General features: G+C 70.7%; 102 protein-coding genes, 4 tRNA genes and 1 riboswitch (2 of these 107 cut by a window edge). Of the genes, 26 read left to right on the plus strand and 80 right to left on the minus strand.

All coding sequences use genetic code 11. The features are described 5' to 3' along the window. The 10 genes from ACFWPQ_RS13235 to ACFWPQ_RS13280 form a co-directional block, all read right to left on the minus strand. On the minus strand, positions 1-706 hold the beginning of the coding sequence (locus ACFWPQ_RS13235) for a DNA-directed RNA polymerase subunit beta' (RefSeq protein ID WP_384032779.1). It extends 3,194 nt beyond the left edge of the window; only the first 706 of its 3,900 coding nucleotides appear in the window; it begins with the start codon at positions 704-706; the stop codon falls past the left edge of the window. A 102-nt stretch (positions 707-808) separates the two neighbouring features. Then, positions 809-4,294, minus strand: coding sequence for a DNA-directed RNA polymerase subunit beta (rpoB, locus tag ACFWPQ_RS13240; protein WP_384032781.1), 3,486 nt, complete (start codon positions 4,292-4,294; stop codon positions 809-811). A 554-nt stretch (positions 4,295-4,848) separates the two neighbouring features. Continuing rightward, positions 4,849-5,232, minus strand: coding sequence for a 50S ribosomal protein L7/L12 (gene rplL, locus ACFWPQ_RS13245; protein ID WP_123974842.1), 384 nt, complete (start codon positions 5,230-5,232; stop codon positions 4,849-4,851). Between the two features lie 121 nt (positions 5,233-5,353). Further along, the gene (gene rplJ, locus ACFWPQ_RS13250) at positions 5,354-5,884 is read right to left on the minus strand and encodes a 50S ribosomal protein L10 (RefSeq protein ID WP_123974843.1); all 531 of its coding nucleotides are present in this window, start codon (positions 5,882-5,884) and stop codon (positions 5,354-5,356) included. Between the two features lie 414 nt (positions 5,885-6,298). Next, positions 6,299-7,228 carry a hypothetical protein gene (locus tag ACFWPQ_RS13255; RefSeq protein ID WP_384032783.1) on the minus strand — a complete coding sequence of 310 codons (930 nt, stop codon included), beginning with the start codon at positions 7,226-7,228 and terminating at the stop codon, positions 6,299-6,301. A gap of 165 nt (positions 7,229-7,393) precedes the next feature. After that, positions 7,394-8,119: a 50S ribosomal protein L1 gene (gene rplA / locus ACFWPQ_RS13260; protein ID WP_360239580.1), complete on the minus strand. Its 726-nt coding sequence runs from the start codon at positions 8,117-8,119 to the stop codon at positions 7,394-7,396. 81 nt (positions 8,120-8,200) lie between these two features. After that, entirely contained in the window at positions 8,201-8,635 is a 435-nt protein-coding gene (gene rplK, locus ACFWPQ_RS13265; RefSeq protein WP_055631380.1) for a 50S ribosomal protein L11, read from the minus strand. 226 nt (positions 8,636-8,861) lie between these two features. Continuing rightward, positions 8,862-9,728, minus strand: a complete 867-nt coding sequence (nusG, locus tag ACFWPQ_RS13270; protein ID WP_384032785.1) for a transcription termination/antitermination protein NusG — start codon at positions 9,726-9,728, stop codon at positions 8,862-8,864. Positions 9,729-9,808: 80 nt separating this feature from the next. After that, entirely contained in the window at positions 9,809-10,093 is a 285-nt protein-coding gene (gene secE / locus ACFWPQ_RS13275; protein WP_361282879.1) for a preprotein translocase subunit SecE, read from the minus strand. A 109-nt stretch (positions 10,094-10,202) separates the two neighbouring features. Beyond that, positions 10,203-10,275: transfer RNA gene (locus ACFWPQ_RS13280), tRNA-Trp, on the minus strand. 261 nt (positions 10,276-10,536) lie between these two features. Between ACFWPQ_RS13280 and ACFWPQ_RS13285 the strand changes: the two genes are divergently transcribed. Further along, positions 10,537-11,763, plus strand: coding sequence for a pyridoxal phosphate-dependent aminotransferase (locus ACFWPQ_RS13285; RefSeq protein ID WP_384032788.1), 1,227 nt, complete (start codon positions 10,537-10,539; stop codon positions 11,761-11,763). A 162-nt stretch (positions 11,764-11,925) separates the two neighbouring features. Next, a complete protein-coding gene (locus ACFWPQ_RS13290; RefSeq protein WP_384032790.1) occupies positions 11,926-12,966 on the plus strand; it encodes an adenosine deaminase in 1,041 nt (346 codons plus the stop codon). A 7-nt stretch (positions 12,967-12,973) separates the two neighbouring features. Here the strand turns inward: ACFWPQ_RS13290 and ACFWPQ_RS13295 are convergent, their stop codons facing one another. Continuing rightward, a complete protein-coding gene (locus ACFWPQ_RS13295; RefSeq protein WP_384032792.1) occupies positions 12,974-13,603 on the minus strand; it encodes a helix-turn-helix domain-containing protein in 630 nt (209 codons plus the stop codon). A gap of 166 nt (positions 13,604-13,769) precedes the next feature. Here ACFWPQ_RS13295 and ACFWPQ_RS13300 point away from each other — a divergent pair, with 166 nt between their 5' ends. Next, on the plus strand, positions 13,770-14,399 hold the full coding sequence (locus tag ACFWPQ_RS13300; RefSeq protein WP_384032794.1) for an NAD(P)-dependent oxidoreductase: 630 nt from the start codon (positions 13,770-13,772) through the stop codon (positions 14,397-14,399). Between the two features lie 63 nt (positions 14,400-14,462). Here the strand turns inward: ACFWPQ_RS13300 and ACFWPQ_RS13305 are convergent, their stop codons facing one another. The 8 genes from ACFWPQ_RS13305 to ACFWPQ_RS13340 form a co-directional block, all read right to left on the minus strand. Further along, on the minus strand, positions 14,463-15,518 hold the full coding sequence (locus ACFWPQ_RS13305) for a UDP-N-acetylmuramate dehydrogenase (protein ID WP_384032796.1): 1,056 nt from the start codon (positions 15,516-15,518) through the stop codon (positions 14,463-14,465). 122 nt (positions 15,519-15,640) lie between these two features. Further along, positions 15,641-17,077 carry an MFS transporter gene (locus tag ACFWPQ_RS13310; protein WP_384032798.1) on the minus strand — a complete coding sequence of 479 codons (1,437 nt, stop codon included), beginning with the start codon at positions 17,075-17,077 and terminating at the stop codon, positions 15,641-15,643. Between the two features lie 102 nt (positions 17,078-17,179). Beyond that, entirely contained in the window at positions 17,180-17,761 is a 582-nt protein-coding gene (locus ACFWPQ_RS13315) for a TetR/AcrR family transcriptional regulator (RefSeq protein ID WP_384032800.1), read from the minus strand. Positions 17,762-17,948: 187 nt separating this feature from the next. Beyond that, entirely contained in the window at positions 17,949-18,377 is a 429-nt protein-coding gene (locus tag ACFWPQ_RS13320; RefSeq protein ID WP_361282863.1) for a MaoC family dehydratase, read from the minus strand. Between the two features lie 7 nt (positions 18,378-18,384). Then, on the minus strand, positions 18,385-18,846 hold the full coding sequence (locus tag ACFWPQ_RS13325) for a MaoC family dehydratase N-terminal domain-containing protein (protein ID WP_384032802.1): 462 nt from the start codon (positions 18,844-18,846) through the stop codon (positions 18,385-18,387). A gap of 115 nt (positions 18,847-18,961) precedes the next feature. Beyond that, positions 18,962-19,126, minus strand: a complete 165-nt coding sequence (gene rpmG, locus ACFWPQ_RS13330; protein ID WP_003948671.1) for a 50S ribosomal protein L33 — start codon at positions 19,124-19,126, stop codon at positions 18,962-18,964. Positions 19,127-19,216: 90 nt separating this feature from the next. Continuing rightward, positions 19,217-19,289: transfer RNA gene (locus ACFWPQ_RS13335), tRNA-Met, on the minus strand. Positions 19,290-19,335: 46 nt separating this feature from the next. Next, positions 19,336-19,408 (minus strand) — tRNA-Thr (locus ACFWPQ_RS13340). A 266-nt stretch (positions 19,409-19,674) separates the two neighbouring features. On the opposite strand from ACFWPQ_RS13340, the gene ACFWPQ_RS13345 reads away from it, so the two are divergent. Both ACFWPQ_RS13345 and ACFWPQ_RS13350 read left to right on the plus strand, forming a co-directional pair. Further along, on the plus strand, positions 19,675-20,943 hold the full coding sequence (locus tag ACFWPQ_RS13345) for an amidohydrolase family protein (protein ID WP_384032804.1): 1,269 nt from the start codon (positions 19,675-19,677) through the stop codon (positions 20,941-20,943). Between the two features lie 143 nt (positions 20,944-21,086). Then, the gene (locus tag ACFWPQ_RS13350; RefSeq protein WP_384032806.1) at positions 21,087-21,743 is read left to right on the plus strand and encodes an SDR family oxidoreductase; all 657 of its coding nucleotides are present in this window, start codon (positions 21,087-21,089) and stop codon (positions 21,741-21,743) included. Positions 21,744-21,753: 10 nt separating this feature from the next. Here the strand turns inward: ACFWPQ_RS13350 and ACFWPQ_RS13355 are convergent, their stop codons facing one another. Both ACFWPQ_RS13355 and ACFWPQ_RS13360 read right to left on the minus strand, forming a co-directional pair. Beyond that, positions 21,754-21,966, minus strand: coding sequence for a hypothetical protein (locus tag ACFWPQ_RS13355; protein WP_361282855.1), 213 nt, complete (start codon positions 21,964-21,966; stop codon positions 21,754-21,756). Between the two features lie 215 nt (positions 21,967-22,181). Continuing rightward, positions 22,182-22,263: transfer RNA gene (locus tag ACFWPQ_RS13360), tRNA-Tyr, on the minus strand. A 226-nt stretch (positions 22,264-22,489) separates the two neighbouring features. Between ACFWPQ_RS13360 and ACFWPQ_RS13365 the strand changes: the two genes are divergently transcribed. Continuing rightward, positions 22,490-22,978 (plus strand): YajQ family cyclic di-GMP-binding protein, encoded by a 489-nt coding sequence (locus ACFWPQ_RS13365; RefSeq protein ID WP_384032808.1) that lies wholly within the window; start codon positions 22,490-22,492, stop codon positions 22,976-22,978. A 109-nt stretch (positions 22,979-23,087) separates the two neighbouring features. On the opposite strand, the gene ACFWPQ_RS13370 is transcribed toward ACFWPQ_RS13365, so the two are convergent. Beyond that, a complete protein-coding gene (locus tag ACFWPQ_RS13370) occupies positions 23,088-23,354 on the minus strand; it encodes a GlsB/YeaQ/YmgE family stress response membrane protein (protein WP_384033199.1) in 267 nt (88 codons plus the stop codon). A 202-nt stretch (positions 23,355-23,556) separates the two neighbouring features. Here ACFWPQ_RS13370 and ACFWPQ_RS13375 point away from each other — a divergent pair, with 202 nt between their 5' ends. After that, complete coding sequence (locus tag ACFWPQ_RS13375; protein WP_384032810.1) at positions 23,557-24,804, plus strand: APC family permease; 1,248 nt, start codon at positions 23,557-23,559, stop codon at positions 24,802-24,804. Positions 24,805-24,916: 112 nt separating this feature from the next. Here the strand turns inward: ACFWPQ_RS13375 and ACFWPQ_RS13380 are convergent, their stop codons facing one another. The 13 genes from ACFWPQ_RS13380 to ACFWPQ_RS13440 form a co-directional block, all read right to left on the minus strand. Further along, the gene (locus ACFWPQ_RS13380; RefSeq protein WP_384032812.1) at positions 24,917-25,483 is read right to left on the minus strand and encodes an SMI1/KNR4 family protein; all 567 of its coding nucleotides are present in this window, start codon (positions 25,481-25,483) and stop codon (positions 24,917-24,919) included. Positions 25,484-25,638: 155 nt separating this feature from the next. Beyond that, positions 25,639-26,031, minus strand: a complete 393-nt coding sequence (locus tag ACFWPQ_RS13385) for a YccF domain-containing protein (protein WP_089099495.1) — start codon at positions 26,029-26,031, stop codon at positions 25,639-25,641. Next, positions 26,028-26,891, minus strand: a complete 864-nt coding sequence (gene htpX / locus ACFWPQ_RS13390) for a zinc metalloprotease HtpX (protein WP_089099496.1) — start codon at positions 26,889-26,891, stop codon at positions 26,028-26,030. Before htpX ends, ACFWPQ_RS13385 begins: the two co-directional genes overlap by 4 nt. Positions 26,892-27,143: 252 nt before the next feature. After that, positions 27,144-28,667, minus strand: a complete 1,524-nt coding sequence (locus ACFWPQ_RS13395) for an NADH-quinone oxidoreductase subunit N (RefSeq protein ID WP_384032814.1) — start codon at positions 28,665-28,667, stop codon at positions 27,144-27,146. Then, positions 28,664-30,238, minus strand: a complete 1,575-nt coding sequence (locus ACFWPQ_RS13400; RefSeq protein WP_384032816.1) for an NADH-quinone oxidoreductase subunit M — start codon at positions 30,236-30,238, stop codon at positions 28,664-28,666. Before ACFWPQ_RS13400 ends, ACFWPQ_RS13395 begins: the two co-directional genes overlap by 4 nt. A gap of 6 nt (positions 30,239-30,244) precedes the next feature. Continuing rightward, positions 30,245-32,239, minus strand: a complete 1,995-nt coding sequence (locus ACFWPQ_RS13405) for an NADH-quinone oxidoreductase subunit L (RefSeq protein WP_384032818.1) — start codon at positions 32,237-32,239, stop codon at positions 30,245-30,247. Then, complete coding sequence (nuoK, locus tag ACFWPQ_RS13410) at positions 32,236-32,613, minus strand: NADH-quinone oxidoreductase subunit NuoK (RefSeq protein WP_361282840.1); 378 nt, start codon at positions 32,611-32,613, stop codon at positions 32,236-32,238. Before nuoK (ACFWPQ_RS13410) ends, ACFWPQ_RS13405 begins: the two co-directional genes overlap by 4 nt. Continuing rightward, positions 32,613-33,323 (minus strand): NADH-quinone oxidoreductase subunit J, encoded by a 711-nt coding sequence (locus ACFWPQ_RS13415; RefSeq protein WP_384033202.1) that lies wholly within the window; start codon positions 33,321-33,323, stop codon positions 32,613-32,615. Before ACFWPQ_RS13415 ends, nuoK (ACFWPQ_RS13410) begins: the two co-directional genes overlap by 1 nt. Beyond that, positions 33,323-33,874: a NuoI/complex I 23 kDa subunit family protein gene (locus ACFWPQ_RS13420; RefSeq protein ID WP_384032820.1), complete on the minus strand. Its 552-nt coding sequence runs from the start codon at positions 33,872-33,874 to the stop codon at positions 33,323-33,325. The genes ACFWPQ_RS13415 and ACFWPQ_RS13420 overlap by 1 nt, the downstream gene beginning before the upstream one ends. 2 nt (positions 33,875-33,876) lie before the next feature. Beyond that, a complete protein-coding gene (locus ACFWPQ_RS13425; RefSeq protein ID WP_361282836.1) occupies positions 33,877-34,845 on the minus strand; it encodes a complex I subunit 1 family protein in 969 nt (322 codons plus the stop codon). After that, positions 34,842-36,197, minus strand: coding sequence for an NADH-quinone oxidoreductase subunit C (locus tag ACFWPQ_RS13430; RefSeq protein ID WP_384032822.1), 1,356 nt, complete (start codon positions 36,195-36,197; stop codon positions 34,842-34,844). The genes ACFWPQ_RS13425 and ACFWPQ_RS13430 overlap by 4 nt, the downstream gene beginning before the upstream one ends. Next, complete coding sequence (locus tag ACFWPQ_RS13435) at positions 36,194-36,805, minus strand: NADH-quinone oxidoreductase subunit B (protein ID WP_384032823.1); 612 nt, start codon at positions 36,803-36,805, stop codon at positions 36,194-36,196. Before ACFWPQ_RS13435 ends, ACFWPQ_RS13430 begins: the two co-directional genes overlap by 4 nt. After that, a complete protein-coding gene (locus ACFWPQ_RS13440; protein WP_361282830.1) occupies positions 36,796-37,206 on the minus strand; it encodes an NADH-quinone oxidoreductase subunit A in 411 nt (136 codons plus the stop codon). The genes ACFWPQ_RS13435 and ACFWPQ_RS13440 overlap by 10 nt, the downstream gene beginning before the upstream one ends. 268 nt (positions 37,207-37,474) lie before the next feature. On the opposite strand from ACFWPQ_RS13440, the gene ACFWPQ_RS13445 reads away from it, so the two are divergent. From ACFWPQ_RS13445 to ACFWPQ_RS13465, 5 genes are all read left to right on the plus strand, one after another. Further along, on the plus strand, positions 37,475-38,665 hold the full coding sequence (locus tag ACFWPQ_RS13445) for a sensor histidine kinase (protein ID WP_384032826.1): 1,191 nt from the start codon (positions 37,475-37,477) through the stop codon (positions 38,663-38,665). A 200-nt stretch (positions 38,666-38,865) separates the two neighbouring features. After that, positions 38,866-40,221 (plus strand): sensor histidine kinase, encoded by a 1,356-nt coding sequence (locus tag ACFWPQ_RS13450; RefSeq protein ID WP_384032828.1) that lies wholly within the window; start codon positions 38,866-38,868, stop codon positions 40,219-40,221. 281 nt (positions 40,222-40,502) lie between these two features. Next, positions 40,503-41,210: a LuxR C-terminal-related transcriptional regulator gene (locus ACFWPQ_RS13455; protein ID WP_384032829.1), complete on the plus strand. Its 708-nt coding sequence runs from the start codon at positions 40,503-40,505 to the stop codon at positions 41,208-41,210. Positions 41,211-41,412: 202 nt separating this feature from the next. Continuing rightward, complete coding sequence (locus tag ACFWPQ_RS13460; protein WP_384032831.1) at positions 41,413-43,341, plus strand: 2-oxoacid:acceptor oxidoreductase subunit alpha; 1,929 nt, start codon at positions 41,413-41,415, stop codon at positions 43,339-43,341. A gap of 4 nt (positions 43,342-43,345) precedes the next feature. Then, the gene (locus tag ACFWPQ_RS13465) at positions 43,346-44,419 is read left to right on the plus strand and encodes a 2-oxoacid:ferredoxin oxidoreductase subunit beta (RefSeq protein WP_384033205.1); all 1,074 of its coding nucleotides are present in this window, start codon (positions 43,346-43,348) and stop codon (positions 44,417-44,419) included. Positions 44,420-44,459: 40 nt separating this feature from the next. On the opposite strand, the gene ACFWPQ_RS13470 is transcribed toward ACFWPQ_RS13465, so the two are convergent. Next, on the minus strand, positions 44,460-44,798 hold the full coding sequence (locus ACFWPQ_RS13470; RefSeq protein WP_361283349.1) for a helix-turn-helix domain-containing protein: 339 nt from the start codon (positions 44,796-44,798) through the stop codon (positions 44,460-44,462). A 182-nt stretch (positions 44,799-44,980) separates the two neighbouring features. Here ACFWPQ_RS13470 and ACFWPQ_RS13475 point away from each other — a divergent pair, with 182 nt between their 5' ends. The 3 genes from ACFWPQ_RS13475 (at position 44,981) to ACFWPQ_RS13485 (ending at position 47,444) form a co-directional block, all read left to right on the plus strand. Further along, positions 44,981-45,832, plus strand: coding sequence for an SDR family oxidoreductase (locus ACFWPQ_RS13475; protein WP_384032833.1), 852 nt, complete (start codon positions 44,981-44,983; stop codon positions 45,830-45,832). Between the two features lie 150 nt (positions 45,833-45,982). Continuing rightward, a complete protein-coding gene (gene rarD / locus ACFWPQ_RS13480) occupies positions 45,983-46,948 on the plus strand; it encodes an EamA family transporter RarD (RefSeq protein WP_384032835.1) in 966 nt (321 codons plus the stop codon). Positions 46,949-46,979: 31 nt separating this feature from the next. Next, entirely contained in the window at positions 46,980-47,444 is a 465-nt protein-coding gene (locus ACFWPQ_RS13485) for a VOC family protein (RefSeq protein WP_384032837.1), read from the plus strand. 36 nt (positions 47,445-47,480) lie between these two features. On the opposite strand, the gene ACFWPQ_RS13490 is transcribed toward ACFWPQ_RS13485, so the two are convergent. The 6 genes from ACFWPQ_RS13490 to ACFWPQ_RS13515 form a co-directional block, all read right to left on the minus strand. Next, a complete protein-coding gene (locus tag ACFWPQ_RS13490) occupies positions 47,481-48,683 on the minus strand; it encodes a tetratricopeptide repeat protein (RefSeq protein ID WP_384032839.1) in 1,203 nt (400 codons plus the stop codon). 201 nt (positions 48,684-48,884) lie between these two features. Then, positions 48,885-49,772 (minus strand): ABC transporter permease, encoded by an 888-nt coding sequence (locus tag ACFWPQ_RS13495; protein ID WP_384032841.1) that lies wholly within the window; start codon positions 49,770-49,772, stop codon positions 48,885-48,887. Then, positions 49,759-50,814 (minus strand): ABC transporter ATP-binding protein, encoded by a 1,056-nt coding sequence (locus tag ACFWPQ_RS13500; RefSeq protein ID WP_384032843.1) that lies wholly within the window; start codon positions 50,812-50,814, stop codon positions 49,759-49,761. The genes ACFWPQ_RS13495 and ACFWPQ_RS13500 overlap by 14 nt, the downstream gene beginning before the upstream one ends. A gap of 58 nt (positions 50,815-50,872) precedes the next feature. Next, the gene (locus ACFWPQ_RS13505; protein ID WP_384032845.1) at positions 50,873-52,126 is read right to left on the minus strand and encodes an outer membrane lipoprotein carrier protein LolA; all 1,254 of its coding nucleotides are present in this window, start codon (positions 52,124-52,126) and stop codon (positions 50,873-50,875) included. A 296-nt stretch (positions 52,127-52,422) separates the two neighbouring features. Further along, positions 52,423-53,379, minus strand: a complete 957-nt coding sequence (locus ACFWPQ_RS13510) for a CHRD domain-containing protein (protein ID WP_384032847.1) — start codon at positions 53,377-53,379, stop codon at positions 52,423-52,425. A 118-nt stretch (positions 53,380-53,497) separates the two neighbouring features. Beyond that, on the minus strand, positions 53,498-54,508 hold the full coding sequence (locus ACFWPQ_RS13515) for a polyprenyl synthetase family protein (RefSeq protein WP_361282804.1): 1,011 nt from the start codon (positions 54,506-54,508) through the stop codon (positions 53,498-53,500). Between the two features lie 947 nt (positions 54,509-55,455). Next, positions 55,456-55,652: riboswitch (cyclic di-AMP (ydaO/yuaA leader) on the plus strand. Positions 55,653-55,656: 4 nt separating this feature from the next. Here ACFWPQ_RS13515 and ACFWPQ_RS13520 point away from each other — a divergent pair. Beyond that, entirely contained in the window at positions 55,657-56,145 is a 489-nt protein-coding gene (locus ACFWPQ_RS13520; RefSeq protein ID WP_384032849.1) for a transglycosylase SLT domain-containing protein, read from the plus strand. A 20-nt stretch (positions 56,146-56,165) separates the two neighbouring features. On the opposite strand, the gene ACFWPQ_RS13525 is transcribed toward ACFWPQ_RS13520, so the two are convergent. Continuing rightward, positions 56,166-56,972, minus strand: coding sequence for an HAD family hydrolase (locus ACFWPQ_RS13525; RefSeq protein WP_384032852.1), 807 nt, complete (start codon positions 56,970-56,972; stop codon positions 56,166-56,168). A 148-nt stretch (positions 56,973-57,120) separates the two neighbouring features. Here ACFWPQ_RS13525 and ACFWPQ_RS13530 point away from each other — a divergent pair, with 148 nt between their 5' ends. Beyond that, a complete protein-coding gene (locus ACFWPQ_RS13530; RefSeq protein WP_384032854.1) occupies positions 57,121-57,474 on the plus strand; it encodes a hypothetical protein in 354 nt (117 codons plus the stop codon). Positions 57,475-57,491: 17 nt separating this feature from the next. On the opposite strand, the gene ACFWPQ_RS13535 is transcribed toward ACFWPQ_RS13530, so the two are convergent. Then, entirely contained in the window at positions 57,492-58,757 is a 1,266-nt protein-coding gene (locus ACFWPQ_RS13535) for an FAD-dependent oxidoreductase (RefSeq protein ID WP_384032856.1), read from the minus strand. 26 nt (positions 58,758-58,783) lie between these two features. Next, complete coding sequence (locus tag ACFWPQ_RS13540) at positions 58,784-60,028, minus strand: ATP-grasp domain-containing protein (protein WP_384033208.1); 1,245 nt, start codon at positions 60,026-60,028, stop codon at positions 58,784-58,786. A 277-nt stretch (positions 60,029-60,305) separates the two neighbouring features. On the opposite strand from ACFWPQ_RS13540, the gene fahA reads away from it, so the two are divergent. Together fahA and ACFWPQ_RS13550 are read left to right on the plus strand one after the other, a co-directional pair. After that, positions 60,306-61,517 carry a fumarylacetoacetase gene (gene fahA, locus ACFWPQ_RS13545; protein ID WP_384033210.1) on the plus strand — a complete coding sequence of 404 codons (1,212 nt, stop codon included), beginning with the start codon at positions 60,306-60,308 and terminating at the stop codon, positions 61,515-61,517. Positions 61,518-61,817: 300 nt separating this feature from the next. Further along, positions 61,818-62,756 carry a M56 family metallopeptidase gene (locus tag ACFWPQ_RS13550; RefSeq protein WP_384032858.1) on the plus strand — a complete coding sequence of 313 codons (939 nt, stop codon included), beginning with the start codon at positions 61,818-61,820 and terminating at the stop codon, positions 62,754-62,756. Positions 62,757-62,778: 22 nt separating this feature from the next. On the opposite strand, the gene recQ is transcribed toward ACFWPQ_RS13550, so the two are convergent. Next, the gene (gene recQ, locus ACFWPQ_RS13555) at positions 62,779-64,857 is read right to left on the minus strand and encodes a DNA helicase RecQ (protein WP_384033213.1); all 2,079 of its coding nucleotides are present in this window, start codon (positions 64,855-64,857) and stop codon (positions 62,779-62,781) included. Between the two features lie 377 nt (positions 64,858-65,234). On the opposite strand from recQ, the gene ACFWPQ_RS13560 reads away from it, so the two are divergent. Beyond that, positions 65,235-65,759, plus strand: a complete 525-nt coding sequence (locus ACFWPQ_RS13560; RefSeq protein WP_384032860.1) for a hypothetical protein — start codon at positions 65,235-65,237, stop codon at positions 65,757-65,759. A gap of 72 nt (positions 65,760-65,831) precedes the next feature. Here the strand turns inward: ACFWPQ_RS13560 and nuoN are convergent, their stop codons facing one another. From nuoN to ACFWPQ_RS13630, 14 genes are read right to left on the minus strand one after another with little or no spacing between them, the layout of a single operon-like run. Continuing rightward, a complete protein-coding gene (gene nuoN, locus ACFWPQ_RS13565) occupies positions 65,832-67,481 on the minus strand; it encodes an NADH-quinone oxidoreductase subunit NuoN (protein WP_384032862.1) in 1,650 nt (549 codons plus the stop codon). Then, positions 67,478-69,049 (minus strand): NADH-quinone oxidoreductase subunit M, encoded by a 1,572-nt coding sequence (locus ACFWPQ_RS13570; protein ID WP_384032864.1) that lies wholly within the window; start codon positions 69,047-69,049, stop codon positions 67,478-67,480. The genes nuoN and ACFWPQ_RS13570 overlap by 4 nt, the downstream gene beginning before the upstream one ends. 5 nt (positions 69,050-69,054) lie before the next feature. After that, entirely contained in the window at positions 69,055-70,950 is a 1,896-nt protein-coding gene (nuoL, locus tag ACFWPQ_RS13575) for an NADH-quinone oxidoreductase subunit L (RefSeq protein WP_384032866.1), read from the minus strand. 14 nt (positions 70,951-70,964) lie between these two features. Beyond that, positions 70,965-71,264, minus strand: a complete 300-nt coding sequence (nuoK, locus tag ACFWPQ_RS13580) for an NADH-quinone oxidoreductase subunit NuoK (protein ID WP_384032867.1) — start codon at positions 71,262-71,264, stop codon at positions 70,965-70,967. After that, the gene (locus ACFWPQ_RS13585; protein WP_384032869.1) at positions 71,261-72,103 is read right to left on the minus strand and encodes an NADH-quinone oxidoreductase subunit J; all 843 of its coding nucleotides are present in this window, start codon (positions 72,101-72,103) and stop codon (positions 71,261-71,263) included. Before ACFWPQ_RS13585 ends, nuoK (ACFWPQ_RS13580) begins: the two co-directional genes overlap by 4 nt. After that, a complete protein-coding gene (nuoI, locus tag ACFWPQ_RS13590; RefSeq protein ID WP_384032870.1) occupies positions 72,100-72,708 on the minus strand; it encodes an NADH-quinone oxidoreductase subunit NuoI in 609 nt (202 codons plus the stop codon). Before nuoI ends, ACFWPQ_RS13585 begins: the two co-directional genes overlap by 4 nt. Further along, positions 72,701-74,065, minus strand: a complete 1,365-nt coding sequence (gene nuoH, locus ACFWPQ_RS13595) for an NADH-quinone oxidoreductase subunit NuoH (RefSeq protein ID WP_384032872.1) — start codon at positions 74,063-74,065, stop codon at positions 72,701-72,703. The genes nuoI and nuoH overlap by 8 nt, the downstream gene beginning before the upstream one ends. Further along, positions 74,062-76,566 carry an NADH-quinone oxidoreductase subunit G gene (locus ACFWPQ_RS13600; protein ID WP_384032874.1) on the minus strand — a complete coding sequence of 835 codons (2,505 nt, stop codon included), beginning with the start codon at positions 76,564-76,566 and terminating at the stop codon, positions 74,062-74,064. The genes nuoH and ACFWPQ_RS13600 overlap by 4 nt, the downstream gene beginning before the upstream one ends. Next, positions 76,563-77,909, minus strand: a complete 1,347-nt coding sequence (gene nuoF, locus ACFWPQ_RS13605; protein ID WP_384032876.1) for an NADH-quinone oxidoreductase subunit NuoF — start codon at positions 77,907-77,909, stop codon at positions 76,563-76,565. The genes ACFWPQ_RS13600 and nuoF overlap by 4 nt, the downstream gene beginning before the upstream one ends. Further along, positions 77,909-78,673 (minus strand): NADH-quinone oxidoreductase subunit NuoE, encoded by a 765-nt coding sequence (nuoE, locus tag ACFWPQ_RS13610; protein ID WP_384032878.1) that lies wholly within the window; start codon positions 78,671-78,673, stop codon positions 77,909-77,911. Before nuoE ends, nuoF begins: the two co-directional genes overlap by 1 nt. Further along, positions 78,670-79,992 carry an NADH-quinone oxidoreductase subunit D gene (locus ACFWPQ_RS13615; protein ID WP_384032880.1) on the minus strand — a complete coding sequence of 441 codons (1,323 nt, stop codon included), beginning with the start codon at positions 79,990-79,992 and terminating at the stop codon, positions 78,670-78,672. Before ACFWPQ_RS13615 ends, nuoE begins: the two co-directional genes overlap by 4 nt. Then, positions 79,989-80,732 (minus strand): NADH-quinone oxidoreductase subunit C, encoded by a 744-nt coding sequence (locus ACFWPQ_RS13620; RefSeq protein ID WP_384032881.1) that lies wholly within the window; start codon positions 80,730-80,732, stop codon positions 79,989-79,991. The genes ACFWPQ_RS13615 and ACFWPQ_RS13620 overlap by 4 nt, the downstream gene beginning before the upstream one ends. Beyond that, on the minus strand, positions 80,729-81,283 hold the full coding sequence (locus ACFWPQ_RS13625; RefSeq protein ID WP_053654534.1) for an NADH-quinone oxidoreductase subunit B family protein: 555 nt from the start codon (positions 81,281-81,283) through the stop codon (positions 80,729-80,731). Before ACFWPQ_RS13625 ends, ACFWPQ_RS13620 begins: the two co-directional genes overlap by 4 nt. 13 nt (positions 81,284-81,296) lie before the next feature. Next, positions 81,297-81,656 (minus strand): NADH-quinone oxidoreductase subunit A, encoded by a 360-nt coding sequence (locus ACFWPQ_RS13630; RefSeq protein WP_007383963.1) that lies wholly within the window; start codon positions 81,654-81,656, stop codon positions 81,297-81,299. 746 nt (positions 81,657-82,402) lie between these two features. Between ACFWPQ_RS13630 and ACFWPQ_RS13635 the strand changes: the two genes are divergently transcribed. Together ACFWPQ_RS13635 and def are read left to right on the plus strand one after the other, a co-directional pair. Next, positions 82,403-83,209, plus strand: coding sequence for a C40 family peptidase (locus tag ACFWPQ_RS13635; RefSeq protein WP_384032883.1), 807 nt, complete (start codon positions 82,403-82,405; stop codon positions 83,207-83,209). 276 nt (positions 83,210-83,485) lie between these two features. Continuing rightward, complete coding sequence (gene def, locus ACFWPQ_RS13640) at positions 83,486-84,112, plus strand: peptide deformylase (RefSeq protein WP_384032885.1); 627 nt, start codon at positions 83,486-83,488, stop codon at positions 84,110-84,112. 9 nt (positions 84,113-84,121) lie between these two features. On the opposite strand, the gene ACFWPQ_RS13645 is transcribed toward def, so the two are convergent. Continuing rightward, on the minus strand, positions 84,122-85,405 hold the full coding sequence (locus tag ACFWPQ_RS13645; RefSeq protein WP_384032886.1) for a geranylgeranyl reductase family protein: 1,284 nt from the start codon (positions 85,403-85,405) through the stop codon (positions 84,122-84,124). A gap of 98 nt (positions 85,406-85,503) precedes the next feature. On the opposite strand from ACFWPQ_RS13645, the gene ACFWPQ_RS13650 reads away from it, so the two are divergent. After that, positions 85,504-86,040, plus strand: a complete 537-nt coding sequence (locus ACFWPQ_RS13650; RefSeq protein ID WP_384032888.1) for a GNAT family N-acetyltransferase — start codon at positions 85,504-85,506, stop codon at positions 86,038-86,040. Between the two features lie 137 nt (positions 86,041-86,177). Continuing rightward, a complete protein-coding gene (locus tag ACFWPQ_RS13655; protein ID WP_384033216.1) occupies positions 86,178-86,459 on the plus strand; it encodes a PASTA domain protein in 282 nt (93 codons plus the stop codon). A gap of 15 nt (positions 86,460-86,474) precedes the next feature. On the opposite strand, the gene ACFWPQ_RS13660 is transcribed toward ACFWPQ_RS13655, so the two are convergent. From ACFWPQ_RS13660 to ACFWPQ_RS13675, 4 genes are read right to left on the minus strand one after another with little or no spacing between them, the layout of a single operon-like run. Continuing rightward, positions 86,475-87,170, minus strand: coding sequence for a demethylmenaquinone methyltransferase (locus ACFWPQ_RS13660; RefSeq protein ID WP_384032890.1), 696 nt, complete (start codon positions 87,168-87,170; stop codon positions 86,475-86,477). A gap of 24 nt (positions 87,171-87,194) precedes the next feature. After that, positions 87,195-88,535: an acyltransferase gene (locus tag ACFWPQ_RS13665; RefSeq protein WP_384032892.1), complete on the minus strand. Its 1,341-nt coding sequence runs from the start codon at positions 88,533-88,535 to the stop codon at positions 87,195-87,197. Then, positions 88,535-90,970 carry a bifunctional polysaccharide deacetylase/glycosyltransferase family 2 protein gene (locus tag ACFWPQ_RS13670; protein WP_384032893.1) on the minus strand — a complete coding sequence of 812 codons (2,436 nt, stop codon included), beginning with the start codon at positions 90,968-90,970 and terminating at the stop codon, positions 88,535-88,537. Before ACFWPQ_RS13670 ends, ACFWPQ_RS13665 begins: the two co-directional genes overlap by 1 nt. Before the next feature lie 22 nt (positions 90,971-90,992). Beyond that, the gene (locus ACFWPQ_RS13675) at positions 90,993-91,370 is read right to left on the minus strand and encodes a hypothetical protein (protein ID WP_384032895.1); all 378 of its coding nucleotides are present in this window, start codon (positions 91,368-91,370) and stop codon (positions 90,993-90,995) included. A gap of 305 nt (positions 91,371-91,675) precedes the next feature. On the opposite strand from ACFWPQ_RS13675, the gene ACFWPQ_RS13680 reads away from it, so the two are divergent. Beyond that, positions 91,676-92,713 carry a chitinase gene (locus ACFWPQ_RS13680; RefSeq protein ID WP_384032897.1) on the plus strand — a complete coding sequence of 346 codons (1,038 nt, stop codon included), beginning with the start codon at positions 91,676-91,678 and terminating at the stop codon, positions 92,711-92,713. 87 nt (positions 92,714-92,800) lie between these two features. Here the strand turns inward: ACFWPQ_RS13680 and ACFWPQ_RS13685 are convergent, their stop codons facing one another. The 6 genes from ACFWPQ_RS13685 to ACFWPQ_RS13710 form a co-directional block, all read right to left on the minus strand. After that, a complete protein-coding gene (locus ACFWPQ_RS13685) occupies positions 92,801-93,253 on the minus strand; it encodes a hypothetical protein (protein WP_384032899.1) in 453 nt (150 codons plus the stop codon). A 7-nt stretch (positions 93,254-93,260) separates the two neighbouring features. Next, complete coding sequence (gene mqnC, locus ACFWPQ_RS13690; RefSeq protein WP_384032901.1) at positions 93,261-94,460, minus strand: cyclic dehypoxanthinyl futalosine synthase; 1,200 nt, start codon at positions 94,458-94,460, stop codon at positions 93,261-93,263. Between the two features lie 44 nt (positions 94,461-94,504). Continuing rightward, positions 94,505-100,297 carry a WD40 repeat domain-containing protein gene (locus ACFWPQ_RS13695; RefSeq protein WP_384032903.1) on the minus strand — a complete coding sequence of 1,931 codons (5,793 nt, stop codon included), beginning with the start codon at positions 100,295-100,297 and terminating at the stop codon, positions 94,505-94,507. Positions 100,298-100,442: 145 nt separating this feature from the next. Then, complete coding sequence (locus ACFWPQ_RS13700; RefSeq protein ID WP_384032905.1) at positions 100,443-101,309, minus strand: prepilin peptidase; 867 nt, start codon at positions 101,307-101,309, stop codon at positions 100,443-100,445. Continuing rightward, positions 101,306-104,284: a BTAD domain-containing putative transcriptional regulator gene (locus ACFWPQ_RS13705; protein WP_384032907.1), complete on the minus strand. Its 2,979-nt coding sequence runs from the start codon at positions 104,282-104,284 to the stop codon at positions 101,306-101,308. The genes ACFWPQ_RS13700 and ACFWPQ_RS13705 overlap by 4 nt, the downstream gene beginning before the upstream one ends. 286 nt (positions 104,285-104,570) lie before the next feature. After that, on the minus strand, positions 104,571-104,921 hold the full coding sequence (locus ACFWPQ_RS13710) for an SsgA family sporulation/cell division regulator (protein WP_384032909.1): 351 nt from the start codon (positions 104,919-104,921) through the stop codon (positions 104,571-104,573). Positions 104,922-105,117: 196 nt separating this feature from the next. Here ACFWPQ_RS13710 and ACFWPQ_RS13715 point away from each other — a divergent pair, with 196 nt between their 5' ends. Continuing rightward, positions 105,118-106,626 (plus strand): sigma-70 family RNA polymerase sigma factor, encoded by a 1,509-nt coding sequence (locus ACFWPQ_RS13715; protein ID WP_384032910.1) that lies wholly within the window; start codon positions 105,118-105,120, stop codon positions 106,624-106,626. A gap of 94 nt (positions 106,627-106,720) precedes the next feature. On the opposite strand, the gene ACFWPQ_RS13720 is transcribed toward ACFWPQ_RS13715, so the two are convergent. From ACFWPQ_RS13720 to ACFWPQ_RS13760, 9 genes are all read right to left on the minus strand, one after another. Then, complete coding sequence (locus tag ACFWPQ_RS13720; RefSeq protein ID WP_384032912.1) at positions 106,721-107,182, minus strand: TadE/TadG family type IV pilus assembly protein; 462 nt, start codon at positions 107,180-107,182, stop codon at positions 106,721-106,723. Further along, on the minus strand, positions 107,179-107,598 hold the full coding sequence (locus tag ACFWPQ_RS13725) for a TadE/TadG family type IV pilus assembly protein (RefSeq protein WP_384032914.1): 420 nt from the start codon (positions 107,596-107,598) through the stop codon (positions 107,179-107,181). Before ACFWPQ_RS13725 ends, ACFWPQ_RS13720 begins: the two co-directional genes overlap by 4 nt. Continuing rightward, positions 107,599-107,976 carry a TadE family protein gene (locus tag ACFWPQ_RS13730; RefSeq protein ID WP_384033218.1) on the minus strand — a complete coding sequence of 126 codons (378 nt, stop codon included), beginning with the start codon at positions 107,974-107,976 and terminating at the stop codon, positions 107,599-107,601. Positions 107,977-108,150: 174 nt separating this feature from the next. Next, on the minus strand, positions 108,151-108,402 hold the full coding sequence (locus ACFWPQ_RS13735; protein WP_384032916.1) for a hypothetical protein: 252 nt from the start codon (positions 108,400-108,402) through the stop codon (positions 108,151-108,153). Between the two features lie 69 nt (positions 108,403-108,471). After that, on the minus strand, positions 108,472-109,392 hold the full coding sequence (locus tag ACFWPQ_RS13740) for a type II secretion system F family protein (RefSeq protein ID WP_384032918.1): 921 nt from the start codon (positions 109,390-109,392) through the stop codon (positions 108,472-108,474). Beyond that, positions 109,389-110,396, minus strand: a complete 1,008-nt coding sequence (locus ACFWPQ_RS13745; RefSeq protein ID WP_384032919.1) for a type II secretion system F family protein — start codon at positions 110,394-110,396, stop codon at positions 109,389-109,391. Before ACFWPQ_RS13745 ends, ACFWPQ_RS13740 begins: the two co-directional genes overlap by 4 nt. Before the next feature lie 6 nt (positions 110,397-110,402). Beyond that, complete coding sequence (locus tag ACFWPQ_RS13750) at positions 110,403-111,710, minus strand: CpaF family protein (protein ID WP_384032921.1); 1,308 nt, start codon at positions 111,708-111,710, stop codon at positions 110,403-110,405. Beyond that, positions 111,707-112,546 carry a hypothetical protein gene (locus ACFWPQ_RS13755; RefSeq protein ID WP_384032923.1) on the minus strand — a complete coding sequence of 280 codons (840 nt, stop codon included), beginning with the start codon at positions 112,544-112,546 and terminating at the stop codon, positions 111,707-111,709. Before ACFWPQ_RS13755 ends, ACFWPQ_RS13750 begins: the two co-directional genes overlap by 4 nt. Positions 112,547-112,562: 16 nt before the next feature. Beyond that, on the minus strand, positions 112,563-113,043 hold the 3' portion of the coding sequence (locus ACFWPQ_RS13760; protein WP_384032925.1) for a hypothetical protein. 236 nt of this gene lie beyond the right edge of the window; the window shows 481 of its 717 coding nt (coding positions 237-717); its start codon lies off the right edge, out of view; it ends in the stop codon at positions 112,563-112,565.

Raw genomic sequence — 113,043 nt, forward strand, 5'->3', positions numbered from 1 at the left:
CCTCCAGGTCCTGGACCTTGAGGTTCTTGAAGCGGGTCCACACCTCGTCGAGGCGGTCGATCTCGCGCTGCGAACGGTCGCGCAGCTGCTTCATCTCGCGCTCGGCACCCTCGCGCACCTTGCGGCGCACGTCGGCCTTGGCGCCCTCGGCCTCCAGCTCGGCCAGGTCGCTTTCCAGCTTCTTGGCGCGGGCCTCCAGGTCGGCGTCCCGGCGGTTCTCGACCTGCTGGCGCTCCACGGAGACGTGCGCCTCCAGGGAGGGCAGGTCGCGGGTACGACGCTCCTCGTCGACGTACGTGATCATGTACGCCGCGAAGTAGATGACCTTCTCGAGGTCCTTGGGAGCCAGGTCGAGCAGGTAGCCCAGCCGGCTCGGGACACCCTTGAAGTACCAGATGTGCGTGACGGGAGCGGCCAGCTCGATGTGGCCCATCCGCTCACGGCGCACCTTGGCGCGGGTCACCTCGACGCCGCAGCGCTCACAGATGATGCCCTTGAAGCGGACGCGCTTGTACTTGCCGCAGTAGCACTCCCAGTCCCGGGTGGGGCCGAAGATCTTCTCGCAGAAGAGCCCGTCCTTTTCCGGCTTGAGGGTGCGGTAGTTGATGGTCTCGGGCTTCTTGACCTCGCCGTGGCTCCACTGACGGATGTCGTCAGCGGTGGCCAGGCCGATCCGGAGCTCGTCGAAGAAGTTGACGTCGAGCACTATGCGTCAATCCCTCTCAGGGTCGTGAGTCTTTGGTCTGATACGGGGGCCTGGGGGTCGGCGGGGGCCTCACACGGTGGTGAAGCCCCTACCGGACTCCCGTCAGACCTCTTCGACGCTGCTCGGCTCGCGCCGGGACAGGTCGATGCCGAGCTCCTCCGCAGCGCGGAAGACGTCCTCGTCGGTGTCACGCATCTCGATGGACATACCGTCGCTGGACAGCACCTCCACGTTCAGGCAGAGCGACTGCATCTCCTTGATGAGGACCTTGAAGGACTCGGGGATGCCGGGCTCGGGGATGTTCTCGCCCTTGACGATGGCCTCGTAGACCTTCACGCGGCCGGTGACGTCGTCGGACTTGATGGTCAGCAGCTCCTGGAGGGCGTAGGCGGCGCCGTACGCCTCCAGCGCCCACACCTCCATCTCGCCGAACCGCTGGCCACCGAACTGGGCCTTACCACCCAGCGGCTGCTGGGTGATCATCGAGTAGGGGCCGGTCGAACGCGCGTGCAGCTTGTCGTCGACCAGGTGGTGGAGCTTGAGGATGTACATGTAGCCGATGGAGATCGGGTCCGGGAACGGCTCACCGGAACGGCCGTCGAACAGCCGCGCCTTGCCGGTCGGCTGCACCAGGCGGTCGCCGTCGCGGTTCGGGATGGTGTGCTGGAGCAGACCCGCCAGCTCGTCCTCGCGGGCACCGTCGAAGACCGGGGTGGCGACGTTGGTGCGCGGGGCGACCTGGTCGGCGCCGATGGCCTGGAGCCGCTGGGCCCAGTCGTCGGCGAGGCCGGAGACGTCCCAGCCGCGGCTGGCGAGCCAGCCGAGGTGGATCTCCAGGACCTGTCCCGGGTTCATTCGGGACGGCACACCGAGCGGGTTGAGGATGATGTCGACCGGAGTTCCGTCCTCGAGGAACGGCATGTCCTCGATGGGAAGGATCTTCGAGATGACACCCTTGTTGCCGTGGCGGCCGGCGAGCTTGTCACCGTCGGTGATCTTGCGCTTCTGCGCGACGTAGACGCGGACCAGCTGGTTCACGCCCGGCGGCAGCTCGTCGCCCTCCTCGCGGTCGAAGACGCGCACACCGATGATCTTGCCGATCTCGCCGTGCGGCACCTTCAGCGAGGTGTCACGGACCTCACGGGCCTTCTCACCGAAGATCGCACGGAGCAGGCGCTCCTCCGGCGTCAGCTCGGTCTCACCCTTGGGCGTGACCTTGCCGACGAGGATGTCACCGGCGACGACCTCGGCACCGATCCGGATGATGCCGCGCTCGTCGAGGTCGGCGAGGACCTCCTCGGAGACGTTCGGGATGTCCCGGGTGATCTCCTCGGGGCCGAGCTTGGTGTCACGGGCGTCGACCTCGTGCTCCTCGATGTGGATCGAGGAGAGGACGTCGTCCTGCACGAGGCGCTGCGACAGGATGATCGCGTCCTCGTAGTTGTGACCCTCCCACGGCATGAACGCCACGAGCAGGTTCTTGCCCAGGGCCATCTCGCCGTTCTCGGTGGCCGGACCGTCGGCCAGGACCTGGCCCTCGATGATCCGGTCGCCCTCGTCGACGATGACCTTCTGGTTGACCGAGGTGCCCTGGTTGGAGCGGGCGAACTTGGCCAGGCGGTACGTGATGTACGTGCCGTCGTCGTTGGCGGTGGTGATGTAGTCCGCGGAGACCTCCTGGACCACACCCGCCTTCTCGGCCTTGACCACGTCGCCGGCGTCGACGGCGGAGCGGTACTCCATGCCGGTGCCGACGAGCGGGGACTCGCTCTTGATCAGCGGCACGGCCTGACGCATCATGTTCGCGCCCATGAGGGCACGGTTGGCGTCGTCGTGCTCGAGGAACGGGATCATGGCGGTCGCGACCGACACCATCTGGCGCGGCGAGACGTCCATGTAGTCCACGTCGTCACCGGCGACGTAGTCGACCTCGCCGCCACGGCGGCGGACCAGGACGCGGGCCTCGGAGAAGCGCATGTCGTCGTTGAGGCCGGCGTTGGCCTGCGCGATGACGAAGCGGTCCTCCTCGTCGGCGGTCAGGTAGTCCACCTCGTCGGTGACCTGGCCGTCGACGACCTTGCGGTAAGGGGTCTCGACGAAACCGAACGCGTTGACGCGACCGTAGGAGGCGAGCGAGCCGATCAGACCGATGTTCGGGCCTTCGGGGGTCTCGATCGGGCACATACGGCCGTAGTGCGACGGGTGCACGTCACGGACCTCGAAGCCGGCCCGCTCGCGGGAGAGACCACCCGGGCCAAGGGCCGACAGGCGGCGCTTGTGGGTGAGACCCGACAGCGGGTTGTTCTGGTCCATGAACTGGGACAGCTGGCTGGTGCCGAAGAACTCCTTGATGGAGGCGACGACCGGCCGGATGTTGATCAGGGTCTGCGGCGTGATCGCCTCGACGTCCTGGGTCGTCATGCGCTCACGGACGACGCGCTCCATACGGGCCAGGCCGGTACGGACCTGGTTCTGGATGAGCTCGCCGACGCTGCGCAGACGACGGTTGCCGAAGTGGTCGATGTCGTCGGTCTCGACGACGATGGTCGTGCCGCTGTCACCGACCGTCTCGGTCTCGCCGGCGTGCAGCTTCACCAGGTACTTGATCGTCGAGATGACGTCCTCGACGGTCAGGACGCCCGCGTCGAGCGGAGCCTCCGCACCCAGCTTCTTGTTGACCTTGTAGCGGCCGACCTTGGCGAGGTCGTAGCGCTTCGGGTTGAAGTACAGGTTCTCGAGCAGCGTCTGCGCGGCCTCACGCGTGGGGGGCTCGCCCGGACGCAGCTTGCGGTAGATGTCGAGCAGCGCGTCGTCCTGGCCCTGGGTGTGGTCCTTCTCCAGGGTGGCGCGCATCGACTCGTACTCGCCGAACTCCTCGAGGATCTGCTCGGTGGTCCAGCCGAGCGCCTTCAGGAGGACGGTGACGGACTGCTTGCGCTTGCGGTCGATACGGACACCGACCATGTCGCGCTTGTCGATCTCCATCTCCAGCCAGGCACCCCGGGACGGGATGATCTTGGCGGAGAAGATGTCCTTGTCGGACGTCTTGTCGATGGAGGAGTCGAAGTAGACACCGGGCGAGCGGACCAGCTGCGACACCACGACACGCTCGGTGCCGTTGATCACGAAGGTGCCCTTGTGCGTCATGAGCGGGAAGTCGCCCATGAAGACCGTCTGGGACTTGATCTCGCCGGTCTCGTTGTTGGTGAACTCGGCCGTGACGAAGAGCGGGGCGGCGTACGTGAAGTCGCGCTCCTTGCACTCGTCGATGCTGTTCTTCGGCGGCTCGAAGCGGTGGTCGCGGAACGTCAGCGACATCGACCCGGAGAAGTCCTCGATCGGGGAGATCTCCTCGAAGATCTCCTCCAGACCGGACTTGGTGGGGACGTCCTGACCGGACTCCAGAGCCTCCTCGACCCGACTCTGCCAGGCGGTGTTCCCGAGCAGCCAGTCAAAGCTCTCGGTCTGCAGCGCGAGCAGGTTGGGAACCTCGAGAGGCTCCTTGATCTTTGCAAAAGAGATGCGCAGCGGGGCAGTGCTGGCGCCGTTGTTCATATTCGCGTTCGAGGCAGTGCGCGAGGCGGCCAAGAGGGGGTCCTTCCGAGGGCTCGGACTCACTACGCGCTCCCCGGTCCCTTCCCGGACACAGAGACAGAAACCCCAGTTCAGAGGAGGTTCGGTCGTCGGCGTTCGGGTGAGGGCAGACCCCTGGTGACGGGCAGGGGAAGGCTAACAGGCAGCGCAAAGGGTCAGTGTAGCCACTTGGCACACTGATGTCCAGTCCCCATTTTCTGAGACCCTCTTCATCGTCAACGCCTGCGTCATGCCTGCCCTCAACGCACGTTGATACTGCCCTCTTCGTCGCCGATCCATGCCTCGGATTCGGACCGTTCTGGCGACGCGTCCTGAGAATTGCGCGCTGCGTGCGGTTCGTCAAGGCCCCTCTGCGCAAACCCGGTGCGCCGGAGACACGACGAAGATCACCATACCCCCCGCCGTCACAGGAGCAAGGCAACCGCGGTCGGCCTTCCGGGAACGCCGAAGAGCGACCACCCGGATGGATGATCGCTCTTCGCGGTCTGCGCGTTACAGCCCCCGAGGGGGTGTTTCAGCACACAGAGGTCTGCTCGACCTCAGAGGCCTTACTTGACCTCGACGGAGGCGCCGGCGCCCTTGAGGGACTCGGCGGCCTTCTCGGCGGCGTCCTTGGCGACCTTCTCGAGGACGGGCTTCGGAGCGCCGTCCACGAGGTCCTTGGCCTCCTTCAGGCCGAGGGAGGTCAGCTCACGCACGACCTTGATGACCTGGATCTTCTTGTCGCCGGCGCCGGTGAGGATGACGTCGAACTCGTCCTTCTCCTCGACGGCCTCGGCGGGGGCGGCCGGGCCGGCCGGGCCCGCGACGGCAACCGCGGCGGCGGCGGTGACGTCGAACTTCTCCTCGAACGCCTTCACGAACTCGGAGAGCTGGATCAGGGTCATCGTCTCGAACTCGGCGAGCAGTTCGTCCTGGGTGAGAGCCACGATGGCTTTCCTTCCACTAATTCGGCTGGTGCCGGATGTACATGTCTGGCGGGCGTACGTTCGGCCCGCTACGACCTCTGCCTCAGGCGGGACGCCTCAGGCGGCGGTCATTTCGCGAGCCGAGTTACTCGGCACCGCCCTGCTCGTCCTGCTTGGCGCGAAGCGCGTCCACGGTGCGGACGAGCTTCGACGGGAGCGCCTGGAAGAGCTGTGCAGCCTGCGTCTGCTTGCCCTTCAGGGCGCCCGCCAGCTTGGCGAGCAGAACCTCGCGGGACTCGAGGTCCGCAAGCTTCTTGATCTCGTCGGCGGAGAGCGCCTTGCCGTCAAGGACACCGCCCTTGATGACGAGGTTCGGGTTGTCCTTGGCGAAGTCACGAAGACCCTTCGCCGACGTCACCGGGTCACCGGTGATGAAGGCGACCGCCGTCGGACCGTTGAACAGGTCGTCGAGCGTCGAGATCCCGGCCTCGTTGGCCGCAATCTTGGTCAGCGTGTTCTTCACCACGGCGTACTGGGCGTCTTCACCGAGCGACCGGCGCAGCGTCTTGAGCTGCGCCACGGTGAGACCCCGGTACTCGGTCAGCACGGCGGCGTTCGAGCTACGGAACTGCTCCGTGAGCTCGGCCACCGCGGCAGCCTTGTCGGGCCTTGCCATAGAGCGTCGGCCTCCTTCCGGGTGATGAGGACCGCTCAGAAGGGGCTGAGGAAAACGAAACGCCCCGGCGCAGGCGCACGGGGCGTAGCTCGACCGAAGTCACACACGCGATGCATGCGTCTCCGGGAGCACTTCCACAGTCACCTGCGCGGGTCGTCCGCGGTTCAGCGGATCCTTCGGCCACCGCACACCCTTACGAGCACACGGCAACGACCAGCGGTCTTTGGCTTCTGTAGGAGAGTACGGGACCGGTACACCGTCGAGCAAATCGGCCCGGTGGGGGGCGCCACAGCTCCCCGAAGGGGCGCGGGGCCGTATCGATGTGCGGCTGCCGCCGCGCGGGCGCGACCGGCCCCCACCGGCCGTCAGCGGACCAGCCGCCGCTCCGCCCTCCCCGGAAGTCGGCCCGGTGGCTCAGGAGGTCAGCCCGCTCGCGCCCTGCGTCTTGAGCAGCGTCGTGAAGTCCGCGGTGTCGCCGGCCGGGGGCTTGCTCGCGCTGACCTTCACGCCGTAGTCGCTGTAGTGCGCGGTCTGGGTCATCGTGCCGTTCGCCGTGTCGGCCTTCTCGGTCCTCTTGACCAGCAGGTCCTGGGCGTTGACCCAGATGTCGACGGTCTCGGTGCTGACGCCGGCCTGGGTGAGCTGCTTCTTCAGGGCGGCCAGCTGCCCCGCCGTGAGGCTGCTGCTCTGCCCGGCCAGGTCGGCCACGTTCACCGTGCCCGCGTAGTGGGTGGTGGCCTGGCCGTCGACCTTCTCCTCGCCGACCTTCTGCACGTCGCCGGAGGCCAGCAGCATCTGCACGGACTTGTTGGGCGTGGTGTTCTGCATCTGGTCCTTGAGCAGCGCGCCCGAGCCGCCGGCGACGGAGGCCAGGTCGCCGTACCCGTACCGGATCCAGTGCTTGCCGCCGGTCTGCGCGGCGAACGTGTCGCTCATCTTCGCGTAGTAGGCGTCGGGCAGATAGCGGGCCTCCATCGACGTCGTGCCGAGCTTCCGCATCAGCTCGGCCGTGCTGCCGCCGGTGTAGGTGATGGTGACCGTGCCGGTTATGCCGTCGCCCCAGGCGAGGCTGCCGTTCGTCGTCATGGACAGCAGGGAGCCCATGGTCGTGGTGGAGCGGACCCGGGCGGAGTCGGCGCTGTCGGTGGACTTCTCCGCGGAGCGCAGTGCTGCGATGGGGCTGACCCGGGTCGCGGCGCGGGCACCGGCCTTGTCCTCCTTGCCGGAGCCTCCGGAGCCCGTGGACCCCCCGGAACCGCCCGCGGAGCTGCAGGCTGCCACCCCGGTCAGCGCGGCCACCACCGCGATCGAGACGACCGTACGACGTACCTGCCCGCTCTTCATCCCGCCCACCCCCATGAAGGTCCCGTACCCCGACGCTAACCCAGGGCACCGACAGAGCGCCGAGAGTCGCACAAACATCAGGACGGGCCCCGCAACCCTTTCGGTTGCGGGGCCCGTCCTGGTGCTGTCGCGTCCCTGACGCGGCTACCGGACCGAGCGCGGGGCTCAGACGGCGGCCGGGTCCTCCTCGACGAGGAGGTTGCGGGTGCGGTTCGGGTCGACCGGGATGCCGGGGCCCATGGTGGTGCTGACGGCGGCCTTCTTGATGTAGCGGCCCTTGGCGGCGGACGGCTTCAGACGGAGGATCTCCTCCAGCGCGGCGCCGTAGTTCTCCACCAGCTTGTCGTCCTCGAAGGACGTCTTGCCGATGATGAAGTGCAGGTTCGAGTGCTTGTCGACGCGGAACTCGATCTTGCCGCCCTTGATCTCGGTCACAGCCTTCGCGGTGTCCGGGGTCACGGTGCCGGTCTTCGGGTTCGGCATCAGACCACGCGGGCCGAGGACGCGGCCGAGGCGGCCGACCTTGCCCATGAGGTCCGGGGTGGCGACGACGGCGTCGAAGTCCAGACGGCCCTTCGCCACCTCGTCGATCAGCTCGTCGGCGCCGACGATGTCGGCGCCCGCGGCACGCGCGGCCTCGGCACGGTCACCGGTCGCGAAGACCAGGACCCGGGCGGTCTTGCCGGTGCCGTGCGGGAGGTTCACGGTGCCACGGACCATCTGGTCGGCCTTGCGCGGGTCGACACCCAGGCGGAAGGCGACCTCGACGGTGCCGTCGAACTTGGTCGTGGAGGTCTCCTTGGCGAGACGGACGGCCTCGAGCGGGGCGTACAGCTTCTCCCGGTCGATCTTCTCGTCCGCAGCGCGAAGGGCCTTGCTGCGCTTGCTCACAACTTGCTCCTGTGTGTTCTGAAGGAGTCGTGGTGTACGGGCCGAGCAGGCCCTACCACGGTGGTTCTACGAAGGTGGGGTTCAGCCCTCGACCGTGATGCCCATGGAACGGGCGGTGCCGGCGATGATCTTCGCGGCGGCGTCCAGGTCGTTGGCGTTCAGGTCGGGGAGCTTGGTCGTGGCGATCTCGCGGACCTGCGCCTCGGTGATCTTGGCGACCTTGGTCTTGTGCGGCTCGCCGGAGCCCTTCTCGACACCAGCGGCCTTGAGGATCATCTTCGCGGCCGGCGGGGTCTTGGTGACGAAGGTGAAGGAGCGGTCCTCGTAGACCGTGATCTCCACCGGGATGACCCAACCGCGCTGCGACTCGGTCGCGGCGTTGTAGGCCTTGCAGAACTCCATGATGTTGACGCCGTGCTGACCGAGCGCGGGGCCGACCGGCGGAGCCGGGTTCGCCGCACCGGCGTTGATCTGGAGCTTGATGAGCCCCGTGACCTTCTTCTTCTTGGGAGGCATAGCTCTCCGGGTCCTTTCATTTCGGGTCCTGCCTGCGCGAGGGGACCAACCCGAACGCAGGCATACCGCACAACGATAACGGGTATAGATGCGCGGCCAAAAACCGAGCAGGTCAGGGGCCTGAGAAAGGCGCCTGACCTGGCACGGACGTCCACTCGGGCGCCCCGAAAGGGGCGCGGGGAACTGCGCGACCAGCCCCCACCGGCCCGCAGCTGAGGTGCTACCTCTAGTTCTTCTGAATCTGATCGAACGAAAGCTCGACCGGCGTCTCACGCCCGAAGATCTCCACCAGACCCTTGACCTTCTTCGAGTCCGGGTTGATCTCGTTGATCGTCGCCTGCAGCGTGGCGAACGGACCGTCGGTCACCGTCACCGAGTCGCCCACCTCGAAGTCCAGCACCTGGACCTCGACCTTGCGCTGCGGCGCCGGCTTGCCCTCGGCCTCCGCCGCCTCGCGTGCCGCCTTCTCCTCGGCCTCCGGCGCGAGCATCTTGACGATCTCGTCCAGCGTCAGCGGGTAGGGGTCGTACGCGTTGCCGACGAAGCCGGTGACACCGGGGGTGTTACGGACGACGCCCCACGACTCGTTGGTCAGGTCCATACGGACGAGCACGTAACCGGGCAGCTTGTTCTGCTTGATGGTCTTGCGGTCGCCGTTCTTGATCTGGACGACCTCTTCCTGCGGCACCTCGGCCTGGAAGATGTAGTCCTCGACGTTCAGCGAGACGGCGCGCTGCTCCAGGTTGGTCTTCACGCGGTTCTCGTAGCCGGCGTACGTGTGGATGACGTACCACTCGCCGGGGAGCAGTCGCAGCTCCTCGCGCAGCGCCTGGACGGGGTCGACCGGCTCGGCGGGCTCTTCCTCGACGAGCTCGTCCGCGACGGCCTCGTCTTCCGCGTCCTCGTCCTCGGCGTCCTCGACGTCCTCGTCCTCGACGTGGACCGCGGTCTCCTCGGCCGGCTCCCCCAGTTCGGCTTCGGCAGCCTCGAACTCGTCCTGCTCGTCCGCGCCCTCGACGATGTCCAGCTCGTCTTCGACGGCCTCTTCGGGCTCGACGGCCTCGACGGCGTCGTTCAGGTTCGGGTCAGACACGATGGCTGCTTCTTCCTGGATACATAGAGGTGGAACATGCGAAAACGGGCGCCGGTACCACGGCGCCCTTCGCTCTGTGCTCAGCCGAAGACGTACTTGGCCGCGTGGTTGAGTCCATAGTCAATCACGGTCACCAGAGCGATCATGATCGTGACGAAGAAGATCACCACAGTGGTGTACGACGTCAACTGGTTACGAGTCGGCCAGACGACCTTGCGAAGTTCCGCGATGATCTGGCGGTAGAAGGTGCCGAGACGCTTCAGCGGGCCCTTCTTGGCACGCTTGCCGCCCTTACGGCCCTTCTTCTTGGACTCCTGCACCTCATCGGCATCAGGCGTGTCGATGGAGCCCACGGCGTCCGTCATTCGTCCTCACCTGGTCCCGGGTCATGGCCGTGCCGCGCCCGGTTTCTGGAGCCGCACGGCGGTGCAATGCTTGTACGTACATGCGCACACATCCTGGCGGTGTGTGTAGCAGGGCCGGAGGGACTTGAACCCCCAACCGCCGGTTTTGGAGACCGGTGCTCTACCAATTGAGCTACGACCCTTCGTGTGTCCCCCAACGTACCGCATCCGGCCGGGTGCTCGTTGTGCACCGGCCCAGGCACGGCTGTTGAAGGCCAACGAGGTGAGAGTGTACGTGGTCCGCGGCGCCGCGTCGAACAGAAAGTGGCAGTCCTGGGGGACCGTACGGAAGATCGTCCTGGCCGGGGGCCGGATCCGCACGCTTGTTCACGGTTCGGCCCGTGGTTGTTCAGTCTGTGAAACCGGCGTGCCGGGCAGGTTTCCGGTCTGAAACGATAGGCCCCATGAGCGCTGCAACCCCTCCCACCGAGCGCCGGGTCTCCGCCCGAGTCGGCGCGATCTCCGAGTCCGCCACCCTCGCCGTGGACGCCAAGGCCAAGGCCCTCAAGGCCGCCGGGCGCCCGGTGATCGGCTTCGGCGCCGGTGAGCCCGACTTCCCGACGCCGGACTACATCGTCGAGGCCGCCATCGAGGCCTGCAAGAACCCGAAGTACCACCGCTACACCCCGGCCGGCGGTCTGCCCGAGCTGAAGGCCGCGATCGCCGCGAAGACCCTGCGCGACTCCGGCTACGAGGTCGACGCCTCCCAGGTCCTCGTCACCAACGGCGGCAAGCAGGCCATCTACGAGGCCTTCGCCGCGATCCTCGACCCGGGCGACGAGGTCATCGTCCCCGCCCCGTACTGGACGACCTACCCGGAGTCCATCCGGCTGGCCGGCGGTGTCCCGGTCGAGGTCGTCGCGGACGAGACCACCGGCTACCGCGTCTCCGTGGAGCAGCTGGAGGCGGCCCGCACCGAGAAGACGAAGGTCGTGCTCTTCGTCTCCCCGTCCAACCCGACCGGCGCGGTCTACAGCGAGGCCGAGACCGAGGCGATCGGCCGCTGGGCCGTGGAGCACGGTCTGTGGGTCCTCACGGACGAGATCTACGAGCACCTGGTCTACGGCGACGCGAAGTTCACCTCCCTGCCGGCGATCCTGCCCGAGCTGCGCGACAAGTGCATCGTGGTCAACGGCGTGGCGAAGACGTACGCCATGACCGGCTGGCGGGTGGGCTGGGTCATCGGCCCCAAGGACGTCGTCAAGGCGGCCACCAACCTCCAGTCGCACGCCACCTCCAACGTCTCCAACGTGGCGCAGGTCGCCGCCCTGGCCGCCGTCTCCGGCGACCTGGCGGCCGTGGCGAAGATGCGCGAGGCCTTCGACCGGCGCCGCCAGACGATCGTGCGGATGCTGAACGAGATCGACGGCGTGCTCTGCCCGGAGCCCGAGGGCGCCTTCTACGCGTACCCGTCGGTCAAGGCGCTGCTCGGCAAGGAGATCCGCGGCCGGCGCCCGGCCTCCTCGGTGGAGCTGGCCGAGCTGATCCTGGAGGAGGCCGAGGTCGCGGTCGTCCCGGGCGAGGCCTTCGGCACGCCCGGCTACCTGCGCCTGTCGTACGCGCTGGGTGACGAGGACCTCGCCGAGGGCGTGAGCCGGATGCAGAAGCTGCTGGCGGAGGCCAGGGACTGACGTCCGCCGCGAAAACACGCTCCACGCGCGCGTGCGGGCCGTCTCCCTCCGGGGAGGCGGCCCGTTCTCGTGTCCGGTCCGCGGTGCGCTCTCGTGTGCGAGCAAGGCCACTAACGGGGAATCCGCTACCGGTACGGCAGCCGCGTACGGCAGGATCCTGGAATGGAGCACGTACGTGATGTCACTGAGCTGCCGAAAGCTCATCTGCATCTGCACTTCACCGGTTCGATGCGGCCGGAAACCGTCCTGGAACTGGCCGACAAGTACGGCGTGCGCCTCCCCGAGGCGCTGACCGAAGCTTTGACCAGCGGCGAACCGCCGAGACTGCGGGCCACCGACGAGCGGGGCTGGTTCCGCTTCCAGCGGCTGTACGACGCTGCGCGCTCCTGCCTGAGAGAGCCCGAGGACATCCGGCGGCTGGTCAGGGAGGCAGCCGAGGAGGACCTGAAGGACGGCTCGGGCTGGCTGGAGATCCAGGTGGACCCGACGTCGTACGCCCCGCGGCTCGGCGGTCTGATCCCGGCCCTGGAGATCATCCTGGACGCGGTCGAGACGACCTCCCGGGAGACCGGCCTCGGCATGCGCGTCCTGGTGGCCGCGAACCGCATGAAGCACCCCCTGGACGCGCGCACCCTGGCCCGGCTCGCCGTCCGGTACGCGGACCGGGGCGTGGTCGGCTTCGGGCTGTCGAACGACGAGCGGCGGGGCATGGCGCGGGACTTCGACCGCGCGTTCCACATCGCGCGTGAGGGCGGCCTGCTGGCGGCCCCGCACGGCGGCGAGCTGACCGGCCCGGCGTCGGTCCGGGACTGCCTGGACGACCTGCACGCCACCCGGATCGGGCACGGGGTGCGGGCGGCGGAGGACCCGAGGCTGCTCAAGCGCCTGGCGGACCGGGAGATCACCTGCGAGGTGTGCCCGGCCTCCAACGTGGCCCTGGGCGTCTACGAGAAGCCCGAGGACGTCCCGCTGCGCACGCTCTTCGAGGCGGGCGTCCCGATGGCCCTGGGCGCCGACGACCCGCTCCTGTTCGGCTCCCGGCTGGCCGCGCAGTACGACATCGCGCGCGTGCACCACGCCTTCACGGACGCGGAACTGGCGGAACTGGCCCGCCAGTCGGTCCGGGGTTCGGCGGCGCCGGAGGACGTGAAGGCCAAGCTCCTCGCGGACATCGACGCCTGGCTCGTCGCCCCGGTGTCCTGATTCCCGGTCACGCCCCGGTGGCGGGGCGGGCGCGCTCCTCGGCGACGGAGAGCCCGCCCAGCAGGGTGCGGGCGATCCGGGCGGCGAACGTGTCGACCGGCGGGCGCTCGCCGGTCGATGTCGCCTCGTAGGCGAAGACACGCTGGACACAGGCGCCGAGGAGCAGGGCGGCGGCGGCCGTGGTGTCGGCGTCCGGTCGGATCCGGCCGATCGCCTTCTCGGCGCACAGGTAGGCGTCGAGGGCTCTCATCGGCACGTGTGGTCCCGCGCCGATGGTGCGCAGCTTGTCGTCGAGCTTCCGCTTGAGCTGCTGCTCGGCGTAGAGGGAGGCGGCGATCGGGAAGCTCCCCTCGTAGAAGAGGGCGGCCTGGCGGGCGATCTGCGTGAGGTTGTCCTCCAGGCTGCCCCGGCCGGGTTCCACGGTGAGCTCGCCGAGGAGCGGGAGGAGCCGCGGCAGCCGCTCGGTGAGCACGTGCACGAACAGCTCTTCCTTGCTCGGGAAGTACTTGTAGAGGGCCGCCTCGGAGCAGCCGGCCGCCCTGGCGATCTCCTTGGTGGTGGCGCGGGCGAGCCCGACGGTGCCCATCAGCTCGTGGGCGGCGTCGAGGATGCGGACGCGGGCCGGTTTCTGCTCCATGGCATCCAAGGATCACATGCCCCTTCCTGCGGCTTCGACGGACTTCCCCGAAGGGCCTTGACGGGTGAGTGAATGCTTACCCACTCTAGGAGGAGACAGTGGTGAGTGAATACTCACCCACCAATCTTGCTGTCACCACTCTTGCTGTGCTGGAACGGGAGCAGTCATGAATCTCACTGTGTTCGGCGCGACCGGCGGGATCGGCCGGGAGCTCGTCCGTCAGGCGCTGGGGTCCGGCCACCGGGTCACGGCGGTCGTCCGCGACCCCGCCCGGCTGACCGTGACCGGCGCGGGCCTGGAGGTGGTCCGCGCGGACCTCACCGATCCCGAGGTGATCCGCCCGGCGCTGACCGGCCGGAACGCGGTCCTGTCCGGCCTGGGCCCGCGCGGCCGGGGCGACGCCGGCGTCGCCGCCCGGCTGACCCGCACGATCCTGGCCGCCATGGAGGCGGAGGCCGTACGACGGCTGGTGGTGGTCAGCGCCGCGCCGGTGGGCCCGGAACCGGACGACGGCCTCCTGGACCGCTCCATGCGCGGTCTGGTCTCCACCATCCTCAGGCCGGTCTACGACGACCTGCGCGAGATGGAGGCGGAGCTGTCCCGCAGCGGCACGGACTGGACCTCCGTGCGCCCGCCGCGCCTGCAGGACAAGCCGCTGACCGGGACCTATCGCACGGTGGTGGGCGGCTTCCCGCGCAAGGGACGCTTCATCGCGCGGGCGGACGTGGCCCACGCGATGCTCGCGATGATCGAGGACGCCGGGACGGTGAAGCAGGGGGTGGGAGTGGCGTACTGAGCCTCCGGCTCGCTACTCCTGTCTCTCCTCCTGCCTCTCCAGAGGCTCGCGACTCCTGCCTCTCTAGAGGCTCACGCCGACGGTCACCGGCTCGTTGACCAGGGTCACGCCGAAGGCCTCCCGGACCCCGGCGACGACCTCCCGCGCCAGTGCCAGCAGGTCCTCGGTCGTGGCTCCGCCCCGGTTGGTCAGCGCCAGCGTGTGCTTCGTGGAGATCCTGGCCGCGCCGCTGCCGTATCCCTTGGTGAACCCGGCCTTGTCGATCAGCCAGGCCGCCGAGGTCTTGGTACGCCCGTCCCCCGCCGGGTAGGCGGGCGGCTCGGCCGCGTCCCCCAGCCGCTCCCGCACGCGCGCGTGGAAGGCGGCGAACTGCTCGTCCGTGAGGATCGGGTTGGTGAAGAAGGACCCCGCCGACCAGGTGTCGTGGTCCTCGGGATCCAGCACCATCCCCTTCCCGGCGCGCAGCTTGAGCACCGCCTCGCGGACCTCGGCGAGCGGTACCCGGTCCCCCGGCTCCACCCCGAGCGCCCGCGCGGCCTCCGCGTACCGCACCGGCGCCGACAGCCCGCCGGCGTCCTCGAGCCCGAACCGGACGCGCAGCACGACGTACCGCTCGGGGTCGGCCTTGAACCGGCTGTGCCGGTACGAGAACGCGCACTCCTCGTTGGTCAGCGTCACCGTCTCACCGGCCCGTCGGTCGTACGCGACGACCTCCGTGACGGTCGCGGAGACCTCCTGCCCGTACGCCCCCACGTTCTGGATGGGCGTGGCCCCGGCGGAGCCCGGGATCCCGGCGAGGCACTCGATGCCCGCGAGGCCGGCTTCGACGGTGCGGGCGACCGCGTCGGTCCACACCTCGCCGGCCGCCAGCTCCAGCGTCGTACCGCGCAGTTCGAAGCCGGTGGTGGCGATGCGCAGGGCGGTGCCGTCGAAGCCCTTGTCGCCGATGACCAGGTTCGAGCCGCCGCCGATGACCAGCAACGGGGTCCCGCTGTCGTCGGCCGCGCGGACGGCGGAGATCACCTCGGCGTCGGTGGTCGCGGTGACCAGCCGGGTGGCCGGGCCGCCGAGCCGGAAGGTGGTGAGGGGGGCGAGGGGGGCGTCGTGGAGTTCCTGCACGCGCCCAAGACTACGAGACGCCACCGACAGTCCCGCCGCCACGAGCCGCACGCGCGTGTGGGGCCCCGTCCACCAGGAACGGGGCCCCACACGCGCGAACCGTCAGCCGCCGTCAGCCGTCGTCAGCCGCCGACGGTCTCCAGCGCCGGGGCCGGCTCGCCCTCGGTGACGAACCGCGCGGCGCGGCGCCGGCCGGGGATGGCCAGGGCCGCGATCCCGGCGACGACCACCACGGCCGAGCCGGTGTACAGGGCGGGCTTCAGTCCGTCGACGAAGCTCTGGGCGCTCTCGTAGCCGCCCTGGGCGGAGAAGATGGAGGACATGACCGCGACGCCGAGTGCGCCGCCGACCTCGCGCAGCGCGTTGTTGGCGCCGGAGGCGATGCCCTGTTCCTGCGGTCGTACGGCGGACATCACCAGGTTGGCGGCCGGGGCGAAGTACAGGGCCATGCCGATGCCGCTGACGATCAGGCCGGGCAGCTGGGCGCCGTAGGAGGCGTCGGCGGTGACGACGTAGGCCAGGTAGCCGAGCCCGGCGGCCTGCAGGAAGAGTCCGGCCGCGACGACCGGGCGGCCGCCTGTGCGGTCGGACAGGATGCCCGCGATCGGCGCGACGATCATCGGCATGCCGGTCCAGGGCAGCATCCGGAGGCCCGCCTCGGTGGGCGAGTAGCCGAGCACGCCCTGCATGTACTGGCTGAGCAGGAAGATCGAGCCGAACATCCCGAGGAACATCAGGAGGCTGGCCGCGTTGATCCCGGAGAAGGCGCGGGAGCGGAAGAGCCGCATCGGCAGCATGGGGTTCTTGGCGCGGCTGCCGTGGAAGACGAAGCCGACGAGCAGGGCGGCGCCCGCGAACAGCCCGGTGAGCACGAGCGGGCTGGTCCAGCCGTCGGCGGGGCCGCGCACCAGGCCGTAGACGATCCCGAAGAGGCCGCCGCTGGCGAGCAGGGTGCCGGGGACGTCGAGCGGGGCGCCGGTGCCGTGGGACTCGGCGAGGCGGAGGCGGGCGAGCGGCAGCAGGGCGAGGCCGAGCGGCACGTTCAGCCAGAAGATCCAGTGCCAGGACACGTGTTCGGTGAGGCTGCCGCCGATGAGCGGCCCGGAGGCGACCGCGAGCCCGTTGACGGCACCCCAGATGCCGTACGCCATCCCGCGCTTGGCCTCGGGCACGGCGGCCGTCAGCAGGGTGAGGGTGAGCGGCATCATGATCGCCGCGCCGACGCCCTGCACCGCACGGGCGGCGATCAGGGAGTCGATGCCGGGCGCCATGGCCGCGGCGGCGGAGGCGCCGGTGAAGACGGTGAGCCCGGCGAGGAAGAGCCGGCGCCGGCCGAAGCGGTCACCGAGGGCGGCGCCGAACATCAGCAGGACGGCGAAGGTGAGCGTGTAGGCGCTCACGGTCCATTCGAGGTCGTCCAGGGCTCCGCCGAGGTCCTTGCGGATGGAGGGCAGGGCGGTGGTGACGACGAGGTTGTCGAGGGCCGCCATGAAGCCGGCGACACTCGTGATGACCAGCGCCCATCCGGCGCCCCCGCGGCGTGCGGTCTCTTGTGACATCGCTCCCCCAGAGCATGTTCCGTGTCGGGTGGTGAGTTAGTTATTGATCACTAATTTTCTGGCCCATGAAAAGGCCCGGACCGGGAACGGCGGACCGCCCCGTCACCCGTCGCTGCACTTGTCCAGCCGCCCCGTGGCCCCGGCGTCCGGGAACATCCCCTGCCAGACCCGGTGTTCGGGCGGAAACCCCATGGCCGAGTAGGTGTTGATGAGCATCCCCTTGGCCAGGAAGGCCGTGGTGGCGTCGACATCGGCCCCCGAGAGCAGGTGGACGGCGTCCCAGAGCCGCATCCAGCCGTCCCGCACCAGCTCGCCGAACTCGCGCTCACCCTCCGCCTCCGCGGCCGCGACGGTGATGTACGTCTGCATCTGCATCTGGAGCCGCTCCGGCCGCTCCTGGATCAGCCGCACATACGCCTCGCCCATGGCCCGCAGGGCCTCCTCGCCCTTCAGCCCCTCGGCCGCCTCCCCGAAGACCTGCCGCATGTCGTCGATGCAGCGCTCCGAGGCCGCGGCGAAGATCGCCTTCTTGCCCGGGAAGAGCCGGAAGAGATACGGCTGCGAGACGCCGACCCGCTTGGCGATCGCCTCGGTGGAGGTGCCGTAGTAGCCCCTCTGTGCGAACTCGGCGATCGCCGCACGGATGACGCTCTCGCGCCTCTCCTCGGCACTCATCCTGACCATGCGACGAAGTTAGTGCTCAATAACTAACTAAGTCAAGGGCCGCCCGCGAAGTACTTCCCCGTGGGCTTGCTTCCGGGTGGGCGTGGGTGCGTCCCCGTGGGCCTGCACGACGCGCACGTACGTCTGCACAACATGTAAGGGGCGCCCGCAGTGCGGAGCGCCCCTTACCCGGTCGTCGAGCCGGAACTCAGCCCAGCCGCACGACCGCACGTGACATGCCCAGCACCTTCTGCCCGGCGCTCATGGCCGTCAGGTCGACGCGCACGGTGTTGTCGTCGAGCTTGGCCGCGACCTTGCCGCTGACCTCGATCAGGGCGCCCTGGTCGTCGTTCGGGACGACGACGGGCTTGGTGAAGCGGACGCCGTAGTCGACGACCGCGCCCGGGTCGCCGATCCAGTCGGTCACCACACGGATCGCCTCGGCCATGGTGAACATGCCGTGCGCGATGACGTCCGGCAGGCCGACCTCCTTGGCGAACTTCTCGTTCCAGTGGATCGGGTTGAAGTCCCCGGAGGCGCCCGCGTACCGCACCAGCGTGGCACGGGTCACGGGGAAGGTCTGCGCCGGGAGTTCGGTGCCGACCTCGACGTCCTCGTAAGCGATCTTCGCCGTCATCGGATCCTCACGCCCCCTCTTCCACGTCCGCCGCGCGGGCCACCAGCTTGGTCAGGGCGCTCACCACGAGCTCGCCCGCCTCGTCGTGGACGTCGCCGCGGATGTCGATGACGTCGTTGCCCGCGAGGGACTTGATGGCCTCGATGGTCGAGGTCACGGTCAGCCGGTCGCCGGCACGCACCGGGCGCCGGTAGGCGAACTTCTGGTCGCCGTGCACCACCCGGCTGTAGTCCAGGCCGAGCTGCGGGTCCTCGACGACCTGTCCGGCCGCGCGGAAGGTGATCGAGAAGACAAAGGTCGGCGGGGCGATCACATCGGAATGGCCGAGCGCCTTGGCGGCCTCCGTGTCCGTGTACACGGGGTTGGTGTCACCCACCGCCTCGGCGAACTCACGGATCTTCTCCCGGCCCACCTCGTAGGGCTCGGTGGGTGGGTAGGTCCGTCCCACGAAGGACTGGTCGAGCGCCATTGGCCCGGCACCTCCTGATGTCTCCTGTGCTGCCCCACAAACTAGCGGGAGGGCATCTGCCGAAACGCCGTGAGGCCGCCCCCGAGTGGGGACGGCCTCACGGACGAGCCTGTTGTTATCGCGTCTCGCGGTGCGCGGTGTGCGCGTTGCAACGCGGGCAGTGCTTCTTCATCTCCAGTCGGTCCGGGTTGTTACGCCGGTTCTTCTTGGTGATGTAGTTCCGCTCCTTGCACTCCACGCAGGCCAGCGTGATCTTCGGGCGGACGTCGGTGGCAGCCACGTGAGTGCTCCTTGACGAACGGATGGGTTTGGTTTAACGCATAAAAGAGTAGCCGATCGAAGGACCGACCCCGCAATCGGCTACTGTCAGTAGCGGTGACCGGACTTGAACCGGTGACACAGCGATTATGAGCCGCTTGCTCTACCGACTGAGCTACACCGCTTTGATGAGATCGGCCCCCGTCTCGCGACGGGAACCTCTCACACCAGAGCCCCAATACGGAATCGAACCGTAGACCTTCTCCTTACCATGGAGACGCTCTGCCGACTGAGCTATTGGGGCGAGCGATGAAGACATTACACGCTCGGCCGCCGTTCACCCAAATCCGTTTCCCGCCGCCCTTCCCGGCCCCTTCCGCACCGCTCACGGGAGCCTCCCGGCCCCCTTCCGGCACTCCCCACGCACCCGCGCCGAACCGTTCCCCGCAGGTCCGACGGCTGCGGTACGACTATTGCGCTCCTCCCCGCCGCACGCGGCTCGTCACCCTAGGCTCGACTCACTCTGCGTGATCTTGAGTCCAATGCCTGGACCGACCCTCATGGAGCGCGATGCCCGACAGCCAGCCGCAGCCGCCCTCGTCGTCGTCCAACCCGCAGGGTTCCTCGGGCCAGTCCGACCCGGCCGCGCTCCTGCTGTGCGGGGCGCGGCTCACCGACGGCCGGACCGTGGACGTACGGCTGGGCTGCGGTCGCATCGAGGCGGTGGGCACGGCCGGCAGCCTGACACCGGGCCCGCCCCGCGCGGGCGGCACGCGGGTGGACCTGACCGGCTACCTCCTCCTCCCGGCCCCCGCCGAACCGCACGCCCACGGCGACACCGCGCTCTCCGCCGAACACGGCGGCCCCGTCTCGTACGAACCCGAGGACGTCCAGCGCCGCGCCACCGAGGCGGCCCTGCTCCAACTCGGGCACGGCGCCACGGCGGTACGCGCGCACGTGCGCGTGGGCGACGTCCAGGGGCTCGGCGCCCTTGCGGCCGTCCTCCAGGCGCGCCGCTCGCTGCGCGGGCTCGCGGAACTCACGGCGGTCGCGATGCCGCGCGTGCTGACCGGGATCGCCGGCGCCGACGGGCTCGCCATACTGCGGGACGCCGCGAAGATGGGCGCGTCCGTGGTGGGCGGCTGCCCGGACCTGGACCCCGACCCCACGGGTTACGCGGAGGCGGTCCTGGAGGTGGCCTCCGAACACGGCTGCCCGGTCGACCTGCACACGGACGCCATCGACCCGGCCCGGCTGGCCAGACTCGCGGCGATGGCCGGCGGCATGCGCCCCGGCGTGGCCCTCGGCCCGTGCGCCGGGCTCGCACGCCTGCCCTCCGAGGTCGCCGCGCGGGTCGCGGACCAGCTCGCCGCGGCCGGCATCACGGTGGTGTGCCTGCCGCAGGGCGGCTGCGGCTCCGTCGACCGCCGCGGCACGGCTCCGGTACGGCTGCTGCGCGCGGCCGGGGTACGGGTCGCCGCCGGTAGCGGCGCCCTGCGCGACCTGTCGAACCCCGTCGGCCGCGGCGACCCCCTGGAGGCGGCCTACCTCCTGGCCTCCCGCCACGGCCTGCGTCCCGAGGACGCCTACGACACCGTGAGCGCCGCCGCCCGCGCCGCCCTCGGCCTCCCCGAGGTCCGCGTGGAGGCCGGCTTCCCCGCGGAACTCCTCGCCGTACGCGGCGACCACCTGTCGGGCGCGCTCTCCCTCGCCTACAGCCGGATCGTGGTGCACCGGGGGCGCGTGGTGGCACGCACCAGCGCGGTCCGCGAGTACTGCAACTCGGCGGTGGCGGCGGAACTGGGCCTGCCGCGGCAGGGGCGGGGCGAGTTGTCCTGAGGGACGCGGGAGCGCGCGGCACGGAGCGCCGCGCCCTCGCGACGAACCCGGCCCGGCCCGCTGTGCCGGGCGGAATCACCCGGGCGCGTGGGGCGCATGAAGTCGTGCGGCGGACGCGGGGCTTCGGGCGTACGGTCTGAGACATGCGCATTGTCATCGCTGGTGGTCATGGTCAGATCGCGTTGCGGCTGGAGCGGCTGCTCTCCGCGCGCGGGGACGAGGTCGCGGGGATCATCCGGAGAGCCGAGCAGGGCGACGACCTGCGGGCGGCCGGTGCCGAACCGGTGCTGCTGGACCTGGAGTCGGCGTCGGTCGAGGAGGTCGCGACGCACCTGCGGGGAGCGGACGCGGCGGTGTTCTCGGCGGGCGCGGGCCCGGGCAGCGGCGTGGCCCGCAAGGACACGGTGGACAGGGGCGCGGCGGTGCTGTTCGCGGACGCGGCCGTGCGCGCGGGCGTACGCCGTTTCGTGGTCGTCTCCGGGATGGGCGCGGACCCGGCGCACCAGGGTGACGGGGTCTTCGACGCTTACCTGCGGGCCAAGGGCGAGGCCGACGCGTATGTGACCCGGCAGAGTGCCCTGGACTGGACGATCCTGCGCCCCGGTGCGCTGACGGACACGCCGGGCACCGGCCTGGTGCGGCTGGAGGCGCACACGGGCCGGGGCGCGGTCACCCGCGACGACGTGGCGGCCGTACTCGCGGAGTTGGTGGACACCTCGGCGACGGCGGGCCTGACCCTGGAGCTGATCGGCGGATCGACGCCGGTCACGGTGGCCGTGAAGTCGGTGGCCGGGAACTGAGTTCCCGCTCTCAGAACAACGGCAGCTGTCCGGGGAACTCGGGCACGACGTAACCGTCCAACGCGGGCTGTACGGCACCGATCCGGGCCTGCTGCCGCGAGCCCGAGCACGAGACCAGTTCCCCGTTCTCACGCGCCCCGGGCGGGTCGTGCCGCGCGAAACGGCCCGCCACGACGGCGATTTCACGGCGGCACACCGGGCAGGTTCTTCGTCGGGAGGACATGTGTTCAGTGTGCCCCGGGGCGGGGCCGAGACGACGGACCGCGGTCCCCGGCCGTAGCGTCACCGAAGCACCTGCATGATCTTCATCACGCCTCGTCACACCTCGTCACGCCTCCGCGGCCGCACGGCCCCGTTCCCGTGAAGGCGTGCACACGGACACATGACCAAGGGCCCGTGACCTGCTTGATAGCAGGTCACGGGCCCTTGGTTCCCGTGTGGCGGCGCCAGGATTCGAACCTGGGAAGGCTGAGCCGGCAGATTTACAGTCTGCTCCCTTTGGCCGCTCGGGCACACCGCCGGGGTTCTGTCACCAGCTCGAACCGCTTTTCGGCGGCGCTCCCTGGCAACGACGTAAACAATACCCGATCCACAGGGGTGCTCCGCCACCCGATTGATCGCCGCCCGCGGGACGCGGGATGGCTAGGCTGGTGAGGATGCGGCCCGGCCCCACACCGGGCCCGGCGACCGCCGCCGCGCGCCGGAACGCATCCCGATACGCCCCCCGATACAAGGAGCCACAGGACATGGCCGACTCCAGTTTCGACATCGTCTCGAAGGTCGAGCGGCAGGAGGTCGACAACGCCCTCAACCAGGCCGCCAAGGAGGTCTCGCAGCGCTACGACTTCAAGGGCGTGGGCGCCTCGATCGCCTGGTCCGGCGAGAAGATCCTGATGGAGGCGAATTCCGAGGAGCGGGTCAAGGCGATCCTCGACGTCTTCCAGTCGAAGCTGATCAAGCGTGGCATCTCGCTGAAGGCGCTGGACGCCGGTGAGCCGCAGCTCTCCGGCAAGGAGTACAAGATCTTCGCCTCCATCGAGGAGGGCATCTCCCAGGAGAACGCGAAGAAGGTCGCGAAGATCATCCGCGACGAGGGCCCCAAGGGCGTGAAGGCGCAGGTCCAGGGCGACGAACTGCGTGTCAGCTCCAAGAGCCGCGACGACCTCCAGGCCGTGATCGCGCTTCTGAAGGGCCAGGACTTCGACTTCGCGCTCCAGTTCGTGAACTACCGGTAGGCAGCGCTGTCGAAGCACGAGAAGGGCGGGTACCCCGTGGTGCCCGCCCTTCCCGTGCACTCCCGTGCACTCCCGTGCACTCCCGTGCGCCGGCTGCGGCCGGGGGTGTTCAGTCGCGAGAGTTGCCGAACAGAAGGCGATAGGCGATCAGCAGGACCAGCGAGCCGCCGATCGCCGCCACCCAGGTCGCGCCGTCGTAGAAGTTCTTGGTGATCGGGTGGTCCAGCCAGCGGGCCGATATCCAGCCGCCGAGGAACGCACCCACGATGCCGATGAGGGTCGTGCCGATGAAGCCGCCCGGGTCGCGTCCCGGCAGCAGGACCTTGGCGATGGCGCCGGCCAACAGTCCCAGGATGATCCAGCTGATGATGCCCATGACCTGAACCTGCCCTTCCGCGCTGTGTTCGCACTGTTCCGGCCCTGTGATTTCGGTCTGGGCCGGCTGTGCCGGACAGGTTGTGCCGGACAGGCTGTCCGAGCCGTCCGTTCGCGTCCGCCGCGCGTGTGTTCGTGCCTTGTCGGTGACGAGGACGCCTGGGCGATACCGCACGGTTGCGGTGATCAGTAGGGTGCGGTCCGTGGTCACCTCCTCCCCCTCCGGTCTGCGGCGCACGCTGGGCGTGCGCGACGCCGTGGTCGTCGGACTCGGCTCGATGGTCGGGGCCGGTGTGTTCTCCGCCCTGGGCCCCGCGGCCCGCGCGGCCGGGTCGGGGCTGCTTCCCGCACTGGCCGTCGCCGCCCTGGTCGCCTACTGCAACGCCCTGTCCTCGGCCCGCCTGGCCGCGCGGTACCCGCAGTCGGGCGGCACCTATGTGTACGGGCGGGAGCGGCTCGGCGCCTTCTGGGGGTATCTCGCGGGCTGGGCGTTCGTCGTCGGCAAGACCGCGTCCTGCGCCGCGATGGCGCTCACCGTCGGCGCGTACGTCTGGCCGGGGCAGGCGCATGCGGTGGCGGTCGCGGCCGTGGTGGCACTGACCGCCGTGAACTACGGCGGCATCCAGAAGTCGGCCTGGCTGACGCGGGTGATCGTGGCCGTGGTGCTGGCGGTCCTCGCCGCCGTGGTGGTCGTGTGCCTGACGTCCGGGGCGGCGGACGCGGGGCGGCTGGACATCGGGCTGTCGTCGGGCGTGGGCGGGCTGCTCCAGGCGGCCGGCCTGCTGTTCTTCGCGTTCGCCGGGTACGCGCGGATCGCGACCCTCGGCGAGGAGGTGCGGGACCCGGCCCGCACCATCCCGCGGGCGATCCCGCTGGCCCTGGGGATCACGCTGGTCGTGTACGCGTGCGTGGCGGTGGCCGCGATCTCGGTGCTGGGCACGGACGGGCTCGGGCGGGCGGCCGCGCCACTGGCCGACGCGGTACGGGCGGCCGGGATGCCGGGGCTGGTGCCCGTGGTGCGGGTGGGGGCCGCGGTGGCCGCGCTCGGCTCGCTGCTGGCCCTGATCCTGGGCGTGTCACGGACGACGCTGGCCATGGCCCGTGACGGTCATCTGCCTCCGGCGCTGGCCGCCGTGCACCCACGTTTCCAGGTCCCGCACCGCGCCGAGCTGGCCGTGGGCGCGGTGGTCGCCGTGGTCGCGGCGACCGCGGACGTCCGGGGTGCCATCGGGTTCTCCTCCTTCGGTGTGCTGGTGTACTACGCGGTGGCCAACGCCTCGGCGTGGACGCTGGATCCGGCGCCGCGGGCTCGGCTGGTTCCAGTGGTGGGACTGCTGGGGTGCGTGATCCTCGCGTTCGCGCTGCCGGTGGCGTCGGTGATCTCGGGGGCGGCCGTACTGGCGGTGGGTGCGGTGGCGTACGCCGTACGGCAGTGGGCTGCGGCACGGTAGCCACCGTGACCGGCGGTGACCACGAGACCGAGACCGCTTCCGCTTCTCACGCCGCTTTCCGCTGCCTGCGGCGCAGGACGGCGGCGTCCGCGCTCGCAAGGCCCCGGCTCTCTCAGGAGGCCTGCTCCGGAGCCGTGCGTATCCGGAAGTCGGCCCAGGGCGCCAGGTCCGTGCCCTCGTCGGTCTCCTCGTACCAGCCCGTACCCTCCAGCCATACGCGCAGCCAGTCGGTGAGGCTGGGCGCGTCCACGAACCAGGCGCCGTCGGCGTCGTCGGCGTTCGGCTCGTAGAGCAGGACCGTGGCCTGTGGGGTCCGGCAGTCCACGCACGCGTACATGCCGCAGCCCCAGTGGGATATCGGCAGGACACCCTCGGGCCAGGGCCAGTCCGGGTTCTTGCGGCCGTACTCGCGGTTGGTGAGGTACTGGGCGACCGCGGCCGGTTCGCCCGAGGGCGCCGCGTCGAGCAGGGGCAGCAGGCCGTACGACGGGCCGAACCCGCCGTCGCCCACCCGCTCGTAGAGCGCGGCGAGGAGGGGTGGCAGCGGGAAGCCCAGGGCCTGACCAGCGCGGTCGAGCGTGGCGGCGTCGACGGGCGCGGGGAGCGAAGGCCAGCCCCAGGGGCGGGACTCGCGGGCCTGCGCGGTCACCTGTGTCAGCAACTGCTCGATCTCGGTCATGGCTTCATGATGCAGCCCGCCACTGACAACCGGGCCGGCCTGTGGACAACCTCCCGCCGACGCTCCGGCCTGTGGACAACTCGTCGACCGGAGACGTCGGATGAGGTCGGATGGCGTCGGATGAGGTCGGTCTTCTTCGAGGGGACGAGGAGCGGTCAGCGGGTCGCGAACGGCTGGTCCGTGGGGACGATCTCGCGGCCGAGCGGGAGCAGGGAGACCGGGATCAGCTTGAAGTTGGCGATGCCGAACGGGATACCGATGATCGTCAGGCACATCGCGATGCCGGTGACGATGTGGGCAAGGGCCAGCCACCAGCCCGCGAGGACCAGCCACAGGACGTTGCCGATGCAGGAGGGGGCACCCGCGTCGCGGCGCTCCACGGTCGTGTAGCCGAAGGGCCAGAGGGCGTACACGCCGATACGAAATGCTGCTATGCCAAATGGAATGCCGATGATCGTGATGCAGAGGATCACGCCCGCGAGCAGGTAGCCGAGGAACAGCCAGAAGCCGCTCAGGACGAGCCAAATGATGTTCAGGATGGTCTTCACTGCGGGCGACCTGCCATCTTCTCTAGCCGGGCGATCCGTTCCGCCATGGGCGGGTGCGTCGAGAACATCTTGGACAGTCCCTGCCCCGGACGGAAGGGGTTCGCGATCATCATGTGGCTCGCGGTCTCGATCCGGGGCTCGGGGGGCAGCGGGAGCTGCTTGGTGCCGGCGTCCAGCTTGCGCAGGGCGCTGGCGAGGGCGAGCGGGTCACCGGTGAGCTGGGCGCCGGAGGCGTCCGCCTCGTACTCCCGGGAGCGGCTGATGGCGAGCTGGATGAGGCTGGCGGCGAGCGGGCCCAGGATCATGATCAGCAGCAGGCCGAGGAAGCCGGGGCCGTCGTCGTCGTCCGAACGGCCGACCGGGATCAGCCAGGCGAAGTTGACGAGGAACATGATCACCGAGGCGAGGGCGCCGGCGACGGACGAGATGAGGATGTCGCGGTTGTAGACGTGGCTGAGTTCGTGGCCGATGACACCGCGCAGTTCCCGCTCGTCCAGGATGCGCAGGATGCCTTCCGTGCAGCACACGGCGGCGTTGCGCGGATTGCGGCCCGTGGCGAAGGCGTTCGGTGCCTCCGTCGGGGAGATGTACAGGCGGGGCATGGGCTGGCGGGCCTGGGTGGAGAGGTCGCGGACCATCCGGTACAGGGCCGGGGCCTCGAATTCGCTCACCGGGCGGGCGCGCATCGCGCGTAGCGCCAGTTTGTCGCTGTTCCAGTACGCGTACGCGTTCGTCCCGAGGGCGACGAGGACCGCGACGATCAGACCCGTTCGGCCGAAGAAGCTGCCGATGACGATGATGAGTGCCGACAGTCCCCCGAGGAGAACTGCGGTCCTGAGCCCGTTGTGCCGGCGGTGCACGGTACGCCCTCCAAGTCGTGCGGCAGGGGAACCCTTTGCCTGCGGTGCTGCCTTCCGATCTGCGATGCCACCGGTGTCGTGGTGTCACGTCCAGTGGACCCTTTCGCACTGGTCAACGCCAGGCGACGGCCACTAGTTCCCTTGTGCCCGCTGTGCGCCGCGTGAGCCGTCCGGGTGAGGGCCGTGCCGGGCGCGCGTGACCGCCCGGCACGCGGGCGTGCGGGATGTCCCCCCACGCGCGCGTGCAGGGCGTCAGAACAGGCCCGTGGCGGCGAAGCGGAGGACCAGCTGCGGTGCGCCGGAGAGGACGACGCCGAGGGTGCCGGTGAGGGCGAGCGCGGCCGTGAGGGGGGCCGGGAGACGGTGCCTGACGGGCTCACCCTCCGGAGCGCGGAACAGCAGGGTCGTCCACTGGAGGTAGTAGTAGAGGGCGATCACCACGTTGACGGCCATGACGACGGCGAGCCAGCCGAGGCCGGCGTCGACGGCTGCCGAGAAGACGGTGACCTTGGCGAACAGGCCGATGATGCCGGGCGGGAGTCCGGCGAGGCACAGCAGGAAGAACGCGAGGAGCAGTGCGGTGAGCGGGTTCCTGGCGTACAGGCCGCGGTAGTCGGAGATCCGGTTGAGCCGCTGGGTACGGGCGACGGCGGCGGCCACCGCGAAGGCACCGAGGTTCACGGCGGCGTACATGAGGGCGTAGGCGACGGTGGAGCCGACGGCCTTCTGGGTGTCCTTGGTGTATCCGGCGGCGGCGATCGGCACCAGCAGATAGCCGGCCTGGCCCACCGACGACCAGGCGAGCAGTCGTACCGCGCTGTACGCGCGCGTGGCCTGCTGGCGCAGGGCCGCCACGTTGCCGACGGTCATGGTGAGGGCGGCCAGGGCGGCGAGGGCGGGTCCCCAGACGTCGGCGTACGACGGGAAGGCGACGACGGTGACCAGGATCAGGCCGGAGAAGCCGACGGCCTTGCCGACGACCGACAGGTAGGCGGCGATCGGGAGCGGGGCGCCGACGTAGGTGTCGGGCACCCAGAAGTGGAAGGGGACGGCGGCCGTCTTGAACGCGAAACCCACGAGGGTGAGGACGACGCCCGTCTGGGCGAGGGTGTGCAGTTGTCCGTCGACGTGCTGGATCCGGTCGGCGACCTGGGTGAGGTAGAGGCTGCCGGTGGTGGCGTACACGAAGCTGACGCCCATGAGGCTGACCGCGGTCGCGGTCACCGAGGACAGGAAGAACTTCAGGGCCGCTTCGGAGGACCTCTTGTCGCCGTGCCGGATGCCGACGAGGGCGAAGGCGGGCAGGGAGGCGACCTCCAGGGCGACGATCAGGGTGGCGAGGTCGCGGGAGGCGGGCAGCAGGGCGGCGCCGGCGGCCGAGGAGAGCAGCAGGAACCAGAACTCGCCCTGGGGGTGGCGGCGGTTTCCGTCCCTCAGGGTGGTGAGGGACAGCAGGGCCGTGAGCAGGGCGCCGCCGAGGACGAGGAACTGCACGACCAGGGTGAACCGGTCGGCCGTGTAGCTGCACGCTCGCGTGCTGCCGGTCAGGCAGAAGGTGCTGCGGTCATGGCCGAGGAGCGGGAGCAGCAGGAGGGCGGCCGCGGCGAGTCCGGCGACCGAGACCCAGCCGAGGAGCGGTTTCCTTGCCTCGGGTACGAAGAGGTCGGCGATCAGGACGATCAGGCCGACGACCGCGGTGAGGGTGGGCGGGGCGATGGCGAGCCAGTCGACGGACTGGACGAGGTTCGCGGCCAGTGGCTGGGCCAGGGCGCTCATCGGGTGCCTCCTGCGAGGAGCTGCTGCACGGCCGGATCAGTCAGACCGAGCAGGGCCCGCGGCCACAGTCCGGCGACGACGGTGAGGGCGACGAGCGGGGTCCAGGCCGCGAACTCGTAGGTGCGGACGTCGGCGAGTTCCGGCATGTCCTGCGGTGTGGCGCCCATGCAGACGCGGCGGACCACGGCCAGCATGTAGGCGGCCGTCAGCAGGGTGCCGAAGGCGGCGATCGCCATGAAGGTCAGGAAGGCCGGTCGGCTGAGGCCGGCGGCGGGCTTGAAGGCTCCGAACAGGGCCAGCATCTCGCCCCAGAACCCGGCGAGGCCGGGGAGCCCGAGCGAGGCGACGGCGGCGAACGCGAGCAGTCCGCCGAGCCTCGGTGCCCTGCCGTACAGCGCGGCTCCCGTCTCCTCCGCGAGGGTGTCCAGGTCGGTGGTGCCGGTGCGGTCCTTCAGACCGCCGACCAGGAAGAACAGCAGGCCGGTGATGAGGCCGTGGGCGATGTTGGCGAACAGGGCGCCGTTGACGCCGGTCGGGGTCATGGTGGCGATGCCGAGCAGGACGAAGCCCATGTGGCCGACGGAGGAGTAGGCGATCAGCCGTTTGAGGTCGCCCTTGGCGCCCCGTTTGGCCAGGTTCAGGCAGGCCAGGGACCCGTAGATGATCCCGACGACCGCGAAGGCGGCGAGGTACGGCGCGAAGGTGCGGAATCCGTCGGGCGCGACCGGCAGCAGGATCCGGACGAACCCGTACGTGCCCATCTTGAGCATGACACCTGCGAGCAGGACCGAGCCGACGGTCGGCGCGGCGGTGTGGGCGTCCGGCAGCCAGCTGTGCAGGGGCCACATCGGGGTCTTGACCGCGAGCCCGATCCCGATCGTCAGAACGGCGATGACCTGCACGGATGCGGTCAGCGACCGGCCGTTGTCAGTGGCGAGTGCCACCATGTCGAACGTGCCCGCCTTGATTCCGATCAGGAGCAGGCCGAGCAGCATGACGACGGATCCGAGCAGGGTGAAGAGGATGAACCTCCAGGCGGCCCTGGTCCGCCCCGCGCCGCCCCAGCGGGCGATGAGGAAGTACATCGGGATGAGCACCGTCTCGAACGCGAGGAAGAACAGCAGCAGGTCGAGGACGGCGAAGCTCGCGAGGGTGCCGGACTCCAGGACGAGGATCAGTGCGACGAAAGCCTTCGGGGACGGGCCCGCGGGCGGGTTGAAGTACGAGTAGAGCGCGCAGAGGAACGTCAGCAGCGCGGTCAGGACCACGAGGGGGAGGGAGATGCCGTCGATGCCGAGGTGGATGCGCACGTCGAGTGCGGGGATCCAGCTGATGTCGGTCGTGGCCTGCATCCTCGACGGATGGTCCTGGTCGAAGCCGAGCGCGAGGACGATCGCGGCGATGAGGATCGCGCCGGTCACGGTCACGCCGTGGCGGAGCACGGCCTGCTCGGGCGACTTCCCCTTCAGCCCGGGCGGGGCGGGCAGCAGGGCGGCGACCGCGCCGAGAAGCGGGCCGACGACGATCAATGCCAGAAGGAACTGCATCACGGACTCGCTGATATCGATCACGCCTGCTCACGCTCCCGTGGCGACGAGGAGGACGGCGACCGCCAGGACGACGGTGCCGGCGAGCAGCGCGCTCACATAGGTCTGGACGTTGCCGGTCTGGGCTCGCCGTACGGCGGCGCCGAGCAGGCGGGGCAGAGCGCCCGCCCCGCGCACGTAGGTGTCGACGACCTCGCGGTCGAGGAACTGGACGAGACTCGCGGCGGCCAGCACCGGGCGGACGAACAGCGCGTCGTAAAAGGCGTCCAGGTGGAAGCCCTCGGCCGCGTGCCGGTGCAGGGGGCCGAGCAGCAGCCGGCCGGGGTCCGCCGGGTCGGGTGCGTAGGCCACATCGCCGAACACCTGCTGGTGGGCGGCGATGGCCTCGGCCTCGACGAGCCCGGGCTCGGCCTCGGGGTGGGTGACGACCGCCCCGAGCGGGACGCGGGCGGCCAGCGCCCTGGTGTGCTGCCAGGCGCCGTAGCTGACGAGTCCGCCGACGAGCGCGAGGCCGGTGCCGAGGACCGACGTGGTGAGGGTCGGGGTGAGGGCGCGGCCGTCGAACCAGCCGGGCAGCGAGCGGTAGGCGAACCCGCCGAAGGCGAGGGACGGCACGGCCAGGACCCACAGGACCACAGTCATGGACCGCGGCTGCCTGCCGTGGCCGGGTGCCTCGGCCCCCCGGCCCCGGAAGGTCAGCAGCCACAGGCGGGTCGCGTAGGCGGCGGTCAGCAGCGCGGTGACCAGGCCCGCGACCAGGACGATCCAGCCGGCGCTGCCGGGGACGTGCTCGGTGTGACCGTTCGTCGCGTGCTCCGCGGCTCCGAGGACGGACTCCTTCGAGAAGAAGCCGCTGAAGGGAGGGATCGCGGCGAGCGCGAGCAGGGCCACGGTCATCGTCCAGTAGGCGTCCGGGACCCGGTCGCGCAGGCCTGAGGTGCGGGACATGACGGCCAGCGAGTTGGTGCCGGCGGCATGGATGATCACGCCGGCCGCGAGGAACAGGAGCGCCTTGAAGGCGCCGTGGGACAGGAGGTGGAAGACGGCGGCACCACGGTCGCCGACGGCGAGGGCGCCGGTCATGTAGCCGAGCTGGCCGATCGTCGAGTAGGCGAGGACGCGCTTGATGTCGTCCTGGGCGAGCGCGGCGAGAGCCGAACCGACCATCGTGACGGCCCCCATGACGGCGAGGACGACCATCACGGCCGCACTGGCCTCGAAGACCGGGAGGAGGCGGGCGACGAAGTAGACACCGGCGGCGACCATGGTCGCGGCGTGGATCAGCGCGGAGACGGGGGTCGGGCCGGCCATGGCGTCGGGGAGCCAGGTGTGCAGCGGGAACTGCGCGGACTTGCCGGCCACTCCGCACAGGAGCAGCAGGCCGACCAGGGTGGGGTGGTGCAGCCCGCCGTTCGCGACGGTGCCGAGGACCGTGGTGATGCGGAACGACCCGGCGTCGGTGGCCAGCGCGAACAGGCCGATCAGGAACGGTACGTCGCCGAGCTTGGTGACCAGGAAGGCCTTCATGGAGGCGGCGCGTGCCTCGGCAGTCTCCCAGTAGTGGCCGACCAGGAAGTAGGAGCAGATGCCCATGACTTCCCAGCCGACCAGCAGCACGATGAGGTCGCCGGAGTAGACGACCAGCAGCATCGCGGAGGTGAACAGGGAGACGAGGGCGGCGTACGAGGGGTAGCGCGGGTCCTCGCGCAGGTAGCCGGTCGAGTAGATCTGCACGCAGGTCGCGACGAAGGCCACGAGGACGGCGACGAGGGCGGCGAAGCCGTCGACGTGCAGGGCGAGTTCGATGGGGACCGAGCCGGTCGGGGTGAGCTCGGTGTGGGCGTCCACGGCCCGGCCGCCGCCCTGGTCGGCGGCGACCGTGCAGGCGAGGGCCAGCGCGGCGAGCGTCGGCAGGATCGCGAGCGGGCGGACGAACCCGGGGGCGGTGCGTCCCAGGAGCAGACCGGCGGCGGCGCCGAGGAACGGCAGGAGGGGGACGAGGACGGCGAGGGTGGTCGTGGTCACGCGGTGGCCTCAGCCTTCTCGTCGGCCGCCTCGTCCGGGGGCGTGCCGTCGTCGTGGCCCTCGGCGGTGTCGCGGAGCCGGTCGATGTCGGAGGTGCCGCGGTTGCGGTAGACGGCGAGGACGATCGCCAGGCCGATGCCGATCTCGGCGGCGGCGATGGCGATGGTGAACAGGGTCAGGGCCTGGCCGGAGTGCAGGGTGTCCCGGGCTGTCTTGCTCAGCCAGACGTCGAAGGCGACGAGGTTGAGGTTGACGGCGTTGAGCATCAGCTCGACCGACATCAGGACCAGGATCGCGTTGCGGCGGGCGAGGACGCCGTACAGGCCGGTGCAGAAGAGGAGAGCGGCGAGAACGGCGGGATAGGCGAGGTGCATCAGCGGGCGCCTTCCTGCTCGGATTCCTGCCCGGGCTTCTGCTCAGGTTTCTGCTCGGGTTTCTGTTCGGGAGCCTGCTCGGTCCGTTGCTCGATCGGGTGAATCCCGGAACCTGTGACGGGATGGGAACTCTGCGTGACGTCCCGGCCGTTCACAGGGGGCGGGGCCGACTCCGCCTCCGCCTTCCGGGACAGGACGATCGCGCCGACGAGGGCCGCGAGGAGGAGGACGGAGAGGGCCTCGAAGGGCAGGACCCAGTTCTGGAAGAGGCTCGCGCCGGTGACCTTCGTCGAGCCGGCGGCGGCGCCGTCGAGGTCGATCCAGGTGGAGCGGAAGGCGTCCACGACCACCCAGACGAGGGCGGCCGCGGCGGCGACGGCCACGGCCAGCGCGACCCAGCGGTTTCCTGAGTCGGCGTCCGGGGATCGGCCGATCGGGGCCTTGGTGAGCATCAGACCGAAGAGAAGGAGGACGACGACGGAGCCGACATAGATGAGGACCTGCACCCAGGCGATGAACTCGGCGGTGAGCAGCAGGTATTCGACGGCGATCCCGCCGAGGGCGACCACCAGCCACAGGGCGGCGTGCACGAGCTGGCGGGTGGTGACCGTGACGAGGGCGGCGCCGAAGGTGACCAGGCCGACGAGGAGGAAGGCGATCTCGACACCGGTGGGCGAAAGGAAGCCGTGCGGTGCTTGGGCGAGAGGGATCACTGCTCCCCCTCCCGCGGCTCGGCCTGGGCGGCCGCGAGCTTCTCGGCGGTCTTGCGGGCGGCGGCGATCTCCTTCGGTTCCTCCGCGCCGGGGTCGAGGGCGGGCGGGGCCGGGACCGTCCACATCCACTCGCGGAGCTTGTCGCGCTCGTGGGTGAGTTCGCGGATGTCGGTCTCGGCGTACTCGAACTCCGGGGACCAGAACAGCGCGTCGAAAGGACAGACCTCGATGCAGATACCGCAGTACATGCACAGGGAGAAGTCGATGGCGAAGCGGTCCAGGACGTTGCGGCTGCGTTCGCGGCCGCCCGGGGCCGCCGCCGGGACGGTCTCCTTGTGGGAGTCGATGTAGATGCACCAGTCGGGGCACTCACGGGCGCAGAGCATGCAGACCGTGCAGTTCTCCTCGAACAGCCCGATCACACCCCGGGTCCGGGGCGGGAGGTCGGGAAGGGCGTCCGGGTACTGCTCGGTGACCGACTTCCGGGTCATCGTGCGCAGGGTGACGGCCAGGCCCTTGGCGAGGCCACTTCCGGGAATGGGAGCCACGGTTAGGAGATCACCACCTTGACGATGCCGGTGAGGGCGATCTGGGCGAGAGAGAGGGGGACGAGGAGGGTCCAGGAGAACTTCTGCAACTGGTCCTCGCGCAGCCGGGGGTAGGTCACGCGGAGCCAGATCACGACGAAGGCGAGGAGGGCCGTCTTCAGGAGGGTCCACAGCCAGCCGAGGCCGTCGGCACCCCACGGGCCGTGCCAGCCGCCCAGGAAGAGGACGGTGGTCAGGCCGCACAGGACGACGATCCCGGCGTACTCGGCGAGCAGGAACAGGGCGAAGCGCAGGCCGGTGTACTCGGTGTACGCGCCGAAGATGATCTCCGAGTCGGCGACGGGCATGTCGAAAGGGGGCCGCTGGAGTTCCGCGAGGCCGGCGACGAAGAAGACCAGGCCGCCGGTGATCTGCCAGGGCAGCCACCACCAGTGGAAGGAGCCCACGATGCCCGGCAGGGAGACGGTTCCGGCCGCCATCGCCACGGAGGCGGCGGCGAGCAGCATCGGGAGTTCGTAGGCGAGGAGCTGGGCGGCGGTGCGCAGGCCGCCGAGGAGGGAGAACTTGTTGGCGCTGGCCCAGCCGGCCATGAGCGAGCCGAGGACGCCGATGCCCATCACGGCCAGCACGAAGAACACACCCGCGTCCAGGACCTGACCGACCGCGCCCTCTCCGGGGCCGATCGGGATGGCGAGCAGCACCAGCAGATACGGGAGAAGGGCCACCGCGGGGGCCAGTTGGAAGACACGGCGGTCCGCGCCCGCCGGGACCACGTCCTCCTTCTGCGCGAACTTCACGCCGTCGGCGATCAGCTGGGCCCAGCCGTGGAAACCACCGGCGTACATCGGGCCGAGGCGGCCCTGCATGTGGGCCATCACCTTGTGCTCGGTCTGACCGACGATCAGAGGGAAGGTGAGGAAGACGACGAACACGATGAGGAGTCGCAGGGCGACGTCCAGAGCGTCGTTCACTGCGGGCCTCCTGGCGGGTCGTCGGGGGCGGCGGGGGCCGGGGCTTCGGGGTTGGGCGGGGCGGCTGAGGCCGGGGCCTCCGGGCCGGATGGCTCGAGGCCGGACGGTTCGGGACCGGACGGTTCGGGACCGGAGTCCTCGGGTGCCTCAGGTTCGGCCGGGTCCGGCTCGGGCTCCACGGGCGCGGCAGGGCTCGACTCGGCCGGCCCCGATGCCGTCGGCTCCTCCGTCCCCGGCTCCTCGAAGGCCGGGCGGGCGTGGTGCCACGGCGCGTCCGAGCTGCGGGGGGTTGCGGGGCGGGCCGGTGTGGGCGGCACCGCCGGGGTCTCCGTCTCCTGCGCACGCTGTGAAGCGGAGCCGCCCGAGGTGGTACGTGCCCGGCGCGGCCCCCGGGGAGCGGCCGACGGCTCCGCGGGAGGAGCGGTCGCTTCCACCCCGGTGCCTTGCGCGGCGCTCCCCTCGGCGGGCGTCTTCTCCGCGCCGGAGGCCGTCCGCTGCGTGGCGGATCCCTCGCTCGCGGTCCGTGCGCGGCGTGGAGCGGCCGTCGGCCCCGCCACGCCCTCGGCAGTCGTCTCGGGCGCCGCAGCCGCCGCGGTCGTCTCAGCCGCCGCAGTCGTCTCAGCCGGCCCGGCTGCCTCGGCTGCTTCGGCCGCCTGGCTCACCGAGCCCTCTGCGGTCGTGCGTGAGCGGCGTACCGGGCGTTCGCCGGTCGCACGGGCCGGGCGTTCGCCGGCGGGGCGGCCCGCTGCGGCTCGCGCCGGGCGGGCGGGGGCGGCCGGGAGCCGGCCCTTGAGGGGGCCCCACTCGTTGGGGTCGGGGACGCCCGGGGGGAGCATCTGGCGGCGCTTGGGGCCGCCGTGGTCGGACTCGCCCGGTTCCTTGGCGCCGGGCCAGGCCTTGGCGACGCGGGCCGCGAGGACGAAGTCCTTGCGGAGGGGGTGGCCTTCGAAGGTTTCCGGGAGGAGGAGGTGGTCCAGGCCGGGGTGGCCGGTGAAGCGGACGCCGAACATCTCGTGGGTCTCGCGTTCGTGCCAGCGGGCGCCCGCGAAGACGCCGACGGCGGACGGGAGTTCGGGGGCGGCGTGCGGGACGGTCGTGCGCAGGAGCAGGCGGCGGACCGGTGCGAGGGCGACGACGTGGGCGGAGACACGGAAGCCGGTGCCGGGTTCGTCGACCGCGCTCAGCCAGTCGAAGTAGGTGCAGGAGAGGGTCGTACGGGCGATCTCCAGGGCGGCGAGCCAGGAGGAGGGAGGGACGTCGACCGTCAGGACGTCGTAGGACTCTTCGGCGGTGGCGTCGGTGCCGAAGAGTTCCTCGGCCGGGGCCGGCAGCCAGCCGGTCGGGGTGGTCATCGTGGGTCCCCCTGGCCGTCGTGCGCCGTGGGGGCCGGGACCGGGGGCCGGACCAGGCCGCTCTGGAGGGCCGCGGTGGAGGGGCGGGGGGTGGCGTAGCGCTCGCTCAGGGACTCCGCGGCGATCTTCTCCTGGAGTTTGAGGATGCCCTGGAGGAGCGCCTCGGGACGCGGCGGGCAGCCGGGGACGTAGACGTCCACGGGGATGATCTGGTCGACGCCCTTGGTGACGGAGTAGGAGTCCCAGTAGGGGCCGCCGCAGTTCGAGCAGGCGCCGAAGGAGATGACGTACTTCGGCTCGGGCATCTGCTCGTACAGGCGCTTGACCGCCGGGGCCATCTTGTCCGTGACCGTGCCCGAGACCACCATCAGGTCGGCCTGGCGGGGGCCCGGCGCGAAGGGGATCACGCCGAGGCGGATGAAGTCGTGGCGGGCCATCGACGCGGCGATGAACTCGATCGCGCAGCAGGCGAGGCCGAAGTTGAAGACCCAGAGCGAGTAGCGGCGGCCCCAGTTGAGGACGACCTTCATCGGTTCGGGGGCGAGGCGGGCGAGCGCGCCCAGCCTCTGCGGCTCCGGCAGCGGCACGGGCTCCGGCATCACGTCCATGTCAGGACGCCCTTCTTGTATGCGTACAGCAGGCCCACGGCGAGGAAGCCGAGGAAGATGAACATCTCCACGAGCGTGGTCGCGCCGTAGCCGGGGGCGGCGAAGACCGTCGCCCAGGGGAACAGGAAGATCGAGTCGACGGCGAAGATGACGTAGAGGAAGGCGTAGACGTAGTAGCGGACCTGGGTGTGGGCCCAGCCCTCGCCGACGGGGTCGACGCCGCACTCGTAGGTGAGGAGTTTCTCCGGTGTGGGGACCACCGGGCGCAGCAGCCGGCCGGCGCCGAAGGCGACGGCTACGAAGAGCACGCCGACCAGCGTCAGCAGCCCCACGACCGAGTAGGACGCGAAGTAGTCCGCGGCGAGGACCGCGGTCGGTTCACCGCCCACCGTCTCCCGCATCGCCCGTCCCTCACTCCCTCGACAGACCACAGGCCCGACCGGCCCGGTGCCGTGACCTCAGTCAACTCTTGATTCGACGATCTGTACGCACGGGAGTCTAGGCCCTGATAAAGACACGGTAAGCAGGCCGTCACACAGTGGGCCACGGCGGGCCATGGCGGGCCGCGGTGGGACACGGGACCGGAGTCGGCTGGTGGGGTTTTCCCCAGGGCGGCCCGGGCGGCGAACTCCATGGCGTCGCGCCACGGCACACGGCACGCTGGCGCATATGACCGCACCAGCACCCCGATCCCTCAGCCTCGCCGACGGCAAGGAGGACCGCGAGCGGCTGCCGCCCGTGCGGTTCGCCTACGACGCGCACACCTGGAAGGAGATCTCGCACCTCCTGCTGAACCTGCCGATGTCGCTGTTCGGCTTCGTGTACGTCACCACGACGGTGTGGGTGAGCGGTGTCCTGACGCTGACGGTGATCGGTATTCCCCTGCTCGCCGCGACCCTGCTGGGCGCCCGGCAGCTGGGGAAGCTGGAGCGGGGACGCGCGCGTGCGCTGCTCGGGGTGCGGGTGGAGGAGCCGACCCCGCTGCCGTGGAGCAGGCGCGGTGCGGGCACCGGGCGGCTGTGGATGACGTTGAAGGACCCGGTGGGCTGGCGGACGCTGCTGTACGACTTCATCCGGCTGCCGTGGGGCGTCCTCACCTTCTGCCTCACGCTGGTCTCGCTGTTCGTGCTGTGGCCGGTGCTGCCGTTCATCGCGCGCGGGCTGGCGAACGTGGACCGGGCGATGGTGCGCGGCCTGCTGTCGCCCTCCGACGAGCTGGAGCGCCGGATCGCGGAGCTGGAGTCGGACCGGGGGGTGGTCGTCGACGTGGCCGCCGCCGACCTGCGGCGCATCGAGCGTGATCTGCACGACGGGGCGCAGGCCCGGCTCGTCAATCTGGCGATGGGGCTCGGTCTGGCGAAGGAGAAGCTGCTGGAGGATCCCGACGCGGCCGCCGCGATGGTCGAGGAGGCGCACGGCGAGGTGAAGCTGGCGCTGCAGGAGCTCAGGGATCTCGCCCGGGGCATCCATCCGGCGGTGCTGACCGACCGGGGGCTGGACGCGGCGCTGTCGTCGGTCGCCTCGCGCTGCACGGTGCCGGTCCAGGTGACCGCCGACCTGCCGTCCAGACCGGCGGCCGCGATCGAGGGCATCGCCTACTTCACCGTCTCCGAGCTGCTGCAGAACATCAGCAAGCACAGCGGGGCGCGTACCGCCTCGGTGGACGTGTGGCGGGCCGACGACCGGCTGCTGATCCAGGTGCAGGACGACGGGCGCGGTGGGGCGAGCCTGGACGGCGGCTCCGGGATGCGCGGGCTCGCGGACCGGCTGGGCGCGGTCGACGGACTGTTCGTCGTGAACTCACCGGCCGGCGGTCCCACGACGGTCACCGCGGAGCTGCCCTGGCGCGACCGGGCATAGCGAACCGGGCGTAGCGCACCGGGCATAGCGAACCGGGCATAGCGAACCGGGCGTGGTGCGGCGCAGGGGGTGGGGAAAACCCCCCTCTCAAGACGCCGATGGCCTCCATGGTCCCTCGACCTGCGGCACAGCAGAGTGGGGATACGGCAGGACAGGGCCGATGAGACTGGGACTGGACAGGACGGGACGGGACGGCGCCGATGGCCACGGAGTACGGACACGGACACGGGTACGCGCAGGAGCAGGGGTACGGCTACGAGCCGTACGGCGAGCGTCGGCATCGGGTGCCGGCCGTGCTGCGGGCACCGTTCGAGGCGCGCAGCTGGCGCGAGTTCGGCTATGTCCTGCTGGGCCTGCCGATCGGCGTGACGCTGTTCGTGTGGACCGTGACGATGCTGTCCCTCGGGGTGGGTCTGCTGGTGACCTTCATCGGGATCCCGTTGCTGGCGGTGGCCCTCGCCGGGTGCCGTGGCTTCGGGGCGCTGGAACGGGCACGCGCGCGTGGGCTGCTGAAGCTGGAGGTGGCCGACCCGGAGCCGCTGCGGATGCGCAAGCCGGGGTTCTTCCCCTGGATCGGCGCGGTGCTGAAGAGCGGCACGTCCTGGCGTCATCTGCTGTATGCGGTCCTGCAGTTCCCCTGGTCGATGTTCTCCTTCGTCGTGGCCCTCAATTTCTGGGCGTACGGCTGGGCTCTGCTGACGTATCCGCTGTGGTTCTGGGTGTTCCCGATGTGGGCCGGGCAGGGCGGACTCCAGCTGTACGGCGACGGGCACCACAGCGTCTACCTCGACAACCCGTTCGAGATCACCGTGACCGCGCTGGTGGGACTGCTGTTCACGCTGGCCACGCCGTGGATCGTCCGAGCGCTGACGCTGGTGGACCGGGTGATGGTGCGCGGGCTGCTGGGGCCGTCGAGGCTGGCGTCGCGGGTGGTGGAGCTGGAGTCGGACCGGGGGATCGTGGTGGACGCGGCCGCCGCCGACCTGCGGCGGATCGAGCGGGATCTGCACGACGGGGCGCAGGCGCGGCTGGTGGCGCTGGCCATGGATCTGGGGCTGGCGAAGGAGAAGCTGCGGGAGGACCCGCAGGCCGCGGCGCGGATGGTGGACGAGGCGCACGGCGAGGTGAAGACGGCGCTGCAGGAGCTGCGGGACCTGGCCCGTGGGATCCATCCCGCCGTGCTGACCGACCGGGGGCTGGACGCGGCGCTGTCCGCGGTGGCGTCGCGGTGCACGGTGCCGGTGCTGGTGGAGGTCGATCTGGCGGAGCGGCCGGCGGCAGCGATCGAGGGGATCGCGTACTTCACGGTGTCCGAGTTGCTGCAGAACGTCAGCAAGCATGCGCGGGCGAGTGGGGCGGCGGTGGATGTGTGGCGGAGCGAGGACCGGTTGATGCTGCAGGTCGCGGACGACGGGGTGGGGGGTGCGGACACGGCGAGGGGGTCGGGGCTGGCGGGGCTGGCCGAGCGGCTCGACGCGGTCGACGGGATTCTGGTGGTGGACTCGCCGGTGGGTGGGCCCACGCGGGTGACGGCGGAGCTGCCCTGGCGTGGCTGAGGGCGGGTTCTTCGCCCCCGCCGCCCCCTACCCGTCCCGTCCCGTCCCGTCCTTCCAGGGGGTGGGCCCCCTTCTGCCGCCCGTTTCGGGGGCTGCCGCCCCCGGGCCCCCGCTTCGGCCTGTACGGCCTCGTCCTCAAACGCCGGACGGGCTGGAAGGCAACCTCACACGCCGGACGGGCCAGTGGGCGGCTGGGCGGCCTGATTTGGTTCGCCTCCTCTCCTTACCCGCACGCACTCCGATCCGAATGCTGGAATGCTGGACTTTCGGACAGGGCAGGCATGTACGCCGGACGGGGTGTGGGGGGCCGGGAGATCGTGGAGGACAGGGTGCGGGTGGTCATCGCCGAGGATTCCGTGCTGCTCAGGGAAGGGCTGACCCGGCTGTTGACCGACCGGGGGCACGACGTCGTCGCGGGGGTCGGGGACGCGGAGGCTCTGGTCAAGACCATCGCCGACTTGGATGCGCAGGACGCGCTGCCGGACGTCGTCGTCGCGGACGTGCGGATGCCGCCGACGCACACCGACGAGGGTGTGCGGGCCGCCGTACGGCTGCGGAAGGCGCATCCGGAGCTCGGGGTGCTGGTGCTGTCGCAGTACGTGGAGGAGCGCTACGCCACCGAACTGCTGGCCGGTTCCAGCCGGGGCGTGGGGTATCTGCTGAAGGACCGGGTCGCCGAGGTGCGGGAGTTCGTGGACGCCGTGGTGCGGGTCGCGGAGGGTGGTACGGCGCTCGATCCGGAGGTCGTCGCGCAGTTGCTCGGACGGAGCCGGAAGCAGGACGTGCTCGCGGGCCTCACCCCGCGCGAGCGGGAGGTGCTGGGGCTGATGGCCGAGGGGCGGACGAACTCGGCGATCGCGCGGCAGCTGGTCGTGAGCGACGGAGCCGTCGAGAAGCACGTCAGCAACATCTTCCTCAAACTCGGGCTCTCCCAGAGCGACGGTGACCACCGGCGCGTTCTGGCCGTTCTGACGTATCTGAACTCCTGACGGGCCGACGGCACCGTGTCGGCACCGGAAGGCGGCCAGGGGGAGGGAAAATCGTGACAAGTCAGGGCGACAGGTCGTCTCAGAACTCGGTCCAGCATGCGAGCGGGCACGGGAAGGCGACCCTAACCGACGTAGGGTTGATTACGGGATGGTCCGTGGGACGACCGCTCCCGGACAGCCGCCTCGAAGGAGGTCCAGTTCAGTGACCAGCCAGGTCAGCAGGACAACGGAACAGGCCGACGGAACCGTCGTAGGAGAGCAGCGCAAGCCGGGCGGCGTGAAGGCCGTTCGGCGCCTCGATCGGGTGATCATCCGGTTCGCGGGGGACTCGGGTGACGGTATGCAGCTCACCGGTGACCGGTTCACGTCGGAGACCGCGTCTTTCGGCAACGATCTGTCCACCCTGCCGAACTTCCCCGCCGAGATCCGGGCCCCCGCAGGCACTCTGCCGGGGGTTTCCTCGTTCCAGTTGCACTTCGCCGACCACGACATCCTCACCCCGGGCGACGCCCCGAACGTGCTGGTGGCCATGAACCCGGCCGCGCTGAAGGCGAACATCGGGGATCTGCCGCGCGGCGCGGAGATCATCGTCAACACGGACGAGTTCACCAAACGGGCGATGCAGAAGGTCGGCTACGACACCTCGCCCCTGGAGGACGGGTCGCTCGACGGCTACAGCCTCCATCCGGTGCCGCTGACCACGCTGACCGTGGAGGCACTGAAGGAATTCGACCTCAGCCGCAAGGAGGCCGAGCGCAGCAAGAACATGTTCGCGCTCGGCCTCCTGTCATGGATGTACCACCGGCCGACCGAGGGCACGGAGAGATTCCTCCAGCAGAAGTTCGCCAAGAAGCCCGAGGTCATGAAGGCGAACCTGGTGGCCTTCCGGGCGGGCTGGAACTTCGGCGAGACGACCGAGGACTTCGCCGTCTCGTACGAGATCGCTCCGGCGACGACGGCTTTCCCGGTGGGCACGTACCGGAACATCTCGGGGAACCTGGCGCTGGCCTACGGCCTGGTCGCGGCGTCGCGGCAGGCGGATCTGCCGCTGTTCCTCGGGTCGTATCCGATCACCCCGGCCTCGGACATCCTGCACGAGCTGTCCAAGCACAAGAACTTCGGTGTGCGGACCTTCCAGGCGGAGGACGAGATCGCCGGCATCGGCGCGGCGCTGGGGGCGGCGTTCGGCGGTTCGCTGGCGGTGACGACGACGTCCGGTCCGGGTGTCGCCCTGAAGGCGGAGACGGTCGGGCTCGCGGTCTCGCTGGAGCTGCCGCTGCTGGTGATCGACATCCAGCGGGGCGGGCCGTCCACCGGGCTGCCGACCAAGACCGAGCAGGCGGACCTGCTGCAGGCGATGTTCGGGCGTAACGGCGAGGCGCCGGTGCCGGTCATCGCCCCGCGGACCCCGGGCGACTGCTTCGACGCGGCGCTGGAGGCGGCCCGGATCGCGCTGACGTACCGGACCCCCGTGATGCTGCTCTCCGACGGCTACCTGGCCAACGGCAGCGAGCCCTGGCGGATCCCGGAGCCGGCGGAGCTGCCCGACCTGCGGGTGCAGTTCGCGAGCGGACCCAACCACACCCTCGACGACGGCACCGAGGTCTTCTGGCCGTACAAGCGTGACCCGCAGACCCTCGCCCGGCCGTGGGCGATCCCGGGCACGCCCGGTCTCGAGCACCGCATCGGCGGCATCGAGAAGCAGGACGGCACGGGCAACATCTCCTACGACCCCGCCAACCACGACTTCATGGTCCGCACCCGGCAGGCCAAGATCGACGGCATCGACGTCCCCGACATCGAGGTGGACGACCCGGACGGCGCCAGGACCCTGGTGCTGGGCTGGGGGTCGACGTACGGGCCGATCACGGCGGCGGTACGGCGGCTGCGCGCGGCCGGCGAGCCGATCGCGCAGGCGCACCTGCGGCACCTCAACCCGTTCCCGAGGAATCTCGGTGCGGTGCTCAAGGGCTACGACAAGGTGGTGATCCCCGAGATGAACCTCGGCCAGCTCGCCACCCTCATCCGGGCGAAGTACCTGGTGGACGCGCATTCGTACAACCAGGTCAACGGCATGCCGTTCAAGGCCGAACAGCTCGCCACGGCGCTCGAGGAGGCCATCCATGACTGACGCCATGACCGACGCCGGGACCGACGCCGCCGACGGACTGCTGCAGCTCGTCCCCAAGGCCGAGGCCAAGCAGTCCATGAAGGACTTCAAGTCGGACCAGGAGGTGCGCTGGTGCCCTGGCTGCGGTGACTACGCGATCCTGGCGGCCGTGCAGGGGTTCATGCCGGAGCTGGGGCTGGCGAAGGAGAACATCGTCTTCGTCTCGGGCATCGGCTGCTCGTCCCGCTTCCCGTACTACATGAACACGTACGGCATGCACTCCATCCACGGCCGCGCCCCCGCGATCGCGACCGGGCTCGCCACCAGTCGGCGGGACCTGTCGGTGTGGGTGGTGACCGGTGACGGCGACGCGCTCTCCATCGGCGGCAACCACCTGATCCACGCGCTGCGCCGGAACGTCAACCTGAAGATCCTCCTCTTCAACAACCGGATCTACGGGTTGACGAAGGGGCAGTACTCACCGACGTCCGAGGTCGGCAAGATCACCAAGTCGACGCCGATGGGCTCGCTGGACGCCCCGTTCAACCCGGTGTCGCTGGCGATCGGCGCGGAGGCGTCCTTCGTCGCGCGCACCATCGACTCCGACCGCAAGCACCTGACCGAGGTGCTGCGCGCGGCCGCCGCCCACCCGGGGACGGCCCTGATCGAGATCTACCAGAACTGCAACATCTTCAACGACGGCGCCTTCGACGCCCTCAAGGACAAGCAGTCGGCGGCGGAGGCGGTGATCCGCCTGGAGCACGGGAAGCCCATCCGCTTCGGTGCGGACGGCGCACGCGGTGTCGTACGGGACCGGCTCACGGGCGACCTGAAGGTGGTCGACGTGACCGCGGAGAACGAGTCCGAGGTCCTCGTCCACGACGCCCACTCCTCCTCCCCCACCACGGCGTTCGCGCTGTCCCGGCTGGCCGACCCCGACACCCTGCACCACACGCCCCTCGGCGTCTTCCGCTCGGTGGAACGGCCCGTGTACGACGTCCAGATGTCCGAGCAGCTGGACACCGCCGTCGAACGGCACGGCAAGGGCGACCTGGCGGCGCTGCTGGCCGGCGGGGACACCTGGACGGTCGTGGGCTGACCCCGGGAAGTCGCGGGCGGTGACGAGTGGGGCCCGGGCGTCAGGCGCGCTTCGCGTCGTCGTACGCGGTCCGGGCCCGCTCGACGTCCGCCATGCGCCGTTCGGTCCACAGCGCGAGGTCCCGCACCTGCTGGGCGGCCTCGCGGCCGAGGTCGGTGAGGGAGTAGTCGACGCGGGGCGGGATGACGGGCTTGGCGTCCCGGTGGACGAGGCCGTCGCGTTCCAGGGTCTGCAGGGTCTGGGTGAGCATCTTCTCGCTGACCCGGCCGATCGCGCGGCGCAGTTCACTGAAGCGGTGGGGGCGGTCGAGGAGCTGGATCAGCACCAGGACGCCCCAGCGGCTGGTGACGTGCTCCAGCACCAGGCGGTACGGGCACATCTCCACGCCGACGACGTACGTCCCGGCCTTCGGTGCGGCTTCGGCTTCTGCTCGGACTTCTGCTCGGACTTCGGAGGCGCTTACGGGCATGCCAGTACCTTACTTCAAAGTGGGTACTTTCTCAGGGTTAGCGCACCTCCTAGGGTTAGTGGCATCGGAACCCCACAAGGAGATCGCAGACCATGAGCATCGTTGTCACCGGAGCCACCGGACACCTGGGCCGCCACGTCGTGACGCAGCTGCTGGAGAAGGTCCCGGCCGAGCAGATCACCGCCGTCGTGCGTGACGAGGCCAAGGCCGCCGACTTCGCCGCCGCAGGCGTGCGGATCGCCGTCGCGGACTACAACGCCCCCGAGACCTTCGACGGCCTCTTCGCCGCCGGCGACAAGGTACTGCTGATTTCCGGCAACGAGTTCGACAAGGGCCGCCCCGCCCAGCACAAGGTCGTCATCGACGCCGCCAAGGCGGCCGGCGTGGCCCTGCTGGCGTACACCAGCGCCCCGGGCAGCCTGCACGCCTCGCTGGTGGACGACCACCGTGCCACCGAGGAGGTGCTGCTCGCCTCCGGCCTGCCGTACACCCTGCTGCGCAACGGCTGGTACCACGAGAACTACACCGAGAACCTCGCCCCGGTCCTCGCGCACGACGCCGTCGTCACGGCCGCCGGCGAGGGCCGGGTCTCCTCGGCCTCCCGCGCCGACTACGCGGCCGCCGCGGTCGCCGTGCTGACCGGCGAGGGCCACGAGAACCAGACGTACGAGCTGGGCGGCGACGTCGCCTGGAGCTTCGCCGAGTACGCGGCCGAGCTCTCGAAGCAGACCGGCAAGGAGATCGCCTACAACTCCGTGCCCGGCGAGGCGCTCCAGGGCATCCTCACCGGCGCGGGCGTGCCGGAGATGTTCGCCGCGATCCTGGTCGACGTCGACGCGTCGATCGCCAAGGGTGAGCTGGTCGTCGACTCGGGCGACCTCTCCCGCCTGGCCGGCCGCCCGACCTCCCCGATCTCCGAGGCGATCACCGCCGCGCTCAAGTAAAGCCCTCCGGTAATGCCCACCGGCAAAGCCCTCCGGAAGGCGGTGACCCCCGTCCGTCATGACCGTATGCCGATACGGCCATGACAGACGCGGGTGCTCGGCGCTACCTTCGTCCCGGTGTGCTGAAGAAACTGGGCGTGAGGAGGGTCGGTGGCCGACATATCGAAGGGTGAGCGGCGGACAGGACTGGTGAACGGCTTCGCGGCCTACGGGATGTGGGGGCTGGTCCCCCTCTTCTGGCCGCTGCTGAAGCCCGCCGGGTCGATGGAGATCCTGGCCCACCGGATGGTGTGGTCCCTCGTCTTCGTCGCCGCCGCACTCGTCTTCGTACGGCGCTGGGCCTGGGCCGGTGAGCTGCTGCGGCAGCCGCGCCGGCTGGCCCTGGTGACGGTCGCCGCCGCCGTGATCACCGTCAACTGGGGCGTCTACATCTGGGCCGTGAACGCCGGGCACGTCGTCGAGGCCTCGCTCGGCTACTTCATCAACCCCCTCGTCACCATCGCGATGGGCGTGCTGCTGCTGAAGGAACGGCTGCGGCCCGTGCAGTGGGCGGCGGTGGGCGTCGGTTTCGCCGCCGTCGTGGTGCTGACCGTGGGCTACGGGCAGCCGCCGTGGATCTCCCTCGTCCTCGCCTTCTCCTTCGCCACCTACGGGCTCGTCAAGAAGAAGGTCAACCTCGGCGGCATCGAGTCGCTCGCCGCGGAGACCGCCATCCAGTTCCTGCCCGCGCTCGGCTATCTGCTGTGGCTGGCAGGCCACGGCGAGTCCAGCTTCGTCGACGACGGCGCCGGGCACGCGGCCCTGCTGGCCTCCACCGGCATCGTCACCGCCGTCCCCCTGGTCTGCTTCGGCGCCGCGGCGATCCGCGTCCCGCTCTCCACGCTCGGCCTGCTGCAGTACCTGGCGCCGGTCTTCCAGTTCCTGCTCGGCATCCTCTACTTCCACGAGGCGATGCCCGCCGAGCGGTGGGCCGGTTTCGCCCTGGTCTGGCTCGCCCTCGCCCTGCTCACCTGGGACGCGCTGCGCGCCGCCCACCGGGGCGCACGGGCGCTCGCGGCGGCGCCCGTACCACGGCCGGCAGCCCCGGTCACCGAGACTCCCGCAAGCCAGGTGTGACTGTCAGAGCCGTCGGCTATAAGTGGGCGACATGACGCAGACGCCCGCACCCCTGCACTGGAAGCTCGTGGTCGACGCCCGCGACCCGCACGCGCAGGCCGACTTCTGGGCCGCCGCACTGCACTACGTGGCCGAGGACAACAGCGCGTTCGTGGAACGGCTGCTGGAACTGGGCGCGCTGCCGGGCGTGGCCACCCTGGAGTACCACGGCCGTGCCGCCTTCCGTGACCTGATCGCCGTACGGCACCCGGACGACCCGTACGACGAGGAACGCGGGACGGGGCTGGGGCGGCGGCTGCTGTTCCAGCGGGTGCCGGAGGCGAAGTCCGGCAAGAACCGGCTCCACATCGACCTGCACGCCGGGGACGGGAAGCGGGCGGACGAGGTGGCACGCCTGGAGGCGCTGGGCGCGACCGTGGTGCGGCACGTCTCCGAGCCCTCCGGCGCGTGGACCGTGATGGCCGACCCGGAGGGCAACGAGTTCTGCGTGCAGTGACGACGGTGCGGTGGCGGCAGCGGGTGACGACGGCGCTCAGGCGTTCTGGGCGGCCCGGCGGGCGCGTTCGGTGAGGCGGGCCATCCGGGCGCGGGCCGACTCCAGTTCCTCGATGTCGTCGGCCGCCGGGCCGTCCTCGGCGGTGAGCTGCGACCACAGGTCGATCAGCTCGCGGCCGAGACGCAGCCCGTGCTCGGGGTCGCGCACCGCGCGCCAGGCGGTCGCGGCGCTCCGCACGTTCCCGTACGCCGCCTCGCCGTCCCGCGCGTGCCGGCGCTGCCTGGCCAGGTCGAGGGAGAGCCGGAAGGCCCGCTCCGGGTCGCCCGCCAGGTAGGAGATGTACGCGGTCAGCTCGCCCAGGTGCAGCACCTCGGTGTGGCCGTCGCCGAGGACCGCGGCGGCCTCGGCCACGGTGCGCTCCGCGAGCTCGGCCGCCGCTTCGATACGGCCCGTCCGGACGGCCTCGTTGATCCGCGACACCGGCTCGGTGAGCAGCGCGGCCCCTTCCGCCGTCAGCGTCACGGGCTCGTCCCCGAGCACCTCCTCGGCGACCGCGTCGAACCCGCGGGCGGGGGTGGGTGTCGGGGTGAACCGGAGGTCGAGGTCCCGGTCGGCCGACGGCTCTTCGGGCACGAGGGCGATGACGGGGGCCTTCTCAGGGGCCGGGGGCGGGGCAGGGGCCGGAGCCGGGGCAAGGGCAGGGGCAGGGGCCGGGGTGCTCATCACGGGCGGCGGGCCGAAGACACCGGTGGGCGGCTGGACGGTGCCCGGCGCGGGCGCCAGGGGCGGGGCCGGCCGTACGGACGGAGCCGGCGGGGCGGCGGGCGGCTGCGGTACCGCCCGCAGGGGGAACGCCGGCGCCGCCTCCGACACGGGTTCCTTCGGCGCGATTTCCTGCCGCGCGGGTTCCTTCGGCGCGGCCTGTCCCGTCGGCTCGGTGGCCGGTGCGGCCAGCCGTACCGGGTCGCCGGTGAAGCTGCTGGAGCCGTCCAGGTCCACCTGGAGGGGGACGACGTAGCCGATGCGGGTGTCGTGGACGGTGGCGAGGATCGGGCGGCCGGCGGCGCGGGCGAGGCGCTGGAGGTGGTTGAGGACCGCCTGCTGGGGTTCCTCACCGGGGCCCGTGAGCAGCGGTACACCGTCCACGGACGCGGTCGCGCCGGCCACCCGGACGTCGACCGGTACCAGGTGCCCCTCGTGCTGGACTTCCCGCTTCTCCTCGCGGCTGAGTCGGGACATCGGCCCTCATTCCCCCGGCGTCACCGTCCGGTCGTGCGTCCGGTCGTACTCGTGCGTACGGTCCAGTCTCGCCGCTCGGCACGGCTCCCACGTCACCGCGACGTCACAGCCTCGCACCAGGAAGGGACGCCCGGCGGGGATCGGCGGATCCGGACCGTACGGACGTACGAACGGGCGCGAGCGGACGTACCCCCGCCCGGGCTAGGCGGTGACGTCCCTCGTCGTGAACCGCGCCCAGGCCGCCGATCCGAACACCGCCGTGTACAGGGCCTGCAGCTCCAGGTTCTTGGCCAGGTCGTCCCAGTAGACGGGGTCGCGCATCAGGTCGGCGAAGGACAGCCAGTAGTGGGAGAAGAAGTACGGCTGGAGCGCGTGCAGCTGGGGGATCTGGTCGAGGATCTGGACCGTGATGAGCAGCCCCACGGTCGTCGCCATCGCCGCGATGCCGCTGTTGGTGAGGGTGGACACGAACAGGCCGAGCGCGGCGATGCCGGCCAGGGACAGGGCGACCACCAGGGCGATCAGCAGGGCGCGGCCGAGGCCGTCGGCGAAGGATATCCGGGTGCCGGAGATCGTCGTGAGGTCGCCGAGCGGGAAGAGGAGCGCGCCGACGGCGAGCGCGGAGGCGGCCACCACCAGGGTGGCGACCAGGCAGAAGGCCATCGTCGTCGCGTACTTGGCGAGCAGGAGGCGGGTGCGGCCCGCCGGGGCGACCAGCAGATAGCGCAGGGTGCCCGCGTCGGCCTCGCCCGCGACCGCGTCCCCGGCCACCACTCCGACGGCCATGGGAAGGAAGAACGGAAGGGTCGCCGCCAGCGCCGTGAACACCAGGAACAGCCCGTTGTTGGTGACCTGGGCGATGAAGGCCGGGCCCTCGCCGCCGCCGCGGCCGACCTGCCCGCCGCCCCGCGTCTCGATCCTGACGGAGACACCGACGAGAATCGGCACCGCCGCCAGCACGCCGAGCAGCGCGAGGGTGCGCCAGCGCCGGAACGTGGTGACGAGTTCGCTGCGCAGCAGACCGAGGCTCCACAGCGGGTTCGGCCGCACGGCCGCTGTCTCGACGACGGCCAGGTCAGCCTGCGACATCGAAGCCCTCTCCGGTCAGTGCCACGAACGCGTCCTCCAGCGAGGCCCGTTCCAGGGTGAAACCGCGCACCCGGACGCCCGCCGTGACGAGCGCCGCGTTCACCTCGGCGAGGTCGCGCTCGGGCGGCTCGCCGGTCACCCGGTCCTCGGCCACGACGACGTCCGCGACGCCCTGTTCCTTGAGCACCCGGGCCGCCTCCCCGGGGTCCGGGGTGGTCACCACGAGCCGGCCGCGGGCCCCGGCCACCAGGTCGGCCACCGCGCCCTGGGCGATCAGCCGGCCCTGCGCCATCACGGCCGCGTGGGTGCAGACCTGCTCGATCTCGTCCAGCAGGTGGGAGGAGAGGAACACGGTCGTGCCGTCCCCGGCCAGCTCCCGGACCAGGGCGCGGATCTCCCGCATGCCCTGCGGGTCGAGGCCGTTGGTCGGCTCGTCCAGGACCAGCAGCCTGCGGGGCTGGAGCAGCGCGGCGGCCAGGCCCAGGCGCTGTTTCATGCCGAGGGAGTAGGCCTTCGCCTTCTTCGCCGCGGCGGCCGCGAGGCCCACCCTCTCCAGCGCGGTCTCGACGCGGGCGCGCCGGGTGCGGGGGTCGGCGGCCGGGTCGGCGGCGTCGTACCGGAGCAGGTTGTCGCGGCCGGAGAGGAAGCCGTACAGCGCCGGGCCCTCGATGAGGGCGCCGACCTGGGGCAGTACGACACGGGAGGCGCGCGGCATCGGGTGGCCGAGGACGCGGGCCGTGCCCGAGGTGGGCGCGATCAGGCCCATCAGCATGCGGATGGTGGTGGTCTTGCCGGAGCCGTTCGGGCCGAGGAAGCCGAAGACGCTGCCCGCGGGGACGGTCAGGTCGAGACCGTCCACGGCGAGCTGCCCGCCGCGGTAGCGCTTGGTGAGGCCGCGGGTGTCGATGACACCCGCTCCCACCGGGGCGCGGCCTCCGGGGTTCCCGAGATCTCCCCGGTCCGCCCGGTCCGCCCGGACTCCCGAGGCCTCCGGGGCCTCCCGGTCGTCCGGCTCCTGTTCCGTGGCGGGCGGTCGGTCCATCGGCTCCCTCGATTCGTCGTGCGGCAAAGGCTACTCACCGCACCTGTGCCGACCCGGACTAGCCCGCGTTCGCCGCCTTCAACAGCGCCGCCTTGTCCACGGCGCCGACGTACACCTTGCCGTCGTCCGTGATCAGGGCGTTGATGAGCCGGGTGGAGAAGACGGTGCCCTTGCCGAACTTGCCGGAGACGGGGTCGCCGAGCGAGCCGAGGAAGCCGCTCAGGTCGCCGCCGCCGGAGGCGGAGCCGGTGGGCAGTCCGCCCTTGCTGCCGGTGTCGAGGACGGCTATGGAGTTCCAGCCCTTGCCGAGGACGTCGAAGCCGGACTTGTCGAGGTCCTTGGCGGAGCCGCCGCCGGGTACCTCGGAGGCCTTGCCGCCCTTGTCCCACCCGTCGGTCCCGCTGTCCTTGCCTGCCTTGTCGCCCTCGGTGACCTTGGCGCCCTTGGGCGGGGTGAAGTCGAAGGTGGAGGCGGCCGGCTTCGCGAAGCTGACCTGGGTGTAGCCGGCGTCGACCACGGCCGCGCCGCCGCTCGACGGGGTGAGCGTGAACTTCAGCGGTGTACCGGTCTTGGCGTCCACCGCGATGCTGATCGCGCCGACCGTCGTACCGGACTGCTTGGGCTTGATGACCAGGCGGTAGGCGTCGCGGCCGGCCACCTGGGCGGTGCCGTCGACCGTCACCGACGTGGTGTCGTCGACCGACTTGAGGACCTCGTCGGCGAAGTCCTTGGGCGTGGCCGGGGTTTCGTGCTGCTCGGCCTTGCCGGAGTCGGCGGCGGTGGAGTGGTAGACCTCGTTGGACTTGCTGTCGTAGCCCCACACGTCCGTGCCGTTGTGGATGAGGCTGTACTCGGCGCCGCTCTCCAGCACCGACACCTTCTGCTTCTCGGGGCCGTCGGCGGCCACCCGCAGGGTGTGCGTGCCGGAGGCCAGCTCGGTGAGCTTGCTCGTCGGGTCGGCCGACGAGCCGTCGCCGCTGCCCTGCGTCGCGCCGGACAGCAGGCTGCTCTCCAGACCGCCGAGGTCGGGCAGGCCGAGGTCGGTGCTGATCTTGACGGTGCCGGACAGCTGCTGCACGTCCGACTTGGCGATCTTGTCTATGAGCTCCTGCGCGGTGATCTTCGGCAGGTCGGGGTCGCCGGAGTCGGCAAGTGCCGGGACCAGGCCGATCGTGGCCGCGGCCACGCCCACCACCGCGACCGGGACGACGTAGCGTGCGGCCTTGCGCCGCCGCTCGGCGCGCAACTCGGCGCGCAGCTCGTCCTCGGCCTGCGCGGCCCCCGTGCTGTCGTCGGATTCGTACGGTGCCATGTGTGCCCTACCTCCGTCGTCGGCGGCGGCCGTCCTCGCACGTGTCCCACCCTGAGCCGCCATTCTCACCCGAATCGGTGAGTGGTGGTGATTTCCGTGGTTTCCATCTCACCAAATCGGGGGCGGAGAAGCGTCAGACCACGGAGCCAACTCCGTGTACACCTGCGGTATGACACAGGGGTGGAGGCGCCTTCCCCGACCCGTAGGGGTCGTGCGGCGAAGGCGCCTCCTGTCACGGTCCGCGTCCGGTCACTTCACGGGCCGTGTCCGCTGCTGGGACCGTTGTACGTGTCCGCTCAGTGCTGCACGAACACGTAGTCCGCCGAGTAGGGGACACCGACGACGGCACCCGGGGTGCAGGAGCCGGCCGGGGCGACGCCGCCCACGGTGTTGAGGCGCAGGATCTCGCCGGTGTGGGCGAGCAGCCCGTGCTTCTTGCCGGACCGGGTGGTCTTGAGGTCCAGCTCCGGAATGTTGCCGGTGCCGTTCGCCGTCTTGGTCAGGACGGCTCCGGTGACCGCGCTGCCGTCGGGTGCGACCCACTGCGGGGTCCCGGAGTTCGGCGCGACGAAGGAGTGGCGGATGCCCCCGCCGAGCTTGGCGCTGACGTCCCGCTGGGCGAAGGCGTAGCCGCCGCCGTCGGCGGGCTTGCACTGGTAGATCTGCTTGCCGGTGACGACGGAGGCCTGGAAGCCGCCGGCCCGGAGGTCGGAGACGGTGGTGACGGCGTGCAGCTGGCCACGGAGGGCTCCGCCGGGGAACTCCGCGGTGTGCAGGTTGGCGTAGAAGGCTCCGGGGTCCGTGGTGAGCTGCTTGAGCAGGGCCTTGTCGGTGACCTTGACGCTGCCGGTGACACTGTGGGCCTTGGCCTTCTTCAGCAGCTTCCCGAAGTCGATCTTGACGCCGCCGTTGGTGCCCTTGGCGCCCTGGTGGATGTGCAGGTCGGTGGGCTCGGCGGTGCCGCGCCAGGTCACGGCGACGGTCACCTTGTCCCCCTTGACCTGGATGAACTCCAGCGCGGCGCCGTCCTTGTCCCCGACGGCGGGCCCACCGGCGACGGGCACCTCGTTGGCACCGCGCAGACTGGCGGCGAGGACGACGGAGGCGGCGGAGCCGTGGCTGGTGGTGGAGCTTTGGCTGGTGGCGGAGCTTTGGCTGGTGGCGGCGGATGCCGGGACGGCGGCACCGCCGAGAGCGGTGACGGTGATGGCTGCGGCGACGAGGCTCTTGCGGCGCGTTGCGTCGATGACCATGATTCCGTTTTCTCCCCCTGTGTCAGCCGACGCCCCCTGCGTCGGCTTCTGGGGAGGAGTACGGAACCCGTCCTGGATTGGACTCAGTCCAATTGTGTGACCTGGGTCACGCAACGGATCATCCGGCTCGGTGCACCACCGCGTCGCACAGCTCCACCAGCGCGGCCTTCGGGTCGCACTCCGGCAGCGGAGCCAGCGCGGCCCGCGCCTCCTCCGCGTACCGGACCGCGTCCCGGCGGGCCAGCTCCAGCGCCGGATGCGCACGCAGCGCCGCCAGGGCCTCGGCATGCCGTGCGTCGTCCGTGAGGTCGGAGTCCAGCAGCTCGCACAGGGCGACGTCCTCGGCCAGCCCCGACCGGGCGGCCAGCTCCCGCAGCCGCAGCACCGGAAGCGTGGGCACGCCCTCGCGGAGGTCGGTCCCCGGGGTCTTCCCGGACTCGTGGGAGTCGGAGGCGATGTCCAGGACGTCGTCGGCGAGCTGGAAGGCGACTCCGAGCCGTTCGCCGTACTGGGTGAGGACGTCGACGACCGTCTCGTCGGCACCGGACAGCATCGCGCCGAAGCGGCAGGAGACGGCGACCAGCGAGCCGGTCTTGCCGCTGAGCACGTCGAGGTAGTGGTCGACCGGGTCACGGCCGTCCGACGGGCCGGCCGTCTCCAGGATCTGACCGGTCACCAGCCGTTCGAACGCGAGGGCCTGGACCCGGACCGCCTCGGGGCCGAGGTCGGCGAGGATCTGGGAGGCGCGGGCGAAGAGGAAGTCGCCGGTGAGGACGGCGAGCGAGTTGCCCCAGCGGGTGTTGGCGCTGTCGACACCGCGCCGTACGGCCGCCTCGTCCATGACGTCGTCGTGGTACAGCGTGGCCAGATGGGTGAGCTCGACGACGACGGCCGACGGCACCACACCGGGCGCGTACGGGTCGCCGAACTGCGCGGCGAGCATCACCAGCAGCGGGCGGAACCGCTTGCCTCCGGCCCGTACGAGGTGCTGCGCGGCCTCCGTGATGAACGGGACCTCGCTCTTGGTGGCTTCTAGCAAGCCTTCCTCGACAGCCGTCAATCCGGCCTGGACATCGGCTTCCAGAGCCTGGTCCCGCACGCTCAGCCCGAACGGCCCGACGACGGTCACGAGGGGTCTCCTGTCTGCTGGTGTCTACTGGCGATTACGCGGTTTGTCGATAGGTCGCTGCCCTCACTCAAGTCAGCGTATCCGGTCGGGTTTCGATCACCGATAGCGCCCACGGTTACACCCCGGGCGCTATCGGATCACGACCGTTATGTTTTTGATCAGCCGATATGACCTGACATCCACTGACTTAACAGGAAGTGCGGGCACTTGTCCCGAACCGGGATACATGCCGTGTCCCTCGCCGGCGGCAGACCTTCCACCCGAGCGCCGCCCGGAAACGGTCCCGGCTCCCCCGACCGACGTCACCTGCCCGGGCGCACCCCACCCGTAACCCGCCGGTTCCGCCGACCCCGCCGGGGACACCCGGCGCCCGAACGGCGGCACCTCCTGCACACCCGTGCACCCTTCCTTCGCGAGACCACGCACGGCGACCTCCGCATCCCTCGAGCCACATTCCTTCACGCGCGCACCCAACTTCCCACCCCGGGCGGGTCAGTGGCACGCACACGCACCCGGAGCCGCCGAGGTTGACGGAGAGCACGCCGGAGAAGTACCTGATCCGACAATTCGGACTACTCATCGAAATCTCCGCATTAGCCCCCACTCCACCACCCCCAGGCCGGGCAATCCGCGCGAATGGAAGCGTGGCGCCTTTCCGTCGAACCAGGAAAAAGGCGGATTTCAGGAATCCCTGATGCCCGATTTGCCGCTATTGCTCTTTCGTGAAGTAGGTCACGCGGACCCGGGTGGCGCAAGGCCCGCCACAACCCTCCTTTCCCTTCCCCTGCAGGCCAGTTGAGGGTTGGCAAACGCAAAGGATCAAGTACCCCATACGCCTCAGTAAAAGGTCAATCGGTGTGTTGTGCGCATCAGGTACTTGTTCCTGACATGTGCCCTCGCATACGTTCCCGCTCGCCGGGCGGACGCCGAATCCTGCCGCCGCCCGTCGTAACCCATCGACGAGTTCATTCGCACGGCAGGAGCGGGGAACCCAGGTAAGTCGCCGGACCGGGCGGCCGACGTCAGCGGACAGACGTCGTTCCGGAACGGCTAGGGGTGAAATCGCATCGCCTTCGGGCGGTGCGGCCGGGCACTCCCCGGGCCCGAACCCGACAGCTCACCTCGCAGGCGACGGAGAGGAAAACGCCATGTCTGCTGCCGCCCAGCACCGCACTCCCCGCCGTAACCGCATCATCCGCACGCTCGTCGTCGCCGGCACCGGCGCCGCCGTCCTCGCCCTCCCGCTCATCGGGGCGACCGCCGCCTCCGCCGCCGGGTCCTCCACCACGACGGCCTCGACCACCCTCGCCGGGTACCCGAACAACCTCGACGGCTGGATCCGCGAGTCGCTCGCGATCATGCGGGAGAAGCGCATCCCGGGCACCTACAACGGCATCTACCGCAACATAATGCGGGAGTCCTCCGGCAACCCGCGGGCCATCAACCTCTGGGACTCCAACGCGGCCAAGGGCATCCCGTCCAAGGGCCTGCTCCAGGTCATCGACCCGACATTCAAGACCTACCACGTGGACGGCACGTCGTTCGACATCTACGACCCGGTCGCGAACATCACCGCCGCCTGCAACTACGCCGCCGCGCGGTACGGCTCGATGGACAACGTCCACGGCGCGTACTGAGCCGACCGACGTACCGCGCGTCAGTCGAAGAGTCTTTCGAGGACGGCGGCGATGCCGTCGTCCTCGTTCGACGCGGTGATCTCGTCGGCCAGCGCCTTGAGTTCGGGGTGCGCGTTGGCCATCGCCACCCCGTGGGCCGCCCACTCGAACATCGGGATGTCGTTGGGCATGTCCCCGAAGGCGATGGCCTGTCCGGGGCTCAGCCCCAGATGGCCGGCGGCCAGCGCGAGCCCGGTCGCCTTGGTCACCCCGCAGGGCTGGAGTTCGACGGTCCCCGGCCCCGACATCGTGACCGTCGCCAGCGAACCGACCACCGAGCGGGCGGTCGCCGCCAGTTCGTCGTCGGACAGGGTGTGGTGGCGCAGCAGCACCTTGCTGATGGGCGCGCACCACAGGTCGTCACGGCGGGCGACGCGCAGCGCGGGCAGCGTGGGGTGGGGCATCAGATAGCCCGGCTCGATGAGCGTGAGCCCGTCCACGCCGTCCTGGTCGACCGCCGCGTACACCTGGCCGACCTCGGCCTCGATCTTGCCGAGCGCGGTCTCCGCCAGTTCCCGGTCCAGGGTGACCGACCACAGCAGCCGGTCCGCGCCGGCGTCGTACACCTGCGCGCCCTGCCCGCAGACCGCGAGTCCCGTGCAGCCGAGGTCGTCGAGGAGCGGGCGCACTCTCGGCGCGGGGCGGCCGGTCACCACGAGGTGCCGGGCACCCGCCCGGCCGGCCCGCGCGAGCGCGGCGAGCGACCGTTCCGAGAGGGTGTCGTCGTCGCGCAGCAGCGTGCCGTCCAGGTCGGTGGCGATCAGTGAGTACGGGGAGGGTGCGACCATGATCAGAGAATACGGACAGCACGCCCCTGGGACTCACTGCTCGTTTCGGCCTCAAGTGGCGCCCGCCGCCTCCGTGATGGGGCCGCCGTCGGAGGCGGGCGTTACGTTTTCGGTGAGCCGGTCGCACTGATCCGACGGGGTGCTGGTGGTGACGGACGGGCGGGTGGACGACGACGACCGCGGACCATATGTGGCGATCGGCGACAACACGGAGAGCCGGTACGAGGCCGAAAGACGCCCCGAGGACCCGGTCGGAGGGGCACTGTGCGCCGAGGAGGTCCGGCGGCTCGGACTCTGGTTCGACGGGGACGGCGACGCCGCCGAACTGGACGCGGCGCGCGAGCTGTTGGGGCGGCGTTTCGGCGACGCGTGCGTGCGGCCGGCGCGCATGTCCGGCGGGCGCGGGCGTCAGGCTCGGCGCGGGCGTCCGCTGGCGCGCATGTCCGGCGGGCGCGCACGTTCGTCCGGCCCGGGGTCCGCGCCGGCCCTCGGGGTCGGGTGACGGTCCGGCCCGGGGTGTCAGGCGTGGGCCGCCGCCAGGTGGCCGGCCAGGCGCGGTGAGGCGAACTCCGTGCCGCACACGAACCGCATGACCGGGCCGTAGGACGCCGCCGCCGGGAGCCCTGTGAAGTAGAGGCCGGGCACGGAGGAGACGTATCCGGCGCCGAGTCTCGGGGCACCGCGGCTGACCGCGACGCGGGTGCGCAGACCGGGGCCGAGGAAGTCCATCGCGGCGATGTCCACGTGGTAGCCGGTGGCGGCTATGACGTGGTCGGCGGTGAGGCGCTCGGTGCCGCCTTCGTGGGTGCGGACGGTGAGGACCGGGGCGCCGTCCGAGGTGTCGGCGCCGGTCACGGCGGCGACCTCGCGAACCTGGACCTTGCCCTCGAAGCGGTCGCGCAGCCACCAGGCGCCGAGCGGGCCGAGCACCCGGCGGACCAGGTAGTGGCGGGCCTGTGCCGGGAGGTGGCGGTAGGGGTGCGGGTAGTAGCTGAGCGCCCACAGGGACCAGGCCCGGCCGAACGGCGACTCGGGGCGCAGCCTCGGCTGCTGCCAGGGCGGGGCGCCGAAGGCGACCCTGCCGCGTCCTCGTGAGACCACCCGTACCTGGGCGCCCGCCTCGGCGGCGAGGGCCGCCGTCTCCAGCGCGGACTGCCCGGCACCGACGACGATCAGCTCCTTGCCGGAGAAGCGGGTCAGGTCGTGGTGCTGGGAGCTGTGCGAGACCGGCCCCGCGGGTCCGTCCGCTCCCGCCCCTGCGAGTTCGGCGGGCAGGCGGGCGAGCCCGGACAGGCCGGTGGCGACGACGACCGCGCGGGCCGTGAACGACTCCCCCGAGTCCAGCTTCAGTTCGAAGCCGGCCGAGCCTTCGGCCTTGCGTTCGATCTTGCGTTCGGCCTTGTTTTCGGCCTTGTTTTCGGACTTGCTATCGGCCTTGTGCCGGTCCACGGAGACCACCCGTACCCGCTCCAGCTCGGGCACCAGTTTCCGCTGGAACCACTCGCCGTAGCCGATGAAGGTCTCCACCGGGATGACGTCCTCGTCCGTGACCAGCCGGCGGATGCCCGCCGCGTCGCAGTAGTCGGCGAGGGTGTGCCCGCGCTGCGGGCAGTCCAGGCTGGAGGCGGCCGGGGTGGACTTCAGGATCATCCCGGCCGGCATGTGGTCGCGCCAGCTGACCATGGGATCCCCGAAGACCCGGACGGGGATGCCGCGCGCCCGCAGATGGGCGGCGGTGGACAGGCCGAAGGGCCCGGCACCTAAGACTGCTACCGGTTCGATCACGAAGTCCCTCCCCAGGAACGTGGTGCCTACTTCGTGGCGGCGCTGGAGCCGCGGCGGTTGGTGCGCCACAGCTGATAGAGGTGCTTCGCGCCCGGACGCACGAAGCGGGCGAGCATCGTGACGAACGGCAGCGGGTCGTCACCCGCCAGCCAGGCCAGCTCGGTCCCGCTCGGCCGCTTCGGTGCGTGCGGCGTCGTGTAGCCGCTGCGGCGGTAGGCGAGGAGGGCGGGCAGGTCGATGTTCTCCACGACGTACCGGTGGCCGGCGCGCTGTTCCCCCTCCGGAACGCGGCGCCCGGTCAGGTCCAGGTGCATGGCGCGGACGACGTCCACCCCCGACTCGCTCTCGAAGAGCCGGAACTGGGCGCCCATGCGCGGGTTGAAGTCGAGCAGCTTGTACTGCCCGTCGCGCCGGTCGAAGCGCAGGTCGAGATCGATGATGCCGGTGAAGCCGATCTGCTTGATGAAACGCGCGGCGAGGTCGGCGAGTTCCGGGTTGTCGACGACGTAGGCGTTCGCGGTCATGCCGGCGTGCGGCGGCCAGGAGCGGACCTTGACGCCGGTGAACAGGGCGCGCGGATTGGAGTCGGCGTCGAAGTAGGCGTGCACGATCCAGTCCTCCGCCTCCTCCCTCGGGAGGTACTCCTGGAGGATGACACCCGGATGGGTGCCCCAGTCACGGGCGAGGGTGAGCAGTCCCTCCCGGGTGGCGATCCGCGTCGTTCCGTTGACGGCGGGCCGGCTGCGCCGCACGAACGCCTCGCGGTTCTTGGCCACGATCGGGAAGCGGGCCTTCTCCGCGAAGTCGACGATCTCCTCGTACGAGTCCGGGAAGGACGCCGCCGGGCTCGGGATGCCGTGTTCCACGCACAGTTCGTGCAGGCCCTGCTTGCTCGCCAGCCGGCGGGGCAGCTCCGGTTCGACACGCGGGAAGAGGAAGCGGTCGCCGAGCGCGTCCTGGTGCTCGGCGATCAGGACGGCGGCCTCCTCGTCGGTGGGGATCAGCACCGTCGGACGGCCGATGCGGCGGCCGATGCGCAGCAGTCCCTCGACGAGATGGTCCGGTTCCTCGGCACCGGTCGTCGGCCACACGAACGCCCGTCTGAGATAACGGGACGAGGCCGCCGGCGTGTACGCGTCCTCCGTGATCGCGTACATGGGAACGCCCAGGCGGCCCAGACTGCGAATGGCGCCGACCCCGCCGTGATGCAGCGGATAGTCGCCGAACTTGACGATCAGGCCCGGCACGTCGCGGTCCGCCTCGAACGGCACGCTGACGGCATTCCTGGCCACGGGTCCCCCCACGTGTCCCCCTCTACGGACCGGATCCACCCCGTCCGTGTCCCCCAAAGGACGCTAAGCCGGAATTGCCCCCTCCGACAAGGGCTATTAGGACATTGCGAACTCTTTAGACACTGCCACGACAGTCAACTCACCCGTAACGTGTGGCGCGACCACATGGAACGCCGCGCAACGCCATAGTGACGTCGCCACATGGCCGTCCCCCGCGCGGCACGGATGAGAGCGAGGCAGTCACCCCATGCCCCCCTTGCCCCCCTTCGAGGTCCCCGAGGGTGACCCCTTCGGCTCGCACAACCTTCCGTATGGCGTGTTCTCGACCTCCGGGAGCACGGAACGGAGGGTCGGCGTCCGCCTCGGCGACCACGTCCTCGACGCCGGCGCGGCGGCCCTCGCGCTCGGCTCCCCGTACGCCTCCCTGCTCGCCCGCCCGACCCTCAACCCGCTGCTGGCCGCGGGCCGCACCGCCTGGTCGGACGTACGGCGTGCCCTGACCGCCTGGGTGACCGTGCCCGCGCACCGCGAGACACTCGCCCCCCTTCTGCACCCGCTGCCCGAGGTGACCCTGCACCTTCCTTTCGAGGTCGCCGACTACGTCGACTTCTACGCCTCCGAGAACCACGCCCGGAACGCCGGCCGCATCTTCCGCCCCGACGCCGCCGAACCGCTCACCGCCAACTGGAAGCACCTGCCGATCGGTTACCACGGCCGCGCGGGCACGGTCGTGGTGTCCGGGACGGACGTCGTACGGCCCTCGGGACAGCGGAAGGCGCCGTCGGACCCGGCACCGGTCTTCGGTCCGTCGGCACGGCTGGACATCGAGGCCGAGGTCGGCTTCGTCGTCGGCACGCCGTCGGTGCAGGGCAGGCCGGTGGCGCTGGGCGACTTCAGGGAGCACGTGTTCGGCCTGTGCCTGCTGAACGACTGGTCGGCGCGGGACATCCAGGCCTGGGAGTACGTCCCCCTCGGCCCGTTCCTCGGCAAGTCGTTCGCCACCTCGGTATCGGCGTGGATCACCCCGCTGGACGCCCTGGAGGAGGCGCGGGTCGCCCCGCCGCGGCGGACGCACCCGCTGCTGCCGTACCTCGACGACGCCGCGGAGGAGCCCGCCGGCTACGACCTGCGGATCTCGATCGCGATCAACGGGCACACGGTGTCCGAGCCGCCGTTCTCCACCATGTACTGGACCGCCGCCCAGCAACTCGCCCACCTGACGGTCAACGGCGCCTCCCTGCGCACCGGCGACCTGTACGGCTCCGGCACGGTGAGCGGTGCCGAGCCCGGGGAGCGCGGGTCGCTGCTGGAGCTGACGTGGAACGGTCAGGATCCGCTCGAACTCCCGGACGGGAAGCGGACGTACCTGGAGGACGGCGACGTGGTGACGCTGTCGGGATGGGCTCCCGGGCCGGGCGGCAGCCGGGTCGGGCTCGGCGAGGTCAGGGGGCGGATCGTGACGGGGTGACGAGGTGACGGAGCCGGCCGGGCGGCCGGGCAGGCGGCGCGGGAGCAGGGACGGCCCGCGAGCGGCCGGGACGGGAAGCGGGGCGCCCGGATCGTCGCCGACACCTGACTCGGGGCACCCGGCACCGTCATACTGACGGGACACGCACCATGCGATGCGCCCGCACGCGCTCCATGCGAGGTGTCGGCGCACGCGTCCGGTGATGCGTGCGCCGACGCGCGAGCCATGTCACGCGACGGCGTATCACCCCGCACCACCCGGCACCCGCGCCCATCTCCGATCAGGAAACGGAGCCCCGGCATGACCGTCTGCCTGCTCCTGCTGACCGTCGTCGCCCTGGCGGCCGCCGTACCCGCGCCGCGCGCCCTGGTGCGGTCCCTGTGGCCGGAGCGGGAACCGGTGGTCGCGCTGTGGGTGTGGCAGTGCCTGGTCGCCACCGTCCTGATGTGCTGTCTCGCCGCGCTGACCCTGGGCGCGGCGGCCGTCTTCCACACCGTGCGCGACCGGGTGTTCGCGCCGGCGCCACCGGCGGTCACCGCCGCCTACGACCTCTCCGTCGCACCCCTGTGGGCGGTCGTCCTCACGGCGCTGTTGGCGTGCGGGGCCGCGTGGACCACGGCGATGCTCGCCCGCGAACTGGTCGAGGCCCGGCGGCGCCGCGACCTGACCCGCGCACACCTGCGCGAGCGGGCACCCGAACTGCCGGCGGGGCTGCCCGCGGCACGCGGCCCGATGCTGGTGCTGGAGGACGAGTACCCGGACGCCTGGTGGATGCCGGGCCATCCACCGCAGCTGGTGGTGACGACGGGGGCGCTGCACCGCCTCACCGACCACCAGCTCGACGCCGTGCTCACCCATGAACGGGGCCACGCCCGCGCCCACCACGACTGGCTGCTCCACCTGTCCAGCGCCCTGGCCACGGGCTTTCCGCGAGTGCCGCTCTTCTCCCACTTCTGCGACCAGACCCACCGGCTGGTCGAACTCGCCGCGGACGACACAGCGTCCCGCCGCTGCGGCCACCTCACCACCGCGCTGGCCCTGATCGAGCTGAACCAGCACCGCGGGGTCCTGTCCTGCGCGTCGAGCCGCCGGCTGCTGGGCGAGCGGGTCGACCGCCTGCTGGAACCGCCACCGCGGCTGCTGCGCCGCCAGCGGGCCCTGACCACGACGGTGGCCGCCCTGGTCCCCCTGGTGCCGCTCCTGATCGCGTTCGCACCGGGGCTGACCGCGCTCGGATAGGAGCTCGGCCGGGACGCAGGCCCTACATCCAGTCCTCCGGTTCCGGCTCCTCGTCCATCTCGGGCCAGTGGTCCTCGTAACCGCTCTGCGGCGCCGCGGGAGCCGGGGCGGTCGAAACCGGTGCGGTTGAAACCGGTGCGGTCGGAGCCGGTACGGACGGCGCCGGGGCGGATGGCGCCTGCAGGGCGGCCAGCGCGCCGAGTACGCCCTCTCCGTACGTCATGAGCTTCTTCTCGCCGACACCGCCGATGGTGGCGAGTTCGGCGATGGACTCGGGCCATCGGCTGACGATCTCCCGCAGGGTGGCGTCGTGGAAGATCACGTAGGCGGGTACGCCCTGTTCGCGGGCCTGCTCGGCACGCCAGGCGCGCAGGGCCTCGAAGGCGGGGAGGAGTTCCGCGGGCAGCTCTGCCACGGCGGCCTTGGCCTTGCCCTTGCCCGAGGTCCCGGAACCGGAACTCCCGGCCGCCCGCGAGACCGCCGGCTTCTTCGGCTCCTTCCGCAGCGGGACCTCCCGCTCGCGCCGCAGCACCGTCCCGCTGGCCTCGGTGAGCACCAGGGTGCCGTACTCGCCCTCGACCGCGAGCAGCCCCTGGGCGAGCAGCTGGCGGACGACGCCCCGCCATTCGCCCTCGTCGAGGTCGGTGCCGATGCCGAAGACGGACAGCTGGTCGTGGTCGAACTGGATGACCTTGGCCGTGCGCTTGCCGAGCAGGATGTCGACGATCTGGACGGCGCCGAACTTCTGCCCGCGTTCGCGCTGGAGCCGGACCACGGTGGAGAGGACCTTCTGGGCGGCGACGGTGCCGTCCCAGGTCTCGGGCGGGGTGAGGCAGGTGTCGCAGTTGCCGCAGCCCGCGGTGTCGGGGTCCTGGCCGAAGTAGTTCAGGAGCTGCCCGCGGCGGCACCGGGCGGTCTCGCACAGGGCGAGCATGGAGTCGAGGTGGGCCTGGGCACGGCGGCGGAAGGCCTCGTCCCCCTCGCCGGACTGGATGAGTTTGCGCTGCTGTATGACGTCGTTGAGGCCGTAGGCCATCCAGGCGGTGGAGGGCAGGCCGTCGCGGCCGGCGCGGCCGGTCTCCTGGTAGTAGCCCTCGACGGACTTGGGCAGGTCGAGGTGGGCGACGAAGCGGACGTCGGGTTTGTCGATGCCCATGCCGAAGGCGATGGTGGCGACGACGACCAGGCCGTCCTCGCGCAGGAAGCGGGACTGGTGGGCGGCGCGGGTGCTCGCGTCGAGGCCGGCGTGGTAGGGGACGGCGTCGATGCCGTTGCGGGTCAGGAATTCCGCGGTGGACTCGACGGACTTGCGGGACAGGCAGTAGACGATGCCCACGTCGCCCTCGTGTTCCTGGCGCAGGAAGGTGAGGAGCTGTTTCTTGGGGTCGGCCTTGGGGACGATCCGGTACTGGATGTTGGGCCGGTCGAAGCTGGCCACGAAGTGCCGGGCGGCCGGCATCTGCAGCCGCTGGGTGATCTCCTCGTGGGTGGCGTGGGTCGCGGTGGCCGTGAGCGCGATGCGCGGGACGTCGGGCCAGCGCTCGCCGAGGAGGGAGAGGGCGAGGTAGTCGGGGCGGAAGTCGTGGCCCCACTGGGAGACGCAGTGCGCCTCGTCGATGGCGAAGACGGCGATCTTGCCGCGGGTGAGCAGGTCGAGGGTGGAGTCCAGCCGGAGCCGCTCGGGGGCGAGGTAGAGCAGGTCGAGTTCGCCCGCGAGGAACTGGGCCTCGACCACGCGCCGCTCGTCGAAGTCCTGGGTGGAGTTGATGAACCCGGCGTTGACGCCGAGGGCGCGCAGGGCGTCCACCTGGTCCTGCATGAGGGCGATGAGCGGCGAGACCACGATGCCCGTACCTGGTCTGACCAGGGCGGGGATCTGGTAGCACAGTGATTTTCCGCCGCCGGTCGGCATGAGGACGACGGCGTCGCCGCCCGCCACCACATGCTCGATGATCGCCTGCTGCTCGCCCCGGAAGGCGTCGTACCCGAAGACCCGGTGCAGCGTGGCCAGTGCCTCGCTGTCCGCCGGTCCATGCGCCTGCTGCGCCCCTGGGGTCTCGGTCGTCCCTGGCATCTCTTCGGTTCCGCCCGTCCCGCCCATCGTCGTGTCCCCCGTACGTCGTCCGTCGACCACTGCCACCACGATAGGGGTCCGGACCGACAGCGCCGGAGTTATCCACAGGCTGCCCGCCCGGAAGGGGACGCCGGTGCGGGGTCCGCCCGCCCGGGAAGGGGTGCCGGTGCGGGGTCCGCCCGCCCGGGAAGGGGTGCCGGTGCGGGGTCCGCCCGCCCGGGAAGGGGTGCCGGTGCGGGGTTCGCCCGTCCGGCGGTGTCCTCGGCCGGCCCTCAGTCCTTTGGCGGTCTTCGCGTGGCGGCCCGGAAGCGGCGCGGGCCATGCTGCACGGGCGGGACCGGGGAGGCCCGCGTTGTACGGAGGTGTCGCGTTCGCGTGCCTCTTCCGCCCCAAGGAGCATCACGATGTCTCTCAGGTCCCGCACTGCCGGCGCCGCTCTGGCGCTGGCCGTGCCGTTCGCTCTGGCCGCGGTGCCCGCCGACGCGGCTCCCGTGCCCGATCCCGACCCCTTCGTGTGGACGGATCTGACCCCGACGTACACGGCGACGGCGGACTACCAGTACGAGCCGTTCGCGGTCACGGACGGGTACGCCCGGTCCGACACCTGCGACAAGGACGCCGTGAACGGCAAGGGAGGCGCGGGCTACCACTACGTCAGGGCCGCCGGCGTCGGCAGTCTGGACCCGGCCGAGCCCGCGGGTCTCCTCTACGAGGCCGACGCCGACGGCGGCCGTGCCCTGGTCGCGGTGGAGTGGATCGTACGGGCGGGCACCGGGACCGCCCCGCCCACGCTGTTCGGGCAGTCGTTCCAGGGGCCGACGACGGTTCCGGGTGTCTCAGGGCCCGTGTACACGCTGCGCGCCTGGATCTGGAAGGACAATCCGAGCGGTCTGTTCGCGCTGTGGAACCCGACGGTGACGTGCCCGTAGTCCTGGGCCGCACGCGCGTGGACCCCGGCTCCTCCGCGAGGAACCGGGGTCCGTGGCCGTACGGGAGAACGGTCAGCGCACGAAGACTCCCGCCTGGCTCGCCAGGTTCAGGAAGTACTGCGGTGCCACACCGAGCACCAGGGTGACCGCCACGCCGACGCCGATCGCGGCCATGGTGAACGGTGACGGCACGGCGACCGTCGGGCCCTCGGGCTTCGGCTCGCTGAAGAACATCAGCACGATCACACGGATGTAGAAGAACGCGGCGATCGCGGACGAGATCACACCGATCACGACCAGCGGGACCGCGCCGCCCTCGGCCGCCGCCTTGAAGACGGCGAACTTCCCGGCGAAGCCGGAGGTCAGCGGGATGCCCGCGAAGGCCAGCAGGAACACGGCGAAGACGGCCGCGACCAGGGGTGAGCGGCGGCCGAGCCCCGCCCACTTGGACAGGTGGGTCGCCTCGCCGCCCGCGTCGCGCACCAGGGTGACCACGGCGAACGCTCCGATGGTCACGAAGGAGTACGCGGCCAGGTAGAAGAGGACCGACGACACGCCGTCCTTCGACGTCGCGATGACACCGGCGAGGATGAATCCGGCGTGCGCGATCGACGAGTAGGCGAGGAGCCGCTTGATGTCGGTCTGGGTGATCGCGACGATCGCGCCGCCCAGCATGGTGATGATCGCGACGCCCCACATGACCGGCCGCCAGTCCCAGCGCATGCCCGGCAGGACCACGTACAGCAGACGCAGCAGCGCGCCGAACGCGGCGACCTTGGTGGCGGCCGCCATGAAGCCGGTCACCGGGGTGGGCGCGCCCTGGTAGACGTCGGGTGTCCACATGTGGAAGGGGACGGCGCCGACCTTGAAGAGCAGGCCCATGACGACCATCGCGGCGCCGATCAGGAGCAGCGCGTCGTTGCCCATGGTGTCGGCGAGGGCCGGGTCGACGCTGGTGACGGTGCCGTCGACGACCTGGGCGATGGTGGCGTACGACACCGAGCCGGCGTAGCCGTAGAGCAGGGCGATGCCGAACAGGGTGAACGCCGAGGCGAAGGCGCCGAGCAGGAAGTACTTGACGGCGGCTTCCTGCGACATGAGGCGCTTGCGGCGGGCCAGCGCGCACAGCAGGTAGAGCGGGAGGGAGAAGACCTCCAGGGCAACGAAGAGCGTCAGCAGGTCGTTGGCCGAGGGGAACACCAGCATGCCGGCGACGGCGAAGAGCAGGAGCGGGAAGACCTCGGTGGTGGTGAAGCCGGCCTTCACCGCGGCCTTTTCGCTGTCGCTGCCGGGCACGGAGGCGGCCTGGGCGGCGAAGGAGTCGACGCGGTTGCCGTGGGCCTCGGGGTCGAGGCGGCGTTCGGCGAAGGTGAACAGGCCGACGAGGCCGGCCAGCAGGATCGTTCCCTGGAGGAACAGGGAGGGTCCGTCGACCGCGATGGCGCCCATTGCGGCGATGTGCGCCTTGGTGGTGCCGTATCCGTCGGCGGCCAGGGCGACGACCGCCGCGAAGGCGGCGCACAGGGCCACGGCGGAGACGAACACCTGGGCGTAGTAGCGGGACTTGCGCGGGACGAACGCCTCGACCAGCACCCCGACGACCGCCGCGCCGACGACGATCAGGGTGGGCGACAACTGTCCGTACTCGATCTTCGGTGCCGGGATCTTGGAGATCGGCTCGGCTGCTGTTGTCCACAGGCTGTGGACGGCTGCTGCGCTCACTTGGCCGCCTCCACTGCAGGCTTGGGGTCGGTCTTCTGTACGTCCGACATGGTCTGTTTGACCGCCGGGTTGACGATGTCCGTGACGGGCTTCGGATAGACGCCCAGGAAGATCAGCAGGACGATCAGCGGGGTGACCACGAGGAGTTCGCGTGGCCTGAGGTCGGGCATCGAGGAGACCGCCGGTTTCACCGGGCCCGTCATCGTCCGCTGGTAGAGGACGAGGGTGTAGAGCGCGGCGAGGACGATGCCGAAGGTGGCGATGATCCCGATCGCCGGGTAGCGCGTGAACGTGCCGACCAGGACCAGGAACTCGCTCACGAAGGGCGCGAGTCCGGGCAGCGACAGGGTGGCCAGGCCGCCGATCAGGAAGGTGCCGGCGAGTACCGGGGCGACCTTCTGCACGCCGCCGTAGTCGGCGATGAGCCGGGAGCCGCGCCGGGAGATCAGGAAGCCGGCGACCAGCATCAGCGCGGCGGTGGAGATGCCGTGGTTGACCATGTAGAGGGTGGCGCCGGACTGGCCCTGGCTGGTCATCGCGAAGATGCCCATGATGATGAACCCGAAGTGCGAGATGGACGCGTAGGCGACCAGCCGCTTGATGTCGCGCTGTCCGACGGCGAGCAGTGCGCCGTAGATGATGCTGATCAGCGCGAGGACCAGGATGGTGGGCGTCGCCCACTTCGACGCCTCCGGGAAGAGCTGGAGGCAGAAGCGGAGCATCGCGAACGTGCCCACCTTGTCGACGACCGCGGTGATGAGGACGGCGACCGGGGCGGTGGACTCCTGCATGGCGTTGGGCAGCCAGGTGTGCAGCGGCCACAGCGGCGCCTTCACCGCAAAGGCGAAGAAGAAGCCGAGGAACAGCCAGCGTTCGGTGCTGGTCGCCATGTGCAGCGTGCCGTTCGCGCGGGCCTGCGCGATCTCGGCGAGGGAGAAGTTCCCGGCGACCGTGTAGAGGCCGATCACCGCGGCCAGCATGATCAGGCCGCCGACCAGGTTGTAGAGGAGGAACTTCACGGCGGCGTACGACCGTTGCGTCGACGCGGCCTCCTCGCCCTGCGCGTGGGCGCGGTCCCCGAAGCCGCCGATGAGGAAGTACATCGGGATGAGCATGGCTTCGAAGAAGATGTAGAAGAGGAAGACGTCGGTGGCCTCGAACGAGATGACCACCATCGCCTCGACGGCCAGGATCAGGGCGAAGAAGCCCTGGGTGGGCCGCCACCGCTTGCTGCCGGTCTCCAGCGGGTCGGCGTCGTGCCAGCCGGCCAGGATGATGAACGGCATCAGCAGGGCGGTCAACGCGATCAGGACGACCGCGATGCCGTCGACGCCCAGTTCGTAGCGGACCCCGAAGTCCGCGATCCAGGCGTGGGATTCGGTGAGCTGGTAGCGGGCGCCGCCGGGGTCGAAGCGGACCATGACGACGATCGCCAGGACGAGCGTGGCGAGCGAGACCAGCAGCGCGAGCCATTTGGCGGCGGTGCGCCGGGCGGCCGGTACGGCTGCCGTGGCGACCGCGCCGACGGCCGGGAGGACCGCCGTCGCTGTCAGCAGAGGAAAGGACATCGGTATCAGACCGCCCTCATCAGCAGGGTCGCGGCGACCAGGAGGGCAGCGCCGCCGAACATCGAGACCGCGTACGAGCGCGCGTAGCCGTTCTGGAGCTTGCGCAGCCGTCCGGAGAGTCCGCCGAAGCCCGCTGCCGTGCCGTTGACGACGCCGTCGACCAGGGTGTGGTCGACGTACACCAGGGAGCGGGTGAGGTGTTCGCCGCCGCGGACCAGGACGACGTGGTTGAAGTCGTCCTGGAGGAGGTCGCGGCGGGCCGCGCGGGTGAGCAGCGAACCGCGCGGGGCGACGGCGGGGACCGGACGGCGGCCGTACTGGAGGTAGGCGATGCCGACACCGATGATCAGGCAGACCATGGTGGCGCCGGTGACGGCGCCCGCGCTGAGCGGGGAGTCGCCCTCGCTGTGGCCGGTGATCGGCTCCAGCCAGTGCAGGAAGCGGTCGCCGATGCTGAAGAAGCCGCCGGCGAAGACCGAGCCGATCGCCAGGACGATCATCGGGATGGTCATGACCTTCGGGGACTCGTGCGGGTGCGGCTCGTGGCCGTGCTCGTCGGGCTGCCAGCGCTTCTCGCCGAAGAACGTCATCAGCATCACGCGCGTCATGTAGAACGCGGTGATGGCCGCGCCGACCAGGGCGCAGGTGCCGAGGATCCAGCCCTCGGTGCCGCCCTTGGCGAACGCCGCCTCGATGATCTTGTCCTTGGAGAAGAAGCCGGACAGGCCCGGGAAGCCGATGATCGCGAGGTAGCCGAGGCCGAAGGTGATGAAGGTGATCGGCATGTATGTACGCAGGCCGCCGTACCTGCGCATGTCGACCTCGTCGTTCATGCCGTGCATGACCGAACCGGCGCCGAGGAACAGCCCGGCCTTGAAGAAGCCGTGCGTCACCAGGTGCATGATCGCGAAGACGTAGCCGATCGGGCCGAGGCCGGCGGCGAGCACCATGTAGCCGATCTGCGACATGGTCGAGCCGGCGAGGGCCTTCTTGATGTCGTCCTTCGCGCAACCGACGATCGCACCGAAGAGGAGGGTGACGGCGCCGACGACGGTGACGACGAGCTGGGCGTCGGGGGCCGCGTTGAAGATGGCTCCGGAGCGGACGATCAGGTACACACCCGCGGTCACCATGGTCGCCGCGTGGATGAGGGCCGAGACCGGGGTCGGGCCCTCCATGGCGTCCCCGAGCCAGGACTGCAGCGGGACCTGGGCGGACTTGCCGCAGGCGGCGAGCAGCAGCATCAGGCCGATCGCGGTGAGCCTGCCCTCGGAGGCGTCGGTGGCGTGGCTGAGGACCGGGCCGAAGGCGAACGTGCCGAACGTCGTGAACATCAGCATGATCGCGATCGACAGGCCCATGTCGCCGACCCGGTTGACGAGGAAGGCCTTCTTGGCCGCCGTCGCCGCACTGGGCTTGTGCTGCCAGAAGCCGATCAGCAGGTAGGAGGCGAGGCCGACGCCCTCCCAGCCGACGTACAGCAGCAGGTAGTTGTCGGCGAGGACGAGCAGCAGCATCGCCGCGAGGAACAGGTTGAGATAGCCGAAGAAGCGGCGGCGGCGCTCGTCGTGCTCCATGTACCCGACCGAGTACAGGTGGATGAGCGAGCCGACGCCGGTGATCAGCAGGACGAACGTCATCGACAGCTGGTCGAGGCGGAAGGTGACGTCCGCCTGGAAACCGGCCACCGGGACCCAGGTGAACAGGTGCTGCATCAGGGTGCGGTCGTCGGTGCTCCTGCCGAGCAGGTCGGCGAAGAGGATGACGCCGAACACGAAGGACGTCGTCGAGAGGATCGTGCCGATCCAGTGTCCTACGGCGTCCAGGCGTCGGCCGCCGACGAGCAGGACGGCCGCTCCGAGCAGGGGCGCCGCGATCAGCAGCGCAATCAGGTTCTCCACGATTCAGCGACCCCTTACAGCTTCATCAGGCTGGCGTCGTCGACCGAGGCCGAGTGGCGGGTACGGAACAGCGACACGATGATCGCGAGCCCGACCACGACCTCCGCGGCGGCGACGACCATCGTGAAGAAGGCGATGATCTGGCCGTCGAGATTGCCGTGCATCCGGGAGAAGACGACGAACGCGAGGTTGCAGGCATTCAGCATCAGCTCGATGCACATGAAGACGACGATCGCGTTCCGTCTGATCAGCACACCGGTGGCGCCGATCGTGAACAACAGGGCGGCGAGGTAGAGGTAGTAGACGGGGCTCACTTCGACGCCTCCTCGCTGCGCTTGAAGTGCGTGGGCTCGACCGGGGTCCGCTCCAGCCGCTCCTCGGAGCGCTGTTCCAGGGCCCGCAGGTCGCCCAGCGCCTGAGCGGACACGTCACGCATCTGGCCGCGGTCGCGGAGCGTCTTGCTGACGGTGAGCTCCGACGGGGTGCCGTCGGGGAGCAGGCCGGCGATGTCCACGGCGTTGTGCCGGGCGTAGACGCCGGGGGCGGGCAGCGGCGGCAGGTGCTTGCCGTCGCGGACACGCTGCTCGGACTGCTCGCGCTGGGTCTTGGCCCGCTCGGTGCGCTCCCGGTGGGTGAGCACCATGGCGCCGACGGCGGCCGTGATCAGCAGGGCGCCGGTGATTTCGAAGGCGAAGACGTACTTGGTGAAGATGAGGGCGGCGAGGCCCTCCACGTTGCCGTTGGCGTTGGCCTGGCCGGTGCCCTCGAAGTTCTTCAGGGAGGCGTTGGCGATGCCCGCGAAGAGCAGGACACCGAAGCCGACCCCGCAGAGAAGGGCCAGCCAGCGCTGGCCCTTGATGGTCTCCTGCAGGGAGTCGGCGGCGGTCACGCCGACCAGCATCACCACGAAGAGGAACAGCATCATGATCGCGCCGGTGTAGACGACGATCTGCACGATGCCGAGGAAGTAGGCGCCGTTGGCGAGGTAGAACACCGCCAGGACGATCATGGTTCCGGCGAGCGACAGCGCGCTGTGCACGGCCTTCTTCATGAAGACGGTGGAGAGGGCGCCGATCACCGCGACGGTGCCGAGGACCCAGAACTGGAAGGCCTCGCCGGTGGAGGTGGCGTAGGCGGCGAGTTGCGGGCTCATGCGTCCACCTCCCGCTCCTGCTCCTCGGGCTTCTCACCCTTGGAGACGGCGACCTGCTGCACGGTCCCCGGGGCGGCCTCGGTCACCAGGCCCCGGTAGTAGTCCTGTTCGTCGGCCCCCGGGAAGATCGAGTGAGGGGTGTCGACCATGCCCTCTTCGAGGCCGGCGAGGAGCTGTTCCTTGGTGTAGATGAGGTTGGCGCGGCTGCTGTCGGCCAGTTCGAACTCGTTGGTCATCGTCAGCGCGCGTGTGGGGCACGCCTCGATGCACAGGCCGCACAGGATGCAGCGGGCGTAGTTGATCTGGTAGACGCGGCCGTAGCGCTCGCCCGGCGAGTAGCGCTCCTCGTCGGTGTTGTCGGCGCCCTCCACGTAGATGGCGTCGGCGGGGCAGGCCCAGGCGCACAGCTCGCAGCCGACGCACTTCTCCAGGCCGTCCGGATGGCGGTTGAGCTGGTGCCGTCCGTGGAACCGCGGGGCCGTGGTCTTCTTCTGCTCCGGGTACTGCTCGGTCAGCCGCTTCTTGAACATGGCCTTGAAGGTCACGCCGAAGCCGGCCACGGGATTCTGGAAACCGGGCTTGGTCTCCTTGGGCTCCTCAGCCATCGGACGCCTCCTTTCCATCCGAAGGTCCGTCACTGACAGTGTCGGGTCCGCCACTGACAATCAGCTCCCGCTCCCGGCGGGGGCTGCGCCGGGGCACCGGCGGCAGTTCCTGTCCGGGTAGCGGCGGTACGGGGAAGCCGCCCGCCATCGGGTCGAACGCGGCCGGCTCGGCGGCCGGCTGCACGGCTTCCTTGCCCTTGTCGCGGAAGATGTCGACGACGAAGGACAGGAGCAGCAGGGCGAGGACTCCGCCGCCGACGTAGAGCGCGATGTCGGCGAAGTCGTAGTTCTGGTTGCGCAGGGTCCGGACGGTCGCGACCAGCATCAGCCAGACCACGGAGACCGGGATGAGGACCTTCCAGCCGAGCTTCATCAGCTGGTCGTAGCGCACGCGCGGGAGCGTGCCGCGCACCCAGACGAAGCCGAACAGCAGCAGCACGACCTTGGCGACGAACCAGAGCATCGGCCACCAGCCGTGGTTGGCACCCGCCCAGACCGTGCTGATCGGCCACGGGGCCCGCCAGCCGCCGAGGAAGAGGGTGGTCGACACGGCCGAGACGGTCACCATGTTGACGTACTCGGCGAGCATGAACATCGCGAACTTGATCGACGAGTACTCGGTGTTGAAGCCGCCGACCAGGTCGCCCTCGGACTCGGGCATGTCGAAGGGGGCCCGGTTGGTCTCGCCGATCATGGTGACGACGTAGATGATGAACGAGACCGGCAGCAGCAGGATGTACCAGCGGCCCTGCTGCTGGTCGACGATCGTGGACGTCGACATCGACCCGGAGTACAGGAACACGGAGGCGAACGCGGCGCCCATGGCGATCTCGTAGGAGATCATCTGGGCGCAGGAGCGCAGGCCGCCGAGGAGCGGGTAGGTGGAGCCGGAGCTCCAGCCGGCGAGCACGATGCCGTAGATGCCGACGGAGGCGACCGCGAGGATGTAGAGCATCGCGATCGGCAGGTCGGTGAGCTGCATCGTGGTGCGGTGGCCGAAGATGGAGATCTCGTTGTCGGCCGGGCCGAACGGGATGACCGCGATGGCCATGAACGCCGGGATCGCCGCGACGATCGGCGCGAGGATGTAGACGACCTTGTCGGCGCGTTTGACGACGACGTCTTCCTTCAGCATCAGCTTGATGCCGTCGGCGAGCGACTGGAGCATGCCCCAGGGGCCGTGCCGGTTGGGGCCGATGCGCAGCTGCATCCAGGCGACGACCTTGCGCTCCATGACGATGGAGATCAGCACGGTCACCATCAGGAAGGCGAAGCAGAAGACCGCCTTGATGACAACCAGCCACCACGGGTCGCGGCCGAACATGGAGAGGTCTTCAGCGGCGAAGTACGGGCTCATGCCTCCACCTCCTTGGGGGCCTCGCCGGCGGTGGCCGCCGGGCCGATGCGGACGAGGGAGCCGGGCAGTGCCCCGGTGTCGGAGGCGACGCCGCCGCCGACCGAGTTCAGCGGGAGCCAGACCACGCGGTCGGGCATCTCGGTGATCCGGAGCGGGAGTTCGACGGTGCCCGAGCCCCCGGTGACGGCGATGAGGCCGCCGTTCTCGACGCCCGCCTCGGCGGCGGTCGCGGCGGACACGCGCGCGTGGGCTGCGTGCCGGGTGCCGGCCAGTGCCTCGTCGCCCTCCTGGAGGAGGCCCTGGTCGAGGAGGAGCCGGTGCCCGGCGAGCACGGCCTCCCCGGCGGCGGGCCTGGGCAGCGTTGCCGCCGTCTCCAGCGGGTCGGAGGCCTTGGTTCCGTCCCAGGCGCCGAGCCGGTCCAGCTCCGCCCGCGCGGTGCGCAGGTCGGGCAGGCCCAGGTGGACGTCCATGGCGTCGGCGAGCATCTGCAGCACGCGCGCGTCGGTGGGCGGCAGCGGCCGGGTCATCTGCTCGGGCTTGAGGACGGCCTCGAAGAGACGCGCCCTGCCTTCCCAGTCGAGGAAGGTGCCGGCCTTCTCGGCGACCGCGGCGACCGGCAGGACGACGTCGGCGTGCTCGGTGACCTCGCTGGGCCGCAGCTCCAGCGAGACCAGGAAGCCGACGGCTTCGAGTGCCGCACGCGCGCGTGCCGGGTCGGGCAGGTCGGCGACCTCGACGCCGGCGACCAGCAGGGCGGAGAGTTCGCCGCGGGCGGCGGCCTCGACGATCTGGCCGGTGTCGCGGCCGTAGCGGAGCGGGAGTTCGGAGACGCCCCAGGCGGCGGCGACCTCCTCACGCGCGCGCGGGTCGGTGGCCGGACGGCCGCCCGGCAGCAGCGAGGGCAGCGCACCGGCCTCGACCGCGCCGCGCTCACCGGCCCGGCGCGGGATCCACACCAGCTGGGCGCCGGTGGCGGTGGCGGCCCGTACGGCGGCGGTGAGTCCGCCGGCGACCGATGCCAGCCGCTCTCCTACGACGATCACCGCGCCGTCGGTGCGCAGCGCCTCGGCGGCCCGGGAGCCGGGCTCCTCCAGGCCGACGCCGCTCGCGAGGGCGTCCAGCCACTCGGTCTCGGTGCCGGGAGCGGCCGGCAGCAGCGTGCCGCCCGCCTTCTCCAGCCCGCGCGTGGGGTACGTGGCGAGGGAGAACACCCGCTGCTTGTGCTTGCGCCAGGCCTTGCGCAGCCGCAGGAAGACGCCGGGTGCCTCCTCCTCCGACTCGAACCCGACGAGCAGGACGGCGGGCGCCTTCTCCAGGGAGGTGTAGGTGACGCCCGTCCCGTCGAGGTCGCGGCCGCGCCCGGCGACCCGGGCGGCGAGGAAGTCGGCCTCCTCGCCGCTGTGCACGCGGGCGCGGAAGTCGATGTCGTTGGTGTCGAGGGCCACGCGCGCGAACTTGCTGTACGCGTAGGCGTCCTCGACGGTGAGCCGTCCGCCGGTGAGGACACCGGCCCGGGAGCGGGCGGCGGCCAGGCCCTGCGCGGCCGCGTCGAGGGCCTCCGGCCAGGAGGCGGGTTCGAGCACGCCCAGGGAGTTGCGGACCAGCGGGGTCTCCAGGCGGTCCTTCTGCTGCGTGTACCGGAACCCGAAGCGTCCCTTGTCGCAGATCCACTCCTCGTTGACCTCGGGGTCGTTGGCGGCGAGCCGCCGCATGACCTTGCCGCGCCGGTGGTCGGTGCGGGTGGCGCAGCCGCCCGAGCAGTGCTCGCACACCGACGGCGAGGAGATCAGGTCGAAGGGCCGGGAGCGGAAGCGATACGCCGCCGAGGTCAGCGCGCCCACCGGGCAGATCTGGATGGTGTTCCCGGAGAAGTACGACTCGAACGGGTCGCCCTCGCCGGTGCCGACCTGCTGGAGCGCGCCGCGCTCCAGCAGCTCGATCATCGGGTCGCCGGCGACCTGGTTGGAGAACCGGGTGCAGCGCGCGCACAGCACGCACCGCTCGCGGTCCAGGAGCACCTGGGTGGAGATCGGGACCGGCTTCTCGTAGGTGCGCTTGCGGCCCTCGAAGCGGGACTCGGCGTTGCCGTGCGACATCGCCTGGTTCTGCAGCGGGCACTCGCCGCCCTTGTCGCAGACCGGGCAGTCCAGCGGGTGGTTGATGAGCAGCAGCTCCATCACGCCGTGCTGGGCCTTCTCGGCCACGGGCGAGGTGAGGTGAGTCTTCACCACCATCCCGTCCGTACAGGTGATCGTGCAGGAGGCCATGGGCTTGCGCTGGCCCTCGACCTCGACGATGCACTGGCGGCAGGCGCCGACCGGGTCCAGCAGGGGGTGGTCGCAGAAGCGCGGGATCTCGATGCCGATCTGCTCGGCGGCGCGGATGACCAGGGTGCCCTTGGGCACGCTGATCTCGACGCCGTCGATCGTCAGCGTGACGAGGTCCTCCGGCGGGACCGCCGCCGTTCCCCCCGAGGAGGGGGAACTCGTGGTCACGGTCATGCGTTCACCTCCGGGCGGTCCGCCCAGGCCGTCGACTTGGCCGGGTCGAAGGGGCAGCCCCGGCCCGTGATGTGCTGTTCGTACTCCTCGCGGAAGTACTTCAACGAGGAGAAGATCGGGGACGCTGCGCCGTCGCCGAGGGCGCAGAAGGACTTGCCGTTGATGTTGTCGGCGATGTCGTTCAGCTTGTCGAGGTCGGACATCACGCCCTTGCCTGCCTCGATGTCGCGGAGCAGCTGCACCAGCCAGTAGGTGCCTTCGCGGCAGGGGGTGCACTTGCCGCAGGACTCGTGGGCGTAGAACTCGGTCCAGCGGGTGACGGCGCGGACGACGCAGGTGGTCTCGTCGAAGCACTGGAGTGCTTTCGTGCCGAGCATGGAACCGGCGGCGCCCACTCCTTCGTAGTCCAGGGGGACGTCGAGGTGCTCGTCGGTGAACATCGGCGTCGAGGAGCCGCCCGGGGTCCAGAACTTCAGGCGGTGGCCGGGCCGCATCCCGCCGCTCATGTCGAGGAGCTGGCGCAGGGTGATGCCGAGCGGTGCCTCGTACTGGCCGGGGCTCGCCACATGGCCGCTGAGGGAGTACAGCGTGAAGCCGGGCGACTTCTCGCTCCCCATCGACCTGAACCATTCCTTGCCCTTGTGGAGGATGGCGGGAACCGAGGCGATGGACTCGACGTTGTTCACAACAGTCGGGCAGGCGTAGAGCCCTTCGACAGCCGGGAAGGGGGGACGGAGCCGCGGTTGACCGCGGCGGCCTTCGAGCGAGTCGAGCAGCGCGGTCTCCTCACCGCAGATGTACGCGCCGGCGCCGGCGTGCACGGTGAGGGTGAGGTCGAGTCCGCTGCCGAGGATGTTCTCGCCGAGGAAGCCGGCCGCGTAGGCCTCGCGCACGGCCTCGTGCAGCCGCCGCAGGACGGGGACCACCTCACCACGCAGATAGATGAAGGCATGCGACGACCGGATGGCGTAGCACGCGATCACGATGCCCTCGATGAGGCTGTGCGGGTTGGCGAAGAGGAGCGGGATGTCCTTGCAGGTCCCGGGTTCCGATTCGTCGGCGTTGACAACTAGATAGTGCGGTTTGCCGTCTCCCTGTGGAATGAACTGCCACTTCATCCCGGTGGGGAACCCCGCGCCGCCGCGGCCGCGCAGTCCGGACTCCTTGACGTAGGCGATCAGGTCGTCGGGCGACATGGCGAGCGCCTTGCGGAGCCCCTCGTAGCCGTCGTGCCTGCGGTAGACGTCCAGGCTCCAGGACCGGTCCTCGTCCCAGAAGGCCGACAGCACGGGTGCCAGCAGCTTCTCCGGACTGGTGTCCTTCAGGTCGGGTGCCACCGTCATCACTCCCCCTCCTCTGCGGACGGTGCTTCCTGGGATCCCTGGGCGCGCGGATGGACCACGCGTGCGGTCTCGCCCTTGGCCAGGCGCAGGCCCACCAGTGAGGCGGGTCCGGCGCTGCCGCTGTCCTCGACGGCACCGGGCCGTTCGTCGGGGAAGCCGGCCAGGATCCGCGCGGTCTCCTTGAAGGTGCAGAGCCGGGCGCCGCGGGTGGGCTCGACGTCCCGGCCCGCGCGGAGGTCGTCGACCAGGCGTTTGGCGCTGGCCGGGGTCTGGTTGTCGAAGAACTCCCAGTTGACCATCACCACCGGGGCGAAGTCGCAGGCCGCGTTGCACTCGATGTGCTCCAGGGTGACCTTGCCGTCGCCGGTGGTCTCGCCGTTGCCGACGCCCAGGTGCTCCTGCAGGGTCTCGAAGATCGCGTCGCCGCCCATGACCGCGCACAGGGTGTTGGTGCAGACGCCCACCTGGTAGTCGCCGGAGGGCCTGCGCCGGTACATGGTGTAGAAGGTGGCGACGGCGGTGACCTCGGCGGTGGTCAGCTCCAGGACGTCCGCGCAGAACCGCATCCCGGTGCGCGTGACATGGCCCTCCTCCGCCTGCACGAGGTGCAGCAGCGGCAGCAGGGCGGACCGGGAGTCGGGGTAGCGGGCGATGATCTCGCGCGCGTCCGCCTCCAGGCGGGCCCGGACGTCGTCCGGGTAGGCGGGCGCGGGCAGCTCGGGCATGCCCAGGCTGATACCGCGCTCCGAGGAAGAGGTGGTCACCGGTCGACGCCTCCCATCACGGGGTCGATGGACGCGACGGCGACGATGACGTCGGCGACCTGGCCGCCCTCGCACATCGCCGCCATGGCCTGCAGGTTGGTGAAGGACGGGTCGCGGAAGTGGACCCGGTAGGGGCGGGTGCCGCCGTCGGACACGGCGTGCACACCGAGTTCGCCCTTGGGCGACTCGACGGCCGCGTAGACCTGCCCGGGCGGGACCCGGAAGCCCTCGGTGACCAGCTTGAAGTGGTGGATCAGGGCCTCCATGGAGGTGCCCATGATCTTCTTGATGTGGTCGAGGGAGTTGCCGAGTCCGTCCGGCCCGAGGGCCAGCTGGGCGGGCCAGGCGATCTTCTTGTCGGCAACCATGACCGGTCCGGGCTGGAGCCGGTCCAGGCACTGCTCGACGATCCCGAGCGACTGGCGCATCTCCTCCAGGCGGACCAGGAAGCGGCCGTAGGCGTCGCAGGTGTCGGCGGTCGGGATCTCGAAGTCGTACGTCTCGTAGCCGCAGTACGGCTGCGCCTTGCGCAGGTCGTGCGGCAGGCCGGCGGAGCGCAGGATCGGGCCGGTGGCGCCGAGGGCCATGCAGCCGGCCAGGTCGAGGTAGCCGATGTCCTGCATGCGGGCCTTGAAGATGGGGTTCCCGGTGGCGAGCTTGTCGTACTCCGGGAGGTTCTTGCGCATCTTCTTCACGAACTCGCGGATCTGGTCGACCGCGCCGGGCGGCAGGTCCTGGGCGAGGCCGCCGGGGCGGATGTACGCGTGGTTCATCCGCAGACCGGTGATGAGCTCGTAGAGATCGAGAATCATTTCACGATCGCGGAAGCCGTAGATCATGATCGTGGTGGCGCCGAGCTCCATGCCGCCGGTGGCGATGCACACCAGGTGGGAGGAGAGCCGGTTGAGCTCCATCAGGAGCACCCGGACGATCTTGGCGCGCTCGGTGATCTGGTCCTCGATGCCGAGGAGCTTCTCGACGGCGAGGCAGTAGGCGGTCTCGTTGAAGAAGGACGTCAGGTAGTCCATGCGCGTCACGAACGTGGTGCCCTGCGTCCACGTGCGGAACTCGAGGTTCTTCTCGATGCCGGTGTGGAGGTAGCCGATGCCGCAGCGGGCCTCGGTGACGGTCTCGCCGTCGATCTCCAGGATGAGGCGGAGCACTCCATGGGTGGACGGGTGCTGGGGCCCCATGTTGACGACGATGCGTTCGTCGTCGGCGCGGGCCGCGGACTGGACGATCTCGTCCCAGTCGCCGCCGGTGACCGTGTATACGGTGCCCTCGGTGGTCTCCCGCGGAGTTGCGTGCTGCGTGCTCATGAGTACGACCTCCGCTGGTCCGGAGCCGGGATCTGGGCGCCCTTGTACTCGACGGGAATGCCGCCGAGGGGGTAGTCCTTGCGCTGCGGATGGCCCTGCCAGTCGTCCGGCATCATGATCCGCGTCAGGGCCGGGTGACCGTCGAAGACGATCCCGAAGAAGTCGTAGGTCTCGCGCTCGTGCCAGTCGTTGGTCGGATAGACCGGGACCAGGGACGGGATGTGCGGGTCGGCGTCCGGGGCGCTGACCTCCAGGCGGATCAGCCGGTTGTGGGTGATCGAGCGCAGGTGGTAGACGGCGTGCAGCTCGCGGCCCTTGTCGTGCAGGTAGTGGACGCCGCTGACGCCGGTGCACAGCTCGAAGCGCAGGGCCGGGTCGTCGCGCAGGGTGCGGGCGACGCGCGGCAGGTGCTCGCGTTCGATGTGGAAGGTGAGCTCGCCGCGGTCGACGACCGTCTTCTCGATGGCGTTGTCCGGGAGGAGTCCCTGCTCCTCCAGTGCGCCCTCCAGCTCGTCGGCGACCTCGTCGAACCAGCCGCCGTAGGGGCGGGTCGCCGGTCCCGGGAGCCGGACCGAGCGGACCAGGCCGCCGTAGCCGGAGGTGTCGCCGCCGTTGTTGGCGCCGAACATGCCGCGCTGGACGCGGATCTCCTCGCCGCCCTGGCCGCGCTGGCCCGGGAGGTTGTCGGCGGCCAGGTCCTTCTCGGGGTTGACCCCGTTGTGGCCGTTCGCGTCGCTCACCGCAGCAGCCCCTTCATCTCGATCGTGGGCAGGGCCTTGAGCGCCGCCTCCTCCGCCTCCCGGGCCGCTTCCTTCGCGTTGACGCCGAGCTTGGAGGTCTGGATCTTCTGGTGGAGCTTGAGGATCGCGTCCATCAGCATCTCGGGGCGCGGCGGGCAGCCGGGCAGGTAGATGTCCACGGGCACGATGTGGTCGACGCCCTGGACGATCGCGTAGTTGTTGAACATGCCGCCCGAGGAGGCACAGACGCCCATGGAGATCACCCACTTGGGGTTGGGCATCTGGTCGTAGACCTGCCTGAGCACCGGCGCCATCTTCTGGCTGACCCGGCCGGCGACGATCATGAGGTCGGCCTGGCGGGGTGAGCCGCGGAAGACCTCCATGCCGAAGCGGGCCAGGTCGTAGCGGCCGGCGCCGGTGGTCATCATCTCGATGGCGCAGCAGGCGAGGCCGAAGGTGGCGGGGAAGACGGACGCCTTGCGCACCCAGCCCGCGGCCTGCTCGACGGTGGTCAGCAGGAATCCGCTCGGCAGCTTTTCTTCGAGTCCCATGTCTAAAGGCCCCTCAGTCCCATTCCAGGCCGCCGCGCCGCCAGACGTACGCGTAGGCGACGAAGACGGTGAGCACGAAGAGCAGCATCTCCACGAGCCCGAAAACACCCAGGGCGTCGAAGGTGACGGCCCAGGGGTAGAGGAAGACGATCTCGATGTCGAAGACGATGAAGAGCATCGCCGTCAGGTAGTACTTGATCGGGAAACGCCCGCCGCCGGCCGGCGTGGGGGTCGGCTCGATACCGCACTCGTAGGCTTCGAGCTTCGCGCGGTTGTACCGCTTCGGACCGATCAGCGTGGCCATGACCACGGAGAAGATCGCAAAGCCTGCCCCGAGGGCTCCCAGTACGAGGATGGGCGCATAGGCGTTCACCGCTCCTCGCTCCTCTCAGTCGGCACTGACTGGTGGCGGTTCGGATCGGGCTCCCCACCTGCCTCATCCGTCCCGCGAACCCCGCGCGTCCCGGGCGAAGATCGCGAACATGTGAAGCAGGTCACAAGCCCAACTGCCTCGCATCTTATGCCCGCCGCTCTGTGATCTGCGACACGGGGTATTACACAAGCTTTGTGATCTCCACCACCTGACGATCGATCATGAAGTCGGATGAGTAGTGATCTTCACACGCGAAGCGTTCAGCTGATCACCAGAAGTGACATTTTCGACCGTCGATGCAGACAGGAGGGGGTTTCGGGCAGGCGTCTCTATATCAAGAGGGTTCTCCTGCATGCAAATTCGCGGTGGACAGGGTGCCTTGATAGTGAGCCGCATTCACACATCAGAGGGAGGCGTGAGGGGCGATGTGGACGTGTGCACGCGTTCACGAACCCGGGACGCGCGAGACGCACCTCTCCCGGTAACCGTTCCGTGACCTCCGCCACATCCATGAGAGGCGCCTGAGAACCGGGCTTGGCCAACCATCCGAACCGGTGGTACGTCGCGGGCAATTCGGACGTAACAGCGAAAGGGCGTGATCACGGGCTTGATCGCGAGCGTCCGCAATGTCCGTTACGGCGTCAATAAAGAAAGACATGCGAGGGATTCACAGTCTCGATTGAGCAACTGTGGCGCAGCACACGTTTCTTGAAGATATGAAGGAGCCCCTGGTACCAGTTGTTCCCATGTCCCACACCGCTCACATACGCAGCCACCGGAAGCCCCGCCGCAGCGCGACGACGAACATCGCCGTGCGTGCCGGAGTTGCCAGTGGCGTCCTCGGCATGGCAGCGGCGGGCGCGGCCTCGGCGAGCGCCGCCGAACCCGTGACGCAGACGCTCGAACTGCCCACCCTGACGGCCGATCTGGCCACCCAGGTGGCCCAGTCCGCCGACGCCACGCAGCAGGCCGCGGCGAACTACACCCTCCAGGCCGAGCGCAACGAGGCCGCCGCAAATGCCGCGAAGCAGGCAAAGGCGGACCTTGCCGAGGCGAAGCAGAAGGCCGCGGCCAAGAAGAAGAAGGCCGAGGAGGCCCGCAAGGCCGCCGCAGAGCGCGCCGCCTCGCGCAGCGCCGAGCGGACCACCCTGAGCGCCTCCACGAGCTCCAGCAGCTCCACGAGCACGTCCACGGCGACCGGTTCGGCCGCCGCCGTGGTCGCCTTCGTGAAGGCCCAGATCGGTGACGCCTACGTCTCCGGCGGCACGGGCCCCAACTCGTGGGACTGCTCGGGTCTCGTCCAGGCCGCCTTCAAGTCGGTCGGTGTCAGCCTGCCGCGCGTCTCCCAGGACCAGTCGACGCAGGGCACCCAGGTCTCGCTGAGCAACCTCCAGCCCGGCGACATCCTCTACTGGGGCAGCGCCGGCAGCGCCTACCACGTGGCGGTGTACGTCGGCGACGGCATGTTCGTCGGCGCGCAGAACCCCTCCAGCGGCGTCGGTGAGCACCCGCTGTCGTACGACCCGCCGACCGGCGCGGTGCGGGTGCTCTGACCGCCTGGGCAACAACCCGGGCAACAAGGACAACTCAGGCATCGCACAAGCACGGTAGGGCCGCAGCCGCTCGGGGGCAGCGGCCCTTCCGGCGCGCCCGGCACCGGCAGAGGTCACCCCTGCGCCGGCGCCCCCCTTCTCCCGGTTTTCCACAGGTCACGGGCCACTGCGAGGGTTTTCCACAGCCTCGCCCGCGATCCGGTGACTCCTGGGATGCTCGATGCAGGCCGCTCGCAGAGAGCCGGCGGCCCCGAGATCCGAGAAGGAGACACCGCGATGCCACGCGTCTTCGTCCAGGGAAACCCCATGGACCACTACCCCCGGCACGCCCCCGAGGCCCGGCGCGGTTCGGTGCGCCGGATCACCGAGACCGGTGAGGACGTCCTGCACAAGCCGTGCCGTGACGTCACCGAGTTCGGTCCCGACCTCGCCGCACTGATCGACGACATGTTCCTCACCATGTACGTCGCCGAGGGAGCCGGCCTCGCCGCGAACCAGGTCGGGGTCGATCTGCGACTGTTCGTGTACGACTGCCCCGACGACCACGGTGTCCGACATGTCGGACACATCGCCAACCCCGTGCTGGAGGCGCCGAGCCCGGCCGGGCGACGGCTGCTCGACGACAGCGAGGGATGCCTGTCGGTGCCGGGCGCCACGATGGAGGTGCCGCGGCAGGACCGGGCGGTCGTGCACGGACAGGACAAGGAGGGCAATCCGCTCACCCTTGAGGGAACGGGGTATTTCGCCCGCTGCCTGGCGCACGAGACCGACCATGTGAACGGGCGCGTGTATCTCGACCGGCTATCCAAGCGGGAGCGGAAGGAAGCGCTGCGGCAGATGACGGACCGGCGGGAGGACGTCTACGCCCGCCGGGCCGCCAACATCGAGGCGCTCACCTCGTAGCGAGGGCGGTCACGCCTTCGGGGCCACCTTGCTCAGGCCGTTGATGATCCGGTCCATCGCGTCGCCGCCGGTCGGGTCGGTGAGATTCGCGAGGAGCTTCAGGGTGAACTTCATCAGCAGCGGGTGGGTCAGGCCGCGCTGGGCCGCGATCTGCATGACCTTCGGGTTGCCGATGAGCTTCACGAAGGCCCGGCCCAGCGTGTAGTAGCCGCCGTAGGTGTCCTTGAGGACGCGCGGGTAGCGCTGCAGGGCCATCTCGCGCCCGCTGGGGGTGGCCCTCGCGTGGGCCTGGACGATGACGTCGGCGGCGATCTGGCCGGACTCCATGGCGTAGGCGATGCCCTCGCCGTTGAAGGGGTTCACCAGGCCGCCGGCGTCGCCGACGAGGAGCAGGCCGCGCGTGTAGTGGGGCTGGCGGTTGAAGGCCATGGGCAGGGCGGCGCCGCGGATCGGGCCGGTCATGTTCTCGGGGGTGTAGCCCCAGTCCTCGGGCATGGAGGCGCACCAGGCCTTGAGGACCTCGCGCCAGTCCAGTTCCTTGAAGGAGTCGGAGGTGTTCAGGACGCCCAGACCGACGTTGGAGGTGCCGTCGCCCATGCCGAAGATCCAGCCGTAGCCGGGCAGCAGGCGGTCCTGGGGGCCGCGGCGGTCCCAGAGTTCCAGCCAGGACTCCAGGTAGTCGTCCTCGTGGCGGGGGGAGGTGAAGTAGGTCCGGACGGCCACGCCCATCGGGCGGTCCTCGCGGCGGTGCAGGCCCATCGCGAGGGAGAGCCGGGTGGAGTTGCCGTCGGCGGCCACGACGAGCGGCGCGTGGAAGGTGACTTCGCGCTTCTCCTCGCCGAGCTTGGCGTGCACGCCGGTGATCCGGCCGGTGCGCTCGTCGACGATCGGGGCGCCGACGTTGCAGCGCTCGAAGAGGCGGGCGCCCGCCTTCTGCGCCTGGCGGGCGAGCTGTTCGTCGAAGTCGTCGCGTTTGCGGACCAGGCCGTAGTCGGGGAAGGAGGCGAGATCCGGCCAGTCCAGCTGCAGGCGACTGCCGCCGCCGATGATGCGCAGGCCCTTGTTGCGCAGCCAGCCGGCCTCCTCGGAGATGTCGACACCCATGGCGACCAGCTGCTTCACCGCGCGCGGGGTGAGTCCGTCGCCGCACACCTTCTCGCGCGGGAACTCGGTCTTCTCCAGCAGGAGTACGTCCAGACCGGACTTGGCGAGGTGGTACGCCGTCGTGGAGCCGGCTGGCCCCGCGCCGACGACGATGACATCGGCGGTGTTTTCGGAGAGGGGCTCGGTCACGGCAGGGTCTCCCCAAGGCTCGAAATCGCGTGCCGACCGGCACTGGACATGGGCAGTCTATTCAGCGGTACTGATCACCCGGCTGAAGGGCTGCCCCTGTGAACCGAGCTCTCCCCGCGGTACGGCTGCGTGTACCCACGCACGAGGACGCGTTCGCCTGGCATCGGGTGTTCGACGACCCGGAGGTCATGGAGTTCTACGGCGGCAGGTCCGCCGAGCTGTCCGTCTACGAGGAGCTCACCGCCCGCCAGCGCCGGCACGACGCGGAGCTCGGCTTCTGCCTGTGGACGATGACCGACGAGGCCGGAGAGGTCATCGGTTTCACGGGCGCCCAGCCGTGGGCGCCGGACTGGGGCCCCAGGGGCGAGATCGAGATCGGCTGGCGGCTCGGGCGTGCCCACTGGGGCAAGGGGTACGTGACGGCGGCGGCGCACATGACGCTGGGGCGGCTGCGGGCGGCGGGCGTGCCGAACGTGGTGGCGATGGTGCGGCCGGGGAACGAGCGGTCCGTCGCGGTCACCCGGCGCCTCGGGATGGAACCGGCCGGGACGTTCCCGCACCCGCGGCTCCCCGAGGAGGCGCTCTGCTTCCGGCTCGACCTGCGGGGCGACAGCACAGTCGATTACACAGAGTAACGATCTGTTACAGAAAGACACTTGGCGCTTCCGGCCGCCATGTGCCGGGGGTTACCCTTCCAGTACCGCTGGGGGTGACATCTGTGCAAATAACACCCAAAACACCCGAAGTGCGCGTGCCACGGCTGGTCGGCCTGATGGCCGTGGACGCGCGCGAGACCGCCCGGGCGCGAGGCCTGTTCCTCAACGCGCCGGACCGGCCGGACTTCCATCTCACGGTCGTCGAGTACGTCGTACGCCAGTTCCCACAGCCCGGTGCCGAGGTGCCGCAGGACTCGATGGTGTACGTGTGGTTCGACTTCGGTGAGGGCGAGGGCGGCGGGGGCGTGCGCGAGCCACGCATCCCGCGGCCGCCGACGGGCGGACTGCAACGGGAGCTGGACCGGCCCGGGGACGCCTTCGAGGTGAGCAGCCTGTGAGTCCCTGGTCGGGGCTCAGGCCTCCTTGAAGCCCCGGTGCAGGGCGACGATCCCGCCGGTGAGGTTGCGCCAGGCCACCTGCGACCAGCCCGCCTCGCGCAGCCGTCCGGCCAGGGCGGGCTGGTCGGGCCAGGCGCGGATGGACTCGGCGAGGTAGACGTAGGCGTCCGGGTTGGAGGAGACCACGCGGGCGACCGGCGGCAGTGCGCGCATCAGGTACTCGGTGTAGACGGTCCGGAAGGGCGCCCAGGTCGGGTGCGAGAACTCGCAGATCACGACCCGGCCGCCGGGCCGCGTCACCCGGTACATCTCGCGCAGGGCCGCGTCGGTGTCCTGGACGTTGCGCAGCCCGAAGGAGATCGTCACGGCGTCGAAGGTGTCGTCGCCGAACGGCAGCCGGGTGGCGTCCCCCGCGGTGAAGGGCATCCAGGCGTTGCGCCGCTTGCCGACCTGGAGCATCCCCAGGGAGAAGTCGCAGGGCACGACGTAGGCACCGGCCCGGACGAACGGCTGGGAGGAGGTGCCCGTGCCGGCCGCCAGGTCCAGGATCTTCTGGGCGGGGCGCGCGTCGACCGCCTTGGCGACCTCCTTCCGCCACTGCCGGTCCTGGCCCAGCGACAGGACGTCGTTGGCCAGGTCGTACCGTTCCGCCACGTCGTCGAACATCGAGGCGACTTCGTGCGGCTGCTTGTTCAGGGAAGCGCGGGTCACGCTCGCCATTCTTGCAGCACGCCCTCAGGGGAGAAGCTTCGGCTTCTTCTTCGCGGCCACGTCCTCCACCCAGCCGCACGCCACGACGAACACCGCGATCAGGATCCAGCCGACGCCGAACATGAACCACTGGCTGTCCAGCGGGAGCCACTTCTCGAACGCGGGCACGTTCCACATCTGGTCGATCAGCGGGACCGCGAGGACCAGGGCGATCTCGTGCCAGAGGTAGATCGTCACCGCGCGGGCGTTGAAGATCGTGACCGTCCGGTCGAGCTTCTTGTAGCGGGTCAGCCAGGCGAAGTCGATCTTGAAGTACGCCTTCGCCCACATCAGCAGCATCACGAACCCGGCCGACCAGAAGGCCTGTGCGAGGGGGTTCTCGTCCAGGTCGTAGGTGCCGAAGTCGGCCTGGTGCGAGAAGGCGTACCAGCCGCCGTAGCCGACGGCGGCGAGCGAGCCGACGACCACCAGGGCCGGCTTCATCCGCTGGAGCACGCCGTCGCGGTGCGCGAAGCCGAGGATCCAGCAGAAGAGGTACGTCGACAGGTCCCACAGGGCGCTGCCGAAGCGGTTGTCGGGGCCGGACCAGACGAAGTTCAGGACCAGGATCGGGGCCAGCGACGCCAGGAGCACCGGGATCGGCGCCTTGCGGAAGATCCACAGCAGGGCCGGGGAGAGGAGGACGAACCAGAGGTACGTGCGCAGGTACCAGAGGATCTCCCAGGCCTGCTCGCCCCACGCGTTGCCCGGCGGGTCGCCGAGCGGCACGATCCAGTAGACGATCTGCCAGCCCGGCATCCAGTCGTGGATCAGCATCGCCAGCACGACGAAGAAGCCCCAGAACCAGAAGGGCGGGAGGAGGCGGCGGAGCCGGCTCCTGACCACCTTGAGCGCCGGGCGCTCCAGGGACTTCGCCATGAGGGTGCCGGCGAGGCCGAACATGATGCCCATGGAGGGGAACACCATGCCGCACCAGGCCCAGCCGAAGGTGTGGTAGGTGACGACCCTTATGAGGGCGACGGCGCGGAGGGTGTCGAAGTACCGGTCCCTTGCAGGGGGCTTGGGCCGAGAGAGGTCGGTGTCCTTGGCGTCAGTTGTTTCCGTGCCCGGCGCTTTGGGCTGTGCCCACCCGTTCCGCCCTGCGGAAGGATTGCCCACAGCAGTTGAGTCGGGTGCCGGTTGCGGTTGCGGCTCCGGTTCCACCAGGGGCAGGGGGGCCGTCTGGTCAGGTGCCGGGGTGTAGCCGTAGTCGGTGTACTGCTGCTGTTGCGGGTACGGCTGCTGGGCGTACTGGGGCTGGCCGTAGGGGCCGTAGTCGTAGCCGTTGTAGTTCTGCTGGTACGGGTTCTGCTGGTCCCAGGTCATCAGCTGCTCACCCCCGCCGGGGTGCCGACCTCGCCCGTGCGCTTGAGTTTCTGCCAGCGCAGGCGGCCGCCGGTGAGGGCGGTGATGCAGGAGTGGATGAGGACGAGGTACATCATCTGACGGTAGGCCAGCTGCTGCAGCGGCATCATCGCGAGGTAGCGGTACTTCTCCTTGTCCAGGCGGAACGCGTAGGCCGCGCAGGCCAGTTGGATGCAGAGGACGGCGAGCCAGGCGAGCAGGGCCGCCTCGAAGTCGACGAAGATCATCGAGTAGATCGTGAAGACGTCGATGAGCGGGGCGAAGACCGGGGTGACGATCTGGAAGAGGACGACCAGGGGCATGCCGACGCGGCCGAAGCGGCCCGACGGGCCCTTGTCCGTCAGGGACTTGCGGTGCTTCCACAGGGCCTGCATGGTGCCGTAGGACCAGCGGTAGCGCTGGGACCACAGCTGCTTCAGCGAACCGGGCGCCTCCGTCCAGGCCTTGGCGTGCTCCTGGTAGACGACCCGCCAGCCCGCGCGGTGCATGGCGATGGTGATGTCGGTGTCCTCGGCGAGGGTGTCCTCGCTCATGCCGCCGACCTCCAGGACCGCCTCGCGGCGGAAGGCGCCGATCGCGCCGGGGATCGTCGGCATGCAGCGCAGCAGGTCGTACATGCGCCGGTCGAGGTTGAAGCCCATCACGTACTCGATGTGCTGCCAGGCGCCGATGATCGTGTTGCGGTTGCCGACCTTGGCGTTGCCGGCGACCGCGCCGACCTCGGGGTCGGCGAACGGCTGCACGAGGTGCCGTACGGTGTCCGGCTCGAAGACGGTGTCGCCGTCCATCATCACGACGATGTCGTAACTGGCGTTGCGCACCCCGTTGTTGAGGGCGGCCGGCTTGCCCGCGTTCTCCTGGCGGATGACCCGGACGTTGGGCATGCCGAGCTTGTCGGCGGCGGCGCGGGCGATCTCCGAGGTGCCGTCCGTGGAACCGTCGTCGACGACGATGACCTCGATCGGATGGGTGCTCTGCGCCAGCGACTCCAGGGTGTTGGCGATGCACTCCTTCTCGTTGTAGGCCGGGACGATCACGCTCACCGGTCTGGTGACCGTCGCCCCCCAGCTGAACCGGCGTTTGTTGCGCAGCCGGTAGTGGCGGCGGGCGATGAGCAGCATCATCCCGAAGCGGCCCATGACCGCGACGCCGACGACGAACAGCAGAGCGGAGAGGACCGGGAGAGCCCACTCGGCTATCGCGACCGCCACGATCAGCGCCTTGCCCTCGTAGAGGGTCATGCCGCTGGCCGTGCGATGGGCGGCCTGGAGGCGGGAGACGGTGGCGGCGCCGGTGCCGGTGCCGGTGCCTGTGCCGCCGTTGGGGGCGGTGCCGCCCTCTCCGTTCGGTCCGGTGCCGTTCGGGGCGGTACCGGTGCCGGTGCCGGGCTGGGAGCCGGTCCCGGTCCCGGTGCCGGTGCCGGTGCCGGTGCCGGTCACGCCGGCCTCGGTGAGCCCGGTGGTGGTCTGGCCGCTGGAGCCGGTGCTCGCGGCGGCGGCCTGCCGGCCCGCGGTGTTCCGCTTCTCGATGACGCCGCTGATGGTGGTGAAGGTGTAGCCCTTCGCCTTCATCTTCTTGATGTACTGCGGCAGCGCCTTGATCGTCTGCGAGCGCTCGCCACCGGCGTCGTGGAAGAGGACCGAGGCGCCCTTGGTGCCGCTCGGCGTCGCCCACTTGACGATCTTCGAGACGCCCGGCTTCTTCCAGTCGTCGCTGTCGGTGTCGACGAAGACGCTGGTGTAGCCCTCGTCTCCGAGCTTCTTGTAGACCGGCCAGCTGTAGTTGTCGATGGCGTCGGTCTCGGAGGAGTACGGCGCACGGAAGAGGGTCGTGGTGATGCCGGCCGCGCCCGCCAGCGCGAGCTGCGTCTGCTGCATCTCGCGGTTGACGCGGGCGTCGCTCTGGTAGGACAGGTCGACGTGCGTGAACGTGTGGATGCCGACCTCGTTGCCCTGCTGGACCATCGTCTTCACGATGCTCGGGTAGCGCGACACCATCGAGCCGACCAGGAAGAACGTGGCGGGCACGTCGTACTGCTCGAGGATCTTGAGGACCTGCGGGGTGTAGGTCGGGTTCGGGCCGTCGTCGAAGGTGAGGGCGATGGTCTTGGAGGGGACCGAGACGGTGGTCGCCTGGCCGCCCCGGAAGGTGAGGATCGGGCCGCCGTCGAGGACCTTGTCCGGCACCTTGCTGGAGCTGGCGCCGGTGCGGACCCGCTGGTCGCCGCCGACCTCTGCGCGCAGATAGCCGTCGAGCAGCATCACGCAGGTCAGCGCCAGCAGGAGCAGCAGCGCGAGGATGACACGTGGTTTCTGCAGCGCCGCGGCCCTGCCCGCCGCCCGCTCGATGCGGGAGGGGGCGCGCCTGCGGCCGCGTGAGGACGTCGGTGTAGTCATGGGGAGAGGCCTGCGTTTCCGGTCAGTCGGCGGTGGCGGATGCGGAGGCGGACGAGGTGGCGGCGGTCGAGGGCAGCGACGACGGGCGGCCGCTGGGCACGCCGGCCTGACGGCCGATGCCGCCCTGCGGTCCCACGCCGCCGGGGGCGTTGCCGGCGCGCGCGAAGTCCGGGATCAGCGAGTCCGGGGTGAGCGAGGTTCCCCAGCCCATGAAGGCGGCGCCGAGCACTCCCGTGTAGGCGAGGCAGACGACGCCGAGGAGGAGGCCGACCCGCCGCAGCGCCTTGGACCGGCGCCCGGAGGAGTCGACGAACACGGGCCCCTCGGCAGACCCGTTGCCTTGTTTGCGGCGGCGACCGCGCACGGTGGCGCGGCTTTCGATGGCAGGCTCGGATTGCATTCCCCGGATATTAGGGAGTCTTTATGTGATCGTCTTCGGGGTTCTTGTGAAGTGCCCATGAGAAACCCCTTAACCTGTCTTTTCACTGAGAGATTCTGTGAACACCTGCGGTGGTGGTCGAGGATGGGAAACCACCTGAACATCCCTTTCGCGCCGCACCTTTTGCCCTCTTCACGCCCTTCGTTCCATGAGGTTTCTATGTATTGACCGGACCGTTGAACACCATGACCGTGTGAGACGTTTTCCTTTGGAATCAGGCTTTGTTTCGAGCCTGAGACACAAATCACGAGAGCGGGTGCATCTTAATGCGGAGTTTCCTCAGGCCGGCTGCTGGGCTTACCTGCCTGTTTGCCATGGCAGTGGCGGGGTGCTCCTCGGGCTCCGACGGCACGTCGGACGCGGCGCCCGCACCGTCGAAGAAGGCGTCCGCCTCCGCGAGTGAGGCCGACGACTCGGACGGGTCCAGCACGTCGTACGCGCCCTACGTCAGCGCGACGGAGGCCGCCGACACGGACGACGCCGGGTCGCCCGCCACGTACAACCTCGCGTTCGTGATCGCCAGCGGCAGCAGCTGCACGCCGGCGTGGAACGGGACGGAGGCGATCGGCGACTCGGCCGTGAAGTCCCGCATCTCCAAGCTGAAGGAGGACGGCGCGACGGTCCGGGTGTCCTTCGGCGGGGCCTCCGGGAAGGAGCTGGCGACGACGTGCTCCAGCGCGTCGAAACTCGCCGCCGCCTACGGTGCCGCGCTGGACGCCGCGGGCTCCACGCAGGCCGACTTCGACATCGAGGGCGACACGCTGACCGACTCCGACTCGGTCGCGCTGCGGTCGGAGGCGATCGCGCTGCTCCAGAAGGAACGGCCGGACCTGGAGGTCTCCTTCACGCTGCCCGTGATGCCGTCGGGGCTCGACTCCGACAGCCTCGCGCTGCTGGAGTCGGCCAACAAGTACGACGTGCAGGTCTCGACGGTCAACATCATGACCATGAACTACGGCGAGTCGTACGACGGGGACATGGGCGACTACGCGGTCACCTCGGCGAAGGCCACGCACACGCAGCTGAAGAAGGTGTTCGGGCTGTCGGACGCGGGGGCGTGGGGCGGGATGGCGCTGACCTCGATGATCGGGGTGAACGACGTCGACGGGGAGACGCTCTCGCTGTCCGACGCGAAGGATGTGCGGGCGTTCGCGGAGGAGGAGGGGGTCGCGTGGGTGTCGATGTGGTCGACGTTCCGGGATGTGCAGTGTGAGGACGGGACTGCTTCGCAGGACGACGCGGCGACCGACTGCAGCGGGGTGACTCAGAGTTCGGGGGCGTTTGGGGAGGCGTTCGCCGGTTGAGTGTCGTCTGCGGGTGGGTGGGGGCTGGTCGCGCCCACGCGGCGGAGCCGCATGTTGATACAGCCCCGCGCCCCTGTCGGGGCGCTCCTACTTACGCCTGTGGACAAGGCGGCCCGCGCACACCGTGGCGATGCACTCCCCCGCCTCGTCGAACACCGCCAGGTCGGCTCGGGCGGACTCCGCGATCGCGGGGTTGCGGGGCGCGTCCGGAAGCACCGCCACGTCGTTGCGGTCCGCCGCCGCTCGCAGTTCGGGGGAGTCGACGTACCGGTCCAGGACCGCGGTCGCGCCCCGCTTCAGTACCGCGTGCACGCGCTCCCGTGGGCTGGGGGCGGCCGGGAGGGGGCCCTCGTGGACGCGGGCGGGGCCCAGGGCGCCGCCCGGCCAGCTGCGGACCCGTGCTCGTGGGAAGCGCCCGCGCAGGTCCTCGTACGGGCCCACGGCGGCGATCCGGTCCTGTACGACGGCCACCGCGCCGTTCTCGACCGGCTCGGCGTCCCAGGTCACGAAGACCCGGTCCGCCGTGTGAATCGTCTCCACCCGTGCCTCAGTTGGAGGCGAGGAGCTTCAGCTCGGGGTGGGCGGTGCCGCCCTCGATCGCGGTGGAGGAGATGTGGGACATCACCCGCTCGTCGACCGGGTCGTTCGCCGGGTCGTCGTGGACGACGAGGTGCTCGTACGTCGTGGCGCGCTGCGCCGGGACGCGGCCCGCCTTGCGGATCAGGTCGATGATCTCCAGGCGGTTGGAGCGGTGCTTGGCGCCGGCGGAGGAGACCACGTTCTCCTCCAGCATGATCGAGCCGAGGTCGTCCGCGCCGTAGTGGAGGGAGAGCTGGCCGACCTCCTTGCCGGTGGTCAGCCAGGAGCCCTGGATGTGGGCGACGTTGTCCATGAAGAGGCGGGCGATGGCGATCATCCGCAGGTACTCGAAGAGCGTGGCCTGGGTGCGGCCCTTCAGGTGGTTGTTCTCGGGCTGGTAGGTGTACGGGATGAAGGCGCGGAAGCCGCCCGTACGGTCCTGGACGTCCCGGATCATGCGCAGGTGCTCGATGCGCTCGGCGTTGGTCTCGCCCGTGCCCATGAGCATGGTGGAAGTGGACTCGACGCCCAGGTTGTGGGCCGTCTCCATGATCTCCAGCCAGCGCTCGCCGGACTCCTTGAGGGGCGCGATGGCCTTGCGGGGGCGCGCGGGGAGGAGCTCCGCGCCGGCGCCCGCGAAGGAGTCCAGGCCGGCCTCGTGGATGCGGGTGATGGCCTCCTCGACGGAGACGCCGGAGATCCGGGCCATGTGCTCGACCTCGGAGGCGCCCAGGGAGTGGATCACCAGCTGCGGGAACGCGTCCTTGATCGCCTTGAAGTGCTTCTCGTAGTACTCGACGCCGAAGTCGGGGTGGTGGCCGCCCTGGAACATGATCTGCGTGCCGCCGAGTTCGACCGTCTCCGCGCAGCGGCGCAGGATGTCGTCGAGGTCGCGGGTCCAGCCCTTGGCGGTGTCCTTGGGAGCCGCGTAGAAGGCGCAGAACTTGCACGCCGTGACGCACACGTTCGTGTAGTTGATGTTGCGCTCGATGATGTACGTCGCGATGTGCTCGGTACCGGCGTACCGGCGGCGGCGTACGGCGTCGGCGGCGGCGCCCAGCGCGTGCAGCGGGGCGTCGCGGTAGAGGTCGAGCGCCTCCTCGGGCGTGATGCGTCCGCCCGCCGCGGCACGGTCGAGGACAGACTGGAGGTCGGCCTTCTCGGTCACCAGGGCTTTCCCTTCGGCAGGGGTCGTGGACGGACCCCGCCAGCCTACGCCAGCCGCTCCGGCAGGTCGGCCTCGGTACGGCCGAGCACGATCTGGTCGAAGAGGGCACCACCGCCGTCCGTGCGCACGCCGAGCTGAGTGATCTTCTTCAGCCTGCCGGTGCTCGCCGCCCACAGGTCCACGCGGACGGTCCGCCAGCCGTCGGCCGGGAACTCGTCGGCCGGGACCGTCAGCTGGGTCAGCACGGTGTCGGGGGACGTCCACTTCGAGATCCCGGCGTTCACCCCGAAGTACTGGTCGTCGCCGTCCGCCTCCGGGCTGCCGCCGGGCCCCAGCCGCAGGCCGATCCCGGTGGTCTCGGGGCCGAGCGCCTTCCAGGCGAACTGGAGGTACCGGTACTGGGCCGGCGTGCTCGGGTGCGCCACGATCTCGAAGTTCCAGTCGTGCATCGTGTCCAGGAAGAAGAGGCCGTGCCGGATGGGGTACTGGGCGTCCGGCAGCGCCACGGGCACCCGCAGGCACCGGTGGCCTGCGTACGCGCCGCCCTCCTGGATGTCGACGATGTGCGGGCCGTCGAGCAGGAGGTCCGCCATGTCGTCCACGCGGTCGTCGAAGAGGACGGCGAGAGCCCTGTTCTCCACCACGTCCCGGTGGGAGGGGCCGAGGACCTTGCCGTGGAGGACCAGTTCGCCGAGCCGGAGATTGCCGGCCGGCCAGGTGGAGCCGCCGGTCGTGACGAACCGGAAGCGTCCGGAGTGCAGCGGCGGCTCGACGGCGTGGCTGTGCAGGGCCTGGTCGGAGAGGAGCATCGGACCGTCCCGCCAGGCGCCGGCCCGGGCGTCCCACCACTGGAGCAGGACGTCCCGCAGCCAGGACTCGGGGTGCGCGGGGTCCTCGGCGATCGTGATGCCGGTCAGCTCCAGCTGGTAGCGGAAGGTGTCCACCGTGAAGAGGAAGCGGTGGTCCGAGCCGGTGGCTCCCATGCTGTTCAGGAGCGTCCGGTTCAGCCACGGTCCGGCGGGCGGATCGGCGCTGCCGTCGGTGAGGAGGCCGAAGACCTCGTCCGGGTCCTGGGTCATGCCACGATCCGGATCGACCGTCCTCATGCCGAGATAGGCGTGCGTCTGCGGCAGGAGGTTGGGCGTCAGCGGGTAGGCCTCGGACCGCGCGTTGCCCCAGTGCGCCCGCACCACCGGCACCGGGTCCGGGGCCCGCAGCTTCGACCGGATGTCCGTCTCCTCGGGGATCAGCCGGGTCCGCCAGCGCTCCTCCAGGTCGGCGCCGTAGCGGATGACCGTGCCCATCCAGGTGGCCGCCAGCAGATCGCCGCCCGGCAGCCAGGCCGGCACCGGGAGGGCGCGCAGGTCGGTCGCGGTCAGCAGGGCCCCGTCGCGGTCGAGCACGGACAGGGTGCCGAGTTCGCTGCCCACGGCGATCCGGGTGCCGTCGGGCGAGACGCGCGGGCGGCGCAGGAAGTCGTCCCCGGTGTACGTCCACAGCAGCCCGCCCCCGGTGTCGAAGGCACGGAGCTGGTTGCCGGTGGTGACCGCGAGGAAGGAGCCGTCGGCGGCTAGGGACAGCTCGCTCGCCGCGGTGGGGAGGGTGTGGGCGAGGGCGCCGTCCCGGATCACGAACACCCGGCCGCCGTCGGCCTCGGACGCGATCACGGCCGTCCGCCGGTCACCGCTGACGGCCGCGGCGCCGAAGGCACCGCCGAGGCTCCCGCTCGCGGTGGTGGCGAAGGTCCACAGGGTGTGGCCGTCCGCCGCCGAGAGACCGGTGACCGTGTCGGCGGCGAAGGTGATCAGGGTGTCGTCGTCGAGGGCGAGGAGGCGCAGCGGGGTGCGGCGGTTCTCCGTCCACCAGGGGTGCGTCCACTTCTCGCGCCCCTCCTCGTCCCACACCGCGAGGCCCAGGTCTCCGCAGGAGGCGGTCCACGAACCGTCGGGCGCCATCGCGAAGTTGTTCAGCCCGTAGTCGTAACCCCACTCGCTCTTCGACCAGTCGGTGGCCTTCTTGGGGAGGCCGAACAGGGCGTACCGGCGCTGTGCCCGTCCTGCGGAGTCCAGTTGGTAGAGGTGGTAGCCCTCGGCGGAGTCGAGGTCGAAGCCCTGGGCGGCGAAGCCGTCGGGGCGGGCGGTGGGGGCGTAGGCGAAGTGGTGGCCGACCCGCTGCCGCCAGCGGGTGCGGCCGGTGGCGAGGTCGAGGCCGTAGAGGTTGTGGTCCCAGTCGAAGGTGTTGAGGGCGGCGGTGCGGCCGTCCGCGGAGACCGCGATGTCCCGGACGTGCGGGCCGAATCCGTCCTCGGAGGCGGTCGGCAGCGGGTCGTGCAGCAGCGGGACGATCGCGTAGAGCCGGGCCGGTACGGTCCGCAGGTCCGCCGTGAAGACGCCGTCGAGCAGCGAGACCGGTGTGCCGGTGAGCACGTCGACGACGTGGTGCAGCAGGGGCAGCCGTACCTTCAACCGCGCCTGCACGGGCAGCCGTTGGGCGCAGAGCAGCCCCACCCGCCAGGCGGTCTCCGGCTCCCAGTCGGGCCTGGTGTTGTTGACGGCCCAGATGTACGTGATGTCCCCGGCCGTCCGCTCGCTGAGCAGCACCTCGGGGTTGTCGCACTCGGCGACCGGCGGGACGGCGGCCAGCGCCCCGGCGACGGCGGCGCCCTGCGCGAGGAAGGCGCGGCGCAGGCGGTAGTAGGAGGTGTCGTCGCCCTGCCAGGCCGGTTCCCGTTTGAGGTCGACCTGGTCGAACCCGAAGCCGAGCGGACGGAAGGCGGTGCGGTACTTGGGGTGGCAGGTGTCGTCGGCGTACACGTTCGCCTGCACGGCCCGGAGTGCCTCGTCCAGTGGTGGGTCCAGGTCGACCTCCTGGCCCACGAGCAGGACGGCCTGGTAGCCGCGCAGCACGTCGGCGGTGGCGTCCTCGGTGTTGTCCTCGGTGTTGTCCTCGGCGATGTCACCGGCGATGTCCTCGGTGAAGACGAAGGACGCGGGGCGGTGGGCGTGGAGGCAGGCGTTGTAGGCGTCGTAGAGGCGGGCGAAGTAGAGGCTGGCGAACCAGCCGCCCTCGTTGGTCTCCAGGCGCAGCATCCGGGTGGAGACGACGATCGCGATCCGGTCGGCGCTGCGGGCGCCCGCGACGGTCGGGGCGAGGCGGGCGATCAGGTCGAACGCGGCGCGCTGGACCGAGGTCTTGCCCGCCCCTCCGGAGCGCGGCTCGCCGCGTTTCCAGCCGCTGCCGACGGTGCGTTCCGCGTAGGCGGTGACCGGTTCGACCTGGCGGACGCCCTCGTCGGGGACCAGGCCGGTGCCGTTCGGGCCGCGCAGCACCTGCTGGAACAGCGTCGGCAGGATCATCCCGCCGGTGCCGTCGTCGTTGGACAACTCCGGGTGGCCCCAGGCCGGTTTGCCCGGCCGCCGGTAGAAGTCGACCATGTGGGCGGTGGCCAGCATCACCTGGATCTGCTCGCCCTGGTAGTGCAGGTCGACCTCGTCGGCCTGGGCGAACAGCAGCGGGGGCACGGTCTGGGGCTGCCGGTAGGGCGGGGTCAGAGCGGTGGTCAGGGCGGTGGTCCGGCCGGCGGACGCGCTGTCGAGCGCCTTGCGGAACTCCTCCGCCGCCGTCGGCTTCAGCGTGACCGAGCGGTCGGTCACGGTGTCGAGCACGGGCGCCCAGGCCGGGTCGCCGGCGGCGATGGCCTGCAGCCGGTCGTCGTACCCCGTACGTTCCGTCTCGCTCTCCGCGGCGGCCACGCCCACCGGGCCGTTCCACCAGTTGGCGGCCCAGGTCCAGCCGCGGAAGGCGGCGTACGCGGCGAGCCGGTCGGTGGTCGTGGTGAGGTCGTTCACCAGTGTGGGCAGGTCGCGGCTCTCGAAGTTCTTCGGCCAGTTCAACGGCAGGAAGGCGTCGTTGAAGAGGAGGACCGCCTGTTCCTCGATGCCGTACGCGCCGTATCCCGCGATGGTCCGGCGGCCCACGTCCTCGAAGACGGCCTTCTGCCAGTGCACCGCGGCCGGTGACCTCTGCAGCCTGCCGACGATCTCGCCGTCGGCGGGGTAGTCGGCGGAGAAGGTGTGCCCCCAGGTCACGCCGAGCCGGTCGACGGCGAGATTGAGACCGAGCGCCCGCACCCTGGCCAGGTGGGCCTGGACCAGGTCCGGCAGGTCCGCGAGGCGCGGCAGCCTGGCGGTGACCGGATCCTTCACGGCCTCGCGGGGGTCGACGGGAAAGCAGGCGTGGTTGGGGGCGTAGATGTCGGAGTACAGGGTGAGATGGAAGTCCGGCCTGCTCGCCAGTCCCGGCCCGATCTCCAGGTACTGCGCGGCGACCGTGAAGCCGGCCGGCGCATCGGCGTCGACGACGTACCGTCCGGGCTCCAGGGCCGCGGTGGTCTTGGGCCCGATGACCAGCCGGCCGGCACCCCCGGCGTCCAGGGTGACGCCGTCCCACGCCCGGACCTCGGACCCCGCTCGCGTCAGCGCGACCCGTACGGCGGTCGGCAGCGGCACCCCCGAGGCCGCCCGCGCCGCGATCGCGACGGTGACGGCCTCGCCGCGGCCGTAGTGGAGGCGGTTGAGATTGACCGGCGGCTTGTCGGCGCCGTTCTTGTCCTTGTCGACACGGCAGCTCATCAGGGACAGCGAGCCGCGCTCCGCGCCCTGCGGTCGGATCTCGACGACGCCGTCCAGGACGTACTCGGACAGGCGTCCGGCGACGTCCGGCGACACGCGCACCTGGTACAGCCCGCGGGCGTCGGCGGGCGGGGTCACCGTGCCGCCGGACAACGGGAGTTCGGTGAACTCCGGCAGGCCGAGCGGGCGCAGCCAGACCCGGAAGCGCGGCCGGCCGGCCCACCTGCCCGGGGTGTGGGTGACGGTCAGGGGCACGGGCGTGCCGGCGGTCCACACGTCGGCGTCGTACTGCGCGCTCAGCCGCTCGACGTCGGCGGGCACCCGGTCCCGGTCGAGCGCGGTGCCGCTCGCGACGTCGTACACCTCGACCAGGTCGAGGGGGTCGTTCCGCTTGACGTGGTACTTCTCGTCGCGGACCCGCAGATGCTGTACCTCGTAGCCGTCGGCGGGCAGCGCGATGGTGCCCGCCGTGTACTGCTTCTGCCCCTTGCTCCCGGGCGGGTAGATCCGCAGCTCCTGCCTGCCCTGGCCCTTGACGATCACATGGAGGTCGCCGTTCGCCTTCGCGTCGAAGCCGCCGAAGAGCCCGCCCGAGACCTTGACCTCGTCGTACCAGAGGAGTCGCCCCCGGAGGTCGGTGGCGCAGAGGATGCCGGAGGCGCCGTTCCCCGCCTTGGACCACGCGGTGTAGATGCGGTCGGCGTTCTCCGCCACGCGCAGGCCGACGGCTGTCCTGTTCGAGACGGCGTCGTCCGGCAGTCCGGTGAGGGGGATCTCCTGGCTCAGGGTGGCGTCGGGGTTCAGCCTGAGCACGCGCCGCCGGTGCTGGTCGAGGGCGTAGAAGGCGCCGGACTCGGCCGCCTCGATGCCGGACGGCGAGGTGTAGCCGAGGGTGTCGTCGGCGGCGAAGTCGTCGTAGTGGCCGAGCTCGGCGAAGTCCGCGTCGTAGAAGACGATCCGGTGCTGGAAGTGGTGCTCGGCGATGGCGATCACCCCGGCCGCGTTGGCCGTGACGGCGAGCGCGGCGGCACCGACCCGGACGAAACGCCGGGTGCCGTCCGAGCCCAGCCGCAGCAGCCGGCCGTCGGGCGTGCCGCCGGTGACCAGGTAGCGGTTCCCGTCCCGGCCGTACCCCAGTTTCAGGTTCGGCACGTCGAAGACGGGGTGGTACCGGGACACGACCTGCTCGATCTTCCTTGCGCCCACTGCGGCTCTCCCCCGCTCGCGCCGATCGCGGCTCACCCGCGGTTCATGATGGGCGCGGGCCTGCCCCAGCATCGCCACGTCCACCGGAACGGCACAATCACCACACCGGGCGAGCGGTCGAACTCCCTTGCGGGCGACCGGAGTTCTACGCCGTGTGCGCCCCCACCAGCAGTCCCGCGAACGCGCCGGCGATCAGGAACGGCCCGAACGCGATCGCCGTCTTGCGCCCCGCCCGCCGTACGACGACGAGCGCGCCGCCGTACAGGGCGCCGAACAGGAAGCCGGCGAAGGTGCCGAGCAGCACGGTGGGCCAGCCGTACCAGCCGAGGGCGGCGCCCGTGCCGAGCGCGAGCTTGACGTCGCCGAAGCCCATGCCGCCGGGGTTGATGAGGAAGAGGACGAAGTAGGCGGCGCCCAGGGCGAGGGCCGCGTAGAGGGAGGTCAGCCAGTCGCCGGCGTGCTCGGGGAGCAGGGCGGTCACGCCGAGGAGGGCGAGGGCCGCGGCGGCGAAGGGGAGGGTGAGGGGGTCGGGGAGGCGCTGGACGCGGAAGTCGACCACGGCGAGAAGGACGCCGACGGGGGCCAGGAGGAGCCAGACGGCGAGTTCGGGGCGAGTGCCGGTGGCCAGGGCGAGGGCTGCGCAGACCAGGGCCGTGGCGAGGGCGAGGGCGTGAGGGCCGGGTGCGGGTGCGTGGGTGGTTGCTGTTCTTGGGTTCTCACCCGCACCACCCGTGACAGTTTCGTCGTCGGGTGCGGGTGGCCCCTGCGGGGCGTTCTCGCCGTCGGCGGCCGCGGATCCGTGGGCCGTGGGTTCGGCAGCGGTCGTCACGCAGGCGCCGCAGGGCACGCGGCCCAGCCAGCCCTTTACGGGGTGACCCGCCGGGCACGTCTTACGCCAGTCCTCCCCCGCCGGGGCCGAGAAGCGGTACGCGGCGCGGGGCAGCAGGGAACCGGCCGCTGCGCCCCAGAGGGCTGCGGCGGCCGGGACGGCGAGGTCCAGGGCGGTCGTCATCCCGTCGCGGCGGCGCCGTCGCGCCAGGTCGGAAGGAGTTCGTCGAGAAGGGCCTCGGTACGCGGGGGCAGGCCGCGCGCACCGCTGCGGGTGACGAGGTCGACGGCGAGGGCGCGCAGCCGGTCCGGGTCGCCGGTGGCGTGCGTGGCGCGCAGCAGCTCGTTCCAGAGGCGCTCGTCCGCCGGGGCGGTCCGCAGCGCCGCGCCGAGCGCCTCGATCGCCTTCTCCGCGCGGTCCTTCTCCAGGTGGAACGCGGACAGCGCGAGGCCGATGTCTGCGACGAGGAGCGGCAGCTGGGCGTCGACGATCTCGTGGGTGAGCCAGCGGTAGCGGCCCTCCGCGCGGTCGGCGAGCAGCGGGCCGCGCACCAGGACGAGCGCGTCGGTGAGGAGGCGGCCGCGGACCGCCCGGCTGTCGACGCCCTTGCCCTGGGTGGCCTCGTAGTAGAGGGAGCGCAGGACGTCCAGGTCGGAGACGACCGACTTGGCGAGCGTGAGGCGGCCGGCCGCGTCGGAGCGCAGCCGGGGGCTGCCGTCGGGGTCGGTGCCGAGCCAGCCGCGCAGCCGCTCCAGGAGGGCGTCGCGGACGTCCTCCGTCACGCCCCGCGGCCACAGCGCGGACGACAGCACGCGCGGGTGCACGCCCTCGCGGTGCAGGAGGAGGAGGGCGAGGGCCTCGTGGAGGAGGGGGCTGCGCTCGCCGTCGGGGGTGTCCAGGCCCATGATCTCGTACGGCCCGACGAGCCGCGCGTACACCGCGGGACGGCCCTGTTCGCTGATGTCGACGAGGAACGGCGGGGTGGTGGTGGGCCCGTCCGGGTCGCGCTCGGGGTCGGCCTCCACGAAGAGTTCGACGACCGCGCGCTGCTGGACTGCGGGCAGCAGCTGGGCCTGGAGTTCGAGGCCGAGGAGCGGGGCGAGGAGCCTGCCGTCCGGGGTGATCTCCATCGCCCAGGCGGCGCCGGGCAGGTCGTCGCTCTCGGTGCCGACCAGGTAGCCGATGCCCAGCCGGCCCGCGTCGGCGGCGAGTTCGGCCAGGCGCAGCGCGTCCTCGGCGGACGGCTGGGTGGCCAGCAGCACGAGGTTCGGGGCCCAGCGGGTGTGCTGGGCGGGCCCGGTCCGGCCGGTGAGGACCGAGTGGTGGTCGGCGGCGCCCAGCGCGCCGCGCCGCTGCCGGGTCTCGGCCTCCATCGTCTCGAACAGCGCCTCCACGTCGTCGAGATGGCGCAGCCGGTTGGGGGCGAGCGGGGTGAGGTCCGCGCCGAAGCCGACGAGGGTGATGGTCATGCGGTCCGACCAGCCGTTGGTGGCGAGTTCGGCGGCGACGGAGGCGAACAGGGCGGCCCGGTCGGCCTCGCGGCCGCTCAGCGAGACGATGCCGGGCACGGCCTCCAGGTTGAGCAGCAGCCGCGAGTCGTCCATGGTGCCGAGGCTGACCAGGCCCGGGTACGGGGCGGCCGCGTCGGTGTCCTCGTAGCGCTCGGCGTCCGCGCGGGTCAGCGTCCAGAACGTCTGGTCCTGGCCGAGCTGCCAGGGCGCCGGGGGCTTGCCGGCCGGCTGGGCGAGCTGCAGGTGCAGATCACCGTGGCTGAGCCAGGCCGCGTAGACGACGGGCAGGGAGCGGGACTCGGCGGTGAGGGCGGCGGCGAGTCCGCGCAGCGACCGGTCGAGCAGTCGTACGCCCTCCGGGTCGGCGCCGACCAGCAGCGCGTCCTGCACGTCCTGGGCGTCCCCGGTCGGGATCGGCGGCTCCATGCCGCGGCTGCCGCCGACGGCACCGAGCGCCGACTGCCACAGGGCCTGGCGGCGCCGGCGGCCGAGGGCGGCGAGCAGGCCGGCGGCGAGGAGGGGGGCGCCGAGCAGGGTCTCCGGGAGGCCGAAGGAGGAGTGGCCGGAGCTCTCCTGGGCGTGTGCGGCGGGGGTGCCGGTGTTGTCGCCGGTCCGGCGCTGGCTCGGCACGGTGATCTGGGCGGTGGCGCCGTCCTCGCCCGCGTGCTGTCCGCCGCCCTGCGCCTGCTGCTCGTGCTGGTGCTGCTGCTGGGCGTGGTCGCCGGTCTGCGCGTAGTCGCCGATCTGCTGCCGAACCTCCGGCGAGACGTGCGCGTCGGGGTTCTCGACGAGTTCGCCGCCGTGTGCGTCGCCGGGCATCTCCATGATCCAGCCGGGGCGGATGAGGCTGGCCTCGGAGAGCCGCGAGCCGTCGGGCTGGACGCGGTCCTTGTTGAGCTCGTAGATCTCCTTGTACCGGCGGCCGTCGCCGAGGTGGCGCTGCGCTATCTCCCACAGGGAGTCGTGGTGGCGGCCCTCGGGCGGCTGGATCCGGTAGTACTTCGTCGCACCGTGCGTGGCGGTGGAGCCCTGCTCGGCCTGGGCGGAGACATGACCGGCCTGCTCGGCGAGGGCGGCGGCGGTGCTCTTCGCCTGCTCCTGCTGCTGGGCGAGGATGCCGGGGGTCGCCTGGGCGGTGGCCACCGTGCCCTTCTGGTTGCCCTCCAGGCTGTGGCCGAGCTGCGAGAGGCCCGGGGTGAAGCTGGCCGCGGCGGCGCCGACGAGCAGCAGCGCGGCGACGAGCTGCCGGGCGAGCAGCTGGCTGGGGCCGGCGCCGGGGACCCGGCCGGGCAGGCCGACGCCGGAGAGGGCGGCCTTGACCTCCACCAGCACGCAGGCCGTGAACTGGGCCCAGGCCAGCCACACGATGACCGTCAGGGTGTTGAGGAAGACGTCGACGCCGATCGGCTGCGACAGCCAGTCCATGCTGGGCGCGCTGCGCGGCAGCGGCCAGCCGACCGTCACCGCGAGGGCGCCGGGGACGCCGACGACGAGGACGAGCAGCACCACGAAGGCGAGGAACGCCTTGACGACGTCCCCGAACGTACGCCGACGCAACCGCACCGGCTGCGGGGTCCGGTTCCGCGGACCCGACGGAGGGGTCCCCGTCGGCCTTCCCGTCGAGCTTGATGTGCTGCGTCGCGCCATGGCGGGTGTCCCGGGGTCGTGTGTGGAAGGAGTGGGCCGGGGGCGCACCGAGCCTGTCGAGGTCCCCCTGACGATCCTATTGACTGGGACCGACAGCGTCGAAGGGGAAGAACGGCGAACGAGAGCCTGAATCATCCCCTTTCGCCAACCGGTGCCCCATTGACCGGTGTTGTCACCACCCGGCCCGCACACGCCCCCTCCACACACCCCGCACAACCCGCATGCCCCGCGCAATCCCCCCGCCGCCCCTCGGGTGACGGTCGTACGCCCGCCGCCTGCTCCGCTCTCAGCCGCACACCCGGAGCGACGACAGCAGGAAGCGGGTGAGGGCCGAGGTGGGGAAGCTGATCGCCGCCACCCCCTCCTCCGCGCGCAACTCCACCACGGTGCGCGCGGGGCCGTACGGGCGCACCTGCACGTTGCCGAGCGCGGCCGGGCCCGCCAGGCCCTCCTCCAGCAGGGCCCGCGCGAAGGTCCAGGTGACCTCCTCGCCGTCCAGGGAGATCCACGGCGGGAAGACGAAGTGCACGGCCTGCGGGTCGGCCGAGGTGCAGCGGAGGGTCGCGGGGACCGACACCTCCTGTTCGTCGGCGGTGAGCAGGCGGGCGCCGGTGGGCTGCTCGAGCGTGATGGGCACAGGTCGTCTCCGGGGTGCGGTGGTGGGCCGTCGTACAAGTGAGAGGGCCTGGCGACGGGTTCATTACGCCGGAAACGCAAGCGACTTGAGTGACATGTGTCACTTTCCGATGTGCTTGAAACTTTGCTTGAAAGTTTCGTCATCTACTCTGACAAACCTTCTCCCGCCCCACAGCCGGCAACTGGAGCGTTCCGCCATGCACGACGGTTCCTCTGCAGTGAACAGCGCCACCGCGTACACCCGGATCTACGAGGAACAACACCCGCGTCTCGTCGCGTACGCCCGCTCCCTCACCCGGAACGCCTGGCTCGCCGAAGACCTCGTCGCCGAGGCGCACTTCAGGGTCTGGCGGCGGCTGGCCGAGGGGCACGGGATCGACAACGTGTCGGCGTACCTGACGACGACCGTCCGGCATCTCGCGTACGCCGCGAACGGCGCCGCGCGCGAGACGCCCCGCGACCCGCACGACGACGAGCAGGCCGAGCCCGGCCGCCACGGCGACGACCCGGCCGAGCAGGTGTCCTCCGTCGACCTGCTCGTGCGCGTCCTGGCCCAGTTGCCCGAACGCTGGGTCAAGGCGCTCTGGCTGGCCGAGGCGGAGGGCCAGCCGCTGGCGCAGATCGGGCCGCAGCTGGGCACCAAGGAGGGCGCCACCGCCGTACTGCTGCACCGCGCCCGGGAGGGGATGCGGCAGGCCTTCCTGCGCACCCAGACCGGAGCCCCGGACGACCCCGCCTGCCAGGTCCACTGGAGCCGGATGCCCGCGTACGTGCGGGGCGCCGCGACGGAACGTCAGTCCGACCGCCTGCTCGGCCATGTGGACACCTGCGCGGACTGCCGGACCCGGCTCGCCGCGCTGATGACCGCCAACGACCGGCTCCCCGCCCTCGTCGGCCCGGCCCTGCTGGTGTTCGCGGTGGGCGGCACGGCCGGCAAGTTCCTGCTGACCCTGACCGCGGCCGGGGCCACGGCGGGCGGTCACGCGGGCGGCGGCGCGAGCGGGCTGCTGCACGGCGTACGGCAGGCCACCGGTGTCGGCGGCACGAAGGCGCCGTTGGCGGTCGCGGCGGGTGCGGTGGCGGCCGGGGCGACGGCGCTGGTGCTGATACTCGGACCCGGCCAGTCCGCCTCCGTCCCCGCCCAGCGGGCACCGGTCGCCGACGCGCCGGTGACGCAGATGCCGGTGGCCGAACAGCCGGCGGTCCCCGCCGACACCCCCGCCACGCAGCCGGCGGTGACACCCGGTCAGGGCGGCGGGGAGCCGGTACGGCAGCAGGCCGCCGCCGACGAGGGTGCGGGCGCGGCCGTTTCCGAGCCCGAGCCCACGACGCAGCCGCCGTCGGACAGCGGGGGCACGACGGCGGATCCCGGTGGGCAGACCCCGGGAGGCGCCGGGGACGGGTCCGGGAGCAGCGCTCCGCCCGCACCGGCGGAGCCGACGCCGCCGGCCGTGCCCCCGGTCGCGGACCCCACTCCCCCGGCACCGCCGACCGAGCCGACACCGCCCGCCGATCCCACACCCCCGGCGGACCCGGCTCCCGCGGACCCGCCGCCCGCCACGGACCCCACCCCGGCACCGGCCGACCCGGACCCGACCACCCCGCCCGACGACGACTGCCCGCCCGGGCACGGCAACGGCGGCGGCAACGGCAACGGCCATACCCACGGACACGGCAGCCGCGCCGCCTCTGACTCCGAGGCCTGAGCAAGCGCCCTGAAGGGGCGCGGGGAACTGCGCGACCAGCCACGACGGCGCCGCGGACAAACGACGGCGCGTCGCGGCCCTTCCAGCGGAGCGCCTAGCCCACCTCGTTCTCCGCCGTCGCCTCGCCGTGCACCACGATCGCGCCGCCGTAGAACATGCCGGTGAAGACGGGTTCGTACGTCAGCTGGACCTCGACCTGGACCTGCTGGGCGTCGGCGGTGACGCAGTGCGTGGCCGCGATGTCGGCGGTGGACATGTCCATCTCGCGGGCGAAGGTCTTCACCCGGGCGTCGCAGTCCTGGAAGTTGATCGGCGCGTCGCCCTGGTTCTCGTACAGCTTGTCCAGGTCGATGTCCTGAGCCGCGTAGCGGGCCGCCTGTTCCGCGATGTCGGCGGCCCGTTCGCGCTTGGAGATGGACAGGCCGCCGTCGATGACGAAGGCGGACAGGGTGAGGAAGACCAGGGCGAAGATGATGACCGCGCCGGCGCCCGAGCCCCGGTCGTCGAGACGGAGCCGGCGCGCGGTCCACCAACTGCGCAGCACCGCGAGGATCATGCCGCCCTCCGGAGCGGGTCGAGGGGCGAGGAGAACGTCGAGGAGAGGGTGGTCGGGATGTCCAGGCCGAGCATGGCCAGCCCCCGCACCTGGCAGCTCACCTCGACCGTGAAGATCGTGCCGGACTCGAAACCCGCGCTGGTCTGTACGACGGAGACCGGCCCCGAGCAGACGTCGGACAGGTCCGCCTCGGCGGCTTTCTGCGCCTCCGACATGGCTGTGGCGTGGTCCTTCTGGATGGACCCGGCACGGGCCGCGTCCCGCGCGGCGCCGTCGATCGCCCCGCGTCCGTCGACGAGTTGGCCGAAGGCGACCAGGACGAGGATGAACATGATCATGACCGGGGCGAGGATGACGACCTCGACGGTGGACAACCCCCGGTCGTCGTCCGGCGCTCTGTTCCGCAGGGAGAACATCTAGTTCCTGTCCTCCACGAACCGCTCCACGGGTCCCGACGACTGCGCGTGCACCGTCAGGTCCAGGCCCGGGAACACCGTCGGGACGCGGGCCGTGATCTCGACGCCGACCGTGGTCTGCTCCGGCTGGAGCATCTTCACGTCGGGCGACAGGACCAGCTGCGGCCCGAGTTGGCTGATGTAGGAGTCGACCACGTCCTGGGCCTCGCCGCGCCAGGCGCCGGGCTGCGCGTCGGCGGTGGCACGGGCCTTGCGGGCGCCGGCCTGGGCCGCCGCCTGGGCCACGTGGTCGGCGAAGAAGTACAGCGCGAACTGCACCGTCGCGAAGATCATGAAGAACAGGACGGGGGTGAGGAACACGAACTCGATCGCGGTCATGCCCGAGTCGCCGCGCGCGGCCGCCGCCCGGCGGCGCACCCAGCCGCGCGGGCCTCCGCTCGCACCCGCGGACCCGGCCCCGGCCTCGCCCGCGGACCCGCCCGCAGACGTCCCCGTCATCCCCGTCACCCCGTCACCCCGTCATCCCCGTCGTGGTCGCGCTCGACCCGCCGCTCAGCAGGTTCCGCTCGCGTTGGCGCCCTTGATGCAGTCGCCGACCTTCTTGGCGCCGTCGCTCAGCGCGGCGTTGATGATGGCGGCCACCACGCCGACGATCGCCACGACGACCGCGGAGATGATGACCCACTCGACGGCGGAGGCACCGCGGTCGAGCTCGCCGGAGCGGGCGCGCTGCACCCGGCCCTGGAGGAAGGTGACCAGGAAGTCCACCGCCAGGATCCCGGTGCTGAAGTTCCGTGTGTTCATGATGACTTGTCCTCTCGAAACAGCAGTTGGCGAAGGTTCACGATTCAGCTCACGTCAGGTCGCATCAGCTCACACCTGGAACACCCGCATCGCCGCCGGGAAGATCAGGAAAACCAGGAAGCCGGCGCACAGCAGCAGCTGGGCGACGAGCATCGACTGGGACTTCTCGCCCGCGCTGCCCTCGATCTCGGCGAGTTCGCGGTGGCGCATGGTCTCGGCGCGGGAGGCGAGGGACTCGCGGACCTTGGCGCCGTCGTCCGCGACCAGGGCGAGGGAGGCGGAGAGGTCCTTGAGCTCCTCCACGCCGAGTTCCTCACCGAGCGCGCCCAGCGCCTGCCACTGGCTGACGCCGGTGATCCGGGCGTCGGCGAGGGCGTTGCGGATGCGCTGGTTGGCCCAGCCGTCGGAGACCTCGGCGGCCGCCATCAGGGCCTCGGGCAGGCCGCGGCCGCCGGCGAGGCTCATCGACACCAGGTCGAGGTACGCCCCGATGACCCGCCGGAGGTCCCGGCGCTTCTCGGCCGCGTCCCGTCGTACCTCCAGGTCGGGCAGGAAGAAGAACAGGCCCGCGCAGGCCAGGGAGAGCCAGACCGGGATGACCGGGCTGTGCCCGAAGCCCATCGTGTAGACGACGGCGAACAGGAACGGACCGAAGATCAGGCCGGCCGCCGCGAGCAGCACCTTCGTCGCCAGGAACTTCTCCCAGCTGCGGTCCAGGACGGCGAGGTCGGCGCGGAGCGAGCGCTGTTCCCAGCCCTGCTCCCGGTAGAACTCGGCGACGCGGGCGCCGACTTCGGCGCGCAGGGAGCCGAACCGGCCGGTGTCCTTCGCCGGCCGCGCCGACTCGTAGGCCGCGCCGCGCGCCCGCATCGCGTCGATCCGGGCGACCTGGGCGACCGCGCTGCGCCGGGACGGCATCAGGGCACGGATCAGGGCGTAGACGCCGAGACCCAGGATCACGCCGACGACGATCGGCATCGTGAGGTTCACCGGCGTACTCCGTCCTCGGTGGGCAACGGCTGCTGACCGGGCTGCCCCGGCTGACCGGGATGGCCGGGCTGACCGGGAGCGGTGCGGGGCGGCCGGACGAACTGCACGGAGGACTGGTCGCGGACCAGGAACCGTTCCGGGGTCTCGATGGTGGACAGCTTGCGCAGCCACCAGAAGCCGAGCGCGAACAGCCCGCAGACCAGGGCGAGGACGAGCTGGCCGACGGCGGTGCCGTACGGCGCGACGAACTCGCGGTTGAAGACGGCGAGTCCGAGCACGAACGCCACCGACACGGCGACGACGATCTGCACCGACCGCCGCGTGGACGCCCGTTGGGCCATCACGCGCTGGCGCATGTCGACCTCCTCGCGGGCCGACTTGGCCAGGGCACCCAGTACCTGGCGCAGACCGGGGCCGCGGAGGCGGGCGTTGAGGATGAGGGCCGCGACGATGATGTCGGCCGAGGCGTCATTGATCTCGTCGGCGAGGTGCTGGAGCGCGTCCGGCAGCGGGGTGCGGGCGCGCAGGCGGTCCACGAGGGCGTCGAGGTGCGGCCGCAGGATGGGCGCGGCGGCCCGGGCCGAGGCCGGGATGGCCTGCTCCAGGCCGACCGCGCCGGCGATCGTGTCGCGCAGCGACTCGGTCCAGGAGGCGAGGGCCTCCACGCGCTTCATCGCGGCCCGCTCCTCGGCGGCGCCGCCGAACAGCTTGTCCCAGAAGAAGACCAGGACACCGGCGGCGATGCCGGCCACCGCCCAGCGGGTCATCAGCAGCACGGCGAGCCCGATGATGGCGGCGAGCGAACCGCGCTGCCCGGCGAACCGGATGAGCTCGGCGGCCCGTTCGTTGGCCTTCTGCTTCTCGTGGTCGGGCTTGGCGGGCAGCCCGCGGATCGCCAGGATCAGCAGCGCGAGCCCGCCGCCGGCGGCGACACCGCAGCCGAGCGCGTAGAGGACCTCGGTGGAGAAGAGTCCGCCCATGGAGCCCAGGGAATCCAGGTTCATGTCAGATCACCCCCAGGCCCCGTGCGGCTGGTAGCCGTAGGCCATCAGGTCCTCCAGGCAGGCTATGGGCGCATGCGGTACGACCCGGCCGTCGTGTGCCTCCGCGAACACCTCGCTGGACAGCACCCGGCCGTCGACGCCGTTGACCTCGCGGACCGAGGTCACCATGCGCTGGAGACGGCCGCCGGTCTGGTAGTTGTTGCGCCGCTGGATGAAGACGACGAAGTTCACCGCGCCCGCGATCAGCATCTGGCTGGCCTCGATGGGCAGCCGCTCGGAGGCCTGGAGCGCGTACGTCGAGATGCGGTTGAAGACCTCGCTGGAGCTGTTCGCGTGGATCGTGGACAGCGACCCGTCGTTGCCCTGCGACATCGCGTTGAGCATGGTGACGATCTCGTCGCCGAGGACCTCGCCGACGATGACCCGGGAGGGGTTCATACGCAGCGAACGGCGCACCAGCTCGGCCATGGAAATGGCGCCCTGCCCCTCGGAGTTGGGCAGCCGCTCCTCGAACGCCACCACGTTGGGGTGCAGGTCCTGGAAGGTGTCGAGCCCGAGCTCCAGCGCCCGCTCGACGGTGATGAGCCGCTCGTGCGGAGGGATCTCGTTGGCGAGGGCACGCAGCAGCGTCGTCTTGCCCGCGTTCGTCGCCCCCGCGATCATGATGTTCTTGCGGGCCCGGACCGCGCAGGCCATGAAGTGCGCGACCTCGGGCGTCACGGTGCCGTTGCCGACCAGGTCGGAGATGAACACCTTGCCCATGCGGGCGCGACGGATGGAGAGCGCGGGCCGCCGGGTGACGTCCATGACGGCGGAGAGCCGGGAGCCGTCGGGCAGCCGCAGGTCGAGCTGCGGGTTGGCCGAGTCGAACGGGCGGGAGGACAGACCCGAGTAGGCGCCGAGCACCTGGATCAGCTCGATGAGCTCCTCGTCCGTCTCCGCGACGGAATCCCCGATGGCCTCCCGTCCGTCGCTGTACCCGACGAAGACCTGGTCGCAGCCGTTGATGTCGATGTTCTCGACGTCCGGGTCGTCGAGCAGCGGCTGCAGCCGCCCCACGCCGAACAGCGCGGCGTGCACGGCGGCCGCGTACTGCTCCTCGGTCTCCGCGTCCAGCGGGGTGCGCCCGGCGTTGATGTCCGCGCGGGCGTACTCCTCCAGGATCTGGGCTATGACCGCGCGGGCGTACTGCCGTTCGTCCTCGCTGGACATCGGCGTGACACCGGACGCCTGGTCCTGGCGGCGCTGCTCGGCGATCCGGTCGCCGGCGTCCTGCCGGAACCGCTTGACCAACTGGTGGTCGACAGCGGTCATCGGCCGGCCCCCGCGTGGGGCGCCTGTGTCGGTACGGCCCAGGCGGCGCCGTACTGCTGGTGGAGGTCGGCGGTGACCTTGCGGGCCGAGCGGATGAGCAGGGACTTGTCGAGGCGCCCGCGCTTGCGGCCGGCCAACTGGTCGGCGCCGGCGGGGTCGTCGGCGATGGTGCCGACCACCCGGGCGCCGGTCTGGGCGTGCACGAGCATGTCGTTGACCTGGTTGACCAGCTTGCCGGAGCTCGACGGGTCGGCGACCAGGACCACGCCGATCAGCGGGGTGGCGAGGGCGGCGGCACCGCGCGCACCGCCGTGCAGCTTCTGCGCGAGGGCGGCGGCACGGTCCCGCACCCGGGCGAGGGCCTCCGGCTCGGTGCGGGAGACCAGCAGCACCAGCGCCGCGTGCGGGAACAGCTCGACGGCCGGGGTGTCGCCGCTGACCCGGCCGCAGTCGGCGATGACGTCGGCGGGCGCGTTCGGGGAGTCGGCGAGGGCGGCGAAGGCGTGCCCGAGGGTGGGCCAGAGCCCGGCGAGCCCGGCGGCCTGCTCGGCGATGCCCAACCCGACGAGGACCTCGAGCCCACCGCTCAACGGCTGGACGTGGTCCCAGAGTTGATCGGGCACGAGCCCGCGCCGGGCCGTGGCCGCTATGGACAGCATGCCGGTGTTGGGGTTCAGCGGTCCGCCGTGCGCGGCGGCACTGCGGTAGACCAGGTCGCCGCCGGCCGGGTCGGCCTCGGCGAGCAGGACCCGGCGCGGCCAGACCGCGGCCAGCGCGACGGCCGCGGTGGTGACGCCGGGGGAACCCTTGTCGGCGGCGATTGCGATGAGCGCCATGGGGTGGGGCCGCCTTCTAGTTGCCGGTGCTGGGCACGAGGACGAGGGCGACCTCGCCGTTGGACGCGGCGTCGGCCAGCTCGGCGGCCTTGTCGCTGTCGACGGTGAGCGTGATGGCGTAGCTGGTGCTGCTGACGAGTTCGCCGCTGCTCTTGTCGCTTGGTACGGCGCTGACCCTGGCGTCGCCCGCGATCAGTGAGTCGCTGCCGGCGGAGGAGGAGGACGAACCGCCGGTGGCGGAGCCGCTGACGTGGTAGGCGGCGACGGTGTCGCCCACCTCGATCCCGCTCGGGTACTGACCCTCCTTCAGGGCCAGGCCGACGGTGGACTTGCCGGCGGGAAGCTTGCTGCCCTCACCGAACATCTCGCCGACGGCGACGACACCGGCCGGGATGGTGCTCACGGCCTTCAGCTTCTTCAGGCCCGCCAGTTGGGACCACCTGACGTAGTGGATGCTGGAGTCGTCGGCGACCATGACGGACGTCACGTCGCTGTCC

Origin of the sequence: Streptomyces sp. NPDC058464, from assembly GCF_042721035.1 — a bacterium.
Lineage (GTDB): Bacteria > Actinomycetota > Actinomycetes > Streptomycetales > Streptomycetaceae > Streptomyces.

Excerpts from the sequence above, each read along its gene's own strand:
- rplJ (WP_123974843.1), bottom strand. The coding sequence starts at position 5,884 with ATGGCAAGGCCCGACAAGGCTGCCGCGGTGGCCGAGCTCACGGAGCAG.
- ACFWPQ_RS13255 (WP_384032783.1), bottom strand. The coding sequence starts at position 7,228 with ATGAAGAGCGGGCAGGTACGTCGTACGGTCGTCTCGATCGCGGTGGTG.
- rplK (WP_055631380.1), bottom strand. The coding sequence starts at position 8,635 with ATGCCTCCCAAGAAGAAGAAGGTCACGGGGCTCATCAAGCTCCAGATC.
- secE (WP_361282879.1), bottom strand. The coding sequence starts at position 10,093 with ATGACGGACGCCGTGGGCTCCATCGACACGCCTGATGCCGATGAGGTG.
- ACFWPQ_RS13285 (WP_384032788.1), top strand. The coding sequence starts at position 10,537 with ATGAGCGCTGCAACCCCTCCCACCGAGCGCCGGGTCTCCGCCCGAGTC.
- ACFWPQ_RS13290 (WP_384032790.1), top strand. The coding sequence starts at position 11,926 with ATGGAGCACGTACGTGATGTCACTGAGCTGCCGAAAGCTCATCTGCAT.
- ACFWPQ_RS13295 (WP_384032792.1), bottom strand. The coding sequence starts at position 13,603 with ATGGAGCAGAAACCGGCCCGCGTCCGCATCCTCGACGCCGCCCACGAG.
- ACFWPQ_RS13300 (WP_384032794.1), top strand. The coding sequence starts at position 13,770 with ATGAATCTCACTGTGTTCGGCGCGACCGGCGGGATCGGCCGGGAGCTC.
- ACFWPQ_RS13310 (WP_384032798.1), bottom strand. The coding sequence starts at position 17,077 with ATGTCACAAGAGACCGCACGCCGCGGGGGCGCCGGATGGGCGCTGGTC.
- ACFWPQ_RS13315 (WP_384032800.1), bottom strand. The coding sequence starts at position 17,761 with ATGGTCAGGATGAGTGCCGAGGAGAGGCGCGAGAGCGTCATCCGTGCG.
- ACFWPQ_RS13320 (WP_361282863.1), bottom strand. The coding sequence starts at position 18,377 with ATGACGGCGAAGATCGCTTACGAGGACGTCGAGGTCGGCACCGAACTC.
- ACFWPQ_RS13325 (WP_384032802.1), bottom strand. The coding sequence starts at position 18,846 with ATGGCGCTCGACCAGTCCTTCGTGGGACGGACCTACCCACCCACCGAG.
- ACFWPQ_RS13345 (WP_384032804.1), top strand. The coding sequence starts at position 19,675 with ATGCCCGACAGCCAGCCGCAGCCGCCCTCGTCGTCGTCCAACCCGCAG.
- ACFWPQ_RS13350 (WP_384032806.1), top strand. The coding sequence starts at position 21,087 with ATGCGCATTGTCATCGCTGGTGGTCATGGTCAGATCGCGTTGCGGCTG.
- ACFWPQ_RS13355 (WP_361282855.1), bottom strand. The coding sequence starts at position 21,966 with ATGTCCTCCCGACGAAGAACCTGCCCGGTGTGCCGCCGTGAAATCGCC.
- ACFWPQ_RS13365 (WP_384032808.1), top strand. The coding sequence starts at position 22,490 with ATGGCCGACTCCAGTTTCGACATCGTCTCGAAGGTCGAGCGGCAGGAG.
- ACFWPQ_RS13370 (WP_384033199.1), bottom strand. The coding sequence starts at position 23,354 with ATGGGCATCATCAGCTGGATCATCCTGGGACTGTTGGCCGGCGCCATC.
- ACFWPQ_RS13380 (WP_384032812.1), bottom strand. The coding sequence starts at position 25,483 with ATGACCGAGATCGAGCAGTTGCTGACACAGGTGACCGCGCAGGCCCGC.
- ACFWPQ_RS13395 (WP_384032814.1), bottom strand. The coding sequence starts at position 28,667 with ATGAGCGCCCTGGCCCAGCCACTGGCCGCGAACCTCGTCCAGTCCGTC.
- nuoK (WP_361282840.1), bottom strand. The coding sequence starts at position 32,613 with ATGCACCTCGCCTATCCCGCCGTTCTCGCCGCTCTCCTCTTCTGCACC.
- ACFWPQ_RS13430 (WP_384032822.1), bottom strand. The coding sequence starts at position 36,197 with ATGACCACCCCGACCGGCTGGCTGCCGGCCCCGGCCGAGGAACTCTTC.
- ACFWPQ_RS13435 (WP_384032823.1), bottom strand. The coding sequence starts at position 36,805 with ATGGACGTGATGCCGGAGCCCGTGCCGCTGCCGGAGCCGCAGAGGCTG.
- ACFWPQ_RS13440 (WP_361282830.1), bottom strand. The coding sequence starts at position 37,206 with ATGCGGGAGACGGTGGGCGGTGAACCGACCGCGGTCCTCGCCGCGGAC.
- ACFWPQ_RS13445 (WP_384032826.1), top strand. The coding sequence starts at position 37,475 with ATGACCGCACCAGCACCCCGATCCCTCAGCCTCGCCGACGGCAAGGAG.
- ACFWPQ_RS13450 (WP_384032828.1), top strand. The coding sequence starts at position 38,866 with ATGGCCACGGAGTACGGACACGGACACGGGTACGCGCAGGAGCAGGGG.
- ACFWPQ_RS13455 (WP_384032829.1), top strand. The coding sequence starts at position 40,503 with ATGTACGCCGGACGGGGTGTGGGGGGCCGGGAGATCGTGGAGGACAGG.
- ACFWPQ_RS13465 (WP_384033205.1), top strand. The coding sequence starts at position 43,346 with ATGACCGACGCCGGGACCGACGCCGCCGACGGACTGCTGCAGCTCGTC.
- ACFWPQ_RS13470 (WP_361283349.1), bottom strand. The coding sequence starts at position 44,798 with ATGTGCCCGTACCGCCTGGTGCTGGAGCACGTCACCAGCCGCTGGGGC.
- ACFWPQ_RS13475 (WP_384032833.1), top strand. The coding sequence starts at position 44,981 with ATGAGCATCGTTGTCACCGGAGCCACCGGACACCTGGGCCGCCACGTC.
- ACFWPQ_RS13485 (WP_384032837.1), top strand. The coding sequence starts at position 46,980 with ATGACGCAGACGCCCGCACCCCTGCACTGGAAGCTCGTGGTCGACGCC.
- ACFWPQ_RS13490 (WP_384032839.1), bottom strand. The coding sequence starts at position 48,683 with ATGTCCCGACTCAGCCGCGAGGAGAAGCGGGAAGTCCAGCACGAGGGG.
- ACFWPQ_RS13495 (WP_384032841.1), bottom strand. The coding sequence starts at position 49,772 with ATGTCGCAGGCTGACCTGGCCGTCGTCGAGACAGCGGCCGTGCGGCCG.
- ACFWPQ_RS13500 (WP_384032843.1), bottom strand. The coding sequence starts at position 50,814 with ATGGACCGACCGCCCGCCACGGAACAGGAGCCGGACGACCGGGAGGCC.
- ACFWPQ_RS13505 (WP_384032845.1), bottom strand. The coding sequence starts at position 52,126 with ATGGCACCGTACGAATCCGACGACAGCACGGGGGCCGCGCAGGCCGAG.
- ACFWPQ_RS13510 (WP_384032847.1), bottom strand. The coding sequence starts at position 53,379 with ATGGTCATCGACGCAACGCGCCGCAAGAGCCTCGTCGCCGCAGCCATC.
- ACFWPQ_RS13520 (WP_384032849.1), top strand. The coding sequence starts at position 55,657 with ATGTCTGCTGCCGCCCAGCACCGCACTCCCCGCCGTAACCGCATCATC.
- ACFWPQ_RS13525 (WP_384032852.1), bottom strand. The coding sequence starts at position 56,972 with ATGGTCGCACCCTCCCCGTACTCACTGATCGCCACCGACCTGGACGGC.
- ACFWPQ_RS13550 (WP_384032858.1), top strand. The coding sequence starts at position 61,818 with ATGACCGTCTGCCTGCTCCTGCTGACCGTCGTCGCCCTGGCGGCCGCC.
- recQ (WP_384033213.1), bottom strand. The coding sequence starts at position 64,857 with ATGGGCGGGACGGGCGGAACCGAAGAGATGCCAGGGACGACCGAGACC.
- ACFWPQ_RS13560 (WP_384032860.1), top strand. The coding sequence starts at position 65,235 with ATGTCTCTCAGGTCCCGCACTGCCGGCGCCGCTCTGGCGCTGGCCGTG.
- ACFWPQ_RS13570 (WP_384032864.1), bottom strand. The coding sequence starts at position 69,049 with ATGTCCTTTCCTCTGCTGACAGCGACGGCGGTCCTCCCGGCCGTCGGC.
- ACFWPQ_RS13585 (WP_384032869.1), bottom strand. The coding sequence starts at position 72,103 with ATGAGCCCGCAACTCGCCGCCTACGCCACCTCCACCGGCGAGGCCTTC.
- nuoI (WP_384032870.1), bottom strand. The coding sequence starts at position 72,708 with ATGGCTGAGGAGCCCAAGGAGACCAAGCCCGGTTTCCAGAATCCCGTG.
- nuoH (WP_384032872.1), bottom strand. The coding sequence starts at position 74,065 with ATGAGCCCGTACTTCGCCGCTGAAGACCTCTCCATGTTCGGCCGCGAC.
- ACFWPQ_RS13600 (WP_384032874.1), bottom strand. The coding sequence starts at position 76,566 with ATGACCGTGACCACGAGTTCCCCCTCCTCGGGGGGAACGGCGGCGGTC.
- nuoF (WP_384032876.1), bottom strand. The coding sequence starts at position 77,909 with ATGACGGTGGCACCCGACCTGAAGGACACCAGTCCGGAGAAGCTGCTG.
- ACFWPQ_RS13615 (WP_384032880.1), bottom strand. The coding sequence starts at position 79,992 with ATGAGCACGCAGCACGCAACTCCGCGGGAGACCACCGAGGGCACCGTA.
- ACFWPQ_RS13625 (WP_053654534.1), bottom strand. The coding sequence starts at position 81,283 with ATGGGACTCGAAGAAAAGCTGCCGAGCGGATTCCTGCTGACCACCGTC.
- ACFWPQ_RS13635 (WP_384032883.1), top strand. The coding sequence starts at position 82,403 with ATGTCCCACACCGCTCACATACGCAGCCACCGGAAGCCCCGCCGCAGC.
- def (WP_384032885.1), top strand. The coding sequence starts at position 83,486 with ATGCCACGCGTCTTCGTCCAGGGAAACCCCATGGACCACTACCCCCGG.
- ACFWPQ_RS13655 (WP_384033216.1), top strand. The coding sequence starts at position 86,178 with ATGGCCGTGGACGCGCGCGAGACCGCCCGGGCGCGAGGCCTGTTCCTC.
- ACFWPQ_RS13665 (WP_384032892.1), bottom strand. The coding sequence starts at position 88,535 with ATGACCTGGGACCAGCAGAACCCGTACCAGCAGAACTACAACGGCTAC.
- ACFWPQ_RS13670 (WP_384032893.1), bottom strand. The coding sequence starts at position 90,970 with ATGACTACACCGACGTCCTCACGCGGCCGCAGGCGCGCCCCCTCCCGC.
- ACFWPQ_RS13675 (WP_384032895.1), bottom strand. The coding sequence starts at position 91,370 with ATGCAATCCGAGCCTGCCATCGAAAGCCGCGCCACCGTGCGCGGTCGC.
- ACFWPQ_RS13680 (WP_384032897.1), top strand. The coding sequence starts at position 91,676 with ATGCGGAGTTTCCTCAGGCCGGCTGCTGGGCTTACCTGCCTGTTTGCC.
- ACFWPQ_RS13700 (WP_384032905.1), bottom strand. The coding sequence starts at position 101,309 with ATGACGACCGCCCTGGACCTCGCCGTCCCGGCCGCCGCAGCCCTCTGG.
- ACFWPQ_RS13705 (WP_384032907.1), bottom strand. The coding sequence starts at position 104,284 with ATGGCGCGACGCAGCACATCAAGCTCGACGGGAAGGCCGACGGGGACC.
- ACFWPQ_RS13715 (WP_384032910.1), top strand. The coding sequence starts at position 105,118 with ATGCACGACGGTTCCTCTGCAGTGAACAGCGCCACCGCGTACACCCGG.
- ACFWPQ_RS13720 (WP_384032912.1), bottom strand. The coding sequence starts at position 107,182 with ATGATCCTCGCGGTGCTGCGCAGTTGGTGGACCGCGCGCCGGCTCCGT.
- ACFWPQ_RS13725 (WP_384032914.1), bottom strand. The coding sequence starts at position 107,598 with ATGTTCTCCCTGCGGAACAGAGCGCCGGACGACGACCGGGGGTTGTCC.
- ACFWPQ_RS13730 (WP_384033218.1), bottom strand. The coding sequence starts at position 107,976 with ATGACCGCGATCGAGTTCGTGTTCCTCACCCCCGTCCTGTTCTTCATG.
- ACFWPQ_RS13735 (WP_384032916.1), bottom strand. The coding sequence starts at position 108,402 with ATGAACACACGGAACTTCAGCACCGGGATCCTGGCGGTGGACTTCCTG.
- ACFWPQ_RS13745 (WP_384032919.1), bottom strand. The coding sequence starts at position 110,396 with ATGAACCTGGATTCCCTGGGCTCCATGGGCGGACTCTTCTCCACCGAG.
- ACFWPQ_RS13750 (WP_384032921.1), bottom strand. The coding sequence starts at position 111,710 with ATGACCGCTGTCGACCACCAGTTGGTCAAGCGGTTCCGGCAGGACGCC.
- ACFWPQ_RS13755 (WP_384032923.1), bottom strand. The coding sequence starts at position 112,546 with ATGGCGCTCATCGCAATCGCCGCCGACAAGGGTTCCCCCGGCGTCACC.